The 115343-nt window shown below is 71.8% G+C and carries 105 protein-coding genes (2 of these 105 cut by a window edge); 54 read left to right on the top strand and 51 right to left on the bottom strand.

Annotated elements, in window-relative coordinates:
- Together QSK36_RS12740 and QSK36_RS12735 are read right to left on the bottom strand one after the other, a co-directional pair.
- Positions 1-1136, bottom strand: the 5' portion of a protein-coding gene (locus tag QSK36_RS12740) for a hypothetical protein (RefSeq protein WP_285782526.1). It extends 298 nt beyond the left edge of the window; 1136 of the gene's 1434 nt are visible here — the first part of the coding sequence; it begins with the start codon at positions 1134-1136; its stop codon lies off the left edge, out of view.
- Positions 1136-1639, bottom strand: coding sequence for a hypothetical protein (locus QSK36_RS12735; RefSeq protein WP_285782525.1), 504 nt, complete (start codon positions 1637-1639; stop codon positions 1136-1138). The genes QSK36_RS12740 and QSK36_RS12735 overlap by 1 nt, the downstream gene beginning before the upstream one ends.
- 201 nt (positions 1640-1840) lie before the next feature.
- Between QSK36_RS12735 and QSK36_RS12730 the strand changes: the two genes are divergently transcribed.
- Positions 1841-2929 carry a HesA/MoeB/ThiF family protein gene (locus QSK36_RS12730; RefSeq protein WP_285782524.1) on the top strand — a complete coding sequence of 363 codons (1089 nt, stop codon included), beginning with the start codon at positions 1841-1843 and terminating at the stop codon, positions 2927-2929.
- Between the two features lie 24 nt (positions 2930-2953).
- Here QSK36_RS12730 and QSK36_RS12725 read toward each other — a convergent pair whose 3' ends face one another.
- Positions 2954-3412 carry a nuclear transport factor 2 family protein gene (locus tag QSK36_RS12725; protein WP_285782523.1) on the bottom strand — a complete coding sequence of 153 codons (459 nt, stop codon included), beginning with the start codon at positions 3410-3412 and terminating at the stop codon, positions 2954-2956.
- Positions 3413-3500: 88 nt separating this feature from the next.
- Positions 3501-4484 carry a helix-turn-helix domain-containing protein gene (locus QSK36_RS12720; protein WP_183537718.1) on the bottom strand — a complete coding sequence of 328 codons (984 nt, stop codon included), beginning with the start codon at positions 4482-4484 and terminating at the stop codon, positions 3501-3503.
- A 307-nt stretch (positions 4485-4791) separates the two neighbouring features.
- Between QSK36_RS12720 and QSK36_RS12715 the strand changes: the two genes are divergently transcribed.
- The 17 genes from QSK36_RS12715 (at position 4792) to QSK36_RS12635 (ending at position 18917) form a co-directional block, all read left to right on the top strand.
- Positions 4792-5019 (top strand): hypothetical protein, encoded by a 228-nt coding sequence (locus QSK36_RS12715; protein ID WP_183537719.1) that lies wholly within the window; start codon positions 4792-4794, stop codon positions 5017-5019.
- Between the two features lie 109 nt (positions 5020-5128).
- Positions 5129-5401: a hypothetical protein gene (locus QSK36_RS12710; protein ID WP_183537720.1), complete on the top strand. Its 273-nt coding sequence runs from the start codon at positions 5129-5131 to the stop codon at positions 5399-5401.
- A 95-nt stretch (positions 5402-5496) separates the two neighbouring features.
- Complete coding sequence (locus QSK36_RS12705) at positions 5497-6450, top strand: NAD-dependent epimerase/dehydratase family protein (RefSeq protein WP_285782727.1); 954 nt, start codon at positions 5497-5499, stop codon at positions 6448-6450.
- A 29-nt stretch (positions 6451-6479) separates the two neighbouring features.
- Entirely contained in the window at positions 6480-7583 is a 1104-nt protein-coding gene (gene lxmK, locus QSK36_RS12700) for a class V lanthionine synthetase subunit LxmK (protein ID WP_183537722.1), read from the top strand.
- On the top strand, positions 7580-8542 hold the full coding sequence (locus QSK36_RS12695) for a T3SS effector HopA1 family protein (RefSeq protein ID WP_285782522.1): 963 nt from the start codon (positions 7580-7582) through the stop codon (positions 8540-8542). The genes lxmK and QSK36_RS12695 overlap by 4 nt, the downstream gene beginning before the upstream one ends.
- Positions 8543-8565: 23 nt before the next feature.
- Positions 8566-8886 (top strand): helix-turn-helix domain-containing protein, encoded by a 321-nt coding sequence (locus QSK36_RS12690; protein WP_076436118.1) that lies wholly within the window; start codon positions 8566-8568, stop codon positions 8884-8886.
- The gene (locus QSK36_RS12685) at positions 8883-9008 is read left to right on the top strand and encodes a hypothetical protein (protein ID WP_285782521.1); all 126 of its coding nucleotides are present in this window, start codon (positions 8883-8885) and stop codon (positions 9006-9008) included. The genes QSK36_RS12690 and QSK36_RS12685 overlap by 4 nt, the downstream gene beginning before the upstream one ends.
- 5 nt (positions 9009-9013) lie before the next feature.
- Positions 9014-9895 (top strand): ABC transporter ATP-binding protein, encoded by an 882-nt coding sequence (locus QSK36_RS12680; protein WP_285782520.1) that lies wholly within the window; start codon positions 9014-9016, stop codon positions 9893-9895.
- Entirely contained in the window at positions 9892-10731 is an 840-nt protein-coding gene (locus QSK36_RS12675; RefSeq protein ID WP_285782519.1) for an ABC transporter permease, read from the top strand. The genes QSK36_RS12680 and QSK36_RS12675 overlap by 4 nt, the downstream gene beginning before the upstream one ends.
- A 53-nt stretch (positions 10732-10784) precedes the next feature.
- Positions 10785-11753, top strand: a complete 969-nt coding sequence (locus QSK36_RS12670; RefSeq protein WP_285782518.1) for an LLM class flavin-dependent oxidoreductase — start codon at positions 10785-10787, stop codon at positions 11751-11753.
- Positions 11746-12405, top strand: a complete 660-nt coding sequence (locus QSK36_RS12665; RefSeq protein WP_285782517.1) for a flavoprotein — start codon at positions 11746-11748, stop codon at positions 12403-12405. Before QSK36_RS12670 ends, QSK36_RS12665 begins: the two co-directional genes overlap by 8 nt.
- Positions 12402-13352, top strand: coding sequence for a hypothetical protein (locus QSK36_RS12660; RefSeq protein ID WP_285782516.1), 951 nt, complete (start codon positions 12402-12404; stop codon positions 13350-13352). The genes QSK36_RS12665 and QSK36_RS12660 overlap by 4 nt, the downstream gene beginning before the upstream one ends.
- 143 nt (positions 13353-13495) lie before the next feature.
- A complete protein-coding gene (locus QSK36_RS12655) occupies positions 13496-13678 on the top strand; it encodes an LxmA leader domain family RiPP (RefSeq protein ID WP_183537727.1) in 183 nt (60 codons plus the stop codon).
- Positions 13679-13777: 99 nt separating this feature from the next.
- Entirely contained in the window at positions 13778-15544 is a 1767-nt protein-coding gene (locus tag QSK36_RS12650; RefSeq protein WP_285782515.1) for an ABC transporter ATP-binding protein, read from the top strand.
- 403 nt (positions 15545-15947) lie between these two features.
- Positions 15948-16139: an LxmA leader domain family RiPP gene (locus tag QSK36_RS12645; protein WP_183537729.1), complete on the top strand. Its 192-nt coding sequence runs from the start codon at positions 15948-15950 to the stop codon at positions 16137-16139.
- 123 nt (positions 16140-16262) lie between these two features.
- Positions 16263-17555: a M16 family metallopeptidase gene (locus tag QSK36_RS12640; protein ID WP_285782514.1), complete on the top strand. Its 1293-nt coding sequence runs from the start codon at positions 16263-16265 to the stop codon at positions 17553-17555.
- An 18-nt stretch (positions 17556-17573) separates the two neighbouring features.
- A complete protein-coding gene (locus tag QSK36_RS12635) occupies positions 17574-18917 on the top strand; it encodes a M16 family metallopeptidase (protein WP_285782513.1) in 1344 nt (447 codons plus the stop codon).
- A 290-nt stretch (positions 18918-19207) separates the two neighbouring features.
- On the opposite strand, the gene QSK36_RS12630 is transcribed toward QSK36_RS12635, so the two are convergent.
- Both QSK36_RS12630 and QSK36_RS12625 read right to left on the bottom strand, forming a co-directional pair.
- The gene (locus tag QSK36_RS12630) at positions 19208-19453 is read right to left on the bottom strand and encodes a hypothetical protein (protein WP_183537732.1); all 246 of its coding nucleotides are present in this window, start codon (positions 19451-19453) and stop codon (positions 19208-19210) included.
- 140 nt (positions 19454-19593) lie between these two features.
- Positions 19594-19761: an LxmA leader domain family RiPP gene (locus QSK36_RS12625; RefSeq protein ID WP_183537733.1), complete on the bottom strand. Its 168-nt coding sequence runs from the start codon at positions 19759-19761 to the stop codon at positions 19594-19596.
- A gap of 249 nt (positions 19762-20010) precedes the next feature.
- Between QSK36_RS12625 and QSK36_RS12620 the strand changes: the two genes are divergently transcribed.
- Positions 20011-20277 (top strand): helix-turn-helix transcriptional regulator, encoded by a 267-nt coding sequence (locus QSK36_RS12620; protein WP_285782512.1) that lies wholly within the window; start codon positions 20011-20013, stop codon positions 20275-20277.
- A 30-nt stretch (positions 20278-20307) separates the two neighbouring features.
- Here the strand turns inward: QSK36_RS12620 and QSK36_RS12615 are convergent, their stop codons facing one another.
- From QSK36_RS12615 to QSK36_RS12580, 8 genes are all read right to left on the bottom strand, one after another.
- Positions 20308-21627 carry a sensor histidine kinase gene (locus QSK36_RS12615; RefSeq protein ID WP_285782511.1) on the bottom strand — a complete coding sequence of 440 codons (1320 nt, stop codon included), beginning with the start codon at positions 21625-21627 and terminating at the stop codon, positions 20308-20310.
- Positions 21624-22313 (bottom strand): response regulator transcription factor, encoded by a 690-nt coding sequence (locus QSK36_RS12610; RefSeq protein WP_221263837.1) that lies wholly within the window; start codon positions 22311-22313, stop codon positions 21624-21626. The genes QSK36_RS12615 and QSK36_RS12610 overlap by 4 nt, the downstream gene beginning before the upstream one ends.
- Positions 22314-22415: 102 nt before the next feature.
- The gene (locus QSK36_RS12605; protein ID WP_285782510.1) at positions 22416-23774 is read right to left on the bottom strand and encodes a cation:proton antiporter domain-containing protein; all 1359 of its coding nucleotides are present in this window, start codon (positions 23772-23774) and stop codon (positions 22416-22418) included.
- Positions 23775-23820: 46 nt separating this feature from the next.
- The gene (locus tag QSK36_RS12600) at positions 23821-25188 is read right to left on the bottom strand and encodes a cytochrome P450 (RefSeq protein WP_285782509.1); all 1368 of its coding nucleotides are present in this window, start codon (positions 25186-25188) and stop codon (positions 23821-23823) included.
- Positions 25182-26234, bottom strand: coding sequence for an alpha-hydroxy acid oxidase (locus QSK36_RS12595; RefSeq protein ID WP_221263838.1), 1053 nt, complete (start codon positions 26232-26234; stop codon positions 25182-25184). Before QSK36_RS12595 ends, QSK36_RS12600 begins: the two co-directional genes overlap by 7 nt.
- Positions 26231-27799 (bottom strand): NAD(P)-binding domain-containing protein, encoded by a 1569-nt coding sequence (locus QSK36_RS12590; protein ID WP_285782508.1) that lies wholly within the window; start codon positions 27797-27799, stop codon positions 26231-26233. The genes QSK36_RS12595 and QSK36_RS12590 overlap by 4 nt, the downstream gene beginning before the upstream one ends.
- 65 nt (positions 27800-27864) lie before the next feature.
- Entirely contained in the window at positions 27865-29517 is a 1653-nt protein-coding gene (locus QSK36_RS12585; protein WP_285782507.1) for a class I adenylate-forming enzyme family protein, read from the bottom strand.
- A 171-nt stretch (positions 29518-29688) separates the two neighbouring features.
- Positions 29689-30549 (bottom strand): GNAT family N-acetyltransferase, encoded by an 861-nt coding sequence (locus QSK36_RS12580; RefSeq protein WP_285782506.1) that lies wholly within the window; start codon positions 30547-30549, stop codon positions 29689-29691.
- A 147-nt stretch (positions 30550-30696) separates the two neighbouring features.
- On the opposite strand from QSK36_RS12580, the gene QSK36_RS12575 reads away from it, so the two are divergent.
- Complete coding sequence (locus QSK36_RS12575) at positions 30697-31359, top strand: GNAT family N-acetyltransferase (protein ID WP_183537740.1); 663 nt, start codon at positions 30697-30699, stop codon at positions 31357-31359.
- On the opposite strand, the gene QSK36_RS12570 is transcribed toward QSK36_RS12575, so the two are convergent.
- Positions 31334-31744 (bottom strand): DUF2000 domain-containing protein, encoded by a 411-nt coding sequence (locus QSK36_RS12570; protein WP_285782505.1) that lies wholly within the window; start codon positions 31742-31744, stop codon positions 31334-31336. The two genes, QSK36_RS12575 and QSK36_RS12570, sit on opposite strands and share 26 nt — an antisense overlap.
- Before the next feature lie 74 nt (positions 31745-31818).
- Between QSK36_RS12570 and QSK36_RS12565 the strand changes: the two genes are divergently transcribed.
- Complete coding sequence (locus QSK36_RS12565; protein WP_285782504.1) at positions 31819-32646, top strand: AraC family transcriptional regulator; 828 nt, start codon at positions 31819-31821, stop codon at positions 32644-32646.
- A gap of 21 nt (positions 32647-32667) precedes the next feature.
- Here QSK36_RS12565 and QSK36_RS12560 read toward each other — a convergent pair whose 3' ends face one another.
- Together QSK36_RS12560 and QSK36_RS12555 are read right to left on the bottom strand one after the other, a co-directional pair.
- Entirely contained in the window at positions 32668-33129 is a 462-nt protein-coding gene (locus QSK36_RS12560) for a PPOX class F420-dependent oxidoreductase (protein WP_183537742.1), read from the bottom strand.
- A 163-nt stretch (positions 33130-33292) separates the two neighbouring features.
- Positions 33293-34309, bottom strand: coding sequence for a GntR family transcriptional regulator (locus QSK36_RS12555; protein WP_285782503.1), 1017 nt, complete (start codon positions 34307-34309; stop codon positions 33293-33295).
- A 134-nt stretch (positions 34310-34443) separates the two neighbouring features.
- Here QSK36_RS12555 and QSK36_RS12550 point away from each other — a divergent pair, with 134 nt between their 5' ends.
- From QSK36_RS12550 to QSK36_RS12540, 3 genes are all read left to right on the top strand, one after another.
- The gene (locus QSK36_RS12550) at positions 34444-35547 is read left to right on the top strand and encodes an FAD-dependent monooxygenase (protein ID WP_285782502.1); all 1104 of its coding nucleotides are present in this window, start codon (positions 34444-34446) and stop codon (positions 35545-35547) included.
- A 164-nt stretch (positions 35548-35711) separates the two neighbouring features.
- Complete coding sequence (locus tag QSK36_RS12545) at positions 35712-35903, top strand: DUF5999 family protein (protein WP_139573866.1); 192 nt, start codon at positions 35712-35714, stop codon at positions 35901-35903.
- Positions 35900-36448: an ATP-binding protein gene (locus QSK36_RS12540; RefSeq protein WP_183537744.1), complete on the top strand. Its 549-nt coding sequence runs from the start codon at positions 35900-35902 to the stop codon at positions 36446-36448. The genes QSK36_RS12545 and QSK36_RS12540 overlap by 4 nt, the downstream gene beginning before the upstream one ends.
- Here the strand turns inward: QSK36_RS12540 and QSK36_RS12535 are convergent.
- The 4 genes from QSK36_RS12535 to QSK36_RS12520 form a co-directional block, all read right to left on the bottom strand.
- A complete protein-coding gene (locus QSK36_RS12535; protein ID WP_285782501.1) occupies positions 36411-38816 on the bottom strand; it encodes an ATP-binding protein in 2406 nt (801 codons plus the stop codon). The two genes, QSK36_RS12540 and QSK36_RS12535, sit on opposite strands and share 38 nt — an antisense overlap.
- Positions 38817-38988: 172 nt before the next feature.
- Positions 38989-39213 (bottom strand): hypothetical protein, encoded by a 225-nt coding sequence (locus QSK36_RS12530; RefSeq protein ID WP_183537746.1) that lies wholly within the window; start codon positions 39211-39213, stop codon positions 38989-38991.
- A 73-nt stretch (positions 39214-39286) separates the two neighbouring features.
- Positions 39287-39775: an NUDIX domain-containing protein gene (locus QSK36_RS12525; protein WP_285782500.1), complete on the bottom strand. Its 489-nt coding sequence runs from the start codon at positions 39773-39775 to the stop codon at positions 39287-39289.
- Positions 39776-39873: 98 nt separating this feature from the next.
- Positions 39874-40044: a hypothetical protein gene (locus QSK36_RS12520; protein WP_285782499.1), complete on the bottom strand. Its 171-nt coding sequence runs from the start codon at positions 40042-40044 to the stop codon at positions 39874-39876.
- Between the two features lie 72 nt (positions 40045-40116).
- Here QSK36_RS12520 and QSK36_RS12515 point away from each other — a divergent pair, with 72 nt between their 5' ends.
- Entirely contained in the window at positions 40117-42360 is a 2244-nt protein-coding gene (locus QSK36_RS12515; RefSeq protein WP_285782498.1) for an MMPL family transporter, read from the top strand.
- Between the two features lie 84 nt (positions 42361-42444).
- Here the strand turns inward: QSK36_RS12515 and QSK36_RS12510 are convergent, their stop codons facing one another.
- The 3 genes from QSK36_RS12510 to QSK36_RS12500 form a co-directional block, all read right to left on the bottom strand.
- Positions 42445-43425 (bottom strand): GlxA family transcriptional regulator, encoded by a 981-nt coding sequence (locus tag QSK36_RS12510; protein ID WP_183537750.1) that lies wholly within the window; start codon positions 43423-43425, stop codon positions 42445-42447.
- 47 nt (positions 43426-43472) lie between these two features.
- The gene (locus QSK36_RS12505; RefSeq protein ID WP_285782497.1) at positions 43473-44708 is read right to left on the bottom strand and encodes a YbfB/YjiJ family MFS transporter; all 1236 of its coding nucleotides are present in this window, start codon (positions 44706-44708) and stop codon (positions 43473-43475) included.
- 206 nt (positions 44709-44914) lie between these two features.
- A complete protein-coding gene (locus tag QSK36_RS12500) occupies positions 44915-45346 on the bottom strand; it encodes an ester cyclase (RefSeq protein ID WP_183537752.1) in 432 nt (143 codons plus the stop codon).
- Positions 45347-45510: 164 nt separating this feature from the next.
- Here QSK36_RS12500 and QSK36_RS12495 point away from each other — a divergent pair, with 164 nt between their 5' ends.
- Entirely contained in the window at positions 45511-46746 is a 1236-nt protein-coding gene (locus tag QSK36_RS12495; protein ID WP_285782496.1) for an MFS transporter, read from the top strand.
- Positions 46747-46775: 29 nt separating this feature from the next.
- Here QSK36_RS12495 and QSK36_RS12490 read toward each other — a convergent pair whose 3' ends face one another.
- The 4 genes from QSK36_RS12490 to QSK36_RS12475 form a co-directional block, all read right to left on the bottom strand.
- Complete coding sequence (locus tag QSK36_RS12490; protein WP_285782495.1) at positions 46776-47315, bottom strand: GNAT family N-acetyltransferase; 540 nt, start codon at positions 47313-47315, stop codon at positions 46776-46778.
- Positions 47312-47617 (bottom strand): type II toxin-antitoxin system TacA family antitoxin, encoded by a 306-nt coding sequence (locus tag QSK36_RS12485; RefSeq protein WP_183537754.1) that lies wholly within the window; start codon positions 47615-47617, stop codon positions 47312-47314. Before QSK36_RS12485 ends, QSK36_RS12490 begins: the two co-directional genes overlap by 4 nt.
- Positions 47618-47661: 44 nt before the next feature.
- Complete coding sequence (locus QSK36_RS12480) at positions 47662-48324, bottom strand: MBL fold metallo-hydrolase (RefSeq protein WP_285782494.1); 663 nt, start codon at positions 48322-48324, stop codon at positions 47662-47664.
- 109 nt (positions 48325-48433) lie between these two features.
- Positions 48434-48580 (bottom strand): hypothetical protein, encoded by a 147-nt coding sequence (locus QSK36_RS12475; RefSeq protein WP_183537756.1) that lies wholly within the window; start codon positions 48578-48580, stop codon positions 48434-48436.
- A 118-nt stretch (positions 48581-48698) separates the two neighbouring features.
- On the opposite strand from QSK36_RS12475, the gene QSK36_RS12470 reads away from it, so the two are divergent.
- A complete protein-coding gene (locus QSK36_RS12470; RefSeq protein WP_285782493.1) occupies positions 48699-49514 on the top strand; it encodes a zinc finger domain-containing protein in 816 nt (271 codons plus the stop codon).
- A 14-nt stretch (positions 49515-49528) separates the two neighbouring features.
- Here QSK36_RS12470 and QSK36_RS12465 read toward each other — a convergent pair whose 3' ends face one another.
- Positions 49529-51991 carry an FtsX-like permease family protein gene (locus tag QSK36_RS12465; RefSeq protein ID WP_285782492.1) on the bottom strand — a complete coding sequence of 821 codons (2463 nt, stop codon included), beginning with the start codon at positions 51989-51991 and terminating at the stop codon, positions 49529-49531.
- On the bottom strand, positions 51985-52713 hold the full coding sequence (locus QSK36_RS12460; RefSeq protein WP_285782491.1) for an ABC transporter ATP-binding protein: 729 nt from the start codon (positions 52711-52713) through the stop codon (positions 51985-51987). Before QSK36_RS12460 ends, QSK36_RS12465 begins: the two co-directional genes overlap by 7 nt.
- Positions 52714-52774: 61 nt before the next feature.
- Between QSK36_RS12460 and QSK36_RS12455 the strand changes: the two genes are divergently transcribed.
- Positions 52775-55519 carry an ATP-binding protein gene (locus QSK36_RS12455; RefSeq protein ID WP_285782490.1) on the top strand — a complete coding sequence of 915 codons (2745 nt, stop codon included), beginning with the start codon at positions 52775-52777 and terminating at the stop codon, positions 55517-55519.
- A 110-nt stretch (positions 55520-55629) separates the two neighbouring features.
- Positions 55630-57435, top strand: a complete 1806-nt coding sequence (locus QSK36_RS12450) for a S9 family peptidase (RefSeq protein WP_183537760.1) — start codon at positions 55630-55632, stop codon at positions 57433-57435.
- 74 nt (positions 57436-57509) lie between these two features.
- Here the strand turns inward: QSK36_RS12450 and QSK36_RS12445 are convergent, their stop codons facing one another.
- The gene (locus QSK36_RS12445; RefSeq protein ID WP_285782489.1) at positions 57510-57968 is read right to left on the bottom strand and encodes a MarR family winged helix-turn-helix transcriptional regulator; all 459 of its coding nucleotides are present in this window, start codon (positions 57966-57968) and stop codon (positions 57510-57512) included.
- 120 nt (positions 57969-58088) lie between these two features.
- Between QSK36_RS12445 and QSK36_RS12440 the strand changes: the two genes are divergently transcribed.
- Complete coding sequence (locus QSK36_RS12440) at positions 58089-59516, top strand: FAD-binding protein (protein WP_285782488.1); 1428 nt, start codon at positions 58089-58091, stop codon at positions 59514-59516.
- Positions 59517-59565: 49 nt separating this feature from the next.
- On the opposite strand, the gene QSK36_RS12435 is transcribed toward QSK36_RS12440, so the two are convergent.
- Positions 59566-61104, bottom strand: coding sequence for a PP2C family protein-serine/threonine phosphatase (locus QSK36_RS12435; protein ID WP_183537763.1), 1539 nt, complete (start codon positions 61102-61104; stop codon positions 59566-59568).
- Positions 61105-61257: 153 nt separating this feature from the next.
- Between QSK36_RS12435 and QSK36_RS12430 the strand changes: the two genes are divergently transcribed.
- Complete coding sequence (locus tag QSK36_RS12430; protein WP_285782487.1) at positions 61258-65469, top strand: HAMP domain-containing protein; 4212 nt, start codon at positions 61258-61260, stop codon at positions 65467-65469.
- Between the two features lie 3 nt (positions 65470-65472).
- Entirely contained in the window at positions 65473-66099 is a 627-nt protein-coding gene (locus tag QSK36_RS12425) for a response regulator (RefSeq protein WP_139573846.1), read from the top strand.
- A 36-nt stretch (positions 66100-66135) separates the two neighbouring features.
- Here the strand turns inward: QSK36_RS12425 and QSK36_RS12420 are convergent, their stop codons facing one another.
- On the bottom strand, positions 66136-69348 hold the full coding sequence (locus QSK36_RS12420) for an ATP-binding protein (protein ID WP_285782486.1): 3213 nt from the start codon (positions 69346-69348) through the stop codon (positions 66136-66138).
- Positions 69349-69449: 101 nt separating this feature from the next.
- Here QSK36_RS12420 and QSK36_RS12415 point away from each other — a divergent pair, with 101 nt between their 5' ends.
- The 4 genes from QSK36_RS12415 to QSK36_RS12400 all read left to right on the top strand — a co-directional run bounded on the left by QSK36_RS12415 (position 69450) and on the right by QSK36_RS12400 (position 71589).
- Positions 69450-69590, top strand: a complete 141-nt coding sequence (locus QSK36_RS12415) for a hypothetical protein (protein WP_285782485.1) — start codon at positions 69450-69452, stop codon at positions 69588-69590.
- Positions 69587-69751, top strand: coding sequence for a hypothetical protein (locus tag QSK36_RS12410; RefSeq protein WP_221263842.1), 165 nt, complete (start codon positions 69587-69589; stop codon positions 69749-69751). The genes QSK36_RS12415 and QSK36_RS12410 overlap by 4 nt, the downstream gene beginning before the upstream one ends.
- Before the next feature lie 35 nt (positions 69752-69786).
- Entirely contained in the window at positions 69787-70215 is a 429-nt protein-coding gene (locus tag QSK36_RS12405; RefSeq protein WP_285782484.1) for a DUF4267 domain-containing protein, read from the top strand.
- A 63-nt stretch (positions 70216-70278) separates the two neighbouring features.
- Positions 70279-71589 (top strand): FAD-binding oxidoreductase, encoded by a 1311-nt coding sequence (locus QSK36_RS12400; protein WP_285782483.1) that lies wholly within the window; start codon positions 70279-70281, stop codon positions 71587-71589.
- Positions 71590-71764: 175 nt separating this feature from the next.
- Here the strand turns inward: QSK36_RS12400 and QSK36_RS12395 are convergent, their stop codons facing one another.
- On the bottom strand, positions 71765-73360 hold the full coding sequence (locus tag QSK36_RS12395) for an NYN domain-containing protein (protein ID WP_285782482.1): 1596 nt from the start codon (positions 73358-73360) through the stop codon (positions 71765-71767).
- A gap of 272 nt (positions 73361-73632) precedes the next feature.
- Positions 73633-77304 carry a sigma factor gene (locus tag QSK36_RS12390; RefSeq protein ID WP_285782481.1) on the bottom strand — a complete coding sequence of 1224 codons (3672 nt, stop codon included), beginning with the start codon at positions 77302-77304 and terminating at the stop codon, positions 73633-73635.
- Positions 77305-77492: 188 nt separating this feature from the next.
- Here QSK36_RS12390 and pyrE point away from each other — a divergent pair, with 188 nt between their 5' ends.
- Positions 77493-78050 carry an orotate phosphoribosyltransferase gene (gene pyrE / locus QSK36_RS12385; protein ID WP_183537770.1) on the top strand — a complete coding sequence of 186 codons (558 nt, stop codon included), beginning with the start codon at positions 77493-77495 and terminating at the stop codon, positions 78048-78050.
- Here the strand turns inward: pyrE and QSK36_RS12380 are convergent.
- Both QSK36_RS12380 and QSK36_RS12375 read right to left on the bottom strand, forming a co-directional pair.
- Positions 78022-78483 (bottom strand): hypothetical protein, encoded by a 462-nt coding sequence (locus QSK36_RS12380; RefSeq protein ID WP_285782480.1) that lies wholly within the window; start codon positions 78481-78483, stop codon positions 78022-78024. The genes pyrE and QSK36_RS12380 overlap by 29 nt on opposite strands.
- 134 nt (positions 78484-78617) lie before the next feature.
- Positions 78618-79298, bottom strand: coding sequence for a DedA family protein (locus QSK36_RS12375; RefSeq protein WP_240808851.1), 681 nt, complete (start codon positions 79296-79298; stop codon positions 78618-78620).
- Positions 79299-79474: 176 nt separating this feature from the next.
- Between QSK36_RS12375 and fbaA the strand changes: the two genes are divergently transcribed.
- The 4 genes from fbaA (at position 79475) to QSK36_RS12355 (ending at position 83636) form a co-directional block, all read left to right on the top strand.
- A complete protein-coding gene (fbaA, locus tag QSK36_RS12370; protein WP_183537772.1) occupies positions 79475-80497 on the top strand; it encodes a class II fructose-bisphosphate aldolase in 1023 nt (340 codons plus the stop codon).
- 242 nt (positions 80498-80739) lie between these two features.
- Positions 80740-81162, top strand: coding sequence for a DUF3151 domain-containing protein (locus tag QSK36_RS12365; RefSeq protein WP_139573840.1), 423 nt, complete (start codon positions 80740-80742; stop codon positions 81160-81162).
- A 190-nt stretch (positions 81163-81352) separates the two neighbouring features.
- Positions 81353-82636: an adenylosuccinate synthase gene (locus QSK36_RS12360; protein WP_183537773.1), complete on the top strand. Its 1284-nt coding sequence runs from the start codon at positions 81353-81355 to the stop codon at positions 82634-82636.
- Positions 82637-82709: 73 nt separating this feature from the next.
- On the top strand, positions 82710-83636 hold the full coding sequence (locus tag QSK36_RS12355) for a glycerophosphodiester phosphodiesterase family protein (RefSeq protein ID WP_183537774.1): 927 nt from the start codon (positions 82710-82712) through the stop codon (positions 83634-83636).
- Between the two features lie 182 nt (positions 83637-83818).
- Here the strand turns inward: QSK36_RS12355 and QSK36_RS12350 are convergent, their stop codons facing one another.
- The 3 genes from QSK36_RS12350 to sigJ form a co-directional block, all read right to left on the bottom strand.
- Positions 83819-84013 (bottom strand): ferredoxin, encoded by a 195-nt coding sequence (locus tag QSK36_RS12350; RefSeq protein WP_139573837.1) that lies wholly within the window; start codon positions 84011-84013, stop codon positions 83819-83821.
- Positions 84014-84033: 20 nt separating this feature from the next.
- Positions 84034-85230 (bottom strand): cytochrome P450, encoded by a 1197-nt coding sequence (locus QSK36_RS12345; protein WP_285782479.1) that lies wholly within the window; start codon positions 85228-85230, stop codon positions 84034-84036.
- A gap of 145 nt (positions 85231-85375) precedes the next feature.
- Positions 85376-86311, bottom strand: a complete 936-nt coding sequence (gene sigJ / locus QSK36_RS12340; RefSeq protein WP_183537776.1) for an RNA polymerase sigma factor SigJ — start codon at positions 86309-86311, stop codon at positions 85376-85378.
- A gap of 161 nt (positions 86312-86472) precedes the next feature.
- Here sigJ and wrbA point away from each other — a divergent pair, with 161 nt between their 5' ends.
- The gene (gene wrbA / locus QSK36_RS12335; protein WP_285782478.1) at positions 86473-87090 is read left to right on the top strand and encodes an NAD(P)H:quinone oxidoreductase; all 618 of its coding nucleotides are present in this window, start codon (positions 86473-86475) and stop codon (positions 87088-87090) included.
- An 81-nt stretch (positions 87091-87171) separates the two neighbouring features.
- Here the strand turns inward: wrbA and QSK36_RS12330 are convergent, their stop codons facing one another.
- On the bottom strand, positions 87172-88290 hold the full coding sequence (locus QSK36_RS12330) for a magnesium and cobalt transport protein CorA (protein ID WP_183537778.1): 1119 nt from the start codon (positions 88288-88290) through the stop codon (positions 87172-87174).
- 486 nt (positions 88291-88776) lie between these two features.
- On the opposite strand from QSK36_RS12330, the gene purD reads away from it, so the two are divergent.
- The 5 genes from purD to QSK36_RS12305 all read left to right on the top strand — a co-directional run bounded on the left by purD (position 88777) and on the right by QSK36_RS12305 (position 94887).
- Complete coding sequence (purD, locus tag QSK36_RS12325) at positions 88777-90018, top strand: phosphoribosylamine--glycine ligase (RefSeq protein WP_285782477.1); 1242 nt, start codon at positions 88777-88779, stop codon at positions 90016-90018.
- 63 nt (positions 90019-90081) lie between these two features.
- Entirely contained in the window at positions 90082-90930 is an 849-nt protein-coding gene (locus QSK36_RS12320) for a phosphoribosylaminoimidazolesuccinocarboxamide synthase (RefSeq protein WP_285782476.1), read from the top strand.
- 173 nt (positions 90931-91103) lie between these two features.
- Positions 91104-92381: a UDP-N-acetylglucosamine 1-carboxyvinyltransferase gene (gene murA, locus QSK36_RS12315; RefSeq protein WP_182897991.1), complete on the top strand. Its 1278-nt coding sequence runs from the start codon at positions 91104-91106 to the stop codon at positions 92379-92381.
- 262 nt (positions 92382-92643) lie between these two features.
- Complete coding sequence (locus QSK36_RS12310; protein ID WP_161627967.1) at positions 92644-93888, top strand: transcriptional regulator; 1245 nt, start codon at positions 92644-92646, stop codon at positions 93886-93888.
- A gap of 36 nt (positions 93889-93924) precedes the next feature.
- A complete protein-coding gene (locus QSK36_RS12305) occupies positions 93925-94887 on the top strand; it encodes an EamA family transporter (RefSeq protein ID WP_285782475.1) in 963 nt (320 codons plus the stop codon).
- A gap of 280 nt (positions 94888-95167) precedes the next feature.
- Here the strand turns inward: QSK36_RS12305 and hisC are convergent, their stop codons facing one another.
- Together hisC and QSK36_RS12295 are read right to left on the bottom strand one after the other, a co-directional pair.
- Positions 95168-96232, bottom strand: coding sequence for a histidinol-phosphate transaminase (gene hisC / locus QSK36_RS12300; protein WP_285782474.1), 1065 nt, complete (start codon positions 96230-96232; stop codon positions 95168-95170).
- Positions 96233-96307: 75 nt separating this feature from the next.
- Positions 96308-96787, bottom strand: coding sequence for a hypothetical protein (locus QSK36_RS12295; protein ID WP_285782473.1), 480 nt, complete (start codon positions 96785-96787; stop codon positions 96308-96310).
- A 137-nt stretch (positions 96788-96924) separates the two neighbouring features.
- Between QSK36_RS12295 and QSK36_RS12290 the strand changes: the two genes are divergently transcribed.
- Together QSK36_RS12290 and QSK36_RS12285 are read left to right on the top strand one after the other, a co-directional pair.
- Complete coding sequence (locus QSK36_RS12290) at positions 96925-99033, top strand: glycoside hydrolase family 6 protein (protein ID WP_285782472.1); 2109 nt, start codon at positions 96925-96927, stop codon at positions 99031-99033.
- A 127-nt stretch (positions 99034-99160) separates the two neighbouring features.
- Positions 99161-99970 (top strand): polysaccharide deacetylase family protein, encoded by an 810-nt coding sequence (locus QSK36_RS12285; protein WP_183537785.1) that lies wholly within the window; start codon positions 99161-99163, stop codon positions 99968-99970.
- On the opposite strand, the gene QSK36_RS12280 is transcribed toward QSK36_RS12285, so the two are convergent.
- The 7 genes from QSK36_RS12280 to QSK36_RS12250 form a co-directional block, all read right to left on the bottom strand.
- Positions 99949-101229 (bottom strand): acyltransferase family protein, encoded by a 1281-nt coding sequence (locus QSK36_RS12280; protein ID WP_285782471.1) that lies wholly within the window; start codon positions 101227-101229, stop codon positions 99949-99951. The two genes, QSK36_RS12285 and QSK36_RS12280, sit on opposite strands and share 22 nt — an antisense overlap.
- Before the next feature lie 93 nt (positions 101230-101322).
- Complete coding sequence (locus QSK36_RS12275) at positions 101323-101979, bottom strand: NUDIX hydrolase (RefSeq protein ID WP_139573823.1); 657 nt, start codon at positions 101977-101979, stop codon at positions 101323-101325.
- Between the two features lie 183 nt (positions 101980-102162).
- Entirely contained in the window at positions 102163-102747 is a 585-nt protein-coding gene (locus QSK36_RS12270) for a hypothetical protein (protein ID WP_285782470.1), read from the bottom strand.
- Between the two features lie 278 nt (positions 102748-103025).
- The gene (locus QSK36_RS12265) at positions 103026-104852 is read right to left on the bottom strand and encodes a DUF4434 domain-containing protein (RefSeq protein WP_285782469.1); all 1827 of its coding nucleotides are present in this window, start codon (positions 104850-104852) and stop codon (positions 103026-103028) included.
- Between the two features lie 142 nt (positions 104853-104994).
- Entirely contained in the window at positions 104995-106083 is a 1089-nt protein-coding gene (locus tag QSK36_RS12260) for a glycosyltransferase (protein ID WP_183537789.1), read from the bottom strand.
- 14 nt (positions 106084-106097) lie between these two features.
- Positions 106098-107360: a nucleotide sugar dehydrogenase gene (locus tag QSK36_RS12255; RefSeq protein WP_139573820.1), complete on the bottom strand. Its 1263-nt coding sequence runs from the start codon at positions 107358-107360 to the stop codon at positions 106098-106100.
- Between the two features lie 110 nt (positions 107361-107470).
- Complete coding sequence (locus QSK36_RS12250) at positions 107471-109138, bottom strand: glycosyltransferase family 4 protein (RefSeq protein WP_183537790.1); 1668 nt, start codon at positions 109136-109138, stop codon at positions 107471-107473.
- 62 nt (positions 109139-109200) lie between these two features.
- On the opposite strand from QSK36_RS12250, the gene wecB reads away from it, so the two are divergent.
- A complete protein-coding gene (wecB, locus tag QSK36_RS12245) occupies positions 109201-110328 on the top strand; it encodes a non-hydrolyzing UDP-N-acetylglucosamine 2-epimerase (RefSeq protein ID WP_285782468.1) in 1128 nt (375 codons plus the stop codon).
- Here the strand turns inward: wecB and QSK36_RS12240 are convergent, their stop codons facing one another.
- Positions 110329-110730, bottom strand: coding sequence for a carboxymuconolactone decarboxylase family protein (locus QSK36_RS12240; protein WP_285782467.1), 402 nt, complete (start codon positions 110728-110730; stop codon positions 110329-110331).
- Positions 110731-110846: 116 nt separating this feature from the next.
- Here QSK36_RS12240 and QSK36_RS12235 point away from each other — a divergent pair, with 116 nt between their 5' ends.
- The 4 genes from QSK36_RS12235 to QSK36_RS12220 all read left to right on the top strand — a co-directional run.
- Positions 110847-111752 (top strand): LysR family transcriptional regulator, encoded by a 906-nt coding sequence (locus tag QSK36_RS12235; RefSeq protein WP_183537793.1) that lies wholly within the window; start codon positions 110847-110849, stop codon positions 111750-111752.
- 67 nt (positions 111753-111819) lie between these two features.
- Positions 111820-113898, top strand: a complete 2079-nt coding sequence (locus tag QSK36_RS12230; RefSeq protein ID WP_183537794.1) for a glycosyltransferase family protein — start codon at positions 111820-111822, stop codon at positions 113896-113898.
- Positions 113899-114101: 203 nt separating this feature from the next.
- On the top strand, positions 114102-115031 hold the full coding sequence (locus QSK36_RS12225; RefSeq protein WP_285782466.1) for a CPBP family intramembrane glutamic endopeptidase: 930 nt from the start codon (positions 114102-114104) through the stop codon (positions 115029-115031).
- A 74-nt stretch (positions 115032-115105) separates the two neighbouring features.
- Positions 115106-115343, top strand: the 5' end (the start) of a protein-coding gene (locus QSK36_RS12220; RefSeq protein WP_285782465.1) for a sensor histidine kinase. The gene runs 1037 nt beyond the window's last position; 238 of the gene's 1275 nt are visible here — the first part of the coding sequence; its start codon is at positions 115106-115108; its stop codon lies beyond the right edge, outside the window.

Raw genomic sequence — 115343 nt, 5'->3', positions numbered from 1 at the left:
AAGGAGCCGTCCTTGGTCACCTTGTAGCCCTCCACCAGCACCGGTTCGGCGATGCGTACGGGAACGCGGTCGAGGGGCGGCACCGCCGGGGCGAGCGCGCCGGGCAGGCACAGCCGGGCGGTCGCCAACGGGTCGGCGGGCTTGCTCACGAAGGCGCGGTCGTCGTCCCAGACGAGGTCACCGCTGTCGAGCAGGGGCATGTCCGTGATCTCGACGCTGCGGCGGTCTGCCAGCGCGGCCAGCAATACCTTGTGGCGCTGCGGCAGCTTCCACAGCGCGGTCCCGACGATGGTGTCGACCTTGGCGACCGTGACGGAGGTGCGCACCAGCCGGGACCCGCCGCCGTCGGCGGGTTCCAGGACGGCGTGCACCTGGAACTGGACGGCGGTGCCGTGCTCGTGCACGTCGACGCCGAGCACCAGCAGCCGTCCCGACACCGTGGCGGCGGGCCGGGGCTCGCCGGTCAGTACGCCGTCCTGCGACAGCAGCAGGGCGCGGGTCCACAGGTCGGCCCAGCGACGCACCGGCAGGTGCTCCGCGGAGCCGATCGGGCAGGAGGCGCGCAGCTCGGCGGCGAAGCCGTCGAGCAGCACCGCGAGCCTACGCAGATCCGGTGCGGCGAGCAGGGCCTCGATGACCTGGTCCGCAGCGGAGACGAGGTCGTGGTCGACGCCGCGCCAGCCGGTGATGGCCAGCTCGCGCAGCCACGAGCGGACGCCTCCGAGCACGTGCCCGGCCGGCTGAGCGGCGGCGCCGCCGGCCGTCCCCGGGCCGTCGGGCGCCGGTGGCCAGTCCGCCCGTTCCCGTCCCAATGCCGTGTCCAGGCTCTCGAGCAGGGAATCGTGCACGGCGCCGGACAACGCGACCCGGCCGCCCGCCAGGGCCGTCAGATGCTCCTGCGTGATCGAACCGGACACGACCGCGTCGGCGGCCTCCGCCAGCCGATCGCCCAGAGGGGTGGCCGCGAACGCCGCGGCCAGCGCGGTCACCGCGTCGGCGCGCTCGTCGGCGAGCCGGGCGAGGCCGTGCACCAGGGCGTCGTCGAAGCCGTCGAGCAGCGCGAGCGCCTCCTCGGCCCCCTCGCCGGCGTTTCCCGAGTCGCCGCCGAGCAGGGCGGCGAGCTGTACAGCGAGCATCAGCCCACCGTCCCCGTGGCCGGGAACCAGTGCAGCTCCGGGATCGGCAGCGTCGTGTCGGGCACCTCCAGGTAGGCCAGGTGGCGCAGGAACCGGCTGAACACGACCGCGGCGGGGGCGGGCTCGTGGACGCCGCCCAGGCAGTCGGCCAGATCCGCGCCCTCGGGGACCTCGGCCCGCAGGTAACGGGACACGCGGTCGGCGCCGTACTGCACGATGGCCTCGGCGACCAGGGCCCGCAGGTGTTTGCACGGCGAGCCGTACAGGCCGCCGCAGGGGCGGTTGTTGTTGGTGCTGCAGTTGTAGTCGTGGGTGCCGGCGGCGATGGAGGAGACGTAGACCCGGCCGATGTCCGAGCCGCTCGACACCACTCCCTGCAGCCGGCCGTCCGCCAGCTCGACGAAGGGGACCTTCGCCAGCTTGCGCGGCTGGACCGGCGGCACCACCCGCAGCCTGCTGTGTCGCGCCCACACGGTCGCGCCGTTGGGGGAACGGTCTGTCATGATCCGGAACGTAGCCGAGCCGTCCGACAAAACAGCCCGCCCGCAACGGCCGCCTGACGGTCACGGCATCGGTCACCGCCGCATCCAGGGACGATGCCGCTTCGGCATTCACCTTGACATGAGTGGACACTTCCAGAAAGATCCACATGTCGATTGTTGTCCCGCTCGCGATGCCGAGAGGTCGCCTTGCGGTTGCCCCGTGTGAAAGCCCAGCACCGCCCCCACAGGTACGGCAACGACCGGATCCGGATAGGCGGGGCCGCGCAGGAGATCAGCGATCCGGACGGCCACGCCTGGGCGGCCCTGAACGCGATGGACGGCACGAGGACCCCGGAGGAGGTCGTCGCCCGTCTGCGCCGCGCGTTCCCGGGGCTCACCGCGGCCGAGGCGACCGGCGTCGTCGATCTCCTGCTCACCTCGGGATACGTGGAGGACGCCGCCGGCCCGCGGCCCGAGGAGCTCAGCCTGCGGGAGCTCGAACGCTACTCGCGCAACGCGGCGTTCTTCCGCGGCAGCGGCCTCGCGCCGCGCGAGCACGGCTGGGAGGCCCAGGTCCGTCTCAAACGCTCCCGCGTGCTCGTCCTCGGGCTGGGCGGCACCGGCAGCCACACGGCCTGGGCGCTCGCCGCGTGCGGCGTCGGCGAGATCCACTGCGTGGACCGCGATCTGGTCGAGCTGTCGAACCTGACGCGGCAGGCCCTCTATCGGGAGGCCGACATCGGCAGTCCCAAGGTGGACGTGGCCGTCGCCCGGCTCGCCGAGGTCAACTCCTCCGTCCGCGTCACCGGGGAGACCCGGGCGGTCGAGTGCGAGGAGGACATGCTCGACCTCGTACGCGGGTTCGACGCGGTCGCGATGTGCGCCGACGAACCGGCCGGCCGGGGCGGCATCCGCATCTGGGCCAACCGGGCCTGCCTGTCGGAGAGGATCCCGTGGGCGCTCGGCGGTTACAACGGCCCGCTGGTGAGCGTGGCGGCGTTCACTCCCGGCGGCCCGTGCTACGAGTGCCTGACCGCGAGCGTCGACGCCCCGCTCGCGCCGGGGATCCCCCTCGACCTCGGCGGGCCGGACGTCATCGCGCCCTCCGCCGGAGTGTCGGGCCACCTGACCGCCCAGGCGGTCATCGCGTTCCTGACCGGGATTCCCGCGACCTCGGGCAGCTACGTCACCGGCATCAACCTCGTCGCCCCGGACCAGCACGTCTACACGCGCCATCCGGCGGCGCCGGACTGCCCCGCCTGCGCGCCGGACGCGCTCCGCACCGAGTCCCTCGGCAGCATGGCCGGGTGACGGGCCTCGGGCCGCCCCCGCCGGTCAGGCGAGCGGGAGGCCGGCCCCGCGCTCGGACTCGGGGCGCGGGCCGCGGATGCGCCGCTCGCTCTCCTCGATCGGCACGTCGTTGATGCTCGCCTCCCTGCGGCTCATCAGGCCGTCGTCGGTGAACTCCCACAATTCGTTGCCGTAGCTGCGCCACCACCGGCCCTCGGCGTCGTGCCACTCGTACTGGAACCGCACGGCGATGCGGTCGCCGCCGAAGGTCCACAGGTCCTTGCGCAGGGCGTAGTCGCGCTCGCGCTCCCACTTGCGGCGCAGGAAGGCGACGATCTCCTCCCGCCCGGTCAGGAACTCCGAGCGGTTGCGCCACACCGAGTCCTCGGTGTACGCGAGCGCGACGCGTTCGGGATCCCTGGTGTTCCAGGCGTCCTCGGCGCCCTGCACCTTCTGCCTGGCGGTCTCCTCGGTGAACGGCGGAAGCGGGGGACGTGTGCTCATCGTGCTCTCCTCCCCGAACGAGACGACGATCGTTCTCCGCGAGTGCGGCTCTACCAGTGCTACCCATCGAAGGACGTGGCGCCGGGTCTCACAGCCATCCGCGTTTGGCCGCCTGCAGCCCCGCCTCGAAACGACTGCGCGCGCCGAGGCGCTCCATGATCCCGGCCATGATGCGGCGGACCGTACGCTGGGAGAGCCCGAGCTGGCGGGCCGCCCCCTCGTCCGTGAGGCCCTCGGCCAGCAGCTTGAGGAGCTGGCGCTCCTGCGCGGACAGCCCGCGGTCGTCCCGGGCCGGCGCGGACCCCACGGGCGTGGCCGCGCTCCAGATCTGCTCGAACAGCGCCAGGACCGCGGTGACGATTCCGGTGTCGATCACCTGGATCACCCCCTTGCGGGAGTCCGCGGCATCCAGCGGCAGCAGGGCGATCTTCCGGTCGTACACCAGCATCCGCACCGGGAGCGTGGGCGTGGTGCGGACGCTGGCACCGCTCTGCGCCAGCCACTGCGCGTACGTCAGAGTGGCCGGGTCGTTGCGGATGCTCTCCAGGCACAGCGTCCGCATGACGACTCCCCGGGCGAGGACCTGCAGGTCCAGAGGTTTGGCGGCCTCCAGGGCCCGGGGGTCGTGGGCGCCCCGGGACATGAAGCTGGCCACCTCGCAGCGCGCGTTCGCGGCCAGCTCCTCGATGCGCGCCTGGACCTCGTCCATGCCGAGCAGGCTGTCGGTGGTGGAACGCACTCCCCAGGGACGGTGGTCGGCGTACTCGCTCACGAGATTGGCGATGGCGGCCTGCGCCTCCGCGATCTGCTGCTGCTGCCGTACGAGCTCGGACTCACGGCGTTGGAGCAGAGCCCGCAGACCGGCCTCGGGGCTCACCGGACGGAAGTCCCCCGGCGACTCCCACGACGGCCGGAGAAGCGCGAGTTCGGCCAGCTGGTCGAATGTCGCACGAATCTCGTCCACACTCACGGAAAGCTCGTCGGCTATTTCCTCGATGCCCAGGTCACGCTTGACGAGCAGCAATCGGTAGACCTTCTCCGTCAGCTCGTCGAGCCCCAGAGATTCCAGCACCCCCGTACCTCCGCTCAAGAGGTCAGTGCGTTTGGTGTTGATTGTGATCACTATCGCACCATTCGGCAACTCTCCCTCTTGGCACATCCGTTCGGAACAGGATTCCGGATTGTTCCGAACAGGCCGCACCCGGCCGGCCTCCCCTGACCGCGCTCAGACCTGAATAGGTCACGGCCGCTTGGTGCCAGCCCGAACCCCTTCCGAGCCCGAAATCACACTGGCAATCTCGACTCATCGGCGCCCCGGCCTCGGGGTTCGGCCGACCGGCAAAGGACAGGTCACCGTCCGAGGGCTGAAGGAGCCAATCATGAAGGCTGTCGTTCGATTCGCAGGCACGTTCTCCGTCTCGCTTCTCGCCGTCGCCACGCTCGCCACCGCCGCGGTGGCCGAGGGCGGGGACGCCTGGAGCAACTCCTGGGACGGCAACTACAGGAGCTGCGTCGAGTTCCCCCACCAGGCCGGGGCGGGCAACGGACCGAAGTGCCCGGGGTCGGAGGGCGACCCACTGCAGATCGGCTTTCCGGCCGGCAGGTGAGGACCGGTCCGGGCATGGCGGCGCGTGCTGAGGCGCGGATGCCATGTACATAATCGCGGCCCGGCTCCTGCCGGGATCCACTGCACCACACGAGGCCTCACCGGATCTGTTGCAGCGGGCGCTCATCGCGAAGGCCGAATCGACACTCCGGGAAGCCGGACCCGCCTTGGCGCACGTGTACTGCCGCGGCGACGACAACGGCATCTCCCTCATCCTGTACATGCAGGCGAAGGATCTCTACCAGGCCGAGAGCGGCGCCCGGGAACTACTCGGCGAAACGATGGCGAGCATCGGCACCATGGCCGGCTGGACCATCGCGCACTGCGGCGCCGACCTCATTTCACCGGTCATGGACACAATCGTCGGCGACACCTCCGACTGACCGACGCCGACTGACCGACGCCGGCTGAACGGTAGACGGCGAATCTCGCCACCATTTCTGACTGATTTTCCTGACGCCTATCAGATGGGAAAGTGATGTTTGGTGATTTCCACCGGCCGGTCGCGTTGGCGGGCGCGGGCGGATACCTGGGCGAGGCGGTCCTCGGGCAGATCGCCGCCCGGCGGCCCGGCGCCACCGTGCGCGTGCTGGACGTCCGTCCGCCGGCCCCGGTCGCCGGTCTCGACCTGGAGCATGTCCAGGGCTCACCCGCCGACCCCCAGGCGCTCGACCTGCTCATGCGGGGGGCCGGCGCCGCGGTTCACCTGGGTGCGCGGACGCGGCGTGTCCACCCCCGTAGAAGCCCGGACGGGGAGGGTGTCGCGATGACGGCGTTCGTGGCCGCCGCCGCCGCGCAGGCCGTCCCGCACCTCCTCTACTGCTCCTCCGGGGAGGTGTACGGCGAGGGCGCGCGCCGGGCGCTGACCGAGGACGACCCGGTCGTCGCGCATTCCCCGCTGGCCCGCCTCCAGATCAGGAGCGAGAGCCTCGTCCGCGAGTTCGCGGAGACGGAGGGCCGCTCGGCCACGGTCCTGCGCCCCTTCGGCACCTACGGGGCGGGCCAGCCGACCGGCTCACTGATCGGACGGTTCCTGCACGACGCCAGGCTCGGCCTGCCCCTGGCGGTGCCGGGCGACGGCACGCAGCTTCGCGCGTTCACCTACGTGGACGACGTCGCGCGGGGCATCGTGGCCGCGCTGTGCCGCGACGACCGCGGGCGGGAGCCGTACACCGTCTACAACCTGGCCTCGCCGGAGATCTTCAGCCTGCGCGACCTGGCCCGGCAGGTCCTCTCGGTGACCGGCGGCCGCGGCGGCATCGTCCTTCGGCCCCGTCACCTCCGGCCCGGCCAGGTCGCCGCCCAGGTCCCGTGTATCGAGAAGGCGGCGGAGGAGCTGGGCTTCTACGCCACCACGCTGCTGACCCAGGGCCTGTCGCTGTGCTCCCTGCACGCCGATCTCGCCGCCGAACGCCACTCGGCTGTGGCGTGACGGCTCCCCAGAGAACGAAAGGTGACCACGTGACCGGCACATCCACCCTCCACCGCTTCGATCCGCCGGCGCTCGACGCCGTACCGGAAGTGGGCGCGCTCCTGGAGCGGCTCGGCCTCGGCGCCTTCGACGGCTCCGACCTGACGGCCCACATCGGCAGGAACGACAACTGGGCGGGCACCACCCGCGGCGGCGCGCGGGTCTTCGTGAAGCGGGTCGGCGACGGCTCGGGCGAGGGCCTGCGCCGGTTCCGCCGCATCGTCGCCTTCGACCTCCTGGCCACCCGGCCCGAGCTCGCGGACGTACGCGGCCCGCGGCTCCTGGGTTACGACATCGCCTCCCGGCTGGTCGTCTTCGAGTTGCTGACCGGGGTCTCCAGCGGTGCGGAACTGGCCGCCGAGGGCGACTTCGGCGAGGAACCGTGCCACCAGGCCGGCCGCATGGTGGGCACGCTGCACGCCTGCCGCCCGGAGCTCTCGCCGGTGACGATGGACGGCTCGCCGCCGCCGCTGCCCGTGCTGTCCAACCTGGACGTCGTCCCGCTGCCGATGTTCCAGGCGCTCAGCGGGGCGGAGGTGGAGCTGTGGGGCATCCTGCAGTCCGACACCGCCCTGGCCGACGCTCTGCGGGACCTGCGCCGGGCCGAGGCCGCGGCCCCCCGGCGGCTGTGCCACTGCGATCTCCGGCTGGACCAGTTCCTCATCGGCGACGGCCTGCTGCACCTGACCGACTGGGAGGAGTTCCGCCTGGCCGACCCGGCCAGGGACGTCGGCGGCTTCGCCGGAGAGTGGCTCTACCGCGCCATCCTCGGCATTCCCGGCGCCGCGGAGGAGGGCGGGGAGCTCACCCACGCCGAGGTCCTGGCCCGCGGCGTACGCGAACTCGACCGGCTGCGGCCCAACATCCACGCGTTCTGGCGCGCCTACCGGGAGGCGTGCCCGGACATCGACGACGACCTCGCCGCCCGGGCCGTCCGCTTCGCCGGATGGCACCTGCTCGACCGGGGCCTGGCCCGGGCCGCGCAGAACGCCCGCCTCGGCGCCGTCGACCGGGCCGCCGCAGGGATCGGCAGGAACGCGCTCCTGGAGCCGGAAAGGTTCGTCACCACCCTCGGATTGGGAGAGACCCTGTGAGCACAGTCGCCCTCCGCGTACCCCTGCCGCTGCTGCGCGCCCTCGACGACGTCCACGTCGCTCCCGACGGGCTGCGCGCCACCGTCGGCGATCGCGAACTCGAGGCCGGCTCCGACGACTCCCTGCGGCACAAGCTGTGCGCCGCGCTCTACGACAGCGTGCACGCCGGGCGGCCGGCCCGCGACGGTCATCCGCCCCGCACGCTGCGGGAGCCGGACTTCGAGGAGCGGCTGGCCGCCGCGACCCCGCATCGTACGACCACGGTCCTCGGCCGCCTGGTCAGCCCGCCCGAGGGGGACGCGTTCGTCGCGCTCGTCGACGGGCTCAGGGTGCGGATGCCCGCCGAGCAGCACAGCGCCCCGTCCCCGGACGGGCGGCTGCCGCTGCGCGTGCCCGCGCTGCGTCCGGCGCTGTCGCCGGGCTTCTTCCTGGTGGACGGCTCGGAGGGCGGGATCGTCGAGGGTCCCGTCCTGCGGGTGTACGTCCACATCACCGAGCCCTCGGCCGCCCCGGACGTGTGGCGGGCGACGCTCGAGCGGCTGGAGTCCTCCGGCCTGCCCTACCGCGCCAAGATCAGCTCCAGTGCCCGGCTGTTCCCCCGGCGGGACGCCCTGGTCGTCTACCTCGGCCCGCGTACGTGGCACCTGGCCGGCGACGTGCAGGCGGCGGTCCGCGGGCTCGCCGGCGTCGGCGAGGAGACCTCGGCCTTCGTGCACCGCCTGGCGCCCGGCGTGGGGCTCGCCTGGGATCCGCAGGACCGCCGCCCGGGCATGAGCCGGCTGAGTTTCGGCGAGCACCGGGCGACGGCGGTCGCCGAGGCGCTGCTCGCCCACGCCCGCGGCGGCGCCGAGGCCCCCCTGGAGATCGCGCTCGCCGAGGCGTTCACCGAGGCCGGCATCGACCCGGCGCGGCCCGCACGCGACCTCGTCTCGCCCCGTCTCCCCCAGTTCGATCTGTGACCCCGATCGAAGAGGAGGTCGTCATGCCCCGTCCCCCCGCCCTGCCGGCCGACGACAAGCTCGCCATCGTGCTGGCGGTCCTGTCCGGGAAGCACACGGTCGCCGAGGCCGCCCGGCGGGCCGAGGTGTCCGAGCAGTCCATTCTCAACTGGCGCAAGCAGTTCATCGAGGGCGGCCGCAGCGGCCTGGAAGGGGCCCTGGCCAACCGCGCCTCCGAACGCGAGGCGGATCTCGCGGCCGAGGTCAAACGGCTCAAGACGGTCCTCGGCGAGGTCTACCTGGAGCTCAACACCTGGCGGAAGATCGGCCACGTCCGCCGGGTCCCTACCCGGACCTCGAGGTGATCCGGCTCGACCTGCGGGTCTCCATCTCGAGGTTCTGCGCCATCCTCGGCATCCCCCGCCGCACCTACACCCGCTGGCGGCGGCCGACCGACGTCCCCGACATCACAAGGCAGGCACCGTGACCATCATGCTTCCGACCCCCACCAAGGCCGCCGAGGACAGCGCGACGGCCATCGCGGTCAGCGACCTCCGCATGCGGTACGGCGACCGCGACGTGCTGCGCGGCGTCGATCTCACCGTACGGCGCGGCGAGGTCTTCGCCCTGCTGGGTCCGAACGGAGCCGGCAAGAGCACCACCATCGAGATCCTGGAGGGGTTCCGGCGCCGCTCCGGGGGCGAGGTGAGCGTCCTCGGAGTGGACCCCGACAGGGCCGGCCCCGCCTGGCGCGGCGAGCTGGGCATAATCCTGCAGTCCTGGCGCGACCACCCCCGATGGCGGGTGCGCGAGCTGCTCGAACACTTCGCGACCTACTACGACCACCCGCGCGACGTGGACGAGCTGCTGGAGCGGCTGGGCCTCGGCGAGCAGGCCGGCCAGGAATGCCAGAAGCTGTCCGGCGGCCAGCGCCGCCGCGTGGACGTGGCTCTGGGCATCATCGGCAATCCCCGGCTGCTCTTCCTCGACGAGCCCACCACGGGATTCGACCCCGTCGCCCGCCGTGAGTTCCACGACCTGGTCGAGCAACTCCGCGACGAGGGCATGACCATGGTGCTCACCACCCACGACCTGCACGAGGCCGAGCGCCTGGCCGACCGCATCGCCGTACTGATCGCCGGCCGGGTGGCCGCCTGCGGCACCGCCGCCGAGCTGGCGGTGAGCGCCAGGGCGCAGGCGGAGGTCGTCTGGACCGACGACGGCCAGACCCGCAGGCAGATCACCCCCGACCCGTCCCAGCTCGTGTGGGACCTGCAACAGCGGCTCGGCGGGCCGATCCCCGGGCTGGAGGTCCACCGCCCCACGCTCGAGGACATCTACATCCGCATGATCCGTGAAGGAGAGACCCAGTGACCATCAGCCGTGCCTTCGCCTGCGGTCTCGGCCGCGGCCGACGGGAGATCTCGCATCTGCTGCGCACCCCGCGCGAGGTTGTCTCCCAGCTCAGCACGCCTTTCGCCTTCGTCGTCCTGGCGATGGTCAACAACGACGCGATCCCCGGCAGCGCCCTGCCGATGGCCGACGTCTTCATCGCGGGCGGCGTGGCGGCGGTGGTGGTGCAGACCTGCCTGATCGCGCTGCCGCAGATGCTGGCCACCGAGCGGGAGGAGGGCACCCTGCTGCGGCAGCGCACGGCGCCCGAGGGCATGACCGCCTACCTGGTCGGCAAGACGTGCCTGCTGCTCGCGCAGGCGCTGATCGGCATCGCGCTCGTGCTGGCCGGCGGCGCGGTGTTCGCCGGCTCCGGCCTCCCGGCCGGCCTCGGGGACTGGCTGACCCTGCTGTGGGTGCTGCCGCTCGGGCTGCTCGCGATGGCGCCGATCGGGGCGGCGCTTGGGGCCGTGCTGCCCAACGCCCGGGAGGCGCTGGCGTGGTCCATGATGCCGGTCCTCGGCGTGATGGCCATCTCCGGGATCTTCTTCTCCATCACCTCGTTGCCCGAGGCGGTGCAGACGATCTCCCAGCTGTTCCCGCCCAAGTGGATCGCCCAGGGCGTGCGCTCCGCCCTGCTTCCCGACTCCGCGCTGGCCGCCGAGACCGGGCACAGCTGGCAGCACCTGCAGACCCTGGGCGTCACCGCCGCCTGGGCCGTGGCGGGCTTCGCCCTCGCTCCCCGCGTGCTGCGGCGGATGACCCGCCGCGAGTCCGGCAGCCGCCTGGCCGAGCGCCGCGCGGCCGCACCCGCCTGACCCCGCCCCTTGAGGAGGTTCCCCCGATGTCCGCTGAGGCGTCTGTCCGATCGTTGAAACCGACCTCCGTCGTCTATCCCCTGCAGCCGCACACCGTGACGGCGATGGTCCCGTACGGCCGGCTCGTACGGGACCGGGGCGGCCGTCTGTGGACCGGCCAGTCCCTGCGCATCGACACCCACCAGTTGCTGGTGTCGCTGGTCGAACGCGTGCCGGGCCTCGCGGTCGGCACCGGCGTCACGCTGACGCCGCTGCGCCACCCCTTCGAGGCCGCGATCCACGCCCGGTCCGTGGCCGCGATCTCCGGCGCGCCCGTCGTGGCCGGCTTCGGACCCGGCGCCCCGGAGTTCCAGGCCGCCGTGATGCGCGAGCCGTACCGGAGCCCGCTGACCGCCATGCACGAGTACGTCACCATCGTGCGCCGCCTGCTCGACGGCGAGATGGTCGAGCACGACGGGGAGTACCACACGCTGCACGGCGGCGCCCTGTACCCGATCGACACGGCGCCGATCGAGGTCGGCCTGGGGGTGCTGCGCCCGCGGATGGCCGAGCTCGCCGGCCGGGTCGCCGACGTCGCCATCACCTGGATGACGCCGTCGTCCTACATCCGCGAGCAGATCGTCCCGGCGATCGAGGCCGGTGCCAAAGACCAGGGGCGCACTCCGCCCCGGATCGCCACCGTCGTCCACGTCGCGGTGGCCCGGCCCGGCCGCGACCTGCTGGGGACCGTCCGCGCCGGCGCCGGAGCGCATCTGAGCGGCCGGCACTACACCGACATGCTGCGCCGCGCGGGCCTGGACGCGGACGTGACCGATCCGGACAGGGGCGCCGCGGCGCTGCTGGACAGCGGCACGTTCGTGACGGGCAGCCCGGAGCAGATCGTCGAGGGGCTGCAACGCTACCGCGACTGCGGCGTCGACGAGGTCGTGCTCAACCCCGCGGGGGTGCTGGTCACCGAGGGTCCGCAGGCCGCGCTCCGTGACGTGCTGGAGATCCTTGACGCCGAGGCCGGCCGTGACTGAGCCGGACGACGCCCTCACCCCGCGCCCGCCCGACTTCGGGGCGCGCAGGCTGCTCTACATCGGCACCGGATCCCTCGGCGTGGCCTTCATGCCGTACTGGCTCAACTGGGTGCAGGCGGCCTACCCGGCGACGCGGGTCCGCCCGGTCATCACCCGGGCGGCCGAGCGGTTCGTCGCGCGGGGTGCGATAGCCGCCCTGTCGGGCCGGGAGGTGGAGCTCGACGTGTGGCCCGACCACGCCGAGCCGGGCGCGCCCCACGTCGAGCTCGCCCAGTGGGCGGACGCGGTCGTCGTCCACCCCGCGAGCATGCACTTCGTCTCCCGGCTGGCCCTGGGCATCGCCGACACCCCCGTGCTCCTCGCGTTGCAGTGCACGAAGGCGCCGATCGCGGTCGCGCCGGCCCTGCCGCCCGGGGCCGTCACGTCGGTCCCCTACCGCCGCCACCGCGACGCGCTCGGCGAGCGCCGCAACATCGTGGTGGTGCCGCCGATGGCCGGGTACAGCGTCACGACCGGCGGCCCGGACGCGGCGGTGGCCATGCCCCTGCCCGCGGTGGTCGCGGCGCTCGAACGGCTCCGCACGACGCTCGCCCCCGTACGCGAGGAGGCGTACGACGCGCCGCGCCGCGAGCCGGTGGGGCGGGCGACGTGACCCCGCAGCTGGTCAGCCGCTTCGGGACGGGGTTCCTGCGCACCGAGATCTACCGGCACGGCGACGCGCACCTGTGGGTCCGCCGCCCCGGCCCGCAGCGCGGCCGGCCCTTTCACCCCGTGTCACCCCGGGTGAGTAAGGCGGTCGCGGCGGTGCCCACCGGTCCGGTCGTCTGGCGGCTCCCGGAGGAGAGCGGGGAGATCCGCCGCTACCGGGCGCCGGGGGAGACGTCAGCGGCCAACCTCGCCCTCGGGACGAGTGGCGACCCCGAGTGGGAACGGCTCCGGCGGGTGCTGTGCAACACCGGCAGGGCCCTGCGCGCCGTCCACATCGGGGTGTCCGGGGAGTTGGCGGCCGAGCCGCCGCCGGGACCGTCCCGCCTCGCCCGGTGGCTCAGGTCGGGACGGGGTCCCGGGGGCGCGGGCAGATTCCACGAGACGGCCCGCCTGCGGCTCGGCTCCCGGCGCTGGGAACGCGCGCTGAGCTGGTGTGAGCCGCATCCGGGCGCCACGCGGTTCCTGCACGGCGCGCCGAGCCTCGGCTGCATCGTCGTCGGCCCGGTCACCGGGAACGCGGCCCTGCTTGCCGGTGAGGAGCTGGCGCGCGGACCGGCCGAGTCCGACGTCGGCTGGCTGCTGGGCGAGCTCCTGGAACTGCGCCTGATCGGCGAGACCGTGCCCGGGCTGAAGAGGCTGTCCGAGCAGGCCGGCGCGGCGTCGGCCGCGCTCCTGTGCGGATACGACGCTCCGCTCGACGCCGGGCTCCTCGGCCGTGTCGCCGCCGTGCGCGTGTTCACCCACGCGCACGACTTCGCCGCCTACGTCGGCTGGGCGGACGAACTCACGACCTACGCCGACCACCTCGTCCGGCTCATCGACGAACAGGGCGGACCGGCCGTTCCGGCCGACCACCGCCAACTTTTGGAAAGCGGACCCGGAGACAATTAATTTTATTTTCTCCGCAGAAGTGCCGGTCACCGGCCGAAAGCTCACAACAAATGGCTCTCACGACCCCTCCCGGCCATGCTGCAATATTCCTGTCCGGCAGAAAACAGCCAAGAGCCGGAAGCCCACTTCTGAAGGAGAGAAAAATGAGCGACACCGAGCTGCTGATCAACGGTTACGCCGCCTACACCGACGCCGAGGAGTTCGGCGTGAGCGTGTCGGCCGAGGCGCCCGGCACGACGCCGGCCACCGTCACCACCGTCTCCTCGGTCGAGTGCGTGATGTTCTCCATCGGCTTCGCCAGCGCCACGTTCGCCGGCGGCTGCTGATCGCTCCCCTTCCGGTCCCGGGCGCTCGCGCCCGGGACCGGGGGATCGCCTCCGACTCCCGCCCCGCCGCATCCACTGAAGGGAACCCGGGACACCGTGATGACACGCCAACCTCCCCCCGCTCACGTACGGCGCCTGCGCCTCGGCGCCGACCTGGTCAGCGGCAACGGCCTGGCCGTCGCCCTGGCCGTACTCCTCGCACTCGCCTCGACCGCGGCCACGCTCTCGGTCCCGCTCCTGGTCAAGGAGCTCGTCGAGGCCCTGACCGGGCACGCACCGATCGGTGGCCTGCTGGCGGCGACCTCGGCCGTCTCCATCGGCGGCGCGTTCGCCGGCGCCGCTTCGGCGTACGGCCTGACCCGCCTCGGCGAACGGCTGGTGCTCGGGCTGCGCTCCGAGGCGATGGAGCACGCGCTGCGGCTGCCCATGCGCACGGTCGGCGAGCAGGGGCCGGGCAACCTCGTCGCCCGGATCACCTCCGACGCCGTGCTGCTGCGCTCCGTCGTCGACGTCGGCGTGGTGCAGCTTCCGGTCGCGGGCATCACGGTCCTGTTCAGCCTGGTCGTGATGGCGCTGATCGACTGGGTCATGGTGCTCATCACGATCGCGTCCTTCGCGGTCGCCGCGGTCGCCATCGGGGTCGTCATGGTCCGCAGCCGGCGCGGCTTCGTGCAGGTCCAGGAGGCGACCGGGCAGCTGGCCCAGCGTTTCACCACCGCTCTCACCTCGCTCCCGACGATCAAGGCGTACTGCGCCGAGGCGGCCACCGCCGCGTCGCTCGCCGAGGACGCGGGGGCGTTGACCCGCAAGACGCTGTCGGCGGCCCGTCTGCAGTCACTGGTGATGCCGGTGCTCGGGCTGGGGCAGGAGATCGCCCTGGTCAGCATCGTCATCGCGGGCGGCGCCCGGATGGGCGCCGGTGCTCTGTCCATGTCCGGTTTCGTGGCGTTCCTGCTGTATCTGCTCCAGCTGATCGGGCCGGTCACCACGGTCGTGACCGGGATGAGCCGGCTGCAGGTCGGCCTGGCCGCCCGGTCCCGCTTCGAGGACCTGCTGAACATCCCCCAGGAGCGCGACGACGAAGTGGTCGCGCCGCCCTTCTCCCCGGCCCACGCCCCGGCCGTCGAGTTCGCCGACGTCGGCTTCGCGTACGACGGCCATCCGGCCCTGAACGGGGTCACCTTCTCCGCGCCGTCCCGCGGCGTGACCGCGCTGGTCGGCCATTCCGGGGCGGGCAAGTCGACAGTGCTCGGGCTCGTCGAACGGTTCAACCACGCCGACAGGGGCGCCGTCCGCGTCCTCGGCAGCCCGATCGAGGACTGGCCGCTGCGCCGGCTGCGCGGCAACCTGGCCTACGTGGACCAGAGCTTCACCCTCGTCGAAGGCAGCGTCCGCGACAACCTGCTGCTCGGCGCGGCCTCCCCCGCCGACGACGAGATCATCATGGCGACCCTGGAATCGGTCGACCTACGGCAGGTCGTGCTCGATCTGCCGGACGGGCTGGACACGGTCATCGGCCGCGGCGTCGACCTGTCCGGCGGGCAACGCCAGCGGCTCGCCCTGGCACGCGCTCTGCTGAGCGACGCCGCGGTCATCCTGCTGGACGAACCCACCTCGCAACTCGACGGCGTCAACGAGCTGCGGCTCCGCGACGTCATCGACCGCCTCGCCCGCGAGCGCGCGGTGGTCGTCGTCGCCCATCGCCTGTCCACGATCCAGCAGGCCGATCAGGTCGTCGTCATGGACGGCGGCACAGTGGTGGACGCGGGGGCCCACTCCGACCTCATGTCCCGGTGCGAGCACTACCGTCAGCTCGTGCACAGCCAGCAGTGGCACGATCTCCAGCCGGTGGGCGCGACGGTGTAGGACCGTGGTCGCGACCCGTCCCCTCAATGTGGAGGCAATTCATGCAACCTCTCGTCAGCGGGTTGGTGCTCATCGTGATCGTCGCGGTCATCGCCGATCTGGAGCGCCGCCGGCGACGCCGCCGCGGCCCCCGTCGCTGACCGCTTTTCCCGCGGCCGGCCACCCGCCGCCGGACGCGCCGAAGTGAAACAGGGCGCGGCCCCTCACGGGGCCGCGCCCTGTTTCTGTTTTCTCCACCAATCTTTCTCTCCCCGCCGCGGGGAGAGTTATTTTTTTATGCCGGGCGGCGGCCCAGGTGAACGCATCCGGGAACGAAAGCAACGATAACTTTTCTCCAGTCGGTCCTGCTACAAATGAATCAGCGCGAAAACGCGCCGACGGATTCAAATCCACAGGAGGAGAAATGAACAACCTCGCCGACGAGCTCATCTCCGGCTACACCGCCTACACCAGCGCCGAGGAGGTCGGGGTCTCCACGGCGGCCGACGCCCCCGCCACCACGCCGACCATCCTGTCCTTCATCGGCGCCTCGTCGCTGGCCTGCGGCGCGACCATCGGGTCCATCGTCACCGGCACCGTCAAGATCGGCTGCTGAGGACGCTCCTCACGGGTGCCCGCCTTGCGGCGGGCACCCCGGTCCCCCCGGCGCCCGCCCGGGCCCGAACGCCCCGGGCCCCCAGAACCGTCCACCCGCCCGACCTCTATGGGAGAAGCGCGAGTGTCCGCAACCCCGCTCCACCGCCTGACTCTTTCCAACGGCCTGCGCGTGATCCTTCAGCCCATCCCCGATCTTCCGACCGTGGGTGTGAGCGTGCACTACAACGTGGGGTTCCGCTCGGAACCGGCCGACCGCACCGGATTCGCGCACCTTTTCGAGCACCTGATGTTCCAGGGCAGCCGAAACGTCCGTAAGCTCGAGCACTTCCGCCGGATCCAGGCGGCCGGCGGCTCGGCGAACGGCTCGACCCACCAGGACTACACCGACTACTACCAGGTGGTGCCGTCCTCGGCGCTGGAGCTGGTCCTCTACCTCGAGGCCGACCGGATGCTCGGCCCCGACACCACCGCGGAGAACCTCCTGACCCAGGTCGACGTGGTCAAGGAGGAGATCCGGCTCAACGTCACCAACCGGCCGTACGGCGGCTACCCCTGGACGGTACTGCCGGGCGTGCTGTTCAGCTCGTACGCCAACGCGCACAACGGTTACGGCGACTTCGAGGACCTCGAATCGGCGACGCTCGCCGAGTGCGAGGCGTTCTTCGACACCTACTACGGCCCCGGCAACGCCGTGCTGACGATCGCCGGCGGGTTCGAGCCGCAAACCGCGGCCGAGATGGTGGAGCGCTGGTTCGGCGACGTTCCGGCCCGGCCGGCGCCACCGCGGCCCACGCTGGCCGAGCCCCCTCTCACACGGGAGCGCTGGGGCGAACACCACGACGCCCACGCGCCGCTTCCCGCGCTGGCGGCCGGCCACCGGCTCCCGGATCCCGCCGCGGCCCGGCGCGACTACCTGGCGCACATGGTGCTGAGCTCGATCCTGACCGGCAGCGACAACGGCAGGCTCACCCGCCGGATGGTCCACCGGGACCAGCTCGTCGTGGACGTGCGCACCGGATGCGGACTCTTCGGCGCGTTCGAAGCCCGTGATCCCGACGTGTTCCTGATGGTCGCCACACACTCCCCCGCGACCCGGCCGGAGCAGATCCTGGGCGCGCTGGACGAGGAGCTGGACGACCTGGCCCGCCGGGGTCCGCAGGAGGCCGAGCTGGCCCAGGCCACGGCTCGTATGTCCGCCGGCACCTACCGGACGTACGACGGGCTGGCCGCCAGGACCCGCGCCCTGGGCGCGTTCGAGGTGCTGCACGGCGCCGCGGAGCTCGTGGACGAGTTGCCCGCGCTGCTGACCGCCGTGAACGCCGAGCAGGTCGGGCGCGCGGCCGGAGCGCTGCTCCGCGACGCCCGTGCCGTCCTGCCCCTGGTCCCCGCCGGGTCCCGTGCGAACGCCGCCTGATCCCCAAGGAGAACTCCCATGGTCACCGCCACCGCCACGCGGCCCGCACCGGCCCGCCTCCTGCCTGCTTTCGGCCCGGAGCGGCCGTTTCGGATGCCGGAGACGGTCGACGCGGTCCTGTCCAACGGACTGCGCGTCCTCGCCGTACGCTCGCCTTCGGTGCCCCTGGTGGAGGTGCGCGTACGCCTTCCCCTCCCCGCGCCCGAGCCCGGCCTGAACGCCGCGGCCCAGATCCTGTGCTCGCTTCTGCTCCGCCGTACGGCGGGCCGCACCCCGGAGGCGATCGACGACGCAATGGGCAGGGCGGGGGCGAGCCTGCACTGCGCCACCGACGAACGCTGGCTGGGCGTCTACGGGTCCACCACCGCCGCCGGGCTGCACATGGTGCTGGACGTGCTCATGGAGGCGTTGGTCAGCCCCTCCCACGATGACGCCGACCTCGCTGTCGCCCGGCGGAGACTCGTCGAGAAGATCAGGGTGACCCGGGCCCAGCCGCGCGTCCTCGCCCGCGAGGCGCTGCGCGTCCACCGGCACGGCGCCCTGCCGGCGCTGCGGCTCACCCCGGACGAGCGTGCGGTGTCCGGGATCACGGCAGAGCAGGTGCTGGCACTGCACCGGCAGGTGCTCCGGCCCCGGGGCGCGCTGCTGGTGCTGGTCGGCGACATCGATCCGCATGCCGTGGTGCACCATCTGGAGGCGGTCACCCGTGGTTGGCGTTCGTCCGGGACCGCGGTCCGGTCGTCCTACCGGCCGCCGCTGATCGGAAGCGGCATCGCGCTGGTCGACCGGCCCGGCGCCGTTCAGTCGCAGGTCGTCCTGGCCGCGCCGGCGCCGCCGCGTACCGACCCCCGCTTCGCCGCGTTGAACGTGGCCACGATGGTGGTGGGCGGCTACTTCTCCTCCCGCCTCGTCAGCAGGCTGCGGGAGGAAGAGGGTCTCGCCTATCGCGTGGACGCGGGTCTCGACGACGTGTTCGACGACTCGTCCGTGGTCATCGACGTCGACACCGCCACGGATGCCACCGCGAGGGCGGTGCGGCTGATCCGCTCCGAACTCGACGACCTGACCGGCGGCGGTGCGTCGGAGGAGGAGATCGAGTCGGCCCGGCGGTACCTGCTCGGCATGACGGCCGTCGGCCTGGGGTCACAGTCCGCACTGGCCACCGCGCTTTCCAACGCCGTGGGCTTCGGCCACGAGCCGCACTGGCTGGTCTCCCAGCCGGAGGAACTGCGCCGGCTGCGCCACACCGAGGTGCGCGCCGCCATCGAGGAGTTCTACGCCCCCTCGCGCTTCACCGGTGTGATCACGGGCGACGCCGCCCGTCTCGCGGACATCCTCACACCCGCCGACCTGACCTGGTAGCGCGGGGCTACCAGACCGGGGCGGTTCACCAAGGAAACGGCCCCTCCTCCCGGAACGTCAGCGGCTCCTGCACCGGAGCCGAACCGGGAGGAGGGGCCTTCTCACTGCCCGGCGGAGATCCCGATCAGCCGGCCCGGCAGCGCCCGCCCGGGCACAGGCGCACCGCCCGGGCACAGGAGCGCCGCCCAGGCACAGGGCGCGACCCGGGACGACGACACCATCGGACGACCGCGTCACGGACACGGAAAACGGCGCCGTCGTGCTCGGATCGAGCACGACACCGCTCGCGACTAGTGGTTGCCGGCCTTGCGCATCATGGCCTCCACCGCGTCCTTCGCGGTGACGAGGGAGGCACCCGTGACCTTCCGGTAGATCCTGATGGCCTCGATGCTCTTACCGCGCTGCAGGGCCGCGTGAAATTCGGGTGGCAGCACCGACCCGCCGTCGCCGGCGATTGCCGGGTCGATGCCCAGATACAGCTGGAGGAACGCGACCTGATTTTCGAGTTGGGCTACTCTCTGCTCAATGGAATCCATATTCCGATCATATCCTCGACAATCACGAAAGGCAATGGAGTAATTTATTGCAGAAAACAGAAAAGCGCGCGTGCGGCCCGGAGCCAAAGGCTCGGACCGCACGCGCGCGAGGGGCCGGCGAAGCGTGGCGCCGACCGCCGTCAGCAGCCGTAGTACCAGGTGGCGACCGTGAGGCTCACCGCGGAGGCGCAGACGGCCGTCGAGATTGTCGGGGTGGTCGCCGGGGCCTCGCCCTCGACCGGAGCGCCGATCTCCTCCGCGTCGGTGTAGGCGGTGTATCCGGCGATCAGCTGCTCGGTGGTGTCCATGGCTCCTCCGGAAGACTATTGTGCGGGTCCGTTTCGAGCGGGCCGACCGGATCGGCTCGCAATTAAGAGTTAAGCACATGCGGGCGAGGCAAGAAATTCCATTGTTTGCCGCCGGGACGGACCCGGGACGACGAATGGAAAGATGTCCGCAGGTCACCGGGACGGACCCGTGCACACCCGGGCGACAATAAAAAACAAATGCGCCGGCGAATCGCGACGGAAAGTCGCGCCGCATGCTAGCTCTGATGTGTGACGGATATTGTTCGGTCGGCGCTGCGCACGCTGCGCACGACACGAGGGGTGTCCCGGCGGGAACTCGCCGAGGCCCTGGGAGTGCACTGGCAGACGATCGGCTACATCGAACGCGGGGAACGCCTGCCGAGCCTGGCCCTGGCCAGGCGGATGGCGAAGATCTTCGGCGTTCCGGTCGAGGAGCTGTTCTCCCTCGCGGCCGAACCGGTTCCCTCCGGGACGCGGCGCGGCCGACCGGCCGCCGGGGGCGTACGAGAGGCGTGAGCCCGCAACCGCCGCGCCCTCCCCGGAGGACTACAGCGAGGCGTCGCCGGGGCCGGAGGCGGTCGCCTCAGGCGTTCTGTTCGTCTCACTGCGCGCCTGCTGGGGCAGGAAGATCCGGGACAGGCGCGGAGCGGGGTCCGGCGCCGCCCGGGGGAGAGAGATGGTGAAGGTGGCTCCGGCTCCCGGCCGCCCGTCGACGTCGATCGTGCCGCCGTGCGCGTCCATCACCTCGCTCACGAGAGCCAGGCCGATGCCGAGACCTCCGGTGTGGGGCGCGCCGACATGTCTGGCGAGCAGGCGCTCGCCGTCACGCGGGTCCAGCCCCACGCCGTCGTCCCGCACACTGAGCCGAACCGTCTCCGGACCCGAACACACGGTCACCCAGATGTGGCCGCCCGCCGAGGTGTGGCGGAGCGCGTTGTCGAGGAGCGCCGAGATCACCCGGCGCAGCGCGGACGGCGCTCCGCACACCACATGGTCACCCGGACTTCGCCGCAGGTCGATCGTCACCCCGCGCTGCCCGGCGCGGGCCGCCTCGGCGTCGGCCGACTCCTCCGCCAACGCGGCCAGGTCCGCGGGCCCGAACGGCCGGCGGCGCTGCCTGAGCTGGGTCGACAGCAACAGGTCCTCGATCACCTCGCCCAGTTGCCCGATGCCGGTGACCAGCCGGTCGACGTCGCCCACGACGACAAGAGGATCGGGGTCCCGGCGCAGGCGCCGGGCGGCGAGCTGCGCGCGGACGTGCAGACGGGTCAGCGGGCTGCGCAGTTCGTGGCTGACGTCGGCGGTGAACCGGCGCTGCCGGTCGAGGGCCTCGCCCAGCGGCGCGATCGCCCGGCGGGCGAGGACCTGGCCGATCAGCAACGCCGCCAGCAGGGCCGCGGCCTCGGCCGCGCAGAGCGTGCGCAGCAGCCGCTGCCGCTCGGTGACGGGGTAGTACATGTCCCTCACCGCCTGCAGGGGCACGTCGCCGCGCCGCTGCGTACGGACCAGGTAGGTATGGCCGCCGACCTCCGCGACGTCGACCCGGGTGCGGCCGTCGGCGGCGACCCGGTCGAGCGTCTCGCGCACCGGCAGGCTCTCCGGCGCCCCCGGGGAGCTCCGCACGGTGTTCGCCCGGAGTTCGAACAGCCATACGCAGGGCGGCGGGTGGTCCATCGGGGCCGACATCGCGGCCACTGCCAGGTCGCGCCGGGCGGTGGCATCCTGCTCGCCGACCACGACGCAGTAGACCAGCGTGCCCAGGAGGGCGATCGCCAGCGAGAACACGGCCGCCACCTGCGCGGTGATCCGGCGGCGAGTCCGGATCAGCAGGCGCCGCTCCGGGTCGAAGGACCGTCTGGCCGTCACAGCTCGCCCAGGCGGTACCCCACGCCCCGCACGGTACGGACGACGCCGGGCCCCAGCTTGTTGCGCAGGTAGTAGACGTAGGTGTCCACGATCGACTCGGTCCTGGCGCCGTCGAAGATCCGCTGCCGCAGCGAGGTGCGCGTGTGCACCTGCCGGGGACGGGCCGCCAGCGCGTGCAGCAGCCGGCACTCCTGGCCGGACAGCGTCACCTGCTCGCCGGACGGCAGCCGTACGGTGCTGGACGCGGAGTCGAGCCAGCCGGCGCCGAGCGGCAGCAGCGCGGCCTGTTCCAGATTTCTGCGATGCAGGGCGCGCACCCTGGCCAGCAGTTCGTCGATCTCGAACGGCTTGACCAGGTAGTCCTCGGCGCCCGCGTCGAGTCCGGTGACCCGGTCGGCGAGGGCGCCGAAGGCGGTGAGCATCAGCACCGGCACGGTGACCGCCTGCCGGCGCAGCCGCCGCAGCAGATCGAGCCCGTCGACCACGGGCAGCCCGCGATCGATGATCATCGCGTCGTAGCCGCGGCTCAGCGCCAGATGCAGGCCCCGCTGGCCCTCCAGCGCCAGGTCGACCGTGTATCCCTGGTCGCCGAACACCTCGACCAGCATGTCTCCCAGCTCGCGGTCGTCCTCCACGAGCAGCAGGCGCAAGGAGCGCGGTTCGGATGTCCCCGATATCCGTGCCACCGGACAACCGTGGCACCGCAATCGGGAAATTTCCAGAGTTCGGAATGCCGCCCCCGGGAACCTCCCCCCATGTTCTGCGAATGTCCGAACTCACCCATGAAATTAGATGAAACCGGTTTCTCCCGCCGCCGCACCCACCGGGGCCGCACTCCCCGCTCTTCCCGCGTCGGCCGGCTCGTGGCGCTCGGGCAGCGCCAGTTTGTACAGCGGCAGGGCTGCCGCGGTGGTGAGCACGGCCACGAGGACGAGCATCGCGAAGAGCTCCTGCGTGATCATGCCCTGCGCCAGGCCGATGTTGATGAAGATGAGGATCATCAGTCCGCGGGCGTTCATCATCGCGCCCATGGCCCAGGATTCGCGCCAGCCGAATCCCAGCGCCCGCGTCGCCAGCGAGCAGCCGAAGTACTTCCCGGAGAAGGCCAGGATCAGGATCAGCGCGAACGCCAGGAGCGCGAAACCCCCGGCGATGCCGCCGAGATGGGTGTTCAACCCCGAGAACGCGAAGAAGACGGGCAGCAGCAGGGTCGATACGACATCCATCATCCGGCCGTGCAGAGCGGCGCGGAACGCCGGCTCGCGCGGCATGGCCAGCCCGGCGACGAAGCCGCCGAACACCGAATAGACGCCGATCGCGTCGGTGAACCACCCCGCCGCGAGCGGCACCAGCACGATCACGTACACGGCGCCGGTGCCGAGGTGCCCGGTACGCGCGACGCGGCGGCCCAGGGGGCGCAGCAGCGGAGCCACCACCCCGAGCATCACCGCCGCGAACACCGCCGCCAGGGCAATGGTGCGCAGCGTGTCACCGGGACCGCCGCCCAGGTGCACCGCCGACAGCGCCGCGAGCAGGCACCAGGCCACGGCGTCGTCGATAGAGGCGGCCAGCAGGGCGATCCGGCCGACGCGGGTGTTCTGCAGCCCGCGCTCGTAAAGGATCCTGGCGAGCATGGGGAACGCGGTCAGCGACAGCGCTCCCCCGAGGAACAGGGCGAACTCCAGCCGGCCGACGTCCGGGCGGGAGAGCCGCTCCCACAGGACGAGCCCGGCGGCGCCGCCGAGGACCAGCGGGGAGATGATCCCCGACGCGGCCAGCACGCTCGCCTTGCGCAGCTCGCCCGGCGCCCGGGCGTCGTGGTCCATCCCGGCTCCGACCAGGAACATGTACAACGTCAGGCCGAGGGTGCTGAGCACGTACAGGACCGGCCTGACCTGGGCGGGGAACAGGGCCGCCTGGGCATCGGGGAACACCGCGCCGAGCAGCGTCGGCCCGAGCAGGACGCCGGCGACCATCTCGCCGACGACGCGCGGCTGCATCACCAGAGTGGCCAGACGGCCGCACAGCGCCGCGGCCAGCAGGATGACGGCCAGGGCCGGCAGCACTCTGAGGGCCAGTTCGAGGTTGGGATCGGCGGCGGGCGCCTCTGTGAGGAGAAGGGCGGGGAGAAGGGCCGGAACGGGCATGGCTTGCGCCTCCGCTCGTGGTCGGGACCTGAGATCGGCTGGTGGTCTACGTGCTTGCGGAACGGGCGTCGCCGGAGAAGTGGCGCTCGCACAGCCGCAGCCGGCGCGCGTCCCAGACCATGTACGTGCCGAGGACGAGCTGCACCAGGCTGCGCCAGACGTCCTCCCAGCCGTCCCTGAGCCGCATGAACAGCAGCGTCAGGCGGCGTCCCCGCCCGCGCCGCGCGTTCAGCGGGGTGAGGAGGCACGGTCCCCGGTTGGGCAGCGACCGGGTGTGCGCGGCGGTGGAGACGAGCTCGTACGAACGCAGGACCTCCCGCACCGCGACCCACATGGCGAGCGGCGCGAGCCGCCACGCCGGGCAGGGCCGGTTCGCCGGCATGCCAAACGGGATGTGGTTGAGCTCCCTGACCGGGGCGTGCCCGGGGGCGAAGCGTCCGGGATCGAAGCGCTCGGGATCGGGGAAGCCCGCGCGGTGGAAGGCGGGGTAGTCGAAGCACAGCACCGAGCCGGCCGGGATGACGACGCCCTCGGCCACCGGGATGTCGCCCGTGGTGACGCGGTGGGCGATGCCGAAGAGCGGGTAGAGCCGCAGCGTCTCCGCGATCACCTGGTCGAGGAAGCGGTCGTCTCCGGCACGCGCCCTGTCCTGTACGTCCGGGTGCCGGGCGAGAGCCATCAGCACATGGGCCGTGGCCTCCGACATCTGCACGACCGCGGTGTTGAAGAAGGCGCCCTGGAGATACAGCGCCTGCTCCCGGGCCGTCAGGCCCGCCGGGAGCTCGTGCCCCGCGTCCTCTCGCACCCTGGGCAGCGACTCGACGAGGTAGGCGGTCAGCCGGTCGCGCCGGTCCATGTGCCGCAGGCCGCAGCACTTGAGCGCGGTCACGACGTCGTCCGCGTTGCCGACGATGAGGTCGCGGGCGTGCGGCGGGCAGGGCTCGCGGAAGACGAGCTCGTAGGAGAACTCGGCCCAGGCCGGCATCATCAGGTCGCGCAGCCGGACCACCCCGCGCCTGCCCTCCAGCGTCCGGCCGACGCACCGGCGGGTGAGCTCCTCCACCTCCCCCCGCGGCTGGGACAGGATGCGGCGGGTGGCCAGGGCGACGGCGTCGTACCGCTCCCCCGCCTCCAGGTGCTCCTGGTGCATCTCGGGCCCCGGCGACAGCCAGTACCAGAACAGGTCGGACAGGACGGCGCCCTTGCTCCGGCCGGAGGCCGCCGGGTGGGAGTAGACCTCCCTGAACCGGTCCACCCCGACCAGGTCACCCGGCACGGCGATGCTCTCCTCGCCGTTGATCCTCGTGAACACCCACCCGCGCAGCACGACGACGCGCCCGGGGAGCCACCGGGGCAGGCTGATCACGACGATGGCCCCAGCCACCCACAGCGCCACCCACACCGCCGTCAGCATCGGCGCACCAGCCCCGGCTCCAGGTCGTGCGGCGAGGCGAGGCCGCACAGGGTGAGCGCCTGCTCGACTTCGTCCCGCAGCAGCCCGAGCACGCGGGCCACGCCGCACTCACCGCCCGCCGCCAGGCCCCAGATCACCGGACGGCCGACCGCGACGGCGGACGCGCCCAGCGCCATCGCCTTGACCACGTCGGTGCCGCGCCGGATCCCTCCGTCCATCAGCACCGGTACGGCCCCGCCGACGGCGGCCACGATCTCCGGCAGCAGATCGACGGTGGCCGGAACGGTGTCGAGCTGCCGTCCGCCGTGGTTGGAGACGTACAGCGCCGACACGCCGTGGTCCAGGGCGAGGCGCGCGTCGGCGGGATGCGTGACGCCCTTGAGCACGATCGGCAGCCGCGTCATCCGCCTCAGCAGGTCGACGTGCTCCCAGGAGATCGCGGGCGACATGACGATCGGCCGCACCGACTCGGGGTCGCCGTCGCGCAGGTTCTCGCAGCGCATGCCCCCGGGGAGGTCCTCGAAGCCGTTGCGCACGTCCTGGTCCCGGCGACCCCGGGCGGGGGAGTCGACGGTGACGACCAGCGCCGCGCAGCCGGCCTTCTCGGCACGCCGGACGATCGCCTCGGTGAAGGCCATGTCCGGCTGGACGTAGAGCTGGAACCACAGGGTGGCGCCCGGCGCCGCGGCCGCGACGTCCTCGACGGCGACCGTGGCGGCCATGCTCACGATCATGATGGTCTCCGCGGCGGCCGCCGCGCGGGCCGTGGCCTTCTCCCCTTCCGGGTCGGCGAGCCGGTGGAACGCGGTCGGCGCCACCAGCACCGGCATCGCCGCGCGGCTGCCCAGCAGGGTGACCCCGATCCGCGGGCTCCCCGCGCCGCGCAGGACCCGCGGCAGCAGCGCGAGCCGGGCGAACGCCGCCTCGTTGGCCTTCACCGTGACCTCGTCGCCGGCCCCGCCCGCGAAGTAGTCGTAGTGGGCGGGGTCCAGCCGGTCGCGAGCCGCCGCCTCGAAGTCCCGGATGGCCGGCAGCACGGCCGTCACACCGAGACCGGGAGGCTCTGGCGCTGGAAGAAGTCCCGGAGCGGGCGCAGGTGCACCTCTTCCGAGGTCCAGTCGTTCTCCAGGTTCTCGGTGACGTGGTGGACGGCCTCCACCACGTCACCCCGATAGCGGCGTACGACCGGGTGGAGGTAGTGGCCCTCGTGCGCACGCTCCGCGTCGCTCTGCCTGATCCGCCCCACCGCGATGTCGAAGGGGTCGACCTGGTCGTGGTGCGGGCCGTACTCCAGGGTGATCGCGAAGTGGCCCCCGTCGCCGATCGGCGGGCCCTGCAGGTCGAGCGGCAGCTCCTCCAGGTAGCGCATGCCGCCGCGCCCGTCCGGGACGATCATGTCGGCCAGCACCCCGAACTGCTGCCACAGCGCCGAGCTGCGGTTGACCCGTTCGAGCACGGCCGCCGCGAGCGCGTCCGGATCGGCGGGGAGGTCGCGGCCCGGCCAGGGGACCCCGTGATGCCTGTTCTCCAGCATGCGGTGCAGGGCGCGCACGCCATAGCGGAAACCGTGGATGAACCCGTTGGTGCCGCGCTTGAAGTCGAGCGACTGGGTGATCGTCCCGGCGCAGTGGAGATCGGGCACGTTGACCGACTCGTAGGCCGGGGTCAGCGCGGGGAACCTGTCCCCGATCGTCAGCTCGGGACGGCACTCGGGCGAGAAGACGGAGGCGTCGAACCGGAACCCGGTGCAGACGATCACCCGGTCGTACGGGATGTCCTTGGTCACCTCGTCGGCCCGGACGAAGGCCACCGTCACCAGATAGGAGCCGTCGGCCCGGCGCTCGATGCGCCTGATGTCGCCGTCCAGCACGGCGTTCTGCAACTTGAGCTGATAGGTGTCGAGGAAGTTGTTGTTGGCCGCGCGCAGGTGCCCGACGAAGTGGGTCCGCCAGGCCAGGCGCACCGAGTGCGGTCCGGCCACGTGGACGACCGCGGCCGTCTCGAGGAGGTTGTCGGCGGTCTCGAAGGCCGAGTTGGCCTTGCCGATGACGAGCACCCGCATGTCCGTGTAGTCCGCGGGGTCGGTCGAGTGGGTGCTGTACTGCTCGGCGGTCTCGATGCCGGGGATGGGCGGGACGTTGGGCCGGGAGACCCCCGTCGCGACGATCACCCGCCGTGCCCGGTACGTCCGGCCGTACTCGTCGGTCACCAAGAACGGGCCTTCGGCGTCCGGGCGCGCGACCTCGGCAACGCGCGCGTCGTACGTGACGTGCAGGCCCTGAGAGGCGACGAAGTCCTCCAGGTAGCGGACGAAGTCCTCGGCGGCGGGGAAGTAACGGTCGCTGTAGCGGGTGAACAGGAGACGGGGGTCGTCCGACAGCAGCGAGTTCCAGTCCATCCGGAGGTTGAGCTCCGGGTCGTCCCACCCGGTGTGCTTCTTGTTGATGGAGATGAGCTTCCGATGGCGGGGGAAGGTCCGGAAGAACGCCCCGGGCTCGGGCGCCGCCTCGAGAATCCGGTAGCCGCGCCCCGCCCGGTGCAGGAAGTGACCCATCTGCAGGCCCGCCGGTCCGGCGCCGACCACCAGGTAGTCCAGGATGTTGTCCGGCACTGACGCCTCCCTCACTGGGGTGGTTGAAGTTTCACCAGTGTTGGCGGGCGATTCTCAGAGATGGATCAGAGCGCCGACGACAGATGCCGTTCCACCAGGGCACGCTTGTCCGGTTTGCCGCTCGGCGCGACCGGCACGGAGGACACCGTCGTGATCGTCCGGGGGACGCTGTCCGCGCCGAGCTCGGTGCGCACCAGCTCCGCCAGGGCGGCGTGGTCCGGGGTGCGGCCCGGAGCGGGGACGACGAACGCGTGGACGGCCTCCCCGGTCCGCTCGTCCGGCGCGCCGGTCACGTACGCCTCGGCCACGTCGGGATGGCCGGCCAGCGCCCGCTCGATGGGACCGGCGTAGACGACGATCGCGTTCACGATGATCACGTCCCTGGTCCGGCCGGCCAGGTACAGCAGGCCGGTCTCGTCGAGGTGCCCGAGATCGCGGGTGCGCAGCCAGCCGTCCCGCAGCACGTCGCGGGTCTCCTCCGGCTGATCCCAGTAGCCCGCCATCAGGAAGGGACTGCGCACGTGGATCTCACCGGTGTGTCCCGTGGCGACCGGGCGGCCCTCCTCGTCGCGCACACTGATCTCGACGCTGGGATGCGGGCGGCCGACCGAGGCGGGCGCATCGCGGCCCTCGCCGGGAGTGAGCATGGAGATGACGCCGGCCTCGGTCGCGCCGTACCCGACGTAGACGACGGGGCCCAGCCGGTCCGCCGCCTCCAGCAGCCGATGCGGGCTGACGGGCGATCCGGAGACCGTCAGCGCGCGCAGGCTGCCCAGGTCGACCGGCTCCTCGCGGAGCAGGTCGAGCATCTGATACAGCCGGGGCACGGTCACGATCGCGCCGGTGATCCGGTGCCGCTCGATCGCGTACGGGAACAGCGGCCGGCCGTCCTCGTCGGGGATCACCGCGGTGCCGCCGCCGAGCAGGCACGGCGCCAGGAAGTCCAGCACCACCAGGCTGGACAGGGTGCCGAACAGCATGTAGCGGTGGAAGGACTCGTCGAAGCCGGGCGCGATCGACGACCAGCCGAGATGGCCGGACCAGTGCGCGGCCAGAGTCCGATAGGTGAGCACGCAGCCCTTCGGCCGGCCCGTGCTGCCGCTCGTGAAGGTCAGCAGGGCCGTGTCGTCCGGGCGCGCCGCGACGGCGGGGAAGCGGTCGTCGCCGGGATGGGCCAGGAGGTCGGCCGCCCCGGCCGGACCGGCTGCCCGGGCTGCCCCGGCTGCCTCGGGGGCGGGCCCCAGCGACAGCACCGTGGCGGACCCGGCGGCGTGGAGCAGTTCCGGTGTCGCCGTCGACCGGTCGAGGACCACGGCGTCGACTCCCACGCCGAGCACATCGGCGAGCTGACGGGGCGTGTACCCGGGCCGTACGCTCACGACGCGGCAGCCCAGCACGTGCGCGGCCATCTGGGCGGCGAACCCTTCCGGGGACAGCCCGGTGCGGACGGCGACGCCCTTGCCTGGGCCGAGACCCGCGTCGCGCATCGCGGCGGCGATGCGCCCGATGAGTTCCAGCACCTCGCCTCGGGAGACGATCCTCCCGCCCTGTTCGAAGGCGGGAGTGCCGGGAGAGCCTCGCAGCGCCTCCAGCAGCAGGTGCGGGAACCCGCCGTCGGCGTGCCCGGACGGCCCGTCGGGGTCCGATGGCACTGTGTAGGGCTCCGTGCAGGGCTCTGTGCGTTCGTGGTGCGTGGCGCGGGTGACGGGATCGTGCATGTCCGGCTCCTTCGTCTCGCGAGGCACCCGCCCGCAGCGACGACACGACCGGCTGCGGCGCGGGCGCCGGTGTCCCCCCGGCTGTCGCGACGGTAGACGGCACAGATCAGAGCCGGATCAGAGCCGGATCAGAGCGATCCCGTGAGTGAGAAGGCCCCGCGAGTCAGGGGTTCAGCCCATCGCGAGCATCATCGGGGCGTACATGCGGGTCCGGTCGCCGGGGAGCGGCCTGCCTTCGTGGACCATGAAGGACGTCGAGAACGCCTGTGACAGGCCCCGCGCTCCGAGCCAGTCCAGCAGGCTCGGCCGGGCGCGCTCGACCTCGATCCGCACCAGGCCGTCGGCGTTGCGCGCGAGGTCGGTGACGAGCGCGCGGGCGGCCGCCTCGTCGCCGGCGACCACCGGCCCGATGAACAGGGTGCTCATGCTGCGCCACGACACGGCGTAGCCGGTCAGTCCCGTCTCGTCCTCGGCGACCCTGACCTCCTCGGAGAAGGCGAACAGCCGCGCCAGCAGCCCGGCCCGGTCGGCGCCGAAGACCTCCCCGTCGAGCGCGAGCAGGGCGTCGAGATCGGCGCCGAGGTCGGCCGGCCGCGTCAGGACGGGGTCGTCCCCGGGGCGCAGACGCCCCACGCGCGCCTCCGTCACGCCCAGCGTCTCGAACCCGAGCTTCTCGTACAGCGGCCGGCCGAGCTCGGTGGCCCAGAGGAAGACGGTCGCGTCACCCGCCGCGTCGAGCACGTGCGTCATCAGCCGGCGGCCCAGCCCGCGGCCGCCATACCGGGTGGCGACGAGCATCATGCCGATGCCCGCCGCGGTCGTGCCGTACCGGGTCAGCGTGACCGTGCCCGCCAGCTCTCCCGAAGGGGCGTCGATCGCGTAGACCTCGGCGTTCTCCAGGAGGAACAGCCACTTGCGCTCCTCCCGGCTCCAGGCCCTGTCCTCGCTCAGGGCGAGGCATCGATCCAGGTCCTCGGGTCCGAGCCGTCGGACGGGGAGCTCGGCGGCCGGCGTGGTGAGCGGGTCGGGCATGCGTCTTCCTTGTCCGCGCCGGTTCGCGGCCCCGGCGCTCGTGGCGGCATCCGAGGCTAGCCGCACCCCCGATCCGGCGGAAACCGGTTTTCCCTCCCCAGGGAAAACCACTGTCCGGCGGGCGGCCGGTCTTGTCACGATCGTGCCATGCGACACTGGCCGCTCCTGGCACTGCGACTGACGACCCCCCGGCTGGAGCTTCGCCTGCCCGGCCTGGACGACCTGGACGCGCTCGCCGACCGGGCGGCCGAGGGCGTCCACGACCCCGGCGAGATGCCGTTCGGCGAGCCGTGGACGGACGCCCCGCCGCACGAACGCGCCCGCTCGACCGTCCAGATCCACTTCCGGCAATGGGGCACCTGGTCGCCCGATGGCTGGAGTTGCTCCTTCGTCACCGTGTGGGAGGGCCAGGTGGTCGGCGTACAGGAGATGCGGGCCCGCGACTTCGCGGTCACCCGGGAGGTCGCCACCGGTTCCTGGCTCGGACGGCGCTTCCAGGGCAGAGGCATCGGCACCGAGATGCGCGCGGCCGTCCTGCACCTCGCCTTCACCGGCCTCGGCGCGCGGTACGCGACGTCGTCCGCCTTCGTGGACAACACGAAGTCGCTGGCGATCTCCCGGCGGCTCGGCTACCGGGAGGACGGGCTCGCCGTGGAGAAGCGCAGGGGCGAGGCCGCCCTGCAGCAGCGGCTGCGGCTGTCGCGCGACGAGTGGACCACCCCGGACGGGTTCGAGATCCACGGCCTCGAACCCTGCCTGCCCCTGTTCGGAGCCTCGGAGGGGATCACGGATGCAGGGGGAGCCCCTTGAGCGTCTTGTCCACGGCGTTCCTGGGGCCGTACACGGCCAGCCCGACGAGCGGCATCTCCTCGGCCGTGACGGCCCGCACGGCGGCCCGGTTGTCCACGTCGTTGCCGGTCTTGAACATCTCCTCGATGTAAACGGCGACGGCGAGCCCCCGTTCGACGGCACGGGCGCGCACCCGGGCCAGCCCGGCGTGGTCCGCGGCGTAGACGAGCACGGGCTGGCGGAACATCGGCAGGTAGGAGGTGCCCGAGCCGTCCTCGTACCGCTCCCCGATCACCTCGGGAACTCCCCCCGCGACCCCGCCGGCCAGGAACGCCGTCACGTTCAGCTTCTGCCACACGGCCAGGTCCTCCCGGACCACAATGCCGATCTTGGTGTCGAAACGCATGCGCCCCAGCCTGCCTCCGCGTGCACGGGCGGTCTTGTACGCTCGTGCGCCGCCGATCGGCGCACAATGGTGCTGTGGCACAGGACTGGTCCCGATACTGGCGCTCCCCGGACCGGTCGCTGGAGGCGATGCACGCCCACTTCGCCCGGCACGTCTACCACCGGCACAGTCACGAGACGTACTCCTTCGGCGTCACCGAAGAGGGCAACCAGGCGTTCACCTGCCGCGGGGCCGCGCACACCAGCGTGACGGGCATGGTCATGGCGTTCAATCCGGACGACCCGCACGACGGGCACGCCGCCGACGCCCTCGGGTTCACCTACCGGATCATTCACATCGGGCCGGAGCTGGTCACCGGCGTGCTGGGCGACCTGGCCGGCCGGGAGACGGGACCGCCCTTGTTTCCCCGCCCCGTCGTACGCGACGCGGTGCTCGCGGCCGGGCTCAGGGCGCTGCACACGGCCCTGCTCGGAGGCGCCGGCGCCCTCCGGCGCGATGAGTTGCTGACCGCCGTCGTCTCCTCGATCGTCCGGCGGGCCGCCACCCGCCCGATGCGGGCGCGGGAGGCCACCTCCGCCGACGCCCGCCGCATCGCCGAGCGGGTGCGGAGCCGCCTTCAGGACGCCCCCCTCGCGGAGGTCACCGCCGACGATCTCGCCGCCGTGACCGGGCGCAGCAGGTTCGCGGTCTACCGCGCGTTCCGTGCCGTGTACGGCATGGCGCCCAGCGACTACCAGCGCCTGCTCCGATTGCGTACGGCCCGGCGGCTGATCGCGCAGGGCCGTTCACTGAGCGAGGCGGCGGCCGAGGCGGGGTTCGCCGACCAGAGCCACCTCACCCGGTGGTTCGTCCGCTGTTACGGCATAAGCCCGGGAGATTACCGGGCGGCCGTACCGGTTTGACCCCGGCGCCGCGCACGTGCCTCAGGCCAGGCGGGGCGGGAACCCGCCGGTGGCCACCGGCCCCCAGGACGTGGGGGTGATCCGCACCAGCGACTTGCCCTGGCGGACCATGGCCGCGCGGTACTCCTCCCAGTCGGGGTGCTCCCCGGAGATCGAGCGATAGTACTCGACCAGCGGCTCCAGGGCCTCCGGCAGGTCGAGCACCTCGGCGGTGCCGTCAACCTGCACCCACGGCCCGTCGAAGTCGTCCGACAGCACGACCACGCTCGCGCGCGGGTCGCGGCGGGCGTTGCGGGCCTTGGCGCGTTCGGGGTACGTCGACACGACGATGCGGCCCTCGGCGTCGACTCCGCACGTCACGGGGGACGCCTGGGGGCCGCCGTCACGTCTCGTCGTGATCAGGATCGCCCGGTGGCGATCACGGACGAAGTCGAGCAACTGCTCACGGGAGACGGTCTCGGCGGTCGCGATCCTGGGACTCATGCTCGCTCCTCGCCTCCGGCTCGGAGCGGCATGCGTCGGACGCTGTGCCTATCGATTCGCTCGCTACGCTCACTCATGCTCGCTCCTCGCCTCCGGCTCGAAGCGGCATGCGTCGGACGCTGTGCCTATCGATTCGCTCGCTACGCTCACTCATGCGGCCACTTTAATCACCGTTCGGAGGCACGCTCCGCTCCACCAGGCAGGTGACGCCGTCGAGCAGGAGCCGCATGCCGAGCTCGAACAGGTCGTCGAGGCGGAAGTCGTACCCGTCCTCGCCCAGCTCGCCGATGACCTTGGCGAAGGCCGGGTAGCGCCCCGACCCCGCGATGGCGCTCAGCGCCGGTCCCTGGACGTCCATCCACTGGTCCTCCGACAGTCCGGTCGTCGCCGCGATCTGCGCCTCGCGTTCCAGGTTGATCGCGAGGCCCTGTACATGGCTGTAGAGCAGGATGTGGACGTCCAGCACGGTCACGGAATCGAGGCCGAGGCCGTCGAGTGCGGCCAGCGCCCAGTCGGCGTGCACGGTCAGTCCGGGCAGCGCCAGCGGCCTGCCGAGCGGGCTGAGCTGCGCCAGCCAGGGATGCCGCCGGAAGATCGCCCACAGCGTCCGGCCCGCGATCTCCAGCCGTTCCCGCCAGCCCTCGGGGTGATCGCCGGGATAGCCCAGCTCGCCGAAGGCCGCGTCCGCCATGAGCAGGATCAGGTCGTCCTTGCCTCCCACGTACCGGTACGGCGACATGGCCGCGACCCCGAGCCGGGCCGCCACACCGCGCATCGACAGCGCCGGCAGCCCCTCGGCGTCGGCGATCTCGATGGCCGCCCGTACGACCCGCTCGCGGGTCAGTTCGCGTTCGGCCCCCGCGCCGGGCCGCCGCCGCGCCGCCTCCGCGTCGCGTGAGGGCGGCGCCGTGAGGCGCGCCCGATCTCCCGGCCGCGCGGCGGCTCCCGGCGGGGGCGGGAGGGCCGGGGGTGGCTCCGCGACGACCGTGCCGACGCGGGGTTCGGCCCGGACCAGCCCTTCTCTGCGCAGCTCGGCGAGCGCCCTCGTCGCGGTGGCGAGCGCGACTCCCCACTGCGCGGCCACCTGCCGGGTCGAGGGCACCCGGTCTCCGGGCGCCAGCTCGCCCTCGGCGATCCTGCGCCTGAGGTCGGCGGCGATCCTCGCGTACGGCGGCGTCACGTCGATCTCCTCTCTGTACTAGGACACAATCTATCTGTCCTAGTACAAAAGCTCCCCATAATCCCAGCTTGCGCGGCTTGCGCTTACACCGTACATTCACCGCATACGGCATCCACACCCCCAAGGGAGCTTCGATGACCAACGTGCTCGTCTCCGGCGCCGGTGTCGCGGGGATCACACTCGCCTCCTGGCTGCGCCGCCACGGCTTCGCCCCGACCGTGGTGGAGCGCGCGCCCGGCCTCCGCGCCGGAGGGCAGGCGATCGACATACGCGGCGTCGCACTGGAGGTCGCCGGCCGCACCGGCGTACTCGACGAGGCGCGGCGCCTGCGCACCGGCCACCGCGGCATGTCCGTGTACGACGGCGAGGGCAACGAGATCATGCGCTCGGAGGAGATGACCTACAGCAGCGGCCGTCTCGACAACGACGACATCGAGCTGCTGCGCGAGGACCTCACCCGCCTGCTGTACGAGCGGACGCGCGGAGAGGTCACGTTCCTGTTCGGCGACTCGATCACCGCGCTGGAGCAGGACGAACAGGGCGTGCTGGCCCGGTTCGAGCACGCCGAGCCGCGCCGGTATGACCTCGTGGTGGGCGCGGACGGACTGCACTCCACGGTCCGGCGGCTGGCCTTCGGGCCCGAGCGGGAGTTCGTCCACCACCTGGGGACCTACCTGGCCGTCTTCAGTATGGACAACTTCCTCGGGCTGGAGGACTGGCAGGTCTGGATGCAGGACGGGGAGCGCGGGTACGGCGTCTTCCCGGTCCGGGGCAACACCGAGCTGCGGATCACCCTCGGCTTCCAGTCCGAGCCGCTCGACCACCACGACCCCGCACGGCTGCGGGCGGCCGTGGCCGAGGCGTTCGCGGGCGCGGGCGGGGAGACGCCGAGGCTGCTGAAGGGCATGGAGGAGGCGAGCGACTTCTACTGCGACTCGATGGCCCAGATCCACCTGGACCGGTGGTCGTCGGAACGGATCGCACTCGTCGGCGACGCCGCCTACTGCCCCTCCCCTCTGTCGGGCCAGGGCACGAGCCTCGCCCTCGTGGGCGCGTACGTACTGGCCGCCGAGCTGGCGGCGGCGGGAGGCGCGCACGAGGCCGCCTTCGCCGGCTACGAGCGGCGGATGCGGCCCTTCGTGGCGCTCAACCAGGCGCTGGCCACGGAAAACCCGGGCCGTGGGGCCTCCGAGGAGTCGGTCGATCGAGCCAAGGACGCGATCTCCCTGGACGGGTGAGGAGCCGCGAAGCGCTTTACCCTCCGTGGACCCGGCTACCACCCACTACGTACGTATGCCTCGAACAGGTATCGATACGGGTGTTTTCCCCCTCCCCACCCCAAGAGGCGAGAAGGCAGTCTGAAAACGTCTCAAAGAGTGCATGAGAGTCAGGGGGACCGATCATGTGCCAGCACTACCCGCAGTGCCCGCCGGCGGACGCACCCGACCGCGACGCGGCCTGTCTGATCGCCTTCCACCCGGAGCAGGGATGGGGACTGCTCTGCAACGGCGTGGTGCTCTTCGACGACAGCGGTGAGCTCATGCCTGATGGTCGCAGCATCCCGGCTCGCGCGTCTCTGGGGTGTGCCGCATGAGCCTGCTTTTCTGTCCCGTCCGGGACGAATCACTGTCATCAGCACAGGGCGGCGACGCGCCCGGTGCCTCGGAGCGCCGGCACTCCGCGGTCCGGCACCGCTGGGAGACGCTGCGGCAGCGGGTCGGCGACCTCGCGATCCAGCTCGTGGACGACCCCGACGTCGAGGCGGCGTCCTGGCGACTGCCCGCCGACGCCACCTCCGTCGGGCGGGCCCGGCGGCTGGTCGGCGAGCGCCTGAGCGCCTGGGGCATGGAGAACCTGTCCGACGTGACGCAGTTGCTCGTGAGCGAGCTGGTCACGAACGTGCTGTGCCACACCTGCTGCGGCGACCTCGTCGTACGGCTGTCGGCCGTCGAAGGGCTGCTGCGCTGCGAGGTGGAGGACTGCGACGGCGGGATGCCCGAGATGGCCCGGCCGTCCGCCGCCGACGAGCACGGGCGCGGACTGCGGCTGCTGGACTCGCTGGCCTGCTGCTGGGGCGCGGAGCGCACCCGCCAGGGCAAGATCATGTGGTTCGAGCTGCCGGCCTACGCCTTTCGCTGACCGGCCCGCTCGCCGGGCCGTCCGCGCCGTCCGCGGCCGGGCCGTCCCCGCGCTCGCTCAGCCGTTCCTTCACCCAGGCGGCGACCTGGGCGCGCGACTTGAACCCGAGCTTGTCGAGGATGTGCTCGATGTGGCCCTCCGCGGTGCGCTGGGAGATGACCAGTCTGCCGGCGATGTCCTTGTTGCTCAGTCCCTCGGCGACAAGGTGCGCGATCTCCGTCTCCCTGCGCGTCAGCGGTGCGATCCGGCCCTCGAACGGCGCGGGCCCGCGGGCGGCGGGCGCCCGTTCGAGCAGGGCGAACCCCAACGCCTCTTCCCGCGTCAGGGCCGCGCCCCGGGACACCTCGGCCTGGAAGGCGCGCTCACCCAGCGCCTCTCGGGTGGCCGCCTCGCACTCGTCGTGACAGCGGCTCATGTAGCGGAACTCCGCCAGCCGCGCGCCGACGGCCGGCCAGAAGGTCCGCACGATGCCGAGCAGCCGGGCGGCCCGCTCGTACTTCTGTTCCCCGGCCGCGAACCAGGCATGGGCCTCCAGGTTCATGCCCATGCCGAGCTGGTCGCCCACCGCCGCGTTGTAGCGCAGGCTCTCGTTGTCGATCTCGCAGGCCGCGCGCATGTCGTCCCGGTGCCAGGCGTCGATCGCCAGCGCCAGCAGCGCGTACGCCCGGTGCCAGCCCTCGCCGTACAGATCGCACAGGGCCACGCACTCCTCGGCGAGATCGCGGGCGGCCGGACGGCCGAGGAACGCGTTGGCCAGGGCGAGCCGGTTGAGGGCCAGCGCGAGACCGATGGGGTTGCCGACGGCCCGGTGGGCGGCCGCCGCCTCCTCGTATCGCCGCATGCCGCCCTCCAGGTCGCCCCCGGACACGGCCGCCATGCCGGACAGGAACGCGATGTAGCCGAGCGTCACCCGTAGCCCGAGCCGCTCGGCGATCGCCGTGGCCTCCTCCAGCCGTGCCAGCGTGGTGGCGCAGTCGCCCCTGAGCAGGGCGATCCAGGCGCCCGCCCACAGCGCGTGGGCGCGCACCTCGCCGGGTTCCGTCGCGGCGGCCAGGCTCCGGTCGAACCAGCCGGCCCCCTCCGACAGGTGGTAGCCGCTCCAGTGGTAGAGCAGTTCCGCGGTCATCGCCAGGCCCGTCTCGGCCTCTCCCGGCTCGCGCAGCGACCAGTCCAGGGCCTTGCGGAGGTTGGCGTGGTCGCGCTGCAGGCGTTCCACCCACGACTGCTGGGCGGCGCTGAACAGCTCCGCCCAGGCCCGTGAGGTGATCTTCCGGTAGTAGTCGCGGTGCCGCCGGTGCAGCGTCGCCTCGTCCCCGGAGGCGGCCAGCAGCTCGCGGCCGAACTGCCGCACCGTGTCGAGCAGGCAGTAGCGGACCACCCCCTCGGACTCCCGGCGAAGCAGGACCGACTTGTCGACCAGCCCCGCGACGAGTTCGAGCACGTCCTCACGGGCGATGCCGTCGCCCGCGCACACCTGCTCGGCCGCCTCCAGGTCGAGGCACCCGGCGAAGACCGAGACCCGCTGCCACAGCAGCCGCTCCTGCTCGGTGCACAGCTCGTAGCTCCACTCGAACAGCGCGCGCAGCGTACGCTGCCGGGGCAGCGCGGCCCGCGACCCACCGGTGAGCAGCCGGAACCGGTCGTCCAGCCGCTCCAGCAGCTGCCGCACCGACAGGGCGCGCAGCCGTACCGCGGCCATCTCGATCGCCAGGGGAAGGCCGTCGAGCCGGCGGCAGATCTCGGCCACCGCCTCCTCGTTCTCCTCCGTCACCTCGAACCCGGGGACGACCGACGCGGTCCGCTCGGCGAACAGCCGGACCGCGTCCGACTCGGCGAGCGGCACCGCCGAATCGCCGCCCGGGGTGGGCATCGACAGCGGCGCGAGCTCGACGATCCGCTCGCCGTCGATGCCGAGCGCCTGCCTGCTGGTGGCGAGAACCCGAAGCTCGGGAAGCGCGCGGACCAGCGTGTCCACGAGCATCGCGCACTCGGCGAGAACGTGCTCGCAGTTGTCGAGCACGATCAGGGTCTGCCTGCCGTGCAGGCGTTCGACCAGCGCGTCGAGCGGCGGCCGGGTCGAATGCTCGTTGACCGACAGCGCCTCGGCCACGGCCTGCGCCACCAAGTCGGGATCTTCGAGCGCGGCCAGCTCGACCAGCCGTACGCCGCCGGGGAAGCTCCTGCGGACCTCCTCGGCCGCCCGCAGCGCGAGGCGGGTCTTCCCCACCCCGCCCACGCCGATGACCGTGACCACGTGCGAGGTCCCCAGCAGGCGCTTCAGCTCGGCCAGCTCGTGCCGGCGCCCCACGAAACTGGTCACCTCCGCGGGCAGCCCGGCCGGTTCCCCCCTGACAACTCTCGTTCGCATAGCGGTCATGACGTCCACGCCGCCCCCGTCGTCCGGTACGCCATCACGTCGTGGCACATACCAGCGTACAAACGCGGTTCCGGCCGCGCCCTACCCAACTCGTCGAGGCGTCCCGCCCGACCCGGCCCCACTCGTCGAGGCGTCCCGCCCGACCGGGCACCCCCGGGCGGGCTCAGCCCTTCATCCGCCGCAGGATCTGCTCGCGCCTGAGTTGCAGGTCGTCGATGAGCGCCTCCTGCTGCTCGACGTTGGTCAGCAGGGTGGCCTTCTCCGCCATGTCCGTGGGCGCGTCCCAGCTCTGCCCGATCTCCTCGCGTATCTGCTTGGTCTCCTTGCGCAGCCGCTCGATCTGGGCGTCAACCTCGTCAAGCTCCTTCTTGAGCTCCGGATCGTCCATGTCTCACCGTCCCGTTGCGTCACTCACGTTCGCCATGGCGCGTTCGTCCACCCCATTCCACGGGGACGGGAAACTATTCGGCGACGGCGGCAGGGAGATAGACGGTTTCGCCGGTCGCGCGGGCCCGCTGCGCGGCCGTAAGCCGCGCCACCAGGTAGGCCGGCATGACAGAGGCGGCCTGCTCCGCCGTGAAGAACCCGTAGTCGTCCAGCTCCTCCTCCTGCAGGACCACGCCCGTCCCGTCCTCGCCCGTCCCGTCCTCGAACGTGCCGCAGTCGAACAGGAAGTGGACCAGCGGGATCGGCCGGTCGTCCAGCGGCGGCACCCACTGGACCACGAGGAGGCGGCCCACCGGCCGGGTGAGGCCCAGCTCCTCGGCCAGCTCCCGGCCGCAGGCGGCCTCTGGCGACTCGCCCTCGTCGATGTGGCCGCCCGGCCAGCCCCAGTGGTCGCGGTAGCCCGGCTTGACGAGCAGGACCCGCCCGGAGGAGTCGGTGACGAAACCGGCCGCCGCGGCGGCCACCTTGAACAGCCCCGCGTAGAAGGTGTCCGCCGGGATCATCGCAGCTCCGATCGCATGCCCTGAGCCTAGGACCTGTCCGGATGTCCACTCGGGGGCGGCGTGCCGTGTCCGGACAAGCGGTGAGGTCAGCGGCGCCCTCAGGCCACCGCGTCCGGGCGCGCGCGCAGTTCCCCGGGGAGTACCAGGGCGGCGCCTGCCAGGGCCTCCTCCCGCCGGACCCCCGGTCCTGCCTCCATGAGTTCGAACCCCCAGTAGGGGATGTCCCCTAGATCGCGCGGAGGAGGGCGTACGCCCCGGGCAGTACGCACGATCTGGTCTGCTCGCCCGATGTCCCGCCCGTGATCGCTCCCTACCGTCGAAGCAGACGTAAAGGGGAGGTCATGGGACGCCGCAGGAACATCGCCGCCACCATCGGCGGCTGGAGCGCACGCCATCGGTGGTGGGCGCTGCTCGTCTGGGTCGCCTTCGTCGGCGTCGCGACGGTCGCGGGCAACGCCGTGGGCACGGCGGAGATGCGCGGCTACGAATCCGCGAACGGCGACTCACGCCAGGCCGAACAGATCCTCGACGGCGCGCGCTTCGCGAACGTCGCCGGCGAGGTCGTGCTGGTCCAGTCCCGCACGGGGACGCTCACGGTGACGGACCCGGCCTTCCGCCGGGCGGTCGAGGACGTCAAGAGGGCCGTCGAGGCCACCGGCCGGGTCGAGCACGTGCGCACGCCGTACGACAAGGAGCCCTCGCCGGTGACGCAGGACCGGCGCACGACGCTGGTCCAGTTCGACATGAAGGGCGACGGTGGCACGGCGGAGGAACGGATCCAGCCGGTCCTCGACGCGGTGGCCAGGGTGCAGGGGGCGCACCCCGGCCTTCGCGTGGAGGAGGCGGGCGCGGCCAGCTCGGCGAAGCTGATCGGCGAGGCGATCGACGAGGACTTCGTCCGCGCCGAACAGCTGTCGCTGCCCATCACGCTCGGGATCCTGCTCGCCGCGTTCGGCGCGCTGCTGGCGGCGGTCGTCCCGGTCGCTCTGGCGATGACGGCGATCTTCGCGGCCACCGGCCTGCTGGCCCTCACCAGCCATCTCCTGCACGTCGACTCGGCGACGAGCAACGTCATGCTGCTGATCGGCCTCGCCGTCGGGGTGGACTACAGCCTCTTCTTCATCATGCGAGCGAGGGAGGAACGGGCGAAGGGCCGCGACAAGAAGCGGTCCATCGAGATCGCGGCCGCCACGTCGGGACGCGCCGTGCTCATCTCCGGCATCACCGTCATCGTGGCCATGGCGGGCATGTTCCTCACCGGCAACGGGATCTTCATGGGCTTCGCCGAGGGTACGATCCTCGTGGTGCTCACGGCCGTCGCCGGCTCGCTGACCGTGCTGCCCGCGCTGCTCTCGCTGATCGGCGACAAGATCGACGCCCGCCTGATCCACGGCACGGCGCGCGTGCTCACCGGCGGCCGGGTCACCTGGCGGCGCATCCTCGGCGTGCGCGGCGGCCAGAGCCGGATGTGGGGCGCGATCATGAAGCCGGTGCTGCGGCACCCGCTGATCTCGGTCGTCCTCGCCGGCGGTCTGCTCGCCGCCCTGGCCGTCCCGGCCTTCGGCCTGAAAACCGGCGCCCAGACCATCGACGACCTCCAGGGCGACTACCAGATCGCCGAGACGTTCAAGCGGATCGACAAGGCGTTCCCCGGCGGGAACGAGCCGGCGGTGATCGTGGTGAAGGCGGCCGACGTGACGACGCCGGCGTTCACCGCGAAGATCGAGGACTTCAGGCGGCGGGCGCTGGCCACGGGCGAGGCCAACGAGCCCTTCGCCGTCGCCGTCAACCCGGACAAGACGGTGGCCAAGATCAGCATCGGCATCAAGGGCACCGGCGCGGACGAGGTCTCCGAGCACGCGATCCGCACCCTGCGGGAGGAGGTCGTCCCGGCCACGCTGCCCGGCGCCCACGTCACCGGCAACACGGCCGGCTCGATGGACTTCAACGAGCAGCTCATGCGCCGCATCCCGCTCGTGTTCGGGTTCGTGCTGCTGCTGGCGTTCGTGCTGCTGCTGGTCTCGTTCCGCTCACTCGTCGTGGCGGTCAAGGCCATCGTGCTCAACCTGCTGTCCGTCGCCGCCGCGTACGGCGTGCTCGTGCTGGTCTTCCAGAAGGGGTACGGCGAGAGCCTGCTGGGCTTCCACTCGACGGGGACGATCACCAACTGGCTGCCGCTGTTCCTGTTCGTGATCCTCTTCGGGCTGTCGATGGACTACCACGTCTTCATCCTCAGCCGGATCAGGGAGGCGTACGACAGGGGCATGAGCACCGAGGACGCCGTGTCGTTCGGGATCAGGAGCACGGCGGCCGTGGTGACCAGCGCCGCGCTCATCATGGTGGCGGTGTTCGCGACGTTCGCCACGCTGTCGCTGCTGACGTTCATGCAACTGGGCATCGGCCTGGCGGCGGCCGTGCTGATCGACGCCACCGTCGTCCGCGCGGTGCTGCTGCCCGCGACGATGAAGCTGCTCGGCGACTGGAACTGGTACCTGCCGCGCTGGCTCGACTGGCTGCCGCGGTTGTCGCACGGCGACGACGCGGCCGAGGAGGCCCCCGAAGAGCGGGTCCCCGTCCTCGTCTGACGCTCCGGCCCGTGCGCCGGAACGGTGCCGCGTTCATGACACCGGCGCCGTTCCGGCACCGTGTTCCCGGCCGCCGACGCGGCGCTAGGCGCCGGTGGTGCGGAAGCGCGACCGGTACGCTGCGGGCGGCACGCCGATCTCGCGGACGAACGCCCGCCGCATGGTCTCGGGCGAGCCGAACCCGGCGCGGCGCGCGACCACGTCGAGCGGATCGTTCCCGGCCTCCAGCAGGCCCCGCGCCGTCTCGACCCGGACGAGCTCGACGTACCGGGCGGGGGTCATGCCCGTCTCCCCCTTGAACAGGCGGCTGAGCTGGCGGACGCTCAGCCCCGCCCGGGCGGCCATCGCGGTCAGCCCGTGGTCCGCGGCAGGGTCGACGGTCACCGCGTCCAGTACCGGCCGCAGGGCCTCGTCGCGTCTGCCCCCGGAGCGCAGCCGCACGCTGAACTGCGACTGGCCGCCCGGCCGCTGCATGAACACCACCAGGTGCTTGGCCACCGTACGGGCCAGGTCGGCGCCGTGGTCCTCCTCGACCAGGCCCAGCGCCAGGTCGATCCCGGACGTCACCCCGGCCGAGGTGATGACGCGGCCGTCCCGGACGAAGATGGCGTCCGGGTCGACCGTCACGCGGGGGTAGGTGAGCGCCAGCCGGTCGGCCAGGTCCCAGTGGGTGGCCGCCCGGCGGCCGTCGAGAATCCCGGCCGCCGCGAGGACGAAGGCCCCGGCGCACACCGATGCCGTGCGCCCGGCCCGCTCCGACAGCCGGCGGACCTGTTCGAGCAGGGCCCGGTCGCATTCGGTGGCCGCGACGTCCCGGCTGCCCGGCACGAGCAGTACGTCGGGCGCCTCCCCGATCAGGTCCTCCAGCGCCAGGTCGGCACCGAGCCGGACGCCGCCGCTGGTCCTGATGTCCCGCCCGCCAGGAGAGGCGGTCCGCAGCCGGTACGTCGCTCCGTGCTCGTTGGCGACGGTGAACACCTCGAGCGGGCCGGTCACGTCCAGCAGCCGGACGCCGTCGTACACGACGACGACCACGCAGTGGCCCACCCCCGTCCGGACGCCCATGCGTCCAGTCTGCGCCACCCCGCTCCTCTCCTAGGTGTGGGACGTGGTCAGGACGGGGTGTGCTCGCGCTGGAACAGGGCGGCGACGGCGGAGAGGACGAGCAGTACGGCCGACAGCCACAGGCCCCGGGCGATGCCGCCCTGGCTGTCGGACAGCAACCCCGAGACCAGGGGTCCGACGGCTTGGCCGAGCGAGAAGGCCACGGTCAACAGAGCGATGCCCGCCGTCCAGCCGTGCGCGGGGAGCATCCGCCGGGCGATCACGGTGGCGGCCGTGGGACCGGCCATGAAGCCCGCGCCGAAGACGACGGCCGACAGCAGCGCGGCGGCCGATCCGGGGGCCATGAGCAGCACGGGCAGCACGCCGAGGAAGACCAGCGCGGCGACGAGGGCCGGGGCCTGCCCGCCGCGCAACCGCCCCGTGAGGTGGCCCCAAACCGTCAGCGTGGCGACCGCCGAGGCCGCACCGAGCACGACGAAGAACATGGCGACGATCGAGGAGCCCAGCCCCTGGGTGCGCAGCAGTGCGACCGCGAACGTCATGTAACTGACGTATCCGGCTCCGAAGAGCGCATACCAGACCAATGTGGGGGCGAGGCGGCGCACCTGATCGGCGGTGAGCAGGGCCGCGTGCGGGCCGGTGGGCTCGCCGACCGCGCGGGCGCCGAGCCAGGCGGGCAGCAGGGCGGCGACCGAGGCGAGGCCCATCAGCAGCCAGCCGAGCCGCCAGCCCGCGTCCTGCCCGGCCGACAGCGCGGCCGGCACGACGAACCCGGAGATCACCACGCCCGCGCCGACGCCCGCCATGTAGATCGCGACCGGCAGCGCCGCGCGGCCGCGGCCGGCGCCGGTCGCGACCCGCGATGCGAGAGAGGAACCGACCACGAACGCGACCGCCGTGGTGAGTCCCCCCACGAAGCGCAGGGCGAGCAGCGCGGGGAAGTCCGCTGTGGCGGCCGTCGCACACAGGGACAGCGCGCTCACCAGGAGACCCCACAGGAACGCGGCGCGGTTGCCGAGCCGCCGCGCCCAGAAGGCGGCCGTGGCCGCGCCGATGATGTAGCCCAGCGCGTTGGCCGTGTTCATGCCGCCCGCCTGCGCGTACGACCAGTGCAGCCGCTCGTGCATGGCAGGGAGCAGCAGAGCGTAGGCGAAGCGGGTGAAGCCGAGCGCGACGACCGGCCCCGCGGCCAGGCCGAGCGCGGTGAGGGCCGGCCGGGCGGGTGACGCGCCGGCGGGGGACGGGGATTGGGCGACGGCGCCAGGGTGATCGACAGGACGCATGCGATGTCCTCCTGATGGACGGGTGCAAGGATCACTTGGCATCAATGCGCTGGGCCGGGCGATCCATCGCCGCCGTATGGGACACGGATCCCTCGGATCCGGCCACGGGTCGACGCATGTGCTCGGGTGGCGCGACCTGGCCGTGAATCCACCCCCGCTCGCCGGAGTCCGGGGGAGTCGGTCGTCTACGCGGGGGACGAAACCCGCTAGCCGGTCGTGTCGAAGCTCAGCGGCGTGCGCAGCCCGAGCTGCGCGTACAGCTCCAACTGGTCGTAGTAGTAGCGCTGGCTGACGACAAGGTCGTCCGCCAGGTGCCAGAACCAGGAGCAGCGCACAGTGGTGAAACGTCCCGTCGGCGGCAGGACCTGGCCGTCGGCGACCAGGTACGGCCCCAGATGGGTCCCCGTGGCCTGCAGCTCGGTCGCCAGCGCGTCACCGAAGCTGATCTTCCCCCAGAGCGTGAACCGCAGGTCGGGAAAGCCCTCCCACATTTGCAGAATGTAGGAACCGATCTCCTCCGGGTTCCCCGCCTCCATCTCCGGCCCGACCACCACCGCGCCCGGCGCGAAGCACCGCAATACAGCGTCAAGGTCATGGGTGTTCATCGCGGCGAGCATGCGGTCCACGACGTCGAACATCGCAGAACCCCCTCTCCGGACAAGCGTATCGAAACACCGGTTAAACAGGACGAAAGACAATCGCCGGGGGCGGCCGACGTTGTCGATGACGGGGCGGCCCTTCGCACACGTGTGGTGGAGGTCACGCAAGGGGCAAGAAGCACATAACGGTAAAATGCATCTACGTGGGGCATACGGGTGAGAACAGTCGCAAACCCCTGATCTACTGGACCGCCGGTGTGCTCGCGTACATGGTCGCGGTCTTCCACCGCCAGTCGCTCGGCGTGACAGGGATCGACGCGGCGGCGAGGTTCGGGGTCGGGTCGGCGGCGCTGTCCACCCTCGCGATGCTGCAGCTGCTCGTCTACGCGGCCATGCAGATCCCCGTCGGCGTCCTGGTCGACCGCCTCGGTTCGAAGCGCATGCTGCTCATCGGCGCGGCGGTCATGGCCCTCGGCCAGCTTCTGTTCGCTGTCGCCACCGGCCTTGGGGCGGCCGTCGCCGGGAGGGTGCTGGTCGGCTGCGGCGACGCGATGACGTTCATCAGCGTGATCCGGGTGGTCAACGTCTGGTTCCCACCCCGCCGCAACCCGCTGATCGTCCAGCTCACCGGCATCCTCGGCCAGTTCGGCGCGGTCGTGTCGGCCGTGCCGCTGATCACCTCGCTGCACGCGTACGGCTGGACGCCGACCTTTGTGTGGGCGGGGGGCCTGGGGGTGGTGGCCCTGGCCGCCGTCGGCCTCTTCCTGCGCGACCGGCGGCCGGAACGCCCGCCCACGGCGCTCGGCGTGCGGGCGGCCTGGGCAGAGCCGGGCACCCGCCTCGGGATGTGGACCCACGCCGCCACCCAGTGCTCGTCGGCGGCCTTCACGATCCTGTGGGGCTATCCCTTCCTGGTGCGGGGCCAGGGCCTGTCCCCACGTACGGCCGGCGTGCTGCTGACCGCGCTGACGCTGCTCGCGATGGGCTGCGGGCCGCTGCTCGGCCAACTCGCCGGGCGCTTCCCGCTGCGCCGTTCGTGGATGGTGCTCACGGTCATCGGCTCCACGGCCGGCGCCTGGACGCTCGTCCTCCTGTGGCCCGGCCCCGCCCCGCTGTGGACGCTCGGGCTGCTCATGCTGGCCCTCGCCACGAACGGCCCCGGCTCGATGGTCGGCTTCGACTACGCCCGCACGTTCAACCCGGCCGAGCGCATCGGCGTGGCCACCGGCATCGTCAACGGCGGCGGCTTCGCCGCCTCGATGTCCCTGATCGCGCTCGTCGGAGTCGTCATGGACCTACAGGACGACTTCCGCTGGGCGTTCGCCGTGCAGTATCCGATCTGGCTGCTCGGGGCCGTACAGGTGATCCGCTACCGTGCCCGCGCCCGTCGCCGCGCCACCCTTCACCCCGCCCCCGCCCCCGCTCCGGCCCCCGCCTGACCAGAACCCCGCCTGCTGTCGGAGCAGGTTCAGCGCCGGCTGTCGCGACTGCTCTCCACGTCCACCGGAAGGGCCCTCCGTAGGTCCTTCATCAGCAGGAGGAGGTGCAGAGGATCGCTCGGGCTCTGCTCGAACGCGGCGAGCCGCAGATAGAAGGCCCGCGCCGTCTCGCTCTCACAGTGGATGAGCATGGCTCGAACACCTATCTGGTCGGCCACCCGCGCCACTCTCCGGAAAGCGTCCACCACGAGTGCCCGCCCCAGCCCGATGCCCTGGGTGCCTCTGTCCACGCCCAACCGAGCCAGGATGACCACGGGCTGATCGTGACACCCGGCCCCCTTGAGCAGCCGGGCGGGAGCCGCGGCCGGACCGACGCTCCCGGCCGCGAGTGCGTAGTAACCCACAAACCTGCCGGCCTCGATGTCGCGCACGACGTAGACGCGACATCCTCCACTGGCGTGCGCCTGTAGCGCATGGCGCGTCAGCCATTCGCTCTGGGCGGGAGAACCGCAGTCGAAGCCGTCGAGGTCGTCGCCCCTGGTGACGGGGGACACCGAGGACAGCTTCACGCCTTCTCGTCCAAGATCGTCGGGGTTCTCATGAGCTCGGCGAGTCCCGGCACGTCACGAGACTCCCGGGACAGGGCCGCGTCAAACGCCTGCCACTGCTCCTCGGCAAGCCGGAAAACCGTTCGATCCGCCAGCAACTCGCGGGCGGCCGTGGTAGCCGCACCGAGGACGAACGATGAGACGGTGTCCCCGGCCACCTCGCTCGCGTTCTCCAGCAGCCGCTTGGTCTCCGCGTCCACGCGCAGGTTGATGCGCTCCTCCTTGGCACCCACGACCAGAGCGTACGTACGTTGTGCACCCATAGCCAAGAGCCTAACAAGAAGATGAGCGAAGAGCGACTATCCGATTACTTCATGTGTACGAAGGGGGCGGGGAAGTGGGCGGGGGCGAGAACGGCGGCCCGGGCGAGGATGTCCTTGCGCGTCCGTACGGCGAGGCCGGGGTCCTCGTCGTACACGTAGCGGATCGTCGGATCGGCCAGCTGGACGGGGTGGTGCAGGGCGTCGCCGCTCATGATGACGTCCCCCGCCTCGACGATCTGGTGGCCGGGCGTGTGGCCGGGCGCGTGCACCACCCGGACGCCGGGCACGGGTTCCACGTCCCCGTCGATGACATCGAGCAGGTCCCGCAGGGGGTCGAGGATCAGTTCGCGCACCGGTTCGGCGGCCCACTCGACCTCCGCGCGCTGCACGAGATGGCGGGCGTTCGGGAAGGCGGGAGCGCCGTCCACGACCGCGCCGCCCATGTGGTCGCTGTGCAGGTGGGTCAGCACCACGATGTCCACGTCGGCCGGAGCGGCCCCGGCCGCGGCCAGTTCCGCGATGAGGCGGCCGGGCAGAGGCGCCCAGGTCGCGAGCGAGTCGGCGCCGCCGATCCCGGCGTCCACCAGGACCGTACGGCCCGCCGCCCGCACCAGGAAGCAGTGGAAGTGCAGCACCCACTCCTCGCCGGGCTCGAACGCCGCACCGGCGAACATCTCGGGCAGCGGCTTGCGCACCGGTTCCTTCATGGGACCCACGGCATCGCAAAGCGGGACGATCTCAACACCGGCCACGATTCTGGGCTCTTGCGGCATCGCACCACGATAGAAGAAGCGCCCGCGATAGAAGAAGCGCGGTTCAGCGGGCGGCGGCAGGGACGGGCGTGTAGTCGACGTCGAGGTCGGCCGCGTAGACGGCGCGCTCGCAGTGGGCGCAGCGGTAGAGGATCGGGCCCTCGTCGAGTTCGGTTTGGCAGCGCGGGCAGCGGCGGCGGGTGCAGGTCATCGTGGTCTCCCCCTTCGAAAAGTTCCTTGCGCGTCCATGCAACCTCCGGCGGCTTGCCGTACTCCTGCAGCCGACTTGTCGCCGGGTCGCAGTCCCGCGCGGGGTGGATGATGGACGGGTGCTCGCCGACGTCATCGACCACCTCGTCTGCCCGGCCTGCCGTACGGCGATCCACCTGGCCGAGGGGTCGGTCAGGTGTGCGCGCGGCCACTCCTTCGACGTGGCGCGGCAGGGGTACGTGAACATGCTCACCCGCCCGGCCGGCACGGCCGACACGCCCGCCATGGTGGCCGCGCGGGCACGCTTCCTGGAGGCGGGCCACTACGCCCCGCTGGCCCGCCGCCTCGCCCGGATGTGCGAGGGCGCCGCCGTGGTCGCCGACGCGGGCGCGGGCACCGGCTACTACCTGGCCGCGGCGCTGGACCAGGACGCGGTGGGCATCGCGATCGACGTGTCCAAGCACGCGCTGAAACGGGCCGCCCGCGCGCACCCCCGCATCGGCGCCGTGGTGGCGGACGTGTGGCGGCCGATCCCCGTCGGCGACGACCGCGTGGACGTGCTGCTCAACGTCTTCGCGCCCCGCAACGCGGAGGAGTTCGCCCGGGTGCTGCGGCCCGGCGGCTCCCTGGTCGTCGTCACACCCGGCCCCGGCCACCTGAGCCCGCTCGTCGAGCGTCTCGGCCTGCTGAGTGTGGACGAGGACAAGGACCGCCGCCTGGAGGACACCCTGGGCGGCCGGTTCGCCCGCATCGGGGAGGAGACCGAGGAGATCGCGCTCTCCCTCGGCCACGACGAGGTCGAGGCGGTGGTCGGCATGGGCCCGAGCGCCTGGCACACGCGGCCTGAGGAACTGGCCGCGAAGACCGCCGCGCTGCCCGGCCCCATGCCGGTGACCGCGTCCTTCCACATCACCCGCTGGACGGTGTTGTCCTGACCACATAGCGCCGATCACGAGCGCGGGATCGCCACGCCCCTGGTGCGGAGCGCCGGGGCGACCGCCGCGGCCGCCCCCAGCAGGAAGCAGATCGCGATCACCGAGACGACCGGCAGCCACGGCACGTCGAAGGCGAACAGCCCGGCCAGGCGCAGCAGGGCCGCCTCCAGCCCCAGCAGGCCGAGCGCCGTGGCCGCGAATCCCAGCACCACCCCGACCGCCACCACCGCCAGCGCCTCCGCCACGACGTATCGCAGCACCTGCGCCCGCGTCGCTCCCAGCAGCCGCAGGCCGCCCCGCTCCGCCGCCCGGTCGGAGGCCGCCATCAGCAGCGTGTTGACCAGCGCGATCACGGTGTAGCAGAGCATGATCCCCAGCACGGCCAGCAACCCGAGCCGGCTGGCCGAGGCCTGCCGGTCGCCGGACTCCCGCACCCACTCGACCCTGCTCACCGCGCGGGCGTTGTGGCCGCGTACGGCCTGTTCGAGCGCGGCACGTACGGCCGGGGCCGCCACCCCCGGACGCGGCGTCACGTACGCCACGGAGGGCAGCGCGGAGAAGGCGTGGGCGGGCGTGACGTAGGCGTCGGCGGGCGAATCGTCCCCGAGCACGCCGGTCACCGTCAGCGTGACCGGGCTGCCGTCGGCGCGCCACATGCGCACCCGCTGCCCCAGGCTCAGCTCCCAGGTCCGGGAGACGACGATCGTGTCGTCGCGCAGCCCGGCCGTCGATCCGGCGACCAGCGGGACCGACAACGCCGTGGACAGCGTGCCCGGCTCGACGGCCTGGGCGGGCCTCCGGATGAGCCGGGTATCGCCTTCGAGCGTGTACACGCTGGTCTCGGCCTCGGTGGCGACGTCCGCGCCGGGGATCGCCCGCAGCCGCTGGACGAGCTGCCGGTCCAGTCCGGCGTCCCCGTCGGGGAGCACCAGGAAGTCGGCGCGTACCGGCCGGGTCTGCAGCGCCGACTTGGCGGCGTCGGTCATCGCGGCCCCGCCCAGCAGCGAGGCCGCCAGCGCCACGGTGACCAGGACGGGCGCTGCCGTGGCGGCGGTCCGCCTGGCCGAGGCCGCCGTCCCGCCCGCGACCACGACGCCACCGGCGCCGCGCAGCCGCTCAAGCGGCGCGACGAGCAGGCGGGTGACGGGCCGCACGAAGACCGGCGCGAGCAGGCCCAGCGCGGCGATGAGCAGCATGACGATCGGCATGAAGGTCTTGTTGTTCGTGGCCGACCCCGGATCGCCGACGGCGTTCACCGCCATGCTGACCACCGCCGTGCCCAGCAGGCCCAGCCCGGCGATCCACCGGCCCCAGGTCATCGCACGGGGTTCCACCGCCGCCTCGCGCAGCGCCTCGGCGGGCCGCACCCGCCCGGCCCGCCGCGCGGCCACGGCCGCACCGGTCACGGCGACCAGCACTCCGGTGCCGAAGGCCACCCAGGCGGGCACGGACGACCGCGACGGCGTCAGCCACGCCGGCGCCATCCCGAGCGCGGCCAGCCGGTCGAGGATCGGCCGGGTGGCCAGCGGGCCGAGGAACGCGCCGACCGCGGAGGCGGCCACCGCGACGAGGGCGGCCTCGCCGTACATCATCCGCCTGACCTGGCCCGCCGTCGCACCGATGGTCCGCAGCAGGGCGAACTCGCGCCGCCGCTGCCCCACCGCGAACGCGAACGTGGACGAGACCACGAAGATCGCGATGAAGGCCGCGAACCCGGCGGCGATGCCGGCGATCGTGTTGGCGTTGTTGCGCGCCCGTTCGTCGGCCTCGCGGGACGGATCGGCCAGCGCCCGGTCCTTCCCGGTCAGGACCCGCGCCGCCCCCGACACCGCCTTCGTCACCTGGGCGGCGGGCCGCCACAGCGCGAGCGCGTCCACGCGCGACGACAGCCGGGCGGCACGCGCGTCGGCGAAGAACACCGTGGGCTGCGGCCCCGCCGTCGTGACGCCCACCACCCGATACGTCTGGATACCGGTCGCGGTGACCACCGGCACCCGCGTCCCCACCAGTGCTCGCGCCCCGGCGGACGCCCGCCGCCGCTCGGGCCGGGTCCCGGCACTGATCGCGATCTCGCCGTCCCCCGAGGGCGCGCGGCCCGCGACGAGCGTCTGCGGGGCCGTACGGGCGGCCGACCAGGGCCTGCCCACCGCCGCCGGCCCGTCCGAGAGCCGCGCGGGGAAGACCCGGTCCACCACCGCGTCGGGGAAGCGGGCGACCAGGTCGTCCCCGAGACCGCGCGGCTCGGCCAGGGGCGCGCTGCTGCCGCCCTGCCAGGTGTCCACGGTGAGCCTCTCGTCGGGCACGACCACGACGGGCGCGGCGGCGTACCGCTGCGGCCCACGCGCCGGCGACGTGACGCCGGAGGCCAGCACCTGGCCGAGCGCGGCGATCAACGCGGCGCCCAGCGCCAGCGCGGCGAAGGTGCCCGCGAAAGAGACCCAGCGCGTACGCAGCGTGGACCAGGCGATCCTCAGCACGACGCCTCCAGCTGCAGCATCCGGGTGGCGACCAGTTCGGCGGTGGGCTCGTACAGCTCGCCGAACACGCGGCCGTCGGCCAGGAACACGACCCGGTCGGCGTACGAGGCCGCCACGGGGTCGTGAGTGACCATGACGATGGTCTGGGCCTGCCGGTCCACCAGCGTGCGCAGCAGGCGCAGCACGTCGCGGCTGGTGTTGGCGTCGAGCGCGCCGGTCGGCTCGTCGGCGAAGAGCACGGCGGGGCGGGTGACCAGCGCCCGCGCGATGGCCACCCGCTGCTGCTGCCCGCCCGACATCTCGGCGGGCCGGTGCCCGGCGCGCTCGGCCAGGCCCACTGCACCCAGGCTCTGCCGCACCAGCTCCCGGTCGGGGCGCCGCCCGGCGAGCCGCAGCGGCAGGCCCACGTTCTGCTCCGCGGTGAGCGAGGGCAGCAGGTTGAACGACTGGAACACGAAGCCGATCCGGTCCCTGCGCAGCAGCGTCAGCTTCCGGTCGCCGAGTGCGGCCAGGTCACGGCCGTCCACGACCACCCGGCCCGCGCTGGGCCGGTCCAGCCCGGCCGCGCACTGCAGCAGCGTCGACTTGCCCGACCCCGAGGGTCCCATCACGGCCGTGAACGTGCCGGCGCCGAAACCGATCGTGACGTCGTCCAGCGCCGTGACGCCGTGTACGTAGTGTTTGGTGACCCCGAGGAGATCGACCGCTTGGGTGGTGTTCACCCTGAGAACGCTAGAAATCGCAATGTCCGGGCGGTATCGGACACATGACTAGGATGCCCTGGTGCTGTGGGGGCGTGCGACCGATCAAGCGGTGATCGACGGCTTGCTCGACCGGGCGCGTGCCGGACGTTCCGGCGTGCTCGTGGTCGGGGGCGATCCGGGCATCGGCAAGACGTCACTGCTGGCCTACGCCGGGGAGCTCGCCCAGGACATGGGCGTGCTGCGCGGCGTCGGCGTCGAGACCGAGGCGGAGATCCCGTTCGCCTCGCTCCACCTGCTGCTCGGGCACGGGCTCGACCGGCTGGACACGCTGCCCGAGCCGCAGGCGGCCGCCCTGCGCGGCGCCTTCGGCCTGGGCCCGGTGACCAACCGGCTCCTGGTGGGCCTGGCCGTGCTGTCGCTGCTGGCCGAGCTGGCCGAGGGCGGGCCGCTGCTGTGCCTGATCGACGACGCGCAGTGGCTCGACCAGGAGTCGGCGCGGGCGCTGCGGTTCGCGGCCCACCGGCTGCACGCCGAGGGCATCGTCATGATCTTCGCCGCGCGCGACGGCTTCGATCCCTCGGGCCTGCCCGAGCACCGGCTGTCGGGCATCGACGAGGGCAGCGCCGCCACGCTGCTCGCCCACGCGGCCCCCGGGCTCGCCCCCGGCACGCGCGACCGGGTCATCGAGGAGAGCTGCGGCAACCCGCTCGCCCTGCTCGAACTCCCGCGTACGGACCTGCCCGCCTACGACCGGAGCCCGCTGCCGCTGCCCGCCCGCATCCAGCGGGCGTACGAGGCCCGCATCGCCGAACTTCCCCCGGACGCCCGGAAGGCGCTGCTGGTCACCGCGCTGACCGACGGCGGCGACCCGGACGTGATCGTACGGGCGGGCCGGGAGTTGGGGGTCGCGCCCGCGGCGCTGGGCGTGGCCGAGAAGTCCGGCCTGGTCAGGATCGACGGCGGTCGGGTGGCCTTCACCCACCCCCTCATGCGCGCGGCGGCCTTCCGGCACGGCACCTACGATCTGCGGCTGGAGATCCACGCGATCCTGGCGCGGCTGCTCGAGCATCAGCCGGACCGGCGGGCCTGGCACCTGGCCGCCGCCGCCACCGGCCCCGACGAGACGGCGGCGCGGGCGCTGGAGCAGGCCGCACGGCGCGCCCGGGAGCGCGACGGCAACGCCGGGGCCTGCGCCGCGCTCGAACGGGCCGCCGAGCTCACCGAGGACCACGCGCTCAAGGCGGGGCGGCTGACCGAGGCCGCCGTCGCCGCCGCCGACGCGGGCCAGGCCGGCCGGGCCAAGGAGCTGGTCGAGCGCGCCGCGGCGCTGGTCACCGACCCCCGTTCCCGCGCGCGGCTGTGCGACCTGCGCGCCAGGATCGCGTTCGACGAGGGCGCTCCTCACCTGGCCCACGACCTGCTCATGACGGGCGCGGAAGAGCTGACGGCGCTCGCGACGGCGGACGCGGAGGGCCCCGGCGGGCCGGACTCCGACGAGCAGGCGCGGCAGGACCGCATCGCGGCCGGGCTCATGCTGACCGACGCCGCACGCAACGCCTGGCAGCTCAGCGACCCGGCCAGGGTCGCCGAGGCGGCCGAACGCCTGCACAAGCTCGGCCTGCGTCCGGAGGACGGCCTCGACCCCGCCATCCAGGCCGTGACCGGCGCGGCCGTGCTGCTGCGGCAGGGACCGGCGCAAGGGCTCCCCATCATGCGCGACATGGTCGCCAGGGGCGGCCGGATCGCCTCCGGCGCGCACGCCTTCCGGATCAACGCGGCCTTCGTCGCCCCGCTCGTCGGCGACTTCAGGACCGGGCACGACATCTCGGCCGCCATGGCCGCGGAGTGCCGGGCCACCGGCGACATCGGCAAACTCCCCCTGGTCCACGTCACTCTCGCCGCCGCCGAGCTGTATCTGGGCAGGTTCAGGGACGCCGAGGCCACCGCGGGCGAGGGCCTGCGGCTCACCGCCGGCACGGGGCAGCGCAACCGGGCGGGCTACCTGGAGGGCACGCTGGCCTGGCTGGCGGCCGTACGGGGAGAGGCGGACCGATGCGCCGAGCTGGCCGCCCGCTCGCGCGACCGCTTCGACGCCAACCACATCGTCAACGGCCTGGCGTGGGCCGAATGGGCACTGGCCCTGCTCGACCTCGGCCAGGGCCGGTTCGCCGAGGCTCTCGACCGGCTCGACACCGCCATGACCGGCCCGGTGCGCCACCAGATCCAGGCCGTCTACTTCGCCCCCGACCAGATCGAGGCGGCCGTACGGCTCGGCCTGCCCGCACGCGAGCCGCTGCGCCGGTTCGAGGAGTGGGCGACGGCCTCGGGGCAGGACTGGGCACTGGCCGTCCTGCACCGCTGCCGCGCCCTGCTCGAAACCGGCTGGGAGCGGGCGCACGAGGAATTCGGCGCCGCCGTACGGCTCCACGCCGGCAGCGGCCGTCCCTGGGAGGCGGCCCGCACCAGGCTCGCCTTCGGGGAGCGCCTGCGCAGGGAGCGTGACAAGGGCAGTGCCCGGCCGCACCTGCGGGCCGCGTGGGAGACCTTCGAGCGGCTGGGCGCCCGCCCGTGGGCCGAGCGCGCCCGCACCGAGCTGCGCGCCACCGGAGACACCAGCTCCCCTGCCGCGCGTACGGAAGCGCTGTCGGCGCTGTCCCCGCAGGAACTGCAGATCGTGCGGCTGGCCGCCAAGGGCCTGACCAACCGGGAGATCGGCGCGCAGTTGTTCCTCAGCCCGAAGACCGTCAGCTACCACCTCTATCGGGCGTTTCCGAAGCTCAACGTGGCCAGCCGCGCCCAGCTCGCCGGCCTGGACCTGTCCTGACCGGTGCGCCGCCCGAACTCGCGGCCCGACATCGCCTGTTTGTCAGGCATTGTCGCGTCTGGCGGGACATACTGAACCCGACCCCGTAGGAGCACCTGGGGAGGGCCGGCATGAAGGCCGAGGAACGCTGGCAGGCCAGGTTCCGGGCACCGCGGGTGTCCCTGCCCACGTGGGCGCGCCAGGCGCCGCAGCGTGCCGTCTACCGCGGCAACGCCTCCGGCTCCTGGGAGATCTACGCCTGGGACCGGTCGAGCGGCCAGACCCGTCAGGTCACCGACCGCCCCCGCGGCACCCGGTATGGCGCGATCGATCCCACCGGCCAGTGGATCTGGTGGTTCGGCGACATATACGGCGACACGGACGACGACGAGCGGCACGACGGGCACGGCGTGTGGTCGCGACAGCCGTTCCACGGCGGCCCGGACGTGCCCCTGGCCATGCCACCCGGCCACCCCTGCGGGCTCGCGCTCTCCTCGGACGGCGCCGCGGCCGTGGGCCGCTCCTCCCGGGACGGCTTCGAGATCCTGCTGGCCAGGCCCGGGAACGAGCCGGTCACGCTGTATCGCCACCACGAGCACGCCGCGGTCGCGGACATGTCGCTCGACGGCTCGCTCATCGCCGTCAACCACAGCGAGCACGGCGACGTCCTGCACCCGGCCGTACGGGTCATCAGGGCGAACGGCTCGACGGTCGCCGAGCTGAACGACGGACCGGGCAGGGGCGTGACCGGCGGCAGGTTCGCCCCCGTCCCCGGCGACCGGCGCCTGCTCGTCCTGCACGAGCGCCGGGGCCGCCGCGAACCGCTCGTGTGGGACCCGGTGACCGGCGAGCAGCGGGAGATCTGGCTGCGGGTGCGCGGCGAGATCTCCGCGGACTGGTACGACGACGGCCGTGCGTTGCTCATCATCCACAACCAGCGGGGACGCACGGAACTGCTGCGCTACGACCTCGCCGGAGGCGGCCTCACCCCGATCGAGAGCCCGCACGGGGTGATCGAGGCGGCCGCGCCGCGCCCGGACGGCACCGTCGAGTACGCCTGGTCGAGCGCCGCCCACCCGCCGGTCGTCAAGTCGAGCAACGGCCACGTGGTCTTCAGCCCGGGGCGCACGCCGCCGCCGTCCGTGCCGCTCGAGGACATCGACGTGGAGGGCCCCGGCGGGCGCATCCACGCCCTCGTCTCCCGGCCGGAGCGGGTGGCCGCGCCGTACCCGACCGTGTTCCTCCTCCGCAGCGTGCTGCCGGGGTTCGGCGGCGGCCCGGGCGGCCAGGACGACGACTCGTTCCGGCCGCAGGTCGCCGCGTGGGTCGACAGCGGTTTCGCGGTGATCAGGGTGAACCACCGCGGCTCGGCCGGCTACGGCTCGGCCTGGCGCGACGCCCTGCGCGGCGAGGTCGGCCACATCGAGCTGGCCGATGTGACGGCGGTGCGCGAGTGGGCGGTGGAGCGCGGCATCGCCGATCCCGACCGCCTCGTGCTCGCCGGCACGGCGTGGGGCGGTTACCTGACCCTGCTGGCGCTCGGCACCCAGCCGAAGTCGTGGGCGGCGGGGATCGCCGCCGTGCCCATCGCCGACCACGCGGCGGCGTACGAGGACGAGGCCGAATGCCTGCGCGCGGCGCACCGGGCGCTGCTGGGCGGCTCCCCGGCCGAGGTGCCCGAGCGGTACGCCGCGTCCTCCCCGATCACCTACGCCGACATGGTGGAGGCCCCGCTGCTGATCCTCACGGGGGCGAACGACCCGCGCTGCCCGGCACGGCAGGTGGAGCACTACGTGCGGGCCCTGGCCGACCACGGCAGGGAGGCGTCCGTCTACCGGTACGACACCGGACCGGGCACGCCGAGGGTGGAGGAGCGGGTGCACCAGATGGCCGCGTCCATCGACTTCGCCGTCCGCGCTCTTGCCGCCCGCGGGTAGCGAAGGGCGACCCACGTCCCGGCCGGGCCCTCAGGCCATGAGGGGATGGCGTACTCCCGATCCCCGGTGACACATCAGCCGTGCTTGTCGCCGTGATGGTCGATGACGCGGATGAGCAGGTCGATCAGGTTACGCCGGTCGGCCGCGGGCAGCGGGGCGAGGAACTCGTCTTGAGCGGTGGCGATCAGCCGGTCGAGGTGGCTGAGTTGCCCTCGGCCTGCCGCGGTGATGGTGATGATGTTGCGTCGGCGGTCTTCCGGGTCGGGTGTGCGTTCGAGGAGTCGCCGGTCGGCGAGTTCGTTGACGGTCGCCACCATGTCGCTGCGGTCGATGCCGGTTCGGCGACCGAGAGCGGCCTGACTGGCCGGGCCGTACTCCTCCAGCGTGGCGAGCAGGGCGTAGTGGTAGCGCCGGACGCCGGCCTGGGCGAGCGCTTTGTCCACGATCCGGTTGGCGGTCAGTGCCGCCTGGTTGGTCAGCCTGCTCGGCAGCGTGCGCAGCCGCCGCGGCGGTGTTCCCTCTCCGGTGTCCACCTGCGCAATCTAGCAAGTTGTTGGCAAGGCCCACGATTACCCTTATTGTTGGTTGAGCCAACGTTGGCCACGCCAACATTCTCTTCGAGAAGGCGCATAACTGACACCTTGGAAAGGTGGATGACTGACATGCCGGACACGAACTTCCCCGCCGACGTGGTGAACCTGGGCGCGAGCATCCGGGGGCGCACGCTCCGCCCCGGTGACGAGGGCTTCGAGGAGGCCTGCTCCGGCTGGTTGCTGACGATCGTGCACCGGCCCGCGGCGATCGTGGTCGCCGCCGACGCCGGCGACGTGGCCGCCGCCGTCCGGTTCGCGGCGGAGGCAGGACTCCCGGTTGCGGTGCAGTCGACCGGGCACGGCCCGTCGGTGCCCGCGGATGGAGCCGTGTTCATCGCCACCGGTGAGCTGCGCGAGCTGTCGGTGGACCCGCGCGCCGGCACCGCACGCCTCGGGGCCGGGCTGCGGTGGGGCGAGGTGCTCAGTGCGGCGGCCGAGCATGGCCTCGCGCCGCTGTGCGGCTCCTCCGGACAGGTCGGGGTGATGGGCTACCTGACGGGCGGCGGGCTCCCGCTGACCTGCCGTACGTACGGCTTCGCCGCCGACTATGTCCGCTCGCTCGACATCGTCACCGCCGACGGCCTGCTCGGCACCGTCTCGCCCACGCAGGAGCCCGACCTGTTCTGGGCGGCGCGGGGCGGCAAGAGCAACTTCGGTGTCGTGGTCGCGGCCGAGATCGAGCTGCTGCCGCTGCGCACCATCTACGGGGGTCAGCTTTCCTACCCGGTCGCGAACCCCGGGCACGCCGCCCACGTGCTCGGCTCCTACCTGGCCTGGGCCAAGGAGCAGCCGGACGAGATGTCGTCCTCCGCGACGCTGCTGCGCTTCCCCGACGCGCCGCAGCTGCCCGAGGACTTCCGTGGCCGCTCGTTCGTGCAGGTCCGAGTGGTCTACACAGGGGACGAGGAGCAGGGCGCGCGGCTGGTGGAGCCGTTGCGTGCGCTCGGCCCGGAGAAGGACACCTGCGGCGCCATGCCGTACACGCAGATCACCGAGATCTACCAGGACCCCAAGAACCCGGTCATGGTGCACCTGCGCAGCGCGTTGTTGCGCGAACTGGACGATGAGGCCGTGGAGGAGCTGGTCTCGTTGATCGACCCGTCGACGCCGGGAGGGCCGTTCCCCGGCATCGAGCTGCGTCACCTGGGCGGAGCGCTGAACCGGGCGCCCGGCCGCTCACACGCGGTCGGCACCCAGGGCGCCGCCTTCCACCTGTGGTTGCGGTTGCCGGCTCCGGCCGAGCAGGCCGGCGCGGCGCGCACGGCCGCCGACCAGGTGCTGGAGCGGCTCCGGCGATGGGACACCGGCGCCATGCTTCCGGGGTTCCTGTTCGACCACGACTCGACTCCCGAGCAGGTCAGGCGGGCCTATACGGAGGCGGACCACCGGCGGCTGGCGGCTCTGAAGGCGATCTACGACCCGAACCACCTTTTCCGTATCAACCACAGCATCCCGCCGGCCGGTAACGGTGAGCGCACCCGATCGTGAACGGCGCAGGACATGAGCACAGGATCGACCGCCCCGGCTCAGCTCGTGACTAGGGGGCGCGCAGGACGAGGATGGCCAGGTCGTCGGCGCTCGGCTCGGGCGCGAAGTCCTGCACGGCGCGGCGGATGCGCTCGGCCACCGCGCGGGCGGACAGGTCGATGCACTCCGCCAGCAGCTTGGCCAGGCCGCCGTCGTCGTCGAGCAGCCGGCCGCCCGACCGCCGCTCGGTCACCCCGTCGGTCACGCCCAGCAGCACGTCGCCGGGGGTGAGCCGCAGGTTGTCCTCCTGGAACTTCGCCTCGGGGAACACCCCGAGCAGCGACTGCGGCGAGGCGACGACCTCGACAACGCCGTTCGGCCGCAGGCGCAGGGCCTCCGGGTGCCCGGCCGAGACGAGGCGGATGTCGAGCCCCTCCGGCACGACCGTGATCTGGCCGTGCAGCAGCGTCAGGAAGCGGGCGCGCTCCCCCTCCTCCAGGATGGCCTGGTTGAGCCGGCCCACGACGGCGGCCACGCCGTACCCCTCGCGGGCGAGCAGGCGGAGCGTGTGACGGGCCAGCCCGGTGACCGCCGCGGCCTCGGGCCCGGTGCCGCAGACGTCGCCGATCGCGAAGCGCCAGACCCCGTCCGCGATCGGGAACAGGTCGTAGAAGTCGCCGCCGACCTCGTTGTTCTCCCCGGCCGGCTCGTAGATGACATGGAAGTCGAGCCCGGGGGTCGTGGGCTCGTCCGGCGGCAGGAGGCTGCGCTGCAGCGCCCTGTTGGCCGCCGCCTGCTGCGCGTAAAGGCGGGCGTTGTCGAGCGCGAGCGCCGCGCGCCGGCTGAGGTCCTCGGCGATCTGCATCGCCTCGTCGGGGAAGCGGTCGCGCCGGCCCAGGCACATCACGCCGAGCCGCCGCCCGCGGGCGGTCAGCGGGTAGGCCAGCGCCTGCCACTCGCTCATCGGCAGCACGGCGGGGTCGTCGTCCGCCGGCAGCGCGATCTCCTCCAGCTCGTCGCGCATGGTGTCGATCTGGGTCTCGTCCGCGTGCCAGAGGTAGGCGGGCCGCAGCTCCCCCAGCCCGTCCTGGTCGGTGTAGACGGCACACCAGCTCGCCAGGCGCGGCACCACGATCTGCGCGATGATCGCCGGGACCATATCCGGGTTGAGCGTGCCCGCGAGCAGGTCGCTCGCGTCCGCGAGGAAGCCCAGCCAGCCCGGGCCGTGCGCGGCCTCCAGCAGCCACTCGTCGCTCTGCACCGGCTCCCCGCCCGGAAGTTCCAGGCGGGCCCAGCGGGTGCGCAGCGCCGAGGTGAACGTGACGCCCCACGTGATGGCGTCGGCCGGCGGCCCGAAGTCCTGGCCGTCCGTCTTCTCCCGCACCTCCACCTGGATGGACTCGCCGTGGTGGAGCCACACGACCTCGAAGGGCGCGCCGGCCGCCTCCGCCACCAGTTCGCCCACCAGGCGCTCGGCCTCGGGGTACACGGACATGGCGGCCCACGCCGTCATCACCTCGCGCGTGAACCGCTTCACTTCGGGTACGGCCGTCTCACCCGGCGTGAAGGACGCCGCCAGGACGGCTCGAGGGGTAGTTGTCACCACCATTGTGCTTACCACACTTCCGCCTGACCTCGGGTCAAGCAAGGGGGCCCCGCACCCCACGGAACGTGACAGACTGGCATGGAGTCCGCGGCTGGACAGGCCGTACGAGGCCCTACGCCTTGGTCGCGTCAGCCCCGTCGGGGTAAAGGAGGCTAAATGTCGCCCGCCAACGCCGAGCTGGCCGGGACCGAACGGGTCTACCGCGAATCCGATCTCGTTCCCTTCCTGGAGACGCTCATCACATGGCGTGACGGCGACTTTCGCCGCCGCGTCTCCCACGCCCCGCCGGGAGTCCTCAGTGAGATCCGGCTGCTGCTCAACGAGGTCGCGGACCGGCGCGAACACCTGGCCAACGAGCTGGCCCGGGTGCGCCGCGAGATCGTCAAGGAGGGCCGTTTCACCGAACGGCTGAGCCCGGGGCCAGGCGTCGGCGCGTGGGCGGAGAGCGTGGGCTCGGTCAACGACCTCATCGACGCCATCGTGACGCCGGTCAGCGGCGCCGCCGACGTCATCGACGCGGTGGCCAAGGGCGACCTGTCCCGCCGGATCGACGTGGACCGCGCGGCCCGGGGCGAGGTACGCCGCCTGGGCAAGGCCATCAACGGCATGGTCGACCAGCTCTCGCTGTTCACCTCCGAGGTGACGCGGGTCACCCGCGACCTCGGCACCGAGGGCAAGCTGGGCGGCCGGGCCAACCTGCGCGGCATGTCGGGAAGCTGGCGCGACCTCACCGAGGCCGTCAACACGATGTCCGACCGCGTCTCCGCGCAGGTCCGCGACATCGCCGAGGTGACGACCGGGGTCGCCCGCGGCGACCTGAGCCGCAAGGTCACCGTCGACGCCGTCGGCGAGATGCTGGAGCTCAAGCACACCGTCAACACGATGGTCGACCAGCTCTCGGCCTTCGCCGAGGAGGTCACCCGGGTGGCCCGCGAGGTCGGCACCGAGGGCAAGCTGGGCGGGCAGGCGCAGGTGCGCGGCGTGTCGGGCGTCTGGAAGGACCTCACCGACAACGTCAACTTCATGGCCAACAACCTGACCTCTCAGGTGCGGCAGATCGCCGTCGTCTCCACCGCCGTAGCCAAGGGCGACCTGTCCAGGAAGATCACGGTGGACGCCCAGGGCGAGATCCTGGAGCTCAAGGAGACCCTCAACACGATGGTCGACCAGCTCTCGGCGTTCGCCGACGAGGTGACCCGGGTGGCCCGCGAGGTCGGCACCGAGGGCAAGCTGGGCGGCCGCGCCGAGGTGAAGGGCGTGTCGGGCGTCTGGAAGGACCTCACCGACAACGTCAACTCGATGGCCAACAACCTGACCTACCAGGTGCGCAACATCGCCCAGGTCACCACCGCCGTCGCCAACGGCGACTTCACCCGCAAGATCGACGTCGACGCCCAGGGCGAGATGCTCGAGCTCAAGAGCACCATGAACACCATGGTCGACCAGCTGTCGTCCTTCGCCTCCGAAGTCACCCGAGTCGCCCGCGAGGTCGGCACCGAGGGACGGCTGGGCGGCCAGGCGCAGGTGCGCGGCGTGTCGGGCATCTGGAAGGACCTCACCGACAACGTCAACTTCATGGCCAACAACCTGACGTCGCAGATCCGTCAGATCGCCCTCGTCTCCACCGCCGTGGCGCAGGGCAACCTGTCCAAGAAGATCACCGTGGACGCCCAGGGCGAGATCCTGGAGCTCAAGGACACGATGAACACGATGGTGGACCAGCTGTCCGCCTTCGCCGACGAGGTGACCCGCGTCGCCCGCGAGGTCGGCACCGAGGGACGGCTGGGCGGCCAGGCGCGCGTCCCCGGCGTGTCGGGCGTCTGGAAGGACCTCACCGACAACGTCAACTCGATGGCCAACAACTTCACCTACCAGGTGCGCAACATCGCCCAGGTCACCACCGCCGTCGCCAACGGCGACCTGACCCGCAAGATCGACGTCGACGCCCAGGGCGAGATCCTCGAACTCAAGAGCACCATGAACACCATGGTCGACCAGCTGTCGTCCTTCGCCTCCGAAGTCACCCGAGTCGCCCGCGAGGTCGGCTCGGAGGGCCAGCTCGGCGGCCAGGCCCGCGTCGAGGGCGTCGAGGGCACCTGGAAGCGGCTCACCGAGAGCGTGAACGAACTGGCCGGCAACCTGACCACCCAGGTGCGCGCGATCGCCGAGGTGACCAGCGCCGTCGCCAGGGGCGACCTCACCCGGTCGATCACCGTGGAGGCGCCGGGCGAGCTGGCCCAGCTCAAGGACAACATCAACACGATGGTCGCCACCCTGCGCGAGACGACCAAGACCAACCAGGAGCAGGACTGGCTGAAGTCCAACCTGGCCCGGATCTCGCGCCTGATGCAGGGCCACCGCGACCTGATAGAGGTCGCCCGGCTGATCATGAGCGAGCTCACCCCGCTCGTCTCGGCCAGCCACGGCGCCTGCTACCTGTACGACGACGGCCGGCTCAACCTCATCGCCGGCTACGGCATCCAGCCGGGCTCGACCCCCAAGCCGAGCTTCGAGCTGGGCGAGGGGATCATCGGCCAGTCCGCCCTGGAGGCCAAGCAGGTCATCCTGGAGGGCGTGCCGGTCGACTCGATCACGGTCGAGACCGGGCTCAGCCGGTCGAACCCCGCGCAGATCGTCGTACTGCCGATCCTCTTCGAGAACAAGGTGCTCGGCGTCCTGGAGATGGCCTCGTTCAGGCAGTTCAGCGAGGTGCACCTGGCGTTCCTCACCCAGCTCGTCGAGACCATCGGCGTCACGATCAACACGATCATGGCCAACTCCCGGACCGAGGACCTGCTCACCGAGTCGCAGCGGCTCGCGATCGAGCTGCAGGAGCGCTCCGACGAGCTCCAGCGCCAGCAGGAGGAGCTGCGGCGGTCCAACGCCGAGCTGGAGGACAAGGCGGCGCTGCTGGCCAAGCAGAACCGCGCCATCGAGATCCAGAACTTCCAGATCGAGCAGGCCCGGCGGACGCTGGAGGAGCGGGCCGAGCAGCTCGCGGTGTCCTCGCGCTACAAGTCCGAGTTCCTGGCGAACATGTCCCACGAGCTGCGCACCCCGCTGAACAGCCTGCTCGTGCTCGCCAAGCTGCTGACGGAGAACAACGAGGGCAACCTGACCCCGCAGCAGGTCGAGTTCGCCCGGACGATCCACGACGCCGGCTCCGCGCTGCTGCAGCTGATCAACGACATCCTCGACCTGTCCAAGGTCGAGGCGGGCCGCATGGACATCCATCCGCAGGCGATGTCGCTGTCCGCGCTGGTCGACTACATGGAGGCCACCTTCGCGCCGCTCGCGCAGGACAAGGGCCTGTCGTTCACCGTCCAGGTCGATCCCTCCGTGCCCAACGACCTGCGCAGCGACGAGCAGCGGCTGCAGCAGGTGCTGCGCAACCTGCTGTCCAACGCGGTGAAGTTCACCCACGAGGGCGAGGTCAGGCTGGAAGTCACCCACGCGCCCGCCGACGTGCCGTACGTGGACGAGAAGCTGCAGGGCTCGCAGGAGGACATGCTGGCCTTCAGGGTCGTTGACACCGGCATCGGCATCGCGCCGGACAAGCTCGAAGTGATCTTCGAGCAGTTCCGCCAGGCCGACGGCACGACCAGCCGCAAGTACGGCGGCACCGGCCTCGGCCTGTCGATCTGCCGGGAGATCGCCCGCCTCCTCGGCGGCGAGATCCACGTCCAGAGCGCCCCCGGAGAGGGCAGCACCTTCACGCTGTACCTGCCCCCGAACTACTCGGGGCCGCTCGCCGCACCCGACGGCGGCGCGATCGCCACGCCCGTGGAGCCGGAGGGCCGCGCCGACGAGGTGCCCGATCTGCACATCAGGGACATCCTCCCGGAGATCCCCCTCCCGACCGACCTGCCGGTCCCCCAGTACGCGCCGCTGGTGGACGGCCACGACTGGCAGGGGGACGACCCGCTGTCCGGGGCCAAGATCCTCATCGTGGACGACGACATCCGCAACGTCTTCGCGCTGACCAGCGTGCTGGAGCGGCACGGCTCGACCGTCGTGTACGCCGAGAACGGCCGCGAGGGCATCGAGCAGCTCGAACGCAACGAGGACGTGGCGCTCGTGCTGATGGACATCATGATGCCCGAGATGGACGGCTGGGCCACGACCTCGGCGATCCGCACGATGCCGCAGTTCGCCGACCTGCCCATCATCGCGCTGACGGCGAAGGTCATGCGGGGAGACCGCGAGAAGAGCATCGCGTCGGGCGCCTCCGATTACGTGCCCAAGCCCGTCGACGTCGACCGGCTGCTCGAACGGCTGCGCGGATGGCTCATGCGCGGCCGCAGCGGGGGCACAGAACGAACGAGGGGCGTGCCGTCCCCAGAGTCCCGAGACTCCCAGGAGGCGTGATCGATGCCTGACCGCGCCAGGGTCCTGCTGGTCGACGACCGCGAGGAGAACCTGATCGCCCTGGAGGCGATCCTCAGCTCGCTGGACGTCGTGCCCATACGGGCCCGGTCCGGAGAGGAGGCGCTGAAGGCCCTCCTGTCGACCGACTTCGCTCTGATCCTGCTCGACGTGCGCATGCCGGGCATGGACGGCTTCGAGACCGCCGCGCACATCAAACGGAGAGAGCGCACCAGGAACATCCCGATCATCTTCCTGACCGTGGTCGACAGCGCCCCCGACTACGCCTTCCGCGGGTACGCCGCCGGGGCCGTGGACTACCTCACCAAACCGTTCGACCCCTGGGTGCTGCGCGCCAAGGTCGCCGTGTTCGTGGAGCTCTACACGATGAACCGGCGGCTCACCGAGCAGGCGGCGCTGCTGCGCGAACGCCTGTCGAACGAGCTGCCGGGCGGCGGCGACCACACCTCCGTACTGGCCGAACTGTCCGGCCGCGTCACCGCCGTCGAGGACGAGCTACGGCGGGTGCGGGAGCTGGCGGACAAGTCCGGTGACGCGCCCCTGAACGGCGCCGTCGCCGAGCTGAGCGAGCGCGTCGCCCACCTTCGGGCCGGCTTCGACGCCCTCGGCTGACAGTGATGATGTAGATGAACGGCGGCCCGCCGCCACCTAGGTGGTCGTTCGCAACCGGGCCTCGGCGGCCCAGTGGGGTGCGTTCCACTGGTCGGCGATGATGGCGGCCTGGGTGAAGTGAGCGGCGGCCTCGGTGCGGCCTAGGAGGAGGGCCAGCTCGCCGAGGGTGTGGGCGACCGGGCGCAGCGCCACCGCCAGGCTCGCGGCGCCCGCCGGGGGGCCGTCGCGGTGCGGAAGCAGTGCCGCGTAGATCTCCTCGGCGGCGTCGCGGTCGTTCGAGGCGACGATGGCCATCGCGCGCAACGTCGCGAGGAAGGTGAAGAAGAAGTCGGAGCGGATCGGGCTGGGTGACGCCCGGACCTCGCGGGCTTCGGCGTCCAGGCCGTTGGCGTGGAGGGCGAGCGCGAGCAGGTCGGAGGTCATGGGGCCGAGCGTGGCGTGGAGGGCGCGAACGTCGTCCAGGTGCGCACCGAGCGTGCCGTCGTTCAGCCAGATCGTGGCCAGGGCGAGTTGGAGAAAGCCCGTGGCGTGCACCGATCCGGCGCGCCGCATGCCCTCGTCGGCCTTGGCGTAGAGGAGTTCGGCGTCGGCGAACCGGCCTTCGACGAGCGCCAGGGTCGCCAGCGTGATCTCGGCGACGGCGATCGCCTCGGGCATTCGGTAGGTGCGGGCGAGTTCCAGGGCCTCGGTGATCGCCTGGTGCATGGTCACCGGGTCGTTGGCGGCGGCCGCCACGGCGGCATGGTTGAGCAGCCCGGTGACGCGGTAGACCGGCAGGTCGTGCTCGGTGCCGATCTCCACGAGCTCCCGGCAGAGCTCGGCGTCGCCGTGGACTTCGGCCAGGATCCCCAGTGCGGCGGCCCGCAGCCGGGGTCCGGTGGCGAGGTCGAGCGCCTCCTGCGCTGCCTCCAGAACGGTCGGGTCGTCCTCGCCGACCAGTTCGTTCGCATACGCCGTCAGGAGCCGGGACCGTACCGAAGGGGTCAGTTCGCGCTTCAGCAGGCGGCTCAGGCGCTCGACGATGGGCCGGTCCACTGTGCCGTACGTACGGGCCTGCCAGGGGGTCGGCTCCGTCCACGCGGTGAATGCGGCGATCATCAGGTCGTCACGCCCCAGGGACTCCGCGTACTCCACGGCTTCACGGCGTGTCTCGCGGGCGGCCGCGACGGCTCCCGCCCTGATCTGCGCGCGCAGCAGCCTGCCGAGCAACTCGACGCGTTCGTCCGGTCCGGTCGAGTTGGTGACGGCGTCGGTGAGGAGGCAGGCCGCCACGTCGTGGGCGTAGCGGGCCTCGGCGAGCTCGGCGGCCTGGACGCAGTAGCCGACGGCCTTGGGTGAGCCGGCGCGTGCGTAGTGGTGGGCCAGCGCCGAGATGTCGCCGGTGCCTTCCAGGGCATCGGCGATCCGGGCGTGCATGCGGGCTGTGCGGAGGCGGCTGAGGTCGGCGATGAGCGTGTCCCTGACGAGGACGTGGACGAAGCGGACGCGTCCGGGGGCGGGCTCGTTCAGCAGCCCGGCGATGACGCCCGCGTCCAGCGCGTCCAGCACGCCGTCCTCATCGGTGTCGGCGGCTTTCACGAGGACGTCCACCGAGCTTTCCCGGCCTGCGACCGCGGCCAGCCGGAGGATGGACACGCCTCCCTCGGGCAGGCGCGCGAGCCGGCGGCGAAGGACGTCCCGTACGCCTTCGGGGACCTCGGAGAGGGCGACCAGCGCGCCTTCGCCATTCAGCAGCCGGGCGCTTTCGCGCACATAGAACGGATTGCCGCCGGTGCGCTCGGCGATCCCTGCGATGGTCTCCTCGTCGGCCTCGCATTCGGTCCGTACGAGCTCCGCGACGGCCACGTCGTCCAGCCCCGGCAGCGCCAGGCGGAGGGGCGTGGCGCGCGCGAGGGAGGCCAGCGTCTCGGTGAGGTGCCCGCTCTCGTCCGCGCGGTACGCGGCGACGACCAGAATCGGGGCCCGTATGCCGAGGCCGCCGCCGAGCAGCTCCAGCGTGGCGGCGTCCGCCCAGTGCAGGTCGTCCAGCACGACGGCGACCGGGCGCTCCGCGGCGACCGCCGCGAGCCATTTCCACACGGCCTGGCGCAGGCGGAACCGTCCCGCGGTGGCGTCGGCGTTCACCGGCTCGGTGTCGGTGAGCAGCGGCGCGAGGTCGTCGGCGAACTCGCCCGGGGACGTGGCCGCGGCGACGGCTCTCAGCGCCTCGGTCCAGGCCCACGCGGGCGGCGCGCTGTCGACCTCGAGGCAGTGGCCGACGGCGACCAGCCATCCGTCACGTTCAAGCCGCCTGCCCAGGTGTTCCAGCAGCGTCGACTTGCCGAGCCCGGCCTCGCCGGTGACAAGGGCGATGCGGGCGCCGTCGGTGGCGGCCTCGGTGGCGGCCGTGACCAGTGCCGACAGTTCCGCCTCGCGTCCGACGAACGGCGCCTCGGTGATCGGAGCCGGCCGCGGCAGCGGTGCGGTCGGCGGTGGCGGGGGCACGGTCTCGCGCAGGACGTCCGTGCGCTGGGTGAGGATCGCCTCCTCCAACGCCGTCAGATCCGGGCCGGGGTCGAGCCCGAGCTCCTCGGCGAAGATGCCGCGGGCGCGGCGGAGCGTCGCCAGCGCGTCGGCTTGGCGGCCACTGCTCCACAGTGCCAGGGCGTGCAGCCGCCAGCCCTCCTCGCGCAGCGGCTCATCGCGGGTGAGCCGCTCGGCCTCGGGAACCACCGCGGCGGCGTCGCCGATTCGCAGACCCGCCGCGACGTGCAGCTCGGTGGCGACCAGGCGCAGCTCGTTCAGCCGGGCCGTATCGGCGGCGGCCCACGGCTCGTCGGCGACCTCGGCGAACGCCGGTCCCTGCCACAGCCCCAACGCCTCGGCGAGCCGAGACCGGACGGCACGCGGATCGGTGACCGCCCGGGCCTGGTCGAGCAGGTCCTCGAACCGCCACGCGTCCACCGACTCCGGCGGCAGCCGCAGCGCGTAGCCGGGCGACGCGCTCACCAGCAGCCGGGCCTGCGTGCGCGGCGGGCGCCCGGGCTCCAGCAGCCGGCGCAGGTTGGACACATACGCCTGCAAGGACATCAGCGCCCGCGCGGGCGGCTCCCCGCGCCACAGATCCTCGATCATCCGATCGACCGGCACGACCTGCCCACGCGCCGCCACCAGCAACGCCAGCACACCCCGCTGCCGCGGCCCGCCGAGGTGAACGGCCTCACCGTTCACCTCGGCCGCGAACGCGCCAAGCACCCGGATGAAGACCATGATCTGCACATCGTATGTGGACGTTCCAAATCGGCTCCAAGCCCCCTCCAAATACCCGTGAGCAGCCTGAACACATCGCCACCGACCGAGGGCAGGAACAGATGAGCGTCAACACCCGGGACATGGAGATCGTCCACCGCGTGCTCCGCCGTGAGTCACGGCTGCTGATGGAGCTCGTCGCGGCCGTCACCCCGGGTGACACCGCTCGCGCCAAGGTGATCGCCGACCCGACCACCTGGTGAACAACACTCCCAAGCTCACCCTGCTCACGCTCTTCGGCGCCGTCCTGGAAGAGGCGAACCCGGCCGAGCGCGCCATCGTCCTCAGCGGCCTCGCCACCCCGGTCCGCGTCATCTGGCACGTCATCGGCCGCCCCCGCTACGCCCGCCGTGTCCGCGGCTGAACCCTGCCCAGTCCGAACGTCGAAGGAGAACAACCATGTCGGTGAAGAAGCTCAACACCGTCCTGGCCACCGCCGTCGTCCTGTTCACCCTCTACCTCGGGTTGTCCTTCGTCCTGCCCCTCGGGACGTCCTTCCCGGGCCTGCCGAACTGGCCCTCTGGCGACAGCGGCTTCCCCATCGTGAAGGGCAGCCGCGAAATCGCGATGGGCCTGGCCATGGGCATCCTGCTGGTGTCGGGCCACCGCCGCGCCCTGGGCTGGGTTTTGCTGATGGTGGCCGTCGCCCCGTTCGGCGACATGGTCAACGTCCTGGCCCACCACGGCTCCACGGTCGCCGCGTTCGGCATCCACGGCCTGACCTCGGCGCTGATCGCGGTCACCGGCCTGCTGATCCTCCGCGAGACCGGCAAGGCGCGCATGATCCAGGAGGCCGCCGCCCCAGCGCCCGCCGCGCAGCCCGCCTGACGTCCCCGTAGCGCGGCGCGGTGTTCCTCGCTTCTTTCTGAGAACTCGAAAAGGGAGATGACAATGAAGATCAACGATCTGCGCGGTGTCCTCAAGGGGCGCGTGCTCCTGGCCGGTGACGACGGCTTTGAACAGGCGGCCACTGCGTGGAATCTGACCGTCAGGCAGCCGGTGGTGGCCGTGGCGGAGGCCGCGGACGCCGATGACGTGGCGGCGCTCGTGCGTTACGCGCGGCGGGCGGGTATGACGCTGACCGCGCAGCCGAGCGGGCATGGCGCCTCGGGTGATGTGGACGGTTTGATCCTGCTGCGTACCAGCCTGCTGAACGAGGTGGAGGTACGCGCGCAGGAGCGCGTGGTCCGGGTGGGCGCGGGCGTGAAGTGGGGGCAGGTGCTGGCGGCGGCTGGTCCGCTGGGTCTGACCGGCCTGTCCGGCAGCGCGCCGGGGGTGAGCGTGGCCGGCTACACCCTGGGCGGTGGGGTCGGTTGGTTCAGCCGCAAGTACGGCTTCGCCTCCGACAGCGTGCGGGCCATCGACATAGTGGATGCCGATGGCGAGCCGGGCCGGGTGACCGCCGAGTCCGATCCCGAGCTGTTCTGGGCGCTGCGCGGCGGTGGCGGGGACTTCGCGGTGGTGACCGCCCTCGAACTCGAGCTGTATCCCGTGCCAGTCCTGTACGGCGGGCGCGTGATCTGGCCGGAGCACCGGACCAGGGAGGTGTACGACGCGTTCCTGGAGATCACCGCCGAGGCCCCGCGTGAACTCAGTGTCTGGATCAACCGGCTCCAGCCCCCCGGCGCGTCGCCGATGGTGACGCTGGATCTGGCCTACCTGGGTGAGGCGGCTCAGGGGGAGGACCTGCTGGCGCGCATCGACAAGATCGAGGGCGCGATCTCCGACAGCCGCGGCGTCGTCCCGGTTGCCGATCTGGGTGACATCACCGCCGAGCCCACCGATCCGGCCCCATCCATCGCTCGTGGGGAGCTGCTCACCGGCCTGGACGCGGACGCGGTGGAGCTCCTGCTCGCCAAGCCGGTCGCACCACTCATCAACGTGCAGATCAGGCACTTGGGCGGGGCGCTCGCCGAGCCGGGCGGCGACGCCGGTGCGAGCGGCGCGGTGGCTGAGCCGTACCTGCTCGGCCTGCTGGGTCTCGGCCTGCCGCACACGGCCGATGCGACGCGCGCCAAGCAGGCCGAGGTCGTGGCCGACCTGGAGGCACACATCAGCGGCCGCAAGCCGTACACCCTGCTGTCCCCCGGTGACACGGCGGCGAACTCCTTTTCCGGCAACACGCTCGCTCGGCTGCGGGAGATCAAGCGGGCCCGTGACCCGCACAACGTGTTCCGCGCGAACTACCCCGTGCTCGGATAGATCGGCCCAGCAGGTCCGGCCCCTCTGCCCACCGGGGCGGCGGGGCCGCACCACACTCGCGTGGCCAGGATCTTTCGGGTGATGCGTTCGGCGATGGCGGCGACGCGGCTGGGGCTGGGGCGCGTAGGGGTGATGGCCCGGCTCACCCGGGTGGGACCACGGACGGACGGCCGGGTCAGCGGCGGGCGCGCTCCAGGGCGTCCCAGAAGCCGCGGCGCAGGGCGTGCCGGACCTCGTCGTGCAGCAGGAAGTCGATCGGCAGCGAGGACCCCTGCAGCAGTCGGGCCTCGAGATCGGACGGCATCCGGGGCTTGCGGGCGAGCACGGCCTCCAGCCACAGCGCGGGGGCGTCCCTGGCGACCGACTCGCCGAAGTCGTGGCCCTCCTTGTGCGCCGCCTTCACCGCCTCGGCGAGCGTCGTGGTGCCTCCCGTGTGAACCGGAACCGGAGCGGGCTGCGGACCCGTGTACGGCCCCAGCTGGGAGGGCGAGTAGCCGGCGGGGCCGGAGCCGTACTGGCTCTGCACCGGGCTGCTCGGCGGCGTCTGGACTCCCGAGGGCGGCGAGGGCGGGGTGGACGCCGGCGGAGCCGGCAGCGGGGTGCTCCCACTCCCGGGCGGCTGAGCCTGGCGCTGCTGCTGAGACGGCTGTACGGGCGGCTGCGGGGACTCCGGCGAGTAGCCGTTGTAGACCGGCGGAGACGGCTGCGCCGGAAGGGCCGGACGCGCGTGGGCGGCGGAGGACCGCCCGCCGCTGTGCGCCCCCGTGCCGTGCGCGCCAGTGCCATGGGCACCGCTTCCCTGGGCACCGCTTCCCTGGGCACCGCTTCCCTGGGCACCGCTTCCCTGGGTGCCGTTCACGTGAGTGCCGGTTCCCTGGATGCCCGTGCCGTGCGATCCGCCGCTGTGGGTGCCCGTGCCGGGCGTTCCCGTGGCGTGCGGTTGGGTGACGTTCGACGCCGCGCCGGAGGCACCCGGGTCGTGCGACGCGCTCTGCGAGGGGGTGCCGTGCGACCCCGTCAGCGGGGTCGCCCCGCCGTGAAGGCCGGCGGCGTGGCTCCCCTGCGACTGGCTGCTGTTCTGCTGCGACCCGTTCGGCTGTGTCCCGTTCTGATGGGAGCCGGTGAGGTGGGTTCCGTTGGACAGCGAACCGTTCCCATGGGGGACGAGGCCGTTGCCGTGGGACTGGCCGTTGCCGTGGGACTGGCCGTTGCCGATGCCGGGACCAGGGTCCACTCCGGTGAGCATCGTGACGTACGGCCGGAGATGGCCGCTCGCGATCTCGACGAGGTCGTCGCACTCCTGCCGCAGGGTGCGCGCCGCCGACCAGGCGCCGTCGGCGGCGATCTGCATGACGGTCACACGGATGCCGAGGTCCTGCGCGTCGCTCACCACCTGAGTGAGGTCCTCGTCGCCGCTGACCACGACCGCGTCGCAGACCGCGTTGTTGCGCGCCAGGGTCATGAGGTCGCGGTGGACCTGGGCGTCCACGCCCTCCCGCCGGCCCGGCCTGATCCGGCCGAGGCGGAGCTTGAGCCCGGGGATGTCCGCCAGCACGTCGTGCTCCGGCGTACGGCGGCCCTCGACGGTCGCCTCGTACCAGTAGCAGCGCAGGAGCGGCAGGCCGGTGCGCTCTCTTGACAGGTTGGTCAGGAGCTGCAGCAGGCCCGGATAGTCCCAGGAGACGGCCTCGCGATGGCGGGTCCCATGGACGGCCATCGCGCCGTCTGCCAGCAAGTAGCCGGCGTCAACGAACAGCGCGCAGCGATCCACGCGACACCGCCCTTCCTACGTGGCTCTCTCAGGGTAGACAAGCGTGTCTTCCCGCGAGGGTGATTCCCGGCGATTCAGCCCTCGCCCGCCTGGTGGGGGGATCGGGACGCCCACGACCCTGGGATCGGAAGCGTTCACGCCGACCGTACCAGTTTGTCCAGGTATCGCCTCCCACCAATTTGTTATGGAAAACGGGCGAGGAGGCGACCGGCGATGAAGCGGGAAGCCGAACCGGCGACGGTCGGCTCCCCTCCCCGCAGTGAGGGGAATTGTCAAGACCACGTTCTCGCGCTCACGACCGCGACGCCGAAGAAGACGGGGTCGCGCCGGGTGGCGAGCTGGAGTGCGGGGTGGGGTCCCAGGAGGGCGTGGAGCGTGTCGACCGCGACGCCTCCGTCGTCTCCTTGGCCCAGGACACCCTCCCGGCCCCGGTCCTCCCGGTCCCCGCCAGCGCGATCACTCATGGTGACGACCCCTGCCCTGACCCCCTCGCCGTTCCACACCATCAGGTCGATCCGCGCGGGCGCGCCGCCCGGGGCGAGGCCGTCGAGGGGGAGCCGCAGGGCCTTCTCCTCGCTCCCGATGACCGCCGCGGCGTCCAGGACCACGGCCCGCGTGTACGGCTGCCGCGCGTCCTCGGCCATCACCACCAGACCCCAGGCCGCGTGCCGGACCGTTCCCGTACGCGCCGGGGCGCCCGCGACCCACCAGCGGCCTCCACCCGCCGTGCGGACGAGAGAGGTCACATCGGCGAACGCCTGATAACCGGACCCGGTGGGCAGATTCCGCCGGGCGACCTCGGCGGCGTGCAGGGGCGCGTATCCCAGCATCCCCGGAGCGCGCACCCGGATGTCCTCCGCGGGAACCGCCCCCCGGCCACCGCCCGACCAGTAGAGGCCCGCCCACAACACCTGGCTGCCGGCGGGCAGGTCGAGATCGGCGCAACTGGACGTACGCGTCGAGGGGTCCCTGTCGAGGTCGACCGGCACGCTCACGCCCGAATCCCTGCCGCCCACGGCGGCTCCGCAGGGAGCGGCCGGCGCGGCGGAGCTCACGAGCGCGTTGCCGACGACCCGGGCGAGGAGGCGGCCGTCCGCGGCGAAGCGCGCGGCCGCGCCCGACGCGCGCACCCCCACGGTCGATTCCGCGGTGGTCTCCAGCCGCCCCGACCGCACCCGTACCGTGAAGGCCCGGCCCGTGGGCGCGTCCGCCGCCACGGCCACCTTCAGGAAGATCGCCGTCACCTCACCGGCCGCGAGCGGTCCCCGGACGCACCGCACCACTTGGCCCGACGCCAGGTGGCCCGACGCCTCACACGACCAGCCGTCACCCGCGCCGCTTCCCGAACGCGCGCGCTCCGCGCGCCCGGCCGCCGCACGCCCCTGACCGGCGCCGTCGCTCGACTCGGGGTCCTCCCGCACGGCACCGTCCTGCCCCACGCCGCCCGGCCTCGGCTCATGGTCCTGTCGCGTACCGCCGCCCGGCTTCGGCTCGTGGCCCTGTCGCGTACCACCGCCCGCCGCGCGGCTCCGGCCTCCGCGCCCGTCCTGACCCAGGTAGCGGACGCCGGGCGGGAGGGTGACCGTCGCGGTGACCTCGCCGGTGGCCGCGTCACCCGCGTTGCGCAGCCGTACGGCGACGAGTCCGGGCTGGCCGCGCAGCAGGGCGCCGAGCGGATCGATTGCGGCGACGAGCGCCTCTTTCGCCTTTCTCCCGCCACCTGCGGCCTTCTGGGCTCCACCGGCGTCGCTCCGGCCCGATCGGGCATGCTCGCGGGCCTCACGGCCGCGCTCCTCTGCCTGCGGGCGGCCATGTGCGGTTCCTGGCCGCACGAGTGGGGAGCGATCGGTGGCCGGACGGCCTGCCTGCGACTCGCGCCGCTCACGAGCCCGCTCCGGTGCCTGCCGTGCCCCGGCCTGCGCGCGGGCCTGGACGCTGCCCTGGGTACCGCCCTGCGCGCGGGCCTGGGCGCGATGGTCCTGGTAGGGGCGCCGGGAGAGCTGACCTCGCACTTGCTCCCGCTTGGGGGCCGAGGCCTGTGAGGCGTCGGCGTCGCGAGAGTCCTGGTCCCGACCGGCGAGGACGGTAGTCGTATCCGGCTCGCTCACCGCACGCCGGCCCGCCTGTCCCCCGCTGTCCTGCCCGCGACCCGTGAGACGCCCGGTCTCGCGGCCGGCACTTGCGTGCTGTCCGCCTGCGGGGCCCTGGACGCCGGAGGCCGCCGGTCGTCCGTCGTCGCGGCGTGGGGCCCGGTCATCCTCGCCCGCCCTGCCACGGCCGGGCAGCGATCCCGTGGCCTCCTGGCCCGTGGCTTCCCGTGCCGTGTCTTCCCGGGCCGTGTCTTCCCCTGCCGTGGGCTCCTCCCGCGGCGGCTGCCGGTCGGCACCGGGCGTGACCCTTCCGGTGATCTCGGGCATGCCGAGCGCGATGCCCGCGCTCGGCCCGTCGGTACCGCTTGCGGCCGCCGGATCGTCCGCGGTATTCGGCGCCGGGGTGCTCACGGCCGTCCGGGGCTCCTGGGCGCTCGGCCTCTGCGGGTCGTACGGGGACGCGGCGCCCGACGATCCGGCGTGGCCGGTGGCGGCCCGCGAACGCGAGGCGGCGCTGTCCACGGGCCGCGGGCGGTCGAGAGCCCGCGTCCCGTCCTGTCCTCCCGAGCTGCCGGTGAAGAGCATGCCCGCCGGCTGGGCGACGAGCAGGAAGGCGGCTGTCGCGAGGGCGGCCACGGCGATGCCTCCCAGCACCGCGCGATGCGGCGTCGGCACGCTCTGCACCAGTGCGGACAGCCGCGCCAGCGCCGCCCGCGCACGGGCGAACGCCACCCGCGGCATCCCACCCACCTTCGGGCCCACCTTCGCGAACACACGCCTGGTCATCGCTCGCGCATGGCCGTACATCGCCCCCGGCACCGCACCCACCTTCGCGCACGCGCGCCGGGTCGTCGTGCGGGCCCGGCCGTACGTCCCGCTCAGCAGCGCGTCCGCCCGTCCGCGCGCACGCCCTGCAGGACCGGTCCCGCCCTGGGCGGTCCGGACGGCCCCCCTCACGCGGCGGTCCGGGCGGCTCGTCCACGCCCCCATGTGATGGCGCACGGCTTCCAGCCGCGCCCGTGCCCGGGCGCCCACCCTGCCACCCACCCTGCCACCCACCCGGCCGTTCGGCCCGCGCCCGCTCGTGCCGCTCGTCATGCCGCCGCCGTACGGCCGTGAGCCTGTGGCGGCCGCGGTGGCGAGGTCCGCGAGGTAGTCGTCCACGGCCGGCCCGGCGACGAGCTGGCCGACGACGGCCCGCAGTTCCTGCGTGAGATCGACCAGCTGGAGGAAGACCGACCGGCAGTCGATGCACTCGGCCACGTGGGCGTCGACCGCGCCGGCCTCCTGCTTGGGCAGGCCGTTCTCGACATAGCGAAGGATCATGGACAGGATCGGCCGGCACTCGGCACGTGGGCCGTTCTCCAGGTGCAGCCGCAGGTATGCCTCCCGCAGGCCCTGACGGGCCCTCCGGGTGAGAAGGGCCGCGGCCCTGCCCGACAGGCCGAGCAGCGGGCCCGTGTCGGCGGGCCTGCCGCCCTCGATCTCCATGTGCCACAGCACCGTGCGCCAGCGTTCCGGCAGCGAGCGGTACGCCCGGGCGAGCGGCGAGCGCTCCAGCCCCGTGAGTTCGGGATCCACGTAGAGGGAGTCGCCGTCGGCCAGGTCGACCACTCCGGCGGCGGCGTAGCGGCGCACCGACGCGAGGAGGTAGGGCCGGAACGCGCAGGCGGGCCCGCCGCCCCGCCGCACCACCTCGAGCACTCTCGCGAAGGTCTCGACGAGGAGGTCCTCGACCACGTCCTCGCTCCGCACGACCTGCCGGGCCAGGGACCGCGCGGCGGCCGAGTGCCGCCGGTAGAGCGTCCCGAAGGCCGCGGTGTCGCCTCCCCGCACGGCCTCAAGCAGTTCCATGTCGGTATGCCGGACTTCTCTACGCATTGCGACCTCGCGATTACGATGAGTTGCACGGCGATACATTCCGCAGTCCATGTCCTGGCTAAACCGCTGGGGCCTCTTTACTCTCAGTAGTTTTCGCACGCCACACCCGGCCACCCGGCCCGTACGGCCCGCGCCGCGGGACCGGCCGTACGCTGAGCCTCATGAGTGACCGCGAGAGACTGCTGGACGAGATCAAGAACAAGGGCATCGTGCACGGCCGGGTCGTGCTGTCCTCCGGCAAGGAGGCCGACTGGTACGTCGATCTGCGCCGCATCACCCTGGACGGCGTGGCGGCGCCGCTGGTGGGCCGCGTGATGCTGGACCTCACCGAGGACCTGGACTACGAGGCGGTCGGCGGTCTCACGCTGGGCGCCGACCCGGTGGCGACGTCGATGCTGCACGCCGCGGCGGCCCGCGGCCGCACGCTCGACGCGTTCGTCGTGCGCAAGGCGGGCAAGGCTCACGGCCTGCAGCGCAGGATCGAGGGTCCGGACGTCGCCGGACGCCGGGTGCTCGCGGTGGAGGACACCACCACGACGGGCGGGTCCGTGCTCACCGCAGTGGAGGCGTTGCGCGAGGCCGGTGCGCAGGTCGTGGGCATCGCGACGATCGTGCACCGGGGCGGCGACGAGGCGCTGGCCGCGACCGGCGTGCCGTACCGCTCCGCCTACTCCCTGACTGATCTGTCGCTCACTGATCCGCGGATCGCTTCACACTGAACGCCTGCCGCTCGCCGGCCGGGCCGGGGGACCTGGCGGTTCCGTTCTCGAAGACCTGGACCGTGCTCGCGTCGTCGAGGACGACGTCGAGTTCGGGCTGGAAGTAGGACGCCTGCTCGCCCCGGGCCAGGTCCCGGTCGATGAGCACGTCGCCGCCGGGCACCCGGACGAACACGGGACACCGGTCGGCCCGGCAGACCACGCGGATGGTGGGCACACGGGGCGTGGAGGGCTCGGTGGAGGGCCCGGCGGAGGACTCGGCGGAGGGCCGCGCCGACGAAGTGGAGGCCGCGCCGGAGGCGGGCTCCTCCGAGCCGAACGTGGACAGCAGCGCTCTCGCGCCGACCACGATGACGGCGAGCAGCAGCACGGCCGCCAGACCGACCAGCGCCAGCCTGGCGATACCGAGGGGATCAGACCTGTGGCGTCCCACAATCGGGAGAGTAGCGGGTGTGAGGCATATCTCAGTACTGACCGGTCACTTCTTGTGCGGCAGCACTTTCCCGCAGGTCATCCGCCGACTCCGCGTAGGCGCCGGCCCACGGCCGGCGCGTCCCACCGGCGGCTTCACCGGGGGGCGTGGTGGCGGCCCTTGGGGGCGGCGGTGGCGGCCCGGCGGTTCTTCATGACCTCGCGCACAATGGGGATCACCGAGAGAAGGATGACGACGAAGACCCCAGGAAGGATGTACTTGTCGATGCCCTCGACCTTGCTGCCGAGGAAATAGCCGAGCAGCAGCAGGGCCTCGACCCAGACGACACCGCCGAGGGCGTTCCAGACGAAGAAGCGGCGCGCGTCCATCTCCAGCACGCCGGCCACCGGGTTCATGAAGGTGCGGACGATCGGCATGAACCGCGCGGCGACCACGGCCTTCGCGGGACCGAACTTCTCGAAGTAGAACTCCGCCTTCTCGACGTGCTCCCTCTTGAACAGCCGCGAGTCCGGCTTGTCGAACATCTTCCTGCCGACCTTCGCCCCCAGGAAGTGGCCCAACTGCGCTCCCGCGATCGCCGCCAGCGGTGCGCCGATCAGCAGAGTGGGCAGGGACAGAGGCGCGATCCCGAATCCCTGCGCGGCGGCGGCGGTGCTGAAAATTCCAGCGGTCACCAGCAGCGAGTCACCGGGCAGGAAGAACCCGACGAGCAGCCCCGTCTCGGCGAATACGATGGCGATGACGCCGATCGTCGCGAAGGCGCCGAGCATGCTCAGCCACCACTTCGGGTCAAGAAGGTCCAAGAGCACGTCCACGGGGCGAGCCTACCCGTCCCGGATGAGATGAGACTGAGAAGCGGCAGGGCTGTGGAAAACCGTGAATCGCGGAATGACCGTGGGTTTCCCGGCGCCCCACATACCCGGCTTTCCCGATCGGCCCGGCCTTCGGGATACTTGCCACGCCGCATACCGTCAGAAGGAGATGACTTCGCATGCCTATCGCGACTCCAGAGGTCTACGCCGAGATGCTCGACCGCGCCAAAGCGGGCGGCTTCGCGTACCCGGCGATCAACGTGACCTCGTCGCAGACCCTGCACGCCGCGCTGCGCGGCTTCGCGGAGGCGGAAAGTGACGGGATCATCCAGGTGTCGACCGGTGGCGCGGAGTTCCTCTCCGGCACCACCGTGAAGGACATGGTCACCGGGTCGGTGGCGTTCGCCGAGTTCGCCCGTGTGGTCGCCGAGAAGTACCCGGTGACGGTGGCGCTGCACACCGACCACTGCCCGAAGGACAAGCTCGGCTCGTTCGTCCGCCCGCTGCTGGAGATCTCCGCCGAGCGCGTCGCGCGCGGCCAGGACCCGCTGTTCCAGTCGCACATGTGGGACGGCTCCGCCGTGCCGCTGGACGAGAACCTCCAGATCGCCAGCGAGCTGCTCGACAAGACCGCCGCCGCCAAGGTCGTCCTCGAGATCGAGATCGGCGTGGTCGGCGGTGAGGAGGACGGCATCGTCGGCGAGATCAACGAGAAGCTCTACACGACGCCGGAGGACGCGCTGGCCGTCGCCGAGACCCTCGGGCTGGGCGAGCGTGGCCGCTACATCGTGGCCGCCACCTTCGGGAACGTCCACGGCGTGTACAAGCCGGGCCACGTCAAGCTGCGCCCGAGCGTGCTCAAGGAGATCCAGGACGCCGTCGGCGCCAAGTACGGCAAGGAGAAGCCGTTCTCGCTGGTCTTCCACGGCGGCTCCGGCTCCACCCTGGAGGAGATCCGCGAGTCGATCTCGTACGGCGTGGTGAAGATGAACATCGACACCGACACGCAGTACGCCTTCACCCGCCCGATCGTGGACCACATGTTCCGCAACTACGACGGCGTGCTGAAGGTCGACGGCGAGGTCGGCAACAAGAAGGCCTACGACCCGCGCGCGTACGGCAAGGCCGCCGAGGCCGGCATGGCCGCGCGCATCGTCGAGGCGTGCCAGCAGCTCAAGTCCGCGGGCACCAAGATCAAGTAAGGCGACGGCCGCCCGGCGGGAACCGGAAGATGCATCTTGTAGAGATCTTCGGACTCCCGCCGGGCGGCCTATACCTGGACAGCGGACAGCAGGTAAGACTGTCCCCGTGACTCCTCCGCTTCCATTGGGAAGCGGCTTCTCGCGCCCCCAGGCGGGGTCGGCGACGGACAAGCCCTGCCCGTGCAAAACAAAAGGACGGTTGCAAGGGAGCGGTCTGCAGACGGGTAAATTACTCTGATCAAATGGAATCGCACGAGAACCTCCTTGCCGGCCCGCCGCCCACCTTGCTGCCGGACACCCTCGAGGCGCGGCAGATGCTCGAGTCGGGCGCCAAGGCGGCAGACGTGGCGGCCCGCTTCCCCGCCTACTCGGCGGCCTGGGCCGCTCTCGCCGACGACTACTTCGCCGCGGGTCACGCCGTCACCTCGTACGCGTTCGCGCGCACCGGTTACCACCGGGGTCTCGACCAGCTGCGCCGGGCGGGCTGGAAGGGGCACGGGCCGATCCCGTGGGAGCACGAGCCGAACCAGGGGTTCCTGCGCTGCCTGAACGCCCTCGCCCGGGCGGCCCAGGCGATCGGCGAGAAGGACGAGGCCGAGCGCTGCGCCCAGTTCCTGCGCGACAGCAGCCAGGCCGCCGCGGAGACGCTCACCGCGAACTCCTGAACGACGTCTGAACGAGCGCCCGGACGACTTCTGGACGACTGCCGGAACGGGGCCGTACGCGGGACGACGGGCCCGTCTCGCGACTTAAGACTCCGTTCACCGTCGGCATGCCCCTCAGGTAGTCTCTGTGTGCAAGAGGCCCCTGCCGCGCTTGCGTCAGGGGCTTTCGTCTTGGTGCGGGAGTTAAACCATGCCGGCTGTCGTTCTCGTTGGCGCCCAGTGGGGCGATGAGGGCAAGGGGAAGGCCACCGACCTGCTGGGCGGCGACGTCGACTACGTCGTGCGTTACCAGGGTGGCAACAACGCGGGCCACACCGTCGTCATCGGCGACCAGAAGTACGCGTTGCACCTGCTGCCGACGGGAGTGCTGTCGCCCGACGTGGTGCCGGTGATCGGCAACGGCGTGGTCGTCGACCCGGGCGTGCTGCTCAGCGAGATCGACGGGCTGGCCGAGCGGGGCATCTCCTGCGACCGGCTGCTGATCTCGGCCAACGCGCACCTGATCATGCCCCAGCACAAGGCCATCGACAAGGTCAGCGAGCGTTTCCTCGGCAAGGCCAAGATCGGCACGACCGGCCGCGGCATCGGCCCGGCGTACGGCGACAAGATCTACCGCATGGGCATCCGGGTCCAGGACCTGCTCGACCCCGGCATCCTCGGCAAGAAGATCGAGGCCGCGGTGGGCGAGAAGAACCAGATCCTCACCAAGATCTACAACCGCCGTGGGCTCGACCCGGCGAAGGTGCTGGAGGAGTACCTCGGCTACGCCGAGCGGCTGCGCCCCCACATCGCCGACACCTCGCTCGTGCTCTCGCAGGCGCTCGACCAGGACAAGGTCGTGCTGCTGGAGGGCGGGCAGGGCACGCTGCTCGACATCGACCACGGCACCTACCCCTTCGTGACCTCCAGCTCCCCCACCTCGGGCGGCGCCTGCGCCGGTTCCGGCATCCCGCCGACCCGCCTGACCAGGATCATCGGCATCCTCAAGGCGTACACCACGCGCGTGGGATCGGGGCCGTTCCCGACCGAACTGCTGGATGAGCAGGGCGACTGGCTGCGCCAGACCGGCGGCGAGTACGGCGTGACCACCGGCCGCAACCGCCGCTGCGGCTGGTTCGACGCGGTCATCGCGCGGTACGCCACCCGGATCAACGGCGTGACCGACTTCTTCCTGACCAAGCTCGACGTGCTGTCCGGGCTGGAGCGGATCCCGGTCTGCGTGGCGTACGACGTCGACGGCGTCCGCCACGACGAGATCCCCATGACGCAGACCGAGTTCCACCACGCCACGCCGATCTACGAGGAGCTGCCCGGCTGGCAGGAGGACATCACCAGCGCCAAGACGTTCGAGGACCTGCCGCCGAACGCGCAGGCGTACGTCAGGGCGCTGGAGGAGATGAGCGGCGCCCCGATCTCGGCCATCGGCGTCGGCCCGGGCCGCACCCAGACCATCCAGATCCGCTCCCTTATCTGAGGATTAGTGGCGTACGCGCCCGGAACCGGAGGGTTCCGGGCCGCGGACGGGCGAGGCGGTAGGGTACGCCGCTGTGCATGGAAACGTTGAGCTGCACGGGCACCGTGGAGCGCGGGGCCTGAGGCCCGAGAACACCCTGCCCGGCCTGGCCTTCGCGCTGGAGCTGGGGGTCGACGCACTCGAGTTCGACGTCGCCATGTCCGCGGACGGGCAGCTCGTGCTCACCCACGACCTGCACGTGTCCGCCGTGACCAGCGCCGACACGGGCATGGCCGTTCCGGGGGACGAGATGTTCCCCTACGTCGGCAAGCCGATCATCGCGCTCACGCTGCCGCAGCTGCGCACCCTCGACGTCGGCGTGCGGCTGCCCGAACGGCCGGACGACCGCTTCGCGCTCACGCAGGTGCCGCTGCCGGACACCCGGATGCCGACGCTCGGGGCGGTGCTCGGCCTGATCGGCGCTCTCGGCGCCGACCACGTGCGCCTCCACGTCGAGCTGAAGTCCGATCCCACCCGTCCCGACCTGTGTGCCGACCCGCGCCGCTTCGTGGAGGAGGTCGTCCACGAGCTCGACCGGCACGACCGGTTGTCGAGAGCGGCCCTGCTCAGCTTCGACTGGCGCATCCTGGAGATCGCCAGACCGCTGGTCGAGCGGCGGTACGCCCTGGTCGAGCGCGACACGATGACCCCCGCCTGGATGAACGGCATCCGCCTCGGCGAGGTCGGCGGCGACCTCGCGGCGGCGGCCCTGGCGGTGGGGGCGACGACGCTGTCCCCCGACCGCGTGCTCGTCGACGAGGCGCTGATGACCGGGGCGGCCCGGCAGGGCCTGCCGGTCGTGGTGTGGACGGTCAACGAGCCCGACGAGGCCGCCCGGCTGATCGACATGGGGGTGGCCGGGATCGTCACCGACTATCCCGACCGCATGCGCCGCCTCTGGAAGGCCCGCGGCCTGCCGCTGCCCGACCCGGTGACCCCGCTCCGCCCTGTGGGAGCCTGAGCGCTCGGACACGGGAAGAGCCCCGCCCGAAGGCGGTTTTTTCAACCACCGAGGCGGGGCTCCAGGGTCACCCACAAGAATGGCTTTCACAGCCGATTACCAGCCAAGCCCATCAGACCGTGCCCGTCAAGTAGCTGAGCGTCACCCGGCCCAGCGTGTCGCCGTCGCACGGCCCGTGCGGCTCACTCCTCCACGGACAACGCGCCGGACGGGCAGAGCTGTACGGCCCTGTTCACGGCGGGCGCGACGTCGGCCGAAGGCTCGGCGTCGAGCACCACGACCGTCCCGTCGTCCTCGCTCTGGTCGAACACCTGGGGCAGCGTGAGCACGCACATCCCCGCACCGATACACCGTCCGGTGTCCGCCTTGATCTTCATTGTTCCCCCAGCGACTTTCCTCACCACAGTACCGGCAGGCGGTGCACACCGTAGATCGCCATATTGGACCGCAGCGGAACCTCCCGCGCCGGCACGGCCAGGCGCAGGTTGGGGAAGCGGCGCAGCAGGGCGGGATAGGCGATCCGCATCTCGATCCGGGCGAGTTGCTGACCCAGGCACTGGTGGATGCCGTGCCCGAAGCTCAGGTGCCCGTGCGCCGACCGGGTCACGTCGAGGGCGTCGCCGCCCTCGAACCGCTCGGGATCCCGGTTCGCCGCCCCGATGGACAGCGTCACCGACTCACCGGCCCTGATCAGGGCGCCGCCGACCTCCACGTCCTCCAGGGCCGTACGGGTCGGCCCGATGTGCACGATGCTGAGGTAGCGCAGCAGTTCCTCCACCGCGTTCTCGACGGCGGCCGGGTCGTCCCGTACGACGGCGAGCTGGTCCGGGTTCGTCAGCAGCGCGAACGTGCCGAGGCCGAGCATGTTGGCGGTCGTCTCATGACCCGCGATGAGCAGCAGCAGCCCTACGCCGCCGATCTCCTCTGTCGTCAGCTCCCCGCCCGCGACCAGGCCGCTCAGTATGTCGTCGGCGGGTTCCTTCGCCTTCATCGTGACGAGACCGTGCAGGTAGGAGAACAGGTCCTGCACCGCGGCCCGGATGTCCTCGATCGAGGAGCTCAGGTCCAGCAGCACCGCCGAGTCACGCTGGAACTTCTCCCGGTCCTCGTACGGCACGCCGAGCAGTTCGCAGATCACCAGCGAGGGGATGGGGAGTGCGAAGGACTCGACGAGGTCGGCGGGGGCGCCCTCGCGTTCCATGGCGTCGAGGCGGCTCTCGGTGATCTCCTGGATCCTCGGCTCGAGCTGCTTCATCCGCCTCACGGTGAACTGCCCGGTCAGCAGGCGGCGGTAGCGGGTGTGCGCGGGGGCGTCCATGCGGAGGAAGAACCCCGGCGTCAGGGGCTCGCTGCGGAACTCCCCGCGCTGGGGGATCGGCGAGTGCAGCAGTTCGGGGCGGGTGCTGAAGCGGTTGTCGGCCAGGATGGCACGTGCTTCGGCGTAGCCGGTCACCAGCCAGCCCTCGTGCCCGTCCGCGTACGTCATCCGCTGGATCGGCGCCTCGGCGCGGCGGCGTGCCAGTTCGTCCGGTGGATCGAAGGCACGTTCCCGAGTCAGGGGATAAGTCGCCAGCCGGGGTGTCGCCTCTGTCATGACACGCTCCTGTGCGAGTGGAAACGGTCGATGTGTCGAGCGGCCCGCTCCCCCCACCTAACAACATCATCTGACATATCGCAATGACTGATTGCTCATGATTCCGGTCACGAAGCGTACGCGTCCGAAGCGAATGCCGCGCTTGTCAGCCCGCCGTCCACGGCCGGAGCTTGTCGGGGTTGAGTATCGCCCAGATGTGCGTGATCCGGTCGCCTGCGACGTCGAACGCCATCACGGACACGGTGACGCCCTCCTGCCGGGCCACCAGACCGGGCTGGCCGTTGACCGTGCATTCCAGGACCGTCACACCGGGTATCGCACTGGCCCGGTCCACGAAGAAACGTGCGATCCGCTCGGCGCCCTGGACCGGACGAGGCTCGGCGGTGGCGAGCCCGCCACCGTCGCCGGTCGCGGTGGCGTCGGGGGCCAGGAGGCCGATGAGGGCGTCGATGTCCTTGGCTTCCCACGCCTGCTTGAAGTCCCTCACGATCCCGGCGCGCCGGGACGCCGGGGTCGCGGGAGCCTGTGCGTCGCGGATGCGGCGGCGGGCCGAGGAGGCCAGCTGGCGGCACGCCGCCGGGGTGCGGCCGACGATCTCGGCCACTTCGGTGAAGGAATAGCGGAAGACGTCGTGCAGGACGAACGCGACGCGCTCGGCCGGGGTCATCGAGTCGAGCACGACGAGGAAGGCCATGCTGACCGACTCGTCCAGGGTGACCCGGTCGGCCGGATCGACCGTTACGCCGCCCGGCCGCCCGTCGATCCACTCCGCGGGCTCGGGCAGCGGCTCCGGGATCCATTCGCCCACGTAGCGCTCCCGCCGGGCTCGCGCCGAGCCGAGCAAGTCGAGGCAGATGCGGCTGGCGACCGTCGTCAGCCAGCCGCCGGGGGACTCGACGGCCTCCTGCCGCTGCCGCGACATGGCGTACCAGCGGGCGTAGGTCTCCTGCACGACGTCCTCGGCGTCGGCCAGGGAGCCGAGGAGCCGATACGCGAGGTTGATCAACCGGCGCCGCTCGCTCATGATCACGCTCAGGCTCGGGTCGAGCCGGCCGCCTCCCGGCCCGGATGGGTTGGTCATGGTGTCGCCGGCCCCCTTGGTCGCATCCGTCCTCACTCGGTTCGACGAGACACTCCACCGAACTGTGAGGTCTCGGTGCTGGGAGGTCGCGGCGTCGCCTCACATTCCAAGGGGGTGGGTCGTCGTACCGCTGAGACCACCCCTGAGGAAGGAAGCCGATCATGGAACCGGTGAACGTCGCGATCGTCTACTACAGTGCCACGGGCACCGTGCACGCCTTGGCGCAGGCCGCCGCCGAGGGCGCGGAGAAGGCCGGCGCACACGTGCGGCTGCGCAAGGTCGCGGAAACGGCCCCACCGGAGGTCGTCAACACCAGGCCGGAGTGGGTCGCGCACCTCCAGGACACCGCCGACGTCGCCGAGGCCGGCCTCGACGACCTGGTCTGGGCCGACGCCGTGCTGTTCGGCGCCCCCACCCGCTTCGGCAACCCGGCCGGTCAGCTCAGGGCGTTCATCGACACCACCGGCCCCCTCTGGTTTCAGGGCAAGCTCGCGGACAAGGTGTACTCGGCCTTCACCGCCTCCAACACCGCCCACGGCGGACAGGAGTCCACCCTCCTGGCGCTGGGGAACACCTTCTACCACTGGGGCGGCATCATCGTGCCCCCCGGCTACACCGACCCCATCCAGTTCCAGTCAGGCAATCCCTACGGCACCTCGCACGTGGCCGGCGACGGCTCACCCGGCGAGGTGTCCTTGCAGGCGGCCCGTCACCAGGCCCGCCGCGTCGTCGACACCGCGGCCTTGCTGAAGGCCGGCCGCGCCGGCCGCGCCGCCTGATCCCGCACACGCGCGTCCCGGCGAGCGGGAGACCCCCGCCGGGACGCGCGCGCGGCGGGCGTCCGGGGGAAGGAGGGGCGGTCAGAGCCAGCCGTTGCGGCGGAAGGCGCGGTGCAGAAGCGTGCAGGCGACGACCATCACACCGATCACGATGGGGTAGCCGTAGACGGACTTGATCTCGGGCATGTGCTCGAAGTTCATGCCGTAGATACCGGCGATCATCGTGGGGACCGAGATGATCGCCACCCAGGAGGAGATCTTGCGCATGTCCTCGTTGGCGAGGGCGTTGGAGCGCGCCAGGGCGGCCTGGAGGATCGAGTCGGACAGCTCGTTGGACGCCTGGACCTGCTCGCACACGCGGGACAGGTGGTCGCCGACGTCGCGGAAGTATTCACGCATCTCGGAGGGGATGCTGCGTCGCTGGGGAAGGGCGTTGAAGGGGGTCTGGAGCGGTCCGACGGCGCGCTTGAGCTCCAGCATCTCGCGCTTGAGCTGGTAGATCCTGTTGATGTCGCGGGAGCTGACCTCCGCGAAGACGGCCGCCTCGACCTCTTCGAGCTCGGCCTGCATGAGGTCGGCGACCTGCAGGTACTTGTCCACGACGTGGTCGGCGATGGCGTGCAGGACGCCCGTGGGGCCGCGGCCGATCAGCTTCGGCTTCGACTCCAGCTTCTCGCGGACGTCGCCGAGCGGACAGTGCCGCCCGTGCCGTACGGTCACGACGAAGTCGGGCCCGACGAACGCCATGATCTCGCCGGTGCCGATGATCTCGCCGCTCGCCGTGGACACCTCGTGGTCGAGGAACGCGACGGTCTTGAGTACCACGAACAGCGAGTCGCCGTACCGCTCGACCTTGGGCCGCTGGTGGGCCTTGATGGCGTCCTCGACGGCGAGCGGGTGCAGGCCGAACACGTCGGCGAGCCACTCGACCTCGGGCGCGGCGGGCTCGTGCAGACCGACCCAGACGTACGCGTCGGGCACCTCATTGGCCTCGTTGTGCTCGCGGACCAGGCGCACGGCCTCGGGAATGCCGGCGGCGTCGACCTTCTTGCCGCCGACGTACGCGCCGAACTCGACGAGGGAGTTGCTCGGCGGCACGCAGCGGACGACCGTCTCCGCGTTCATCGACGCGGCGCCGAGGTGCGTGGACATGACCCGGGTGTGCCTGTTGATGCGGGGAAAGAGCAGAGAGGAGCGCATGGCGGTCCCTTCCCGCCCGAGCCGGCACGCTCTACGCGCGACGTGATGTCACCCCTTCATAAAGGCGTGAGCTGCCCCTCGGGCTTCAGTTTCGGAGTGGTCGGGAATGCGCACGACGTACGTGCGCGAGCACGTACTGACGGGATCACCAGAATTCATCCCAGACCACCTCCAATCGCCACGAGACAGCGCGAAGCCTGTCTAACCTACCACACGGCCGTTGGACACCTGTTCCAGGGTAGCGGCGTCAAGTCCCACCGATCATGCACTTCTTGCCAAAAACAGCCCGCACAATCTAGCCATCGGTGTGTATCCCCACCCCAACGGGGCAGATCGGCATGCTCCACGTCGTCAGCCGAGCTGGACTCCCGCATAGCCGACCTCACCCAGGCCCGTACGGCTCTGCGTGACATCCTCGGCGCCTCCACCCTGGCGCTCGCCCACGCCTGAGAACGGGAGGCGGCCGACCGCTGCGACAATGGTCGGGTGCGCGTACTTGTCATCGGTTCCGGGGGTCGCGAGCACGCTCTGTGCCGGGCCCTGCGGCTCGACCCCGCCGTCGTAGAGGTCCACTGCGCCCCCGGCAATGCCGGCATCGCCGAAGTGGCCACCTTGCACCAGGTCACGCCGACCGACGGGGCGGCCGTGACCGCGCTCGCCGAGCGGCTGGGCGCCGACCTCGTCGTGATCGGCCCCGAGGCGCCGCTGGTCGCCGGCGTCGCCGACGCCGTCAGGGCCGCCGGAATCGCCTGCTTCGGCCCGTCGGCGCAGGCGGCGCAGGTCGAGGGGTCCAAGGCGTTCGCGAAGGACGTGATGACCGCCGCCGGGGTGCCGACCGCGCGCGCGTACACCTGCACCACCGAGCAGGAGGCCGCGGCGGCGCTCGACGCGTTCGGGGCGCCGTACGTCGTGAAGGACGACGGCCTGGCCGCCGGCAAGGGCGTGGTCGTGACCGACAGCCGCGAGGAGGCCCTGGAGCACGCCAGGGCGTGCGAGCGGGTCGTCATCGAGGAGTACCTCGACGGCCCCGAGGTGTCGCTGTTCGCGCTGTGCGACGGAACGAGCGCCGTGGCGCTGCAGCCTGCTCAGGATTTCAAGCGGGCCTACGACGGCGACAAGGGCCCCAACACCGGCGGCATGGGGGCGTACACCCCGCTGCCGTGGGCGCCGGAGGACCTGTCCGAGCAGGTGATGGCCGAGATCGTGCGCCCGACCGTGGCCGAGATGGCGCGGCGCGGCACGCCGTACACGGGAGTGCTGTACGCCGGGCTGGCGCTGACCGCGGACGGCCCCCGGGTGATCGAGTTCAACGCGCGGTTCGGCGACCCGGAGACCCAGGTCGTGCTCGACCGGCTGGAGACCCCCCTGGGAGAGCTGCTGCTCGCGTGCGCGACCGGCGCGCTCGCCGGGCACCCGCCGCTGCGGTGGCGCGACGGCGCCGCCGTGACCGTGGTGCTCGCCGCGGAGAACTACCCGGCCGACCCGGTGAAGGGCGACCCCATCGCGGGGCTTCCGGTGACGGTAGAGGGCGCGTACGTGCTGCACGCGGGCACGGCCCTCGACGGGAACAACCGGCTCGTGTCGAACGGCGGGCGGGTGCTCAACGTGGTCGGCACGGGCGCCGGCGTCGCCCAGGCCAGGGCTCGGGCCTACGAGGCGCTGGAGCAGATCACGATGCGCGGCTCCCACCACCGATCCGACATCGCCCTGGCCGCCGCGTCGGCCTGACGCCTCCTGACGCCCGGCTCTCCCCCTGCTTCAGGCGCGCGGGAGAGCTGGGAAGATGGAACGGTGAAGCACCTGCACTCCGGCAAGGTACGCGACCTCTACGAGACCCCCGACGGGCTGCTGCTGATGGTCGCGTCCGACCGCATCTCGGCCTTCGACTACGTGCTCGAACCCGGCATCCCCGACAAGGGGGAGATCCTCACCCGGCTGTCGCTGTGGTGGTTCGAGCAGCTCAAGGACGTGGTTCCCAACCACGTGGTCTCGGCCGACGTCCCGGCGGAGTTCGCCGGCCGCGGGGTGCTGTGCCGCAGGCTGCGGATGGTGCCGGTGGAGTGCGTGGCCCGCGGCTACCTCACCGGCTCGGGACTGGTGGACTACCGCAGGGAGGGCGTCGTCTCCGGTGTGCGGCTCCCGGAAGGGCTCACCGACGGGTCCCGGCTGCCCGAGCCGATCTTCACGCCGTCGTCCAAGGCCCCCATGGGCGAGCACGACGAGCCCATGACGTACGAGGAGGTCGCGGCGGAGGTGGGCGAGGACGTGGCCGAGCGGCTGCGCCGTATCACCCTCGACGTCTACAGCCGCGGGGCCGAGATCGCTTTGGAACGTGGCATCATCCTGGCCGACACGAAGATCGAGCTGGGCTGGGACGCCGACGGCGTGCTGACCCTGGGCGACGAGGTGCTGACGCCCGACTCCTCCCGCTTCTGGCCGCTGGACCAGTGGGAGCCGGGCCGCTCCCAGCCGTCGTTCGACAAGCAGTTCGTCAGGGACTGGCTGCTGTCCCCCGAGTCGGGCTGGGACAGGTCGTCGGGCGAGGCGCCCCCGCCGCTGCCCGACGAGATCGTCGAGCGCACCCGCAGCCGCTACGTCGAGGCGTACGAGCGGCTGACCGGCGAGCGCTTCCGCGGCTGAATCACACAGGTCACACAAGTAGTCTCAAGTGACCCGTTCCCCCATGCGTTCTGGGGGTAGTTCCTCCCCGAAACTCCTGGAACAGCGGCTACTCTAGGCCGATCGTCCTCGCCGACGACCCGGCTGCCGGCTGACGGGAGTCCCCCACCCTTCCCCCGAAATAGGAGCAATTCATGGTCAGTTACCGCGTGCGCGGGGGCAACGTACTGCGTGGAACCGCCTTCATCCAGGGCGCTAAGAACGCCGTACTGCCCATGATCGGGGCGGCGTTGCTCGCGGCCGAGGGCCGCACGGTGCTCCGCAACGTGCCCGTCATCGAGGACGTGCGCCGGGCGGTCGAGCTCGCCCAGGCCGTGGGCGCGAAGGTGGAGTTCCACGAGAGCGAGCGGACGCTCGTCATCGACGCCTCCCGCCTGACCAGCCCGGTCCTGCCCGCGGAGATCGCCCGCCGGTTCCGGGGATCGGTGCTGTTCGTCCCCGCGCTGCTCCACCGCCTCGGCGAGGCGATCATCGAGGGCGTCGGCGGGTGCAACCTCGGCAGCCGCAACCTCGACTTCCACTACCTGGGATACAAGCGCCTGGGCGCGATGGTGGACGAGGGCGAGGCCGTCATCCACATCAAGGCCGGCGGCCTGATCGGCGCCCCGCTGTACCTCGACACCCCGTCGCACACCGGCACCGAGAACCTGATCATGGCCGCCTCGCTGGCGCGGGGCACCACCGTCATCGAGAACGCGGCCCTCGAACCCGAGGTGCTCGACGTCATCACGATGCTGACCCGGATGGGCGCGCGCATCCGCGGCGGCGGCACCGGCTTCATTACGGTCGAGGGCGTGGACGAGCTGACCGCGGTGGAGCACACGGTCATGCCCGACCGGCTCGACGCGGGCGTTTTCGCGATGGCCGCGGCGATCACCGGAGGCGAGGTCAGCCTGGTCGGCGCCTCCCTCGAGCATCTCGGCGTGGTCCGGTGGAAGCTGGAGCAGATGGGCGTCGAGTTCGAGAACCACGGCGCGGTGCTCCAGGTCCGCCGCAACCGCCCGCTGCGCCCGATCAACGTCATCACCGACACCTACCCCGGCTTCGCGACCGACCTGCAGTCGCCGCTGATGACCGTGGCCTGCCTCGCGGAGGGCTCCAGCTACATCCACGAGCGCATCTTCGACGGCCGCTTCGCGCTCGCGGGCGAGCTGAACAAGATGGGGGCGAACGTCGAGGTCGAGGGCAGCCGAGCGGTCGTGCACGGTCCGACGCCGCTGCACGGCACCGAGGTGACGGCGCACGATCTGCGGTCGGGAATCGCGCTCGTGCTCGCCGGTCTCGCGGCGGAAGGCGAGACCACGATCGGGTCCGGATATCTCATCGACCGCGGTCACGCCGCGCTCGCGCAGCGTATGCAGGCACTCGGCGCAGATGTGGTGCGTGAAATTTCCACTTCGGACGAGGGCTGAGTCCGGAAACCTTTACTAATGCCCTGACCAGCGGGGACCTTCCGATTTACGGAACAGCCGAGACCACCCAGAATGGTATTCCGGCAAATCTGGGCGTGACATTACGGCCTTAACCAGCGATCGTTCCAAAGAGAAGCCACAACAACGAGGGCGACGTGGGATGGGACGAACATTGGTCGAGCGCACGGAAGACACTCCGCGCGGGTCACGTCTGGGCACGGTGACACCCGACCTCACCATCGGTGTGGTGGGGTCGCACGATCTGGTCGAGCGGGTGATGCTCATGGGGCACTCGGCTGCCCCGGTGCCCTGCCGGCTGGTCGCCGCCGCGTACCGGGACGAACAGGAGGCGGCGGACAAGGTGACCCGGCTCGGTCCGGGTGTGGACGCGTGCCTGTTCGCGAGTCCGGTGCCTTTCGAGCTCGCCCGCCGGGCCGGCGTGCTGACGATGCCGGCCACGCACGTGCAGCTCGGCGGGGCCGCGCTCGTGGCGGCGATCGCGCGGGCCGCGCTGGACGAGCGGGTCGATCCCCGCCGGGTGAGCCTCGATGTGCTCGGCCGGCCGGACATCGACGAGGCGTACATGGACCTCAACCTCTCCTCGGGCGAGGTGCACAGCCGTGACGAGCCGGGCCCGGTCGGCACGATCACGGCCTTTCACGAACGGCTGTTCCGCCAGGGGGCCACGACGGGCGCGCTCACATGCGTCCAGGGCGTGGCCGACCGGCTGACCGCCGCCGGGGTGCCGGTGGTGCCGATCCGGCCGACCTCAGCGGCCGTCCGTACGGCACTGCACACGGCGTCGCTGCTCGGCGCCCGCCACCGGCTGGAGGAGTCGCAGCTCACGGTCGTGCTGGTCGAGGTGCCGACGCTGCGCGAGCCGGTGAGGCGGGCCGCGCCGCGCTACTGGCGCGACGAGCTTCGGCTGTCGCTGCACCGCCTGCTGGTGCAGGAGGCCAACCGGATCAACGCGAGCGTGTGGCCGATCGACGACCACAGCTACCTCGTGGTGGCGACGAAGGGCTCGATCGCGACGGCCACGGACGGGTTCCGGGTGCTGCCGTTCGCCGCGCGGATCCGCGAGGAACTGGGCCTGGCCGTCGAGGTGGGTGTGGGGATGGGCCGCACCACGCACGAGGCCGAGACGCACGCGAGGGGTGCGCTCGCCCGCACCCAGGGCGGCAAGCAGCCGCAGGGCTTCGCGGTGGACCGGGAGGGCCGCGCGCTGGTGCCGCCGCCCCGGATGCCGCCCCAGCCGGGCGGACCGGTCAAGCCCAAGGGGGTCGAGGTGCTGGCGCGCCTGGCCGCCAAGCTGGAGGGCGGGGACACGGTCGTGGACGCGGAGGGCGCCGGGCGCATGCTCGGGGTGACCCCGCGCACGGCCAGGCGGTTGCTGCGCACGCTGGTTGACGAGGGACTCGCGTGGCCGCTTCCGCCCAACCGCACCCCCCAGCCGGGCCGGCCGCGACAGCTCTACCGGCTGATCGTGGAGAAGCTGAACCGGTAATCACCGTTCAGAAGCGACGGTCTATTGTCATGACCCATGGAACGAAACGGTCATGACGCACGGGTGTGGCTGGCGCTGGCGGCCGTGTACGTGGTGTGGGGCTCGACGTACCTCGGCATCGCGATCGCCATCCAGACCCTCCCGCCGATGACGAGTGGTGGGCTCCGTTTCGTCGCGGCGGCGCTGATTCTCGGCACGGTCCTGCTCGTCAGGGCCGTGCCGTTCCGCATGCGGTGGAGGGAGTTCGGGGGCGCCGCGCTGGTCGGGCTCCTGCTCCTCGCCGGGGGCAACGGCATGGTCGCCGTGGCCGAGCAGCACATCTCCAGCGGCCTGGCCGCGCTGCTCGTCGCCTCGACCCCGCTGTGGCTGATCGTGCTCAGGACCGTCTTCAGGGACCGGCCGCACATGCTGACGCTGGCCGGCGTGCTGGTGGGCTTCGCCGGAGTCGCCTTCCTCTCGCTCCGGGGCGGCGGCGCGTCCGGCAGCGGGGCGGGCATCACCGTGGTGCTGCTGGGCTCGCTGTCGTGGTCGGTGGGATCGTTCATCTCCCCGCGGATCCCGATGCCGGCCAACCCCTTCGTGGCCAGCACGGTCGAGATGGCGGTGGGCGGCAGCGCGCTGCTGGTCATGGGCCTCGTGCAGGGCGAGCGGCTGCACCTCGGCGCGGTGAGCTGGCAGTCGTGGGCGGCCCTGGCCTACCTGGTGCTGGTGGGCTCCCTGGTGGGCTTCACCTCGTACATCTGGCTGCTCGGCCACGCCCCGATCTCGCTCGTGTCCACCTACGCGTACGTGAACCCGGTGGTGGCGGTGATCCTCGGGATGGCGGTCCTGTCGGAACCGGTCACCGCGGCCATGCTCGTGGCGGGAGCCCTGATCGTGGTGGGGGTCGCGCTGGTGGTCTCCACCGAACGCCGTGGCCGGACCGCGACACCGCCGGGAGAGGAGACCGCCGCGGTCCCGGGGCGCGTCACCGCCGCCCAGCCGACCTCCGAACCGTGAAATCGAGCCGGTTCGATGAAGCGCGCGAGCGAAACCGGTAATTCGAGGCCGTGACCGAATCAGGCACTTGATTTCGCTGCAATCTGCCGATTATCCCGCGATATTCGCAGGGGAAATGCGAGGAACGGCGCGGCCTTGATTACATCGGCACCGAGCACATCCTGCTCGCGCTCGTCCGCGATCGCGAAAGTGTGGCGGCCCGGGTCCCGGTCACGGATGGAGCCGGCCTCGACCACATAGGGCGGATCGCGGACGAGCTCGTCCAGCGGTATCCGGCGCGCTAGGACGCCCGCCGGAACGCCTCGGCGGCGGCGAGGAAGACGTCGTTGGCCTCGCTATCACCGATGGAGATCCGGGCCCCCTCCCCGTCGAACGGGCGCACGGCGACACCCGCGGCCGCGCACGTCCCCGCGAACTCCATCGTGCGCTCGCCGAGGCGCAGCCAGACGAAGTTGGCCTCGGTGGGCGGGACCGTCCAGCCCTGCGACAGCAGCGCCTCCCTGACGCGGCTGCGCTCCTTGATCACGGTCTCGACCCGCTCCTGCAACTCGTCCTCGGCCTGCAGGGACGCGATCGCGGCGGCCTGGGCGAGGTGGTTGACCGCGAAGGGCAGCAGCGTCTTGCGGACCGCGGCGGCCACCGGCTCGTGCCCGATCAGGTAGCCGACCCGCAGCCCCGCCAGGCCGTACGCCTTGGAGAACGTGCGCAGGACGGCGACGTTGGGGCGCTCGCGGTAGAGCGTGAGGCCGTCCGGCACGTCCGCGTCCCTGACGTACTCCCGGTAGGCCTCGTCGAGGACGACGGTGACGTTCTCGGGCACGCGGTCGAGGAACCGCGCGAGCTCGTCGGCCCGGTTCACCGTGCCGGTCGGGTTGTTGGGGTTGCACACGAAGACCAGGCGCGTCTCCGGCGTGATGGCGTCGGCCATGGCGTCGAGGTCGTGCGTCTCGTCGCGCAGCGGCACCTCGACCGCGTTGGCGCCCGAGAGGCCGACCAGCAGCGGGTATGCCTCGAACGAGCGCCAGGCGTACACCACGTCGGCGCCGGGCTCGCCGACCGCCTCCAGGATCTGCTGGGCCACCGCCACCGAGCCGGCGCCCAGCGCGACGTGGTCGTACGGCACGCCGAACCGCTCCGCGAGCGTCTCGGTGAGCCGGACCGCGCCGGGATCGGGATAGCGGTGGACCTCCGTGGCCGCCCGCGCGATCGCCTCCACCACCGACGGCAGGGGTCCGAAGGGGCTCTCGTTGGAGGACAGCTTGTAGGACCGGCCGTCCGGGGAGACCACGGCCTTGCCCGGCTTGTAGGCCGGCATGGTGTCGAGGATCGAGCGGAATCGAGACATGTCCTAACGATAGGAGATCCGCCTGGTCGGGCGGCACCCCGCACACCCCCTGCGGACGACCCGCCGGCCCCGGCCCTACTTGTAGTAGGCGTAGAGCGTCTTCCAGGTGCCGGCGTACTGGCAGTTGAGGGACGGCTTGGCGGCCTTGGCCTCCGAGCAGGTCTTGAGCTCGACCTCGCCGACGTTCTTGACGGTGAAGGCGAACGCCTTCTTCACGCCGTACGAGCAGGTGCGGTAGTTGCGGTAGGCCAGGTGCGGCTTGTTGGCGGCGTCGAAGTAGCTGACGCGGAACAGGGCCCAGCCGCAGGTGGACGCCTTGTGGGTCAGGCTGGTGACACTGCCGGCGACCTTGACGTACGGCGCGGGCAGGCTCGGGTCGTCCTTGGCCGCGGCGGTCAGCGAACCGCTCACCTTGGCCTTCGATCCGATGGCGTAGTAGGGACCCCAGGGCTTGGGGGCGGCGGTGGCCTGGGCGGCCGTCGCGGTGGCGAGCGGGGCGAGGGCCAGGATGCCGGCCGCGAGCGTGATGCCTGCCAGGGAGCGGGTGAGGGCCATGGCTGGGGTCCTTTCCTCTGTCGTTGCGGGCAGTTTGTCCCGGGGCGCTTTCAAGGCCCTTGACGTCCGCTGTACCTCCCTGGTGGGCCGGGGATCGCGTGGTTAGGATCGCGCGGTAACCGGCGAGCGGGGAGAGCATGACGAGCGGCGCGGAGGGCGACGGACCGCGGAACGGCGATCCCCGGCGGATCGGACCGTTCCGCATCCTCGGCAGGCTCGGCCAGGGCGGCATGGGCACGGTCTACCTCGGCCGGGACGCCGACGACCGCGACGCGGCGGTCAAGGTGATCCACCCGCAGTGGGCGGCCGACCCCGACTTCCGGCGCAGGTTCCAGCGCGAGGTCGCCGCCGCGCAGCGGGTCGCCCGCTTCTGCACCGCCGCCGTCCTCGGCGCGGGGCTGGACGGCGACGTCGCCTACCTCGCCACCGAGTACGTCCCGGGGCCCACCCTGCAGGAGGTCGTGCGGGAGCGCGGGCCGCTGTCGGGGTCGAGCCTGGAGGCGGTGGCGGTCAACGTGGCCGTGGCCCTGCAGGCGATCCACAGCGCGGGGGTGATCCACCGTGACCTCAAGCCGTCGAACGTGCTGCTGTCACCGGTCGGTCCCAAGGTCATCGATTTCGGCATCGCCCAGGTCACCGACACCACCGCGGACATCAGCGGCATCGTCGCGGGAACGCCGTCCTTCATGTCGCCCGAGCAGGCGAAGGGCGACCGGCTGACCCCGGCGTCCGACATCTTCGCCTGGGGCGCGCTGGTGGCGTACACCGCCTCGGGCCGGGCGCCGTTCAGCGGCGGGTCGATCCCGAGCATCCTCTATCGGGTGCTGCACGAGCCCCCGCACATCTCTGGCCTCGACCCCCGGCTGCGGTCGATCGTCGACCTGGCGCTGGCGAAGGACCCGGCCCGGCGTCCCACCGCGCGGCGACTGGTCGAGATGCTGACCGGCCACGAGCCCATCGAGCCCGCACCCGAGCCCGCGCCTCCGAGCGTGCAAGGAGCGCCCACGGCCGTGGCGGCAAGCGTGCGAGGAGCACCCACGGCCGTGGCGGGCGGGACGGGCCGCCGGTCGCGCCTGGGCGTGGGGATCGCCGCCGCTGCCACCGCCATCGTGGTCACGGCGGGCGTGGTCGTCGCCGTACAGGCGGCGTCGTCCGGCGACCCCGAGCCGTCCCGGACACCGCCGGCGCGCACCATCGCGAGCGCCTCCGGCGGCAACCCGCTGCGCGGGCAGGCCGTACGGCTCTACGCGAGCCCGACCGGCGACGAGGCCCACCAGGCGGACGTCTGGCAGGCGGCGGGGCGGGCCGGGGACGCCGCGATGATGCGGAAGCTGGCCGCTGTGCCCAGGGCCGTGTGGCTCGGCCAGACGAGCGCGGTCGAGGCCGCCCGCGCGGCGAGCGCCGCGCTGGAGGCCGCGGCGCGGCAGGACGCGGTTGCGGTCTTCGTCACCGACCACATCCCGCTGCGGGCGTGCAACGAGGACGGCGGCGCGGCGGACTCGGCCGACTACCTCGCCTGGATCGGCGCGCTCGCGTCGGCGGTGGGCGACCGCAAGGCGGTGTTCGTGCTGGAGCCGAACAGCCTCGCGGAGTTGCCGGGCTCGCCGGACTGCTCCCTGGGCGACGCCGCCGACCAGGGCGCCAGGCTGCGCATGCTCGCCGCGGCGGCCAAGCGGCTCGGCGCGCTGCCGAACACCGCCGTCTACCTCGACGGCAGCCTCGACGGCTGGCCGGCGCCGGAGGTCGCCGCGACCCGGCTGGTCGACGCCGGGATCACCGACGCGGACGGCTTCTACCTCAACGTCTCCGGATTCCAGAAGACCGGCCAGCTCGTCGCGTACGGCACCCGCCTCGCCGCCTGCGTGAAGACCAAGTCGCAGGGCCGCGGCCGCGCCTGCGCCGACGCCGGCACGGACGCGGGGACGGCCGGGCTCCCCCACTTCGTGATCGACACGAGCAGGAACGGCAAGGGCGAGTGGACCCCGCCCGAGGGCAGGTACAAGGACCCCCAGGACTGGTGCAACCCGCCGGGACGCGGCGCCGGCGTACGGCCGACCACCCGCACCGGCAGCGCGCTCGTGGACGCGTACCTGTGGGTGCGGCCGGCCGGCATGTCCGACGACCGGTGCGACCGCGGCGAGGGCGGCTCCACCGACCCGGTGTACGGCGTCGTCCCGCCCTACGGCGGCACGTGGTGGCCCGAACTCGCCCTCCAGCGGGCCAAGGACGCCGTTCCGCCCCTCTGATGAGCGGTTCAGTCCCGGCGTGCGGGCGGTTCGGGTCGTTCGTCGGGAATCCGGCGCAGAGACCGATCCACGTCGTGGGAACCGCCCGAAATCTCGGGTTCGAGAGCAAGCACTAAGATCCAGCGACATGTGGCGGAAAGCAAGAATCGTGATGGCCGGTGCCTGCGCCGCCGGCGTGTGCGTCGTCCCCACCGCGGCCGGACCCGCGACCGCCGCGACTGCCGAGGCGGCGGCCGTGACCGCGAAGACCGCGACCACCGAGGCGGCGGCCGTGAGCGCGAAGGCCGCGACCCCGGCCGGGGTGAAGAAGAAGGACGAGCCCTACTGCGCCCGATACAAGTGCATCGCCCTCACCTTCGACGACGGCCCCTGGCCCTACACCCCGGCGCTGCTCGACACGCTGAAGAAGCACAAGGCGAAGGCCACCTTCTTCCTGCTCGGCAGGAAGGTGGCCTACCGTCCCGAGCTCACCCGGCGGATCTACGAGGAGGGGCACGACATCGGCAACCACACCTGGACCCACCCCTCGCTCACCGAACTGTCCGACGGTGAGGTGTTCGAAGAGGTCTCGAGCACCTCGAACATCATCAATCAGACGATCGGCAAGATGCCGGACTACATGCGCCCGCCGAACGGCGCGACCGACTCCAGGATCGCGAGCCTCATGGCCGATCTGGGGCTGCCGCAGATCCTGTGGACGGGGTCCACGCTCGACTGGCAGGCCCGCGACACCAAGGTGATCGCCCAGCGCACGTTGAAGCTCGCCAAGCGCAACGGCGTGATCCTGCTGCACGACATCGTCCCCGAGACGGTCAAGGCCATGCCCGGCGTGCTCACCGCGCTGGAGAAGCAGCACTACAAGTTCGTCACGCTGACGACCCTGCTGCAGGGCCGCAAACTGCGCCCCGGCGAGGTCTACCCGCCCCGCGGCAAGTAACCGGCCCCGGGCGTCGTCTCCGCGTACGGCGCCGGCGCCCCCGGCGGCAGCGACACCGGCGGAGGCACTGCCGACACCGACGGAGGCACCGGGGACACCGGCGGCGCCACTGTGGACACCGGCGGAGGCCCCGGAGGCATGGGAGAGGCGACCGCCGTCTCCGCCAGGGGGACGAGACCGGCGTCGGCCGTGAGCGAGCGGTCCAGGGCCGCTCGCATCCGGGGCTGCAGGGGCCGCTCGACCAGCCGGTGCACGCCGTACGCGACCACGAGCGCGGCGGCCACGGCCAGCGGGAGCGTGAGGCGGTTGCCCAGCGCCGGGTGGAGCCACTGGATCAGCAGGAACCCGACGTGGTGGTGGAAGAGATAGAGCGGATAGGTCAGCGCGCCGAGGAAGGTGAGCCACCGCCAGTCGATCCGGTCGAACGCGCCGACCGCCACGAGGATCATCACCAGGAAGATCAGCGAGATCACGCCCACCACGAGCGCCGAGCCCAGCGCCTGCCCATATCTCCGGATCGCCGGTGGTCCCTCGTTCAGCGCCGTGTAGAGCCCGAGGATCCAGCCCACGCCCACGAACAGCCAGGGGAACAGCGACCCGCCGAAACGGTGGACGAGAAAGAGGGCCATCCCCGCGATGAAGTACGGCGCGCTGAACGGGACGAGCACCGCCTGCAGCAGATCGGCGTTCACCCGGTCGGCGATCGCCAGCAGCAGCACCCACGCCCCCATGAACGCCAGGCACCGGCGGTAGGTGATCCCCACGGCCGCGAGGCAGGCGATGAGGGCGTAGAAGACCAGTTCCTGCCACAGCGTCCAGTAGACGATCTCCAGGTCGCGTACGGCGAAGCCGTGCTGGAGCATCGTCATGTTGGCCAGCAGTTCGGTGAGGCTCGGCCGGTGGTCGGTGATCAGCCCGCCGACGGCCAGGCCGCCCAGGACGAGCACGCTCGCCCAGTACGCCGGGAACAGCCGGGCGATCCGCGACGCCGCGAAGTGGCCCGGCGTGCGGCCCCAGGCGCTCATCAGGATCACGAATCCGCTGATCAGGAAGAACAGGCGCACGCCGTACACGCCGAACATGGTCGCCATGCTCAGCGCGGGGAAGGCGTTGGGCGTGCCCCAGGCGCGCGTCTCGCCGAAATGGAAAAGGACGACGCCGAGTGCCGCGCAGAACCGCAGAAGGTCGAGCACGCGCAGCCGGGACGGTCCAGGGGGAATGGCCGGCGCATCGGTGATGCGGGGGGCCGCAGCCAGCATAGGCCGGAATATATCCTGAAAGATCCCTGTGAGTCGGGATTAACCCAGCGCTGGTTGTGTAGAGTGCGGCCCGGCCCCGCCGGGCGCGGCCGGTCAGGTGCGCAGCATGGGCGGGTGCAGCAGCACGGCGGGGCCCCGGCGGTAGAGCATGGCGGGACGGCCGCCGTCCCGGGTCGTGGTGCGCCCGGTGGACACGAGGAAGCCCTCCGTCTTGGTGACCTTCCTGTGGAAGTTGCGCGGGTCGAGCGGACGTCCCCAGACGATCTCGTAGACGCGGCGCAGCTCGGCGACGGTGAACTCGGGCGGGCAGAAGGCGGCGCCGAGCGAGGTGTATTCGAGCTTGCCCCTGGCCCGCTCCACGCCGTCGAGCATGATCCTGCGGTGGTCGAAGGCCATCTGCGTCAACTCGGCCACCGGCTGCCAGCTCATGTGGGCCTCGGTGGACGCGGGCAGGTCGGGAGCGAGGCCCAGGTAGGCCACGCTGACGACCCGCTGGCGCGGATCGCGGTCCGGATAGCCGTAGGTCTGGAGTTGCTCCAGGTGGACCGGCGCCCCGGGAAGGCCGGCCCGTTCGGCGAGCACGCGGGCCGCCGCGGCGGGAAGGTCCTCCTCCAGCTTGATGAAACCGCCGGAAAGCGCCCACCTGCCCTCGTACGGCGGCCGGTCGCGCCGCCAGACGAGGGCGCTGAGCTGCTGGGACCTGACGGTGAGCACGACAAGATCCACGCTGACCGGGATACGCGGGATCATGTCCAGCACGCTACAGGACGCGGGCCGCGGCTCGGGCCGTCCGGAGTCAGCCGGCCCGGCCCCTGGCGGGAGCTTCACCACCGCTCCACATCCCCGTGACCGGGATTCGTGTCCCCGGGCGTCGCCCGGCACAGCGCGACCTGCACAGCGCGGCCGATGCCGGGCGACGCACCGCCGGGAACGTCAGAGCGCCTGGGTGGGCTTGACGTAGGTCACCCGGAGGTTCAGGTAGGCCGCCACACCGGCGTCGTGGCCGCGTACGGCGAGCAGATTGCAGCAGTCGAGGTAGGTCGCGGGCACCACGACGTCGATCGCCCCGGCGGCGCACGCGCCGCTCTTGACGCTCTGCACGAGTTGGCCGTTGAAGTAGACCTGCGCGTCGTTGTCCACCGTGCCCTGGATGCGCACCGCCTGCGCGTCACGCGGCAGGTGCAGCCAGTGGCGCACCAGGATGTCGGTGTCGACCGCCCACGGGGTCTTGACGTTGGCCTGGTTGTTCCACGAGCAGGTCCCGTTGGTGGTGCCGAAGCCCGCCTGCCCCCTCGGCCAGGCGCTGTCGTCGAATCCCCGCTGGGCGAAGCCCGGCACCTGGGTCGTGGCGGGCACCTGGCGGTAGGTCCAGCCCGTGCTGTTGTAGTCGAGCGCGGTGACGACGTTCGCACGCCCGCTCGCGGCCTGGGCGGCGGTGGCCGCGGGGACGGCCAGGGCCATCGCGGCCACCAGCGCGCCCGCCGCGAGACCGGCGGGCAGGTGACGAAGTCGGTTCATGGGCGGTCTCCTTGTCGATCGTCGAATGCCCTGTGCGGCGGGCATTTCGATGCCGGCGTGGACGGGGTCAACCGTCGCTCCGCCTTCGGCGGCGGCGCAGGCAAAGGAGATCAGCGGGCGGCGCCGCCCACACGGGCGCCCCGCCGTGGCATTGTCCGTTCCTTGCACGCACATTGCCTGGCCGTGCTCATCGCACGCCTCCGGCACGTGCCTACCGCGCGCCTCCGGTACGACGTGGGGGACGGGCCGGGGAACGGAGCGGCTCGATCAGGGGGCGGTCAGCCGGTGTTGTGGTAGAAGACCGGCTCGGCGGACTTCCTGCCGTCGGCGGAGGTGACCTCCACCCGTATCCAGACGTCGTCGGGGACCGTGGCCCAGTCCACCGGGATCCAGATCTTCTCCGTGCCCGCCGGCAGCCCCTGGATCGGCGTGGCGTCGTACCAGCCCACGGTGGCCGCGTCGACGACCCGCGGCGTGTCCAGGCCCGCCCAGCTCAGCGTGACCTTGGCCGAGCCGAGGTGGTAGCCGCGGATCTCCAGGCCGTCCTGGATCTGCCGCGCGCGCCGCTGCACCTCGATTGGGATCGGGCGGTCCCAGTCCGCCGCGATCTCCTCCGACAGCGACGGCGAGCCGCAGGTGAAGAAGTCGCTCCACATGTACGAGATGATCTTCGACACGTACGGCGCGGCGAGCGTCACCTGTCTGTCCAGCCTGGGCTTGTCGGTGCGCCCGCGGGTGCCCTGACGGCCGCAGGTCTCCGTCGAGGTGGACGGCTCGAACGCCTCGACGTTGGCCCACAGCTCCACCTGGACGCCCTCCTGGACCAGCTCCTGGCGGGCCAGCGACATCGCGCGGTAGTAGTCGCGGGTGCTGCCGTAGTAGGCCGTGGCGTACGTGCTCTCCCCGACAACTGGCTTGAGGCTGTCGTCCACCGGCTGGTTCTTCCAGTTGGGCCAGAACAGGCCGACCTTGCCCGTGCCCCGGCCGTCCTGCGGCGCGATGATCTCCACCCCGGTGCGTGCGAGGGCCTTGAAGCCCTGGGCCACCTGGGTGGGCGTGGAGGTGTACTTCACCCGCCTGCGGCTGTCGATGTACGGGCTCACCAGGATCGGCTTGTCCGGCAGTTCCTGTTCGACGATCGAGTGCTGCTCGGCGTACACCTGGAGCGTCTGGACCTTGCTCGGGTCGGGCCAGTCCCGCAACTGCAGCTCGAACGGCTGGTAGACGCCGCCCAGCGACTCACGGCCCTTGAAGCGGTCGCCGTAGTCCTGCAGGATCCGCCGGGTCAGCGTGGTGAGCGTGCCGATGTGGCGGGGGTCGGCCCGGGTGGACTCCTCGGGGTCGCGCGGCGCGAGCGGCAGGGCGGGGAAGACCTTGATGCCGAACCGGTCGCCGAGGTCGAGCAGCTCGCTGAGGCTGTCCTTGGTGCCCGCCGACACGAGGATCAGGTGGTAGCCGCGCCCCTCGCGGGTGAAGTCGCACGTGGGGTCGTCCGAGCCGTCCTCGGGCGCGAGGAGCCGGAAGAAGACGGCGTCCCCCACGACGACCTCGTGCTCCATCTGCGGGCAGCGGAGGATGCCGGGGCCGAACCGCTCGTCGGTTCGGTAGACGTACGTCCCCGTGATGCTGTTGCCCGCGTTGGCCGCCTGGAGCTCCTTCTCCGCCGCCTTCATGCAGGACAGCCCGTTCTCGACGCAGCGGGCGTACCTGGCGTCGGGCTTGGGGTCCTTGCCCTCGGGAGTCGACGCCTCCAGGACCTGGCCCTCGTCGTCGGTCTTGCGCGGCGACAGGCCGAAGCCGAGGCGCACGACCGTGTCCCCGCCGAGGCGGTGGATGGCCTCCAGCTGGCGCCGCCAGGTGCAGGGATCGGAGGTCGGGATCAGCCAGTAGCCGCTCACGGCGTACGGCGTGGCCGCCGCGGTCTCGAACGTCCCGCAGGGGTCGGTGAACTCGCTGTGCGTCGGCGACCCGACCACGGGGGTCGAGGGGGCGGTCTGCCCGGCGCTGGCGGTGCCGGAGCCGGTGCTCCCGTCGCGAAAAACGATCACCACTGATGCGACACCGGCGAGAATCGCCACGCCTAGGACCAGAGTGAGCCAGCGCACTTTCAGGACACTACCGCCCGTCGTTCAAATGATCTTGCCGCGCCCAGACTACCCGGATGTTCGCACTGCCCGGCCGGCGTCACGAGCCGCCCGCGGCAGCGTTCACCGCGGTTCAACTCTCGCGTGGTCAGCTCTCGAGTGGTCAGCTCTTGACGCCCGCCCACGCCTCCAACTGGGTGACGAACCGGCGTGCGGAGTTGGGCCAGTGATGGTTGGCCCGTGCGGCGGCATAGCCGCGCCCGCCGGTGCCGATCCGCTCGAAGGGGTTGTCCCTGAGCTGGAGCACCGCCCGCGCCACCGCCTGAGGGTTCTGCCAGGGGACGACCAGGCCGCACTGGTAGCGCTCCACCAGCTCCACGGCCCGCGGCGAGGGGGTGGTGATGACCGGGATGCCGTGCGCCATGTACTCCACGATCTTCGTGGGCATCGAGTGGCGGTAGTTGGGCTCGTCGTGCAGCAGCGAGAGCCCGGCGAGCGCCCCGTCGAGCCGCTTGAGCGCCTCGTCGTTCGGCATGAAGTCGCGCCACTCCAGCACGCCCTCGGCGACGGCCTCGTTCAGCAGGGGGCGGCTCTGCGGGTCGGCGTAGCCGATGAGCTCCACGGCCACCCGGTGCGGCTGGAGCAGGCGGGCCACCTCGACGGCCTCCTGGACGCCCCGGGCCTCCGACAGCCAGCCGAGGTAGACGACGCGGTCGTCGCCGGGCGGGCTGACCCGGTCGGGCACCCATGTCTCGTTCGGCACCACGAGGTGCTGCTGCTTGAACCGGCCCGCGTACGCCGCCTCGGCCAGCAGCAGGTGCATCCGGCGCTCGGCGGTGGTTTCGAGGAGCCGGGCGAGGAAGCGCGTCGGCGGGCGCAGGAACGCGGGCAGCCACGGCTTGAGCGACAGCGTCGCGGGGGTGTCCTCGTGGACGTCCCAGACGACCGGCGGGCGACGGCGCACCCCGGCGACCGCGAACAGCAGCTCGGGGTCGTGGATGAGAGCCAGGTCGACCTTGCCGCGCATGCTCTTGAAGAGCTTGCGGGCCGCCCGCACCGCCGCCAGGCGACGCCGCTCGGCGGCCCTGGGGAGGTCCACACCCGTCACCCACGAACGCGGCACGACTCCCCGCGCGGTGTACGGCGCGGCGTACGTGACCTCATGACCGGCGTCGACGAGCGCCCGAATCTGCCGGTGCAGGATCCGGGCGTCCTCGGGGTGATGCACCACCGTCATGACGAGCACGTGCACGCGCGAAACCCTTCCTACAACCGCTCGACGCGTTCGCTCGTGGCCAGCACGCCGCGAGTGTCCAGGACGAGAGGGGCTCGCTCCTCCACGACGCCGAGGTCGAAGGCCGAATGCTGCTGGAGCAGGACCACCACGTCGGCGGCGGCCACGGCCTCGGCCAGGTCCTCCTCGCGGGGGATCTGCCTGCCCTCGACCGCCCACTCCTTCACGTACGGGTCGCAGAAGGACAGCTCGGCGCCCAGTTCCAGGAGTGCCTCGGCCACGGGGATGGCCGGTGTCTCCCGCTCGTCGGCGATGTCCGGCTTGTACGTCACGCCGAGGAGCAGCACGCGCGAGCCGTTCACGGCCTTGCGGGCACGGTTGAGCAGCCGCTGCACGCGGGCCACCACGTACGACGGCATCCGCTCGTTGATCTCCTGGGCCAGTTCCACGAACCGGAAGGGATAGCCGAGCTTGCGCACCGTGTAGGACAGGTACGACGGGTCGACGGGAATGCAGTGCCCGCCGACGCCGGGGCCCGGCAGGAACTTCTGGAAGCCGAAGGGCTTGGTGGAGGCCGCCTCGATGGCCTCCCACAGGTTCACGCCGAGCTCGTCGCAGAAGATCGCCATCTCGTTGACGAGGGCGATGTTGACGTGCCGGTAGGTGTTCTCCAGCAGCTTGGCCATCTCCGCCTCGCGGGTGCCGCTGACCGGCACGACCCGCTCGACGAACTGCGCATAGAAGGCCGCGGCCCGCTCCTTGCAGGCGGGGGTGAAGCCGCCGACGACCTTGGGGGTGTTGCGCAGGCCGAACTTGGGGTTGCCCGGGTCGATCCGCTCCGGCGAGAACGCCAGGTGGAAGTCCTCGCCGGCCACCAGGCCGGACTGCTCCAGGATCGGCCGCGCCAGCTCGTCCGTGGTGCCGGGCCACGTGGTGGACTCCAGCACGACGAGCGTGCCCGCCTGGAGGTGCTCTGCGACGGTCCGGGTGGCGCCTTCGACGGCCGACAGGTCCGGACGGTGGTCCTCGTCCAGCGGCGTCGGGACGCAGATGACGATCGTGCGCGACCTCGACAGCACGGACGCGTCCAGCGTGGCCGTGAAGCCGCCGGTGAGCATCGCGTCGAGGTCGGCGTCGGTCAGGTCGTCGATGTAGGAGCGGCCGGCGTTCAGGGCGTCCACCTTGCGGGGGTCGACGTCCAGACCAGCCACCCGCAGGCCCGCCGCCGTGGCCTCCTTGGCCAGCGGCATGCCCACGTATCCCAGCCCGATGATCGTGAGATCGAAGGCTGTCACGACGAGGCCTTGGGGGGAACCTGGGGGCGGAAACAACACTTCATGGTGGCAAAGGTTATCTCAACTCGGAACCAAGCATGCCTGATGCAACACATCCGACTTTCTGCTGTTTATCGGCTTTCGGTCAAGGACTGGTAGATCCCTTGGTACGTGCGGGCCAGGCTGCTCCAGGTCCGGTGGGCGGCGACCTCGGCCTTACCGGCCTCGCCCATGACCCGGCGACGCTCGGGATCCTCACGCAGCGCGGCGAGCGCCTTGGCCAGCGCGGCCGGATCGCCGGGCGGCACCAGCAGACCGGCGCCCTCGCCGCCGACGAGTTCCGAGAGCGCGGGCAGGTCGCTCAGCACGACCGGCTTGCCGAGCGCCATCGCCTCGACCGGCTTCAGCGGGGTGACGAGGCGGCACACCCGCAGGTCCTCACGCGGGCAGACGAAGATGTCGATGGCCGCCTGTGCCTGCAACGCCTCGTCCGGGCCCACCCGGCCGGGCAGGATCGCCTCCTTCAGGCCGAGCCGTTCGACCTGTTCGAGCAGCGCGGGCCGCTCGGCCCCGTCTCCGACCAGCAGGACCTTCACCGGCGTTCCGGCGTCGCGCAGCAGCGCGGCGGCGTTCAGCAGCGTGGCGAAGCCCTCGTAGGCGACGATGCTGGACACCGAGCCCACGACGATCTCGTCCCGGCCGATCCCGAACCGGTCGCGGAACGCCTCGCCGTCGTAGTCGGCCGTCAGCAGGGAGTCGTCCACGGCGTTGGGCGCGAGGAAGATGCGCTCCCTGGGCACGCCGCGCTCCACGATCTCGGCGGCCATCGTCTCGGCGAGCGTCACGACCGCGTCGGCCTCGCGCATGATCTGCGCCTCGCGCTCACGCTGCAGTTTGTGCCGCTCGCTGCCGATCCTGGCGGGGTCGCGGGAGACCCAGGTCTCCTCCAGGAAGCCGCGCACCTCGTACACGAAGGGGGTGTTCGTCCGCTCGCGCACGGCGAGCGCGACCGAGCCGTTGCGGTGGTCGGTCGCCGCGTGCAGGACCTGCGGACGGAGGGTCCTGACCAGCTCGGAGACGTCCGCGGCGCCGCGGATCATCCGCCCCTGGCTCTCGAACGGCACCTCGTCCTTGGGCAGCAGCCGGTAATAGGGGATGCCGTCGATCTCCTCGTACGGCTCGGCGTCGGTGTGCCCCTGGAGCATGGGCCAGCCCCAGCTCGTCACGACGTGGGGGTCGAGCCCGGCCGCCTTCTGGGCGGTCACGATGCGGTGGGTGCGGACGGTGTAACCCGCCTGCGTGTACGGCAGGGCGTTGGTGACCATGTGCAGCACCCGGCCGGGCACCCGCTCACCCATGATGATCTTCGGCTTGGGCGGGATCGGGTTCGGTCCGAGCGCGGCCTTCTCGCCCTCGTAGTAGGCCATCCTCCGGCGGACGAACGGCCATCGGGCGTGCGGCTGGAGCACCCCGACCGCGTCGGACATCCGGCCGGCGTCGAAGTTGGCCTTGGCGTCCCGCAGCGGGCCCTTGGCCGCACGCTGCAGGATCTTGCGGGTCCTGACCTTGACGAACCGGGCCGCGGGCCAGGCGACGCGACCGACGACCGGGCGCATCCCGGGGGGTATCGCGTCGGCGGCGGCCTGGGCGACCCGCATCGGGTCGGACTTGACCTTGCTCACGAAGATCCGGGAGACGAGGACCGGGTTCCTCGCGAACCCCCGGAGGAAGCCGCCGAGGCCGGCCTTCGCGGACGCGGCGGACACGGCCTTTGCGGGCTTGTTGGCCTCGGTTTCCACGGCGCGACCGTACCATAGGCAACGTTTGTCCCAGGTCGGAGAGAAGACGAAAGGCGAGGTAGATGAGAGACAACCCCCTCGTCCTGCACGTACTGGGCGCCCGGCCCAACTTCGTCAAGGCGGCCCCGGTCGTCGGGGGGTTGGCCGAGCTCGGAATCCGGCAGGGCATCATCCACACCGGCCAGCACTACGACGCGCTGATGTCGGACGTGTTCTTCGCCGATCTGGGGCTGCCCGAGCCGATCGCGAACCTCGGCGTCGGCAGCGGGACCCACGCCCGGCAGACGGCCGCCCTGCTCACGGGGCTGGAGGACGTCGTGCTCGAACACCGCCCGGCGCTCGTGGTGGTGTACGGCGACGTGAACTCGACGCTCGCGGCGATCCTCGTCTGCGCCAAGCTGCACGTGCCGACCGCGCACGTCGAGGCGGGCCTGCGTTCCTTCGACCGGCAGATGCCGGAGGAGGTCAACCGGGTCGTCACCGACGCGCTGTCGGACCTGCTGTTCGCCACCTCGCCCGAGGCGCTGTCGCACCTGTCCAACGAGGGTGTGGACCCGGCGAAGGTGCACCTCGTCGGCAACCCGATGATCGACAGCCTGTTCGCCGCGCTGCCGAAGCTCGACCCGGCGCCGGTCCAGGAGCGCCTGGGCATCGAGGGCAGGTACGCGGTGGCCACGCTGCACCGCCCGGCGAACGTGGACGACCCGGAGGCGGCCCGCGAGCTGGTCGACGCCGTGCTCGGGGTGGCCGAGCAGGTGCCGGTCGTCGTCCCCCTGCACCCCCGCGGCCGGCAGCGGCTGGCGGACGCCGGCCTCGTGGACCGGCCCCACCTGAAGATCGTGGACCCGCTCGGTTACGTGGACTTCCTGTCCCTGGTGCGGGGTGCCGCCCTGGTGGTGACCGACTCCGGCGGCGTCCAGGAGGAGACGACCATGCTGGGCGTCCCCTGCCTGACCGTCCGGCCCAACACCGAGCGGCCGATCACCGTGACCCACGGCACCAACCGGCTCGTCACCCCCGCATCGCTCCCCGCCGCGGCATCCAAGGCGCTCGCGGACGGCGCGGCCACACCGAGCGGCGAGCTGCCGCCGCTGTGGGACGGCGCGGCCGGGCCGCGGATCGCCCGCGTCATCGAAGCCTGGCTCCGCGGCGACAGCCTCTCCCCCGCCGCCAAGGGCGCCCTGCGCTAACTACGACAGGTTCTGGACGGGGGAAAGGCCGCGCTCGGCGAAGACCTTCTTCGCCACCAGCGTGGCGTTGATCGCCCTCGGCATTCCCGCGTAGACCGCCGAGTGCAGGAGTGCCTCGGCGATCTCGGTGGCGGTGAGGCCCACGTTCAACGCGGCGTTGAGGTGCACGTCGAGCTCGATCTCGCAGCCCCCGAGGGCCGTCAGGACGCCGAGGGTGACGAGCTGCCGGTCCCGCGGTGACAGCTCGGGGCGGGCGTACATGTCGCCGAACGCCCACGCCACCACCTGGTGACCGAGCTCGGGCGAGACGTCGGCGAGGGACGCCACGACGCGCTGCCCGGCCTCGCCGTCGACCTCGTTCAGCACCTTGAGGCCGTACGCGTAGCGCTCTTCGCGGTCCATGGGTTCTCCTTCTGCTTGGCGGAAGCCTCTCCGGCTGCGACCAGCCTCGCCCCTCCCGCCTTCTCTCCCGCCCGGCAGGCGTGGGAATCTGCATCTCCTATGCCTCGGAGGTATGGATGAACCTGAGACTGCTCGAGTACGTGGTGGCGATCTGCGAGGAGGGAAGCATCAGCGCGGCGGCGCGGCGTCTGCACCTGACGCAGCCGACGCTCAGCCGTCAGGTGCACGAGCTGGAACGGCGGCTCGGGACGCCGCTGTTCGAACGCGAGGGCAGGGGGATGGTCCCGACGTCGGCGGGCCGTGCGCTGGTCGCCCGGGCCACCACGGTCCTGGCCGAGGCGCGGGCCGCGCTGGACGACGTCCGGCTGGCGGCCGAGGGGCTGGCCGGACGGCTGACGGTGACGTTCGCCGGCTCGGGGATCAACGGCCCGCTGGGCGGCGCGCTCGGCCGGTTGCGCCGGGAGATGCCCCGCGTCGAGCTGAGCCTGGTGGAGAGCTTCAACGACGCCGAGATGTCCGGCGGCGTCCTGGACGGCCGCTTCGACATCGCCGTCCAGCGCCTGCCCACCCGTGACCCGCGTCTGGTGGCGCGCTCCTGGTGGCGCGAGCCGCTCAGCCTGTTCCTGCCCGCGGCGCATCCGCTGGCGCACGGGGCCGGCGCCGCGCCCCTGACCGCGCTCGGCCGGGTGCCGCTCGTCGTGTGGCCGCGAGAGGTCTCCCCGCACTCCTACGACGAGATCATCGCATTGTGCGATCACGCCGGCGTGACACCCCGTATCGGCGCGGAGGGCCGGAGCGTGCAGACGGTGCTGGCCCTGGTCGCCGCCGGTTTCGGCGCGGCCGTGATGTCGGACTCCCACCGCGCGCTCCGTCGCGTCGGTGTCCGCGCCCGCCCTCTGGAGGGCACCTCCACGACCCTCCACATGGTCTGGCGGGCGAACGACGGGAATCCCCTCGTCGAACGCTTCCGCTCGGTGCTGACCACCCTCGCCACGAGCGATCCCGCCGGCTCGGTCGATTGAATCCCCTATATCGGCACAAAGGTCTCTGCAGCCCCTTTACGATGGCTTGTCCGTAAGGGGGAGAGGCATGGCTGAGACCGACGAGACTCCTGAGGCCTCGGAAGGCCCGCGTTTCCAGCGGCTGGGGCCGGTGAACTGGCTGCCCGAGGAGCGCAAGCACGTCGAGCAGTACGAGCAGCGGATCCGCGATCTGGAGAACCGGCTCGCCTACCAGGAGGCCCGTGCGGACTACGCCCTCTGGAGGCTCCAGGCCACCCAGACCCAGAAGCCCTACCGGGTCGCGCAGGTGCTGACGAACGCGTCGAAGCCCAAGAAGATCGTCCGGCTGCCCCGCGACCTCAGCAAGGCGATGAAGGACGGCAAGAAGGCGCCGAAGGCGCCGCCCTCCGCGATCGAGGTCGCCGCGGCCGCCGAGGCGCGTGGGCCCGAGGTCAAGATCCCGGGTCTCAAGTGGCCCGACGGCCCGGTCGTACGGCCGGACATGCGCGTCGCGGTGATCCTCGACGACTTCTCCCGCATGGCGTTCAAGTACGAGTGGGACCAGATCGAGTTCGGCCTGCAGGACTGGCGCGAGATCTTCGCCGAGCAGCGGCCGGAGATGCTGTTCTGCGAGTCGGCCTGGCACGGCAACCAGGGCCGCTGGCGCTACCAGATGACCGGGACCAACGCGCCGAAGCAGGAACTGCGCGACCTGATCGCCTGGTGCCGCGAGGAGGGCATCCCCACGGTCTTCTGGAACAAGGAGGACCCGCCCAACTTCGACTTCTTCATCGACACGGCCAAGCTGTTCGACTACGTGTACACGTGCGACGGCGACATGATCCCGAAATATCGCGAGGTTCTGGGTCATGACCGTGTCGGCGTGCTGCAGTTCGCCGCCCAGCCCCGGATCCACAACCCGATCCAGACCAAGCAGGGCCGGCCGTACGACGTGGTCTTCGCGGGGATGTACTTCCGCGACAAGCATCCCGAGCGGCGCGAGCAGATGGAGACGATCCTCGCGCCCGTGCGCCCGCTCGGCCTGCACATCTACGCCAGGAACGCCTCGGTGGCCGACAAGTACGCCTGGCCGGAGGAGTACCGCCCCCACATCGTCGGCGAGCTGCCGTACGAGCAGATGCTGGCCGCGTACAAGATGTACAAGGTCTTCCTGAACGTGAACTCGGTGATCGACTCGCCGACCATGTGCGCGCGCCGGGTCTTCGAGCTGTCGGCCTGCTCGACCACGGTGCTGTCGGGGTGGTCGCGGGCCATCGAGGAGACGTTCGGCCCGCTCATCCCGGTCGCGCACTCGCAGGAGGAGGCGTACAACCGGGCGATCTACCTGATCAACAGCCCCGAGCTGCGGGCGCGCCAGGGCCACCTGGCGATGCGCGAGGTGTTCGACAAGCACCTGTTCTCCCACCGGGTCGACCAGATCCTCACCGACCTCGGCCTGCCGGTCGTCCCGCGGTCGCGGTCGATCTCCGTGGTGCTGCCGACCAACCGGGCCGGCCAGCTCGAACACGCGATCAGCCAGGTGGCGCGGCAGCGGCACCGCAACCTGGAGCTCGTGCTGGTCATGCACGGTCTGTCGGAGGACCCGGCGGTCGTGCGCGACAAGGCCCTCGCGGCGGGCATCCCGGCCGTCAAGGTGCTGACCGCCGACCCGTCCTGGACCCTCGGCGAGGTGCTCAACCACGGCATCGCCCATGCCGAGGGCGAGCTGATCTCCAAGATGGACGACGACAACATCTACGGCGAGCACTACCTGTCGGACCTGGTCCGCGCCTTCGACTACGCCGACGCCGAGATGGTCGGCAAGGGCGCCCACTACACGTACTTCCCCGACCAGGACGTCACGATCTTCCGCCTGCCCGGGCTGGAGCACCGCTACGCCCACCTCATCCAGGGGGCGACGATCCTGGCCAGGACCGACCTGCTGCGGGCGTTCCCGTTCGAGGCGGTCAACGCGGGCGAGGACACCCGGCTCGTGCGGCGCTGCAAGGAGGAGGGTGTCCGGATCTACTCGGCCGACCGGTACAACTTCATCTACATGCGCGGCTCGGACGCCACCGCCCACACCTGGCAGGCGGCGGACTACAAGCTGACCCGCAACGCCCAGTTCTGCTTCGCCGGCAACCCCGAGCCGCACGTTCTCATCTGACCCGTGCTCCTGTGGGAGGAGGCCGTCCGGGGCTCGTCACGGCCCTGGACGGCCTCCTCCGGTTTGCCACACTCTGACCTGCTCGTTCTCCGCTTGGTACCCCTGGCTGTACCTCCATTGGGCAGCACGCGGGAGCGACCGGGAGGGCCCGCGGCTGGTGTGCTGATCACTGTCAGTCGAGCGCTCCCACAGGAGAGAGTGAAATGGCAGTCGACAGCCGGCCGGAGGCCGGGCACCACACGAGCGAGACCGGGATCCGGAGCTTCATCCGCCGCCGTCCGCTGATCGGTTTCTTCGCCCTGGCCAACCTCATGAGCTGGGCGGCCTGGTTACCCTACGTCCTCTCGAACAACGGCCTGGGGGTCTGGGACTTCGATTTCCCCTCGCTGCTCGGTACGACCCAGTTCGCCGGCGTTCTCCCCGGCGCCTACCTCGGTCCTATCTTCGCCGCGTACATCGTGACCAGGGTCGCGGACGGCAAGGAAGGCGTCCGTCGATGGGTCGGGCGGATGACCAAGTGGCGGGTCGGCTGGGCCTCGTACCTTGCGACCGCCCTCGGCGTCCCCGCCGTCATCATCGTCACCGGTCTCGCGCTCTCCGGCGAAGACATCCACATGCCGCCCGTCGCCGCGCTGGTCGCCTACGTGCCCGGCCTGCTGCTCCAGATGGTCACCACCGGTCTGGCCGAAGAGCCCGGCTGGCGTGACTTCGCCCTGCCCCGCATGCAGCGCAAGTTCGGCCCGCTGGGAGCCACCGTCATCCTCGGCCCGCTGTGGGGCGTCTGGCACCTGCCGCTGTTCCTGAGCCAGTGGGGCGGGTGGCCGGACGTCACCTGGATGAGGGTCGGCGAGTTCATCGCCTTCGCCACCGTCTTCAGCGTGGTCGTCACCTGGGTCTTCAACCGGACCGGCCAGAGCCTGCCGCTGATCATGCTGCTGCACGTCAGCGTCAACAACTTCATGTCGATCGTCTACTCGGACATGTTCCCGTCGATCGACACCCCCGAGCACGCGAGCCATGTCACCCTGCTCGCGGCCACCACGGCGGCGGTCCTGGTGCTCGTCGCGACCCGCGGCCGCCTCGGCTACCGTCCGGCCGAGGAACCCGCGCCGGAGCTCACCCCGCAGCGCTGAACCACCGCGCCGGAAGACGGGGCAAGGCACATATGCCGCGAAATGACCCTAAGATCGTTGGCCCGAGGGGGTGCATGATGGCGGCGCGCCAGCGGAAGCCGGCCGGCACCCGGCGAGGCGGCCGGAGGGGTGTCGCCGCGCGCGCCCGTGGCGTCTTCGACGCCCTCGAACACCTCGTCGGCGGTCTCGGCACCGCGCTGCTGGCGTTCGCCGGTCTGTTGTGGCTCGTCCTGGTCGGGCTCACCAGTGTGATCGGCCTGGGCCTGCTCCTGGTACCCACCGTGCCGCGTGTCGTACGGTCCGTGGCCGAGC

Origin of the sequence: Microbispora sp. NBRC 16548 (genome assembly GCF_030268985.1) — a bacterium.
In the GTDB taxonomy this organism is placed as follows: domain Bacteria; phylum Actinomycetota; class Actinomycetes; order Streptosporangiales; family Streptosporangiaceae; genus Microbispora; species Microbispora catharanthi.
This window is presented reverse-complemented; position numbering and strand designations above follow the sequence as displayed.

What these genes read in the sequence shown, in the direction of transcription:
- QSK36_RS12650 (WP_285782515.1), top strand. Translation starts at nt 13,778, where the DNA reads ATGACACGCCAACCTCCCCCCGCTCACGTACGGCGCCTGCGCCTCGGC.
- QSK36_RS12485 (WP_183537754.1), bottom strand. Translation starts at nt 47,617, where the DNA reads ATGGGTGCACAACGTACGTACGCTCTGGTCGTGGGTGCCAAGGAGGAG.
- QSK36_RS12450 (WP_183537760.1), top strand. Translation starts at nt 55,630, where the DNA reads ATGAAGGCCGAGGAACGCTGGCAGGCCAGGTTCCGGGCACCGCGGGTG.
- QSK36_RS12600 (WP_285782509.1), bottom strand. Translation starts at nt 25,188, where the DNA reads ATGCTGACGGCGGTGTGGGTGGCGCTGTGGGTGGCTGGGGCCATCGTC.
- QSK36_RS12420 (WP_285782486.1), bottom strand. Translation starts at nt 69,348, where the DNA reads ATGGTCTTCATCCGGGTGCTTGGCGCGTTCGCGGCCGAGGTGAACGGT.
- QSK36_RS12645 (WP_183537729.1), top strand. Translation starts at nt 15,948, where the DNA reads ATGAACAACCTCGCCGACGAGCTCATCTCCGGCTACACCGCCTACACC.
- QSK36_RS12705 (WP_285782727.1), top strand. Translation starts at nt 5,497, where the DNA reads ATGTTTGGTGATTTCCACCGGCCGGTCGCGTTGGCGGGCGCGGGCGGA.
- wecB (WP_285782468.1), top strand. Translation starts at nt 109,201, where the DNA reads ATGAGAGACAACCCCCTCGTCCTGCACGTACTGGGCGCCCGGCCCAAC.
- QSK36_RS12350 (WP_139573837.1), bottom strand. Translation starts at nt 84,013, where the DNA reads ATGAAGATCAAGGCGGACACCGGACGGTGTATCGGTGCGGGGATGTGC.
- QSK36_RS12715 (WP_183537719.1), top strand. Translation starts at nt 4,792, where the DNA reads ATGAAGGCTGTCGTTCGATTCGCAGGCACGTTCTCCGTCTCGCTTCTC.
- QSK36_RS12345 (WP_285782479.1), bottom strand. Translation starts at nt 85,230, where the DNA reads ATGACAGAGGCGACACCCCGGCTGGCGACTTATCCCCTGACTCGGGAA.
- QSK36_RS12560 (WP_183537742.1), bottom strand. Translation starts at nt 33,129, where the DNA reads ATGAGTCCCAGGATCGCGACCGCCGAGACCGTCTCCCGTGAGCAGTTG.
- QSK36_RS12330 (WP_183537778.1), bottom strand. Translation starts at nt 88,290, where the DNA reads ATGCGCTCCTCTCTGCTCTTTCCCCGCATCAACAGGCACACCCGGGTC.
- QSK36_RS12280 (WP_285782471.1), bottom strand. Translation starts at nt 101,229, where the DNA reads ATGCTGGCTGCGGCCCCCCGCATCACCGATGCGCCGGCCATTCCCCCT.
- QSK36_RS12535 (WP_285782501.1), bottom strand. Translation starts at nt 38,816, where the DNA reads ATGCGAACGAGAGTTGTCAGGGGGGAACCGGCCGGGCTGCCCGCGGAG.
- QSK36_RS12225 (WP_285782466.1), top strand. Translation starts at nt 114,102, where the DNA reads ATGGCAGTCGACAGCCGGCCGGAGGCCGGGCACCACACGAGCGAGACC.
- QSK36_RS12550 (WP_285782502.1), top strand. Translation starts at nt 34,444, where the DNA reads ATGACCAACGTGCTCGTCTCCGGCGCCGGTGTCGCGGGGATCACACTC.
- QSK36_RS12585 (WP_285782507.1), bottom strand. Translation starts at nt 29,517, where the DNA reads ATGCACGATCCCGTCACCCGCGCCACGCACCACGAACGCACAGAGCCC.
- QSK36_RS12360 (WP_183537773.1), top strand. Translation starts at nt 81,353, where the DNA reads ATGCCGGCTGTCGTTCTCGTTGGCGCCCAGTGGGGCGATGAGGGCAAG.
- QSK36_RS12635 (WP_285782513.1), top strand. Translation starts at nt 17,574, where the DNA reads ATGGTCACCGCCACCGCCACGCGGCCCGCACCGGCCCGCCTCCTGCCT.
- QSK36_RS12530 (WP_183537746.1), bottom strand. Translation starts at nt 39,213, where the DNA reads ATGGACGATCCGGAGCTCAAGAAGGAGCTTGACGAGGTTGACGCCCAG.
- QSK36_RS12725 (WP_285782523.1), bottom strand. Translation starts at nt 3,412, where the DNA reads ATGAGCACACGTCCCCCGCTTCCGCCGTTCACCGAGGAGACCGCCAGG.
- QSK36_RS12365 (WP_139573840.1), top strand. Translation starts at nt 80,740, where the DNA reads ATGGAATCGCACGAGAACCTCCTTGCCGGCCCGCCGCCCACCTTGCTG.
- QSK36_RS12655 (WP_183537727.1), top strand. Translation starts at nt 13,496, where the DNA reads ATGAGCGACACCGAGCTGCTGATCAACGGTTACGCCGCCTACACCGAC.
- QSK36_RS12390 (WP_285782481.1), bottom strand. Translation starts at nt 77,304, where the DNA reads ATGGAACTGCTTGAGGCCGTGCGGGGAGGCGACACCGCGGCCTTCGGG.
- QSK36_RS12270 (WP_285782470.1), bottom strand. Translation starts at nt 102,747, where the DNA reads ATGAACCGACTTCGTCACCTGCCCGCCGGTCTCGCGGCGGGCGCGCTG.
- QSK36_RS12510 (WP_183537750.1), bottom strand. Translation starts at nt 43,425, where the DNA reads ATGGGCGTCCGGACGGGGGTGGGCCACTGCGTGGTCGTCGTCGTGTAC.
- fbaA (WP_183537772.1), top strand. Translation starts at nt 79,475, where the DNA reads ATGCCTATCGCGACTCCAGAGGTCTACGCCGAGATGCTCGACCGCGCC.
- QSK36_RS12690 (WP_076436118.1), top strand. Translation starts at nt 8,566, where the DNA reads ATGCCCCGTCCCCCCGCCCTGCCGGCCGACGACAAGCTCGCCATCGTG.
- murA (WP_182897991.1), top strand. Translation starts at nt 91,104, where the DNA reads ATGGTCAGTTACCGCGTGCGCGGGGGCAACGTACTGCGTGGAACCGCC.
- QSK36_RS12425 (WP_139573846.1), top strand. Translation starts at nt 65,473, where the DNA reads ATGCCTGACCGCGCCAGGGTCCTGCTGGTCGACGACCGCGAGGAGAAC.
- QSK36_RS12415 (WP_285782485.1), top strand. Translation starts at nt 69,450, where the DNA reads ATGAGCGTCAACACCCGGGACATGGAGATCGTCCACCGCGTGCTCCGC.
- QSK36_RS12625 (WP_183537733.1), bottom strand. Translation starts at nt 19,761, where the DNA reads ATGGACACCACCGAGCAGCTGATCGCCGGATACACCGCCTACACCGAC.
- QSK36_RS12405 (WP_285782484.1), top strand. Translation starts at nt 69,787, where the DNA reads ATGTCGGTGAAGAAGCTCAACACCGTCCTGGCCACCGCCGTCGTCCTG.
- QSK36_RS12440 (WP_285782488.1), top strand. Translation starts at nt 58,089, where the DNA reads ATGACTGACATGCCGGACACGAACTTCCCCGCCGACGTGGTGAACCTG.
- QSK36_RS12680 (WP_285782520.1), top strand. Translation starts at nt 9,014, where the DNA reads ATGCTTCCGACCCCCACCAAGGCCGCCGAGGACAGCGCGACGGCCATC.
- QSK36_RS12545 (WP_139573866.1), top strand. Translation starts at nt 35,712, where the DNA reads ATGTGCCAGCACTACCCGCAGTGCCCGCCGGCGGACGCACCCGACCGC.
- QSK36_RS12735 (WP_285782525.1), bottom strand. Translation starts at nt 1,639, where the DNA reads ATGACAGACCGTTCCCCCAACGGCGCGACCGTGTGGGCGCGACACAGC.
- QSK36_RS12290 (WP_285782472.1), top strand. Translation starts at nt 96,925, where the DNA reads ATGACGAGCGGCGCGGAGGGCGACGGACCGCGGAACGGCGATCCCCGG.
- QSK36_RS12540 (WP_183537744.1), top strand. Translation starts at nt 35,900, where the DNA reads ATGAGCCTGCTTTTCTGTCCCGTCCGGGACGAATCACTGTCATCAGCA.
- QSK36_RS12570 (WP_285782505.1), bottom strand. Translation starts at nt 31,744, where the DNA reads ATGCGTTTCGACACCAAGATCGGCATTGTGGTCCGGGAGGACCTGGCC.
- QSK36_RS12295 (WP_285782473.1), bottom strand. Translation starts at nt 96,787, where the DNA reads ATGGCCCTCACCCGCTCCCTGGCAGGCATCACGCTCGCGGCCGGCATC.
- QSK36_RS12305 (WP_285782475.1), top strand. Translation starts at nt 93,925, where the DNA reads ATGGAACGAAACGGTCATGACGCACGGGTGTGGCTGGCGCTGGCGGCC.
- QSK36_RS12230 (WP_183537794.1), top strand. Translation starts at nt 111,820, where the DNA reads ATGGCTGAGACCGACGAGACTCCTGAGGCCTCGGAAGGCCCGCGTTTC.
- QSK36_RS12275 (WP_139573823.1), bottom strand. Translation starts at nt 101,979, where the DNA reads ATGATCCCGCGTATCCCGGTCAGCGTGGATCTTGTCGTGCTCACCGTC.
- QSK36_RS12430 (WP_285782487.1), top strand. Translation starts at nt 61,258, where the DNA reads ATGTCGCCCGCCAACGCCGAGCTGGCCGGGACCGAACGGGTCTACCGC.
- QSK36_RS12630 (WP_183537732.1), bottom strand. Translation starts at nt 19,453, where the DNA reads ATGGATTCCATTGAGCAGAGAGTAGCCCAACTCGAAAATCAGGTCGCG.
- QSK36_RS12400 (WP_285782483.1), top strand. Translation starts at nt 70,279, where the DNA reads ATGAAGATCAACGATCTGCGCGGTGTCCTCAAGGGGCGCGTGCTCCTG.
- hisC (WP_285782474.1), bottom strand. Translation starts at nt 96,232, where the DNA reads ATGTCTCGATTCCGCTCGATCCTCGACACCATGCCGGCCTACAAGCCG.
- QSK36_RS12525 (WP_285782500.1), bottom strand. Translation starts at nt 39,775, where the DNA reads ATGATCCCGGCGGACACCTTCTACGCGGGGCTGTTCAAGGTGGCCGCC.
- QSK36_RS12515 (WP_285782498.1), top strand. Translation starts at nt 40,117, where the DNA reads ATGGGACGCCGCAGGAACATCGCCGCCACCATCGGCGGCTGGAGCGCA.
- sigJ (WP_183537776.1), bottom strand. Translation starts at nt 86,311, where the DNA reads ATGACCAACCCATCCGGGCCGGGAGGCGGCCGGCTCGACCCGAGCCTG.
- QSK36_RS12475 (WP_183537756.1), bottom strand. Translation starts at nt 48,580, where the DNA reads ATGACCTGCACCCGCCGCCGCTGCCCGCGCTGCCAAACCGAACTCGAC.
- QSK36_RS12500 (WP_183537752.1), bottom strand. Translation starts at nt 45,346, where the DNA reads ATGTTCGACGTCGTGGACCGCATGCTCGCCGCGATGAACACCCATGAC.
- QSK36_RS12285 (WP_183537785.1), top strand. Translation starts at nt 99,161, where the DNA reads ATGTGGCGGAAAGCAAGAATCGTGATGGCCGGTGCCTGCGCCGCCGGC.
- QSK36_RS12580 (WP_285782506.1), bottom strand. Translation starts at nt 30,549, where the DNA reads ATGCCCGACCCGCTCACCACGCCGGCCGCCGAGCTCCCCGTCCGACGG.
- QSK36_RS12480 (WP_285782494.1), bottom strand. Translation starts at nt 48,324, where the DNA reads ATGAAGGAACCGGTGCGCAAGCCGCTGCCCGAGATGTTCGCCGGTGCG.
- QSK36_RS12435 (WP_183537763.1), bottom strand. Translation starts at nt 61,104, where the DNA reads ATGGTGGTGACAACTACCCCTCGAGCCGTCCTGGCGGCGTCCTTCACG.
- QSK36_RS12605 (WP_285782510.1), bottom strand. Translation starts at nt 23,774, where the DNA reads ATGCCCGTTCCGGCCCTTCTCCCCGCCCTTCTCCTCACAGAGGCGCCC.
- QSK36_RS12505 (WP_285782497.1), bottom strand. Translation starts at nt 44,708, where the DNA reads ATGCGTCCTGTCGATCACCCTGGCGCCGTCGCCCAATCCCCGTCCCCC.
- QSK36_RS12240 (WP_285782467.1), bottom strand. Translation starts at nt 110,730, where the DNA reads ATGGACCGCGAAGAGCGCTACGCGTACGGCCTCAAGGTGCTGAACGAG.
- QSK36_RS12235 (WP_183537793.1), top strand. Translation starts at nt 110,847, where the DNA reads ATGAACCTGAGACTGCTCGAGTACGTGGTGGCGATCTGCGAGGAGGGA.
- QSK36_RS12575 (WP_183537740.1), top strand. Translation starts at nt 30,697, where the DNA reads ATGCGACACTGGCCGCTCCTGGCACTGCGACTGACGACCCCCCGGCTG.
- pyrE (WP_183537770.1), top strand. Translation starts at nt 77,493, where the DNA reads ATGAGTGACCGCGAGAGACTGCTGGACGAGATCAAGAACAAGGGCATC.
- wrbA (WP_285782478.1), top strand. Translation starts at nt 86,473, where the DNA reads ATGGAACCGGTGAACGTCGCGATCGTCTACTACAGTGCCACGGGCACC.